118 protein-coding genes and 1 tRNA gene (1 of these 119 running past the window's edge) are annotated in these 110,081 nt (G+C 64.7%); 65 read left to right on the plus strand and 54 right to left on the minus strand.

Annotated elements, in window-relative coordinates; translation table 11 throughout:
- Positions 1 to 584: the 3' portion of a phenylalanine 4-monooxygenase gene (gene phhA / locus P9217_RS10650; protein WP_278086050.1), read on the plus strand. It extends 250 nt beyond the left edge of the window; only the last 584 of its 834 coding nucleotides appear in the window; its start codon lies off the left edge, out of view; its stop codon occupies positions 582 to 584.
- A 160-nt stretch (positions 585 to 744) separates the two neighbouring features.
- Here phhA and P9217_RS10655 read toward each other — a convergent pair whose 3' ends face one another.
- Complete coding sequence (locus P9217_RS10655; protein WP_067323797.1) at positions 745 to 1,236, minus strand: MarR family transcriptional regulator; 492 nt, start codon at positions 1,234 to 1,236, stop codon at positions 745 to 747.
- Positions 1,237 to 1,330: 94 nt separating this feature from the next.
- Here P9217_RS10655 and P9217_RS10660 point away from each other — a divergent pair, with 94 nt between their 5' ends.
- The gene (locus P9217_RS10660) at positions 1,331 to 1,498 is read left to right on the plus strand and encodes a hypothetical protein (RefSeq protein ID WP_164746631.1); all 168 of its coding nucleotides are present in this window, start codon (positions 1,331 to 1,333) and stop codon (positions 1,496 to 1,498) included.
- Between the two features lie 228 nt (positions 1,499 to 1,726).
- Here the strand turns inward: P9217_RS10660 and P9217_RS10665 are convergent, their stop codons facing one another.
- A complete protein-coding gene (locus P9217_RS10665; protein WP_278086049.1) occupies positions 1,727 to 2,488 on the minus strand; it encodes a GGDEF domain-containing protein in 762 nt (253 codons plus the stop codon).
- Positions 2,489 to 2,638: 150 nt separating this feature from the next.
- On the opposite strand from P9217_RS10665, the gene P9217_RS10670 reads away from it, so the two are divergent.
- Complete coding sequence (locus P9217_RS10670; protein WP_067003034.1) at positions 2,639 to 3,346, plus strand: pyrimidine 5'-nucleotidase; 708 nt, start codon at positions 2,639 to 2,641, stop codon at positions 3,344 to 3,346.
- Between the two features lie 67 nt (positions 3,347 to 3,413).
- Here the strand turns inward: P9217_RS10670 and P9217_RS10675 are convergent, their stop codons facing one another.
- On the minus strand, positions 3,414 to 4,253 hold the full coding sequence (locus P9217_RS10675; protein WP_082953833.1) for an LOG family protein: 840 nt from the start codon (positions 4,251 to 4,253) through the stop codon (positions 3,414 to 3,416).
- A 143-nt stretch (positions 4,254 to 4,396) separates the two neighbouring features.
- Between P9217_RS10675 and dapD the strand changes: the two genes are divergently transcribed.
- The 3 genes from dapD to P9217_RS10690 all read left to right on the plus strand — a co-directional run bounded on the left by dapD (position 4,397) and on the right by P9217_RS10690 (position 6,054).
- Positions 4,397 to 5,251: a 2,3,4,5-tetrahydropyridine-2,6-dicarboxylate N-succinyltransferase gene (dapD, locus tag P9217_RS10680; RefSeq protein ID WP_278086048.1), complete on the plus strand. Its 855-nt coding sequence runs from the start codon at positions 4,397 to 4,399 to the stop codon at positions 5,249 to 5,251.
- A gap of 70 nt (positions 5,252 to 5,321) precedes the next feature.
- Positions 5,322 to 5,684, plus strand: a complete 363-nt coding sequence (locus P9217_RS10685) for a DUF805 domain-containing protein (RefSeq protein ID WP_067323786.1) — start codon at positions 5,322 to 5,324, stop codon at positions 5,682 to 5,684.
- Positions 5,677 to 6,054: a DUF805 domain-containing protein gene (locus tag P9217_RS10690; protein ID WP_067003040.1), complete on the plus strand. Its 378-nt coding sequence runs from the start codon at positions 5,677 to 5,679 to the stop codon at positions 6,052 to 6,054. Before P9217_RS10685 ends, P9217_RS10690 begins: the two co-directional genes overlap by 8 nt.
- A 146-nt stretch (positions 6,055 to 6,200) precedes the next feature.
- Here P9217_RS10690 and P9217_RS10695 read toward each other — a convergent pair whose 3' ends face one another.
- On the minus strand, positions 6,201 to 7,235 hold the full coding sequence (locus P9217_RS10695; RefSeq protein WP_278086047.1) for a 2-dehydropantoate 2-reductase: 1,035 nt from the start codon (positions 7,233 to 7,235) through the stop codon (positions 6,201 to 6,203).
- A 117-nt stretch (positions 7,236 to 7,352) separates the two neighbouring features.
- Here P9217_RS10695 and dapE point away from each other — a divergent pair, with 117 nt between their 5' ends.
- Both dapE and P9217_RS10705 read left to right on the plus strand, forming a co-directional pair.
- On the plus strand, positions 7,353 to 8,552 hold the full coding sequence (dapE, locus tag P9217_RS10700; RefSeq protein WP_278086046.1) for a succinyl-diaminopimelate desuccinylase: 1,200 nt from the start codon (positions 7,353 to 7,355) through the stop codon (positions 8,550 to 8,552).
- 2 nt (positions 8,553 to 8,554) lie between these two features.
- A complete protein-coding gene (locus P9217_RS10705; protein WP_067323778.1) occupies positions 8,555 to 9,160 on the plus strand; it encodes a transporter in 606 nt (201 codons plus the stop codon).
- Here the strand turns inward: P9217_RS10705 and truA are convergent.
- From truA to def, 6 genes are all read right to left on the minus strand, one after another.
- A complete protein-coding gene (gene truA, locus P9217_RS10710; protein ID WP_095799013.1) occupies positions 9,157 to 9,945 on the minus strand; it encodes a tRNA pseudouridine(38-40) synthase TruA in 789 nt (262 codons plus the stop codon). The genes P9217_RS10705 and truA overlap by 4 nt on opposite strands.
- 24 nt (positions 9,946 to 9,969) lie before the next feature.
- The gene (locus tag P9217_RS10715; RefSeq protein WP_067323775.1) at positions 9,970 to 10,476 is read right to left on the minus strand and encodes an N-acetyltransferase; all 507 of its coding nucleotides are present in this window, start codon (positions 10,474 to 10,476) and stop codon (positions 9,970 to 9,972) included.
- Complete coding sequence (gene fmt / locus P9217_RS10720; RefSeq protein ID WP_067323773.1) at positions 10,473 to 11,408, minus strand: methionyl-tRNA formyltransferase; 936 nt, start codon at positions 11,406 to 11,408, stop codon at positions 10,473 to 10,475. The genes P9217_RS10715 and fmt overlap by 4 nt, the downstream gene beginning before the upstream one ends.
- Positions 11,409 to 11,427: 19 nt before the next feature.
- Entirely contained in the window at positions 11,428 to 11,853 is a 426-nt protein-coding gene (locus P9217_RS10725) for a type II toxin-antitoxin system VapC family toxin (RefSeq protein ID WP_095825480.1), read from the minus strand.
- Entirely contained in the window at positions 11,850 to 12,128 is a 279-nt protein-coding gene (locus P9217_RS10730) for a plasmid stabilization protein (protein ID WP_082953832.1), read from the minus strand. The genes P9217_RS10725 and P9217_RS10730 overlap by 4 nt, the downstream gene beginning before the upstream one ends.
- Positions 12,129 to 12,547: 419 nt before the next feature.
- Entirely contained in the window at positions 12,548 to 13,078 is a 531-nt protein-coding gene (def, locus tag P9217_RS10735) for a peptide deformylase (protein WP_067323765.1), read from the minus strand.
- Positions 13,079 to 13,181: 103 nt separating this feature from the next.
- Here def and P9217_RS10740 point away from each other — a divergent pair, with 103 nt between their 5' ends.
- Positions 13,182 to 14,432 (plus strand): DNA recombination protein RmuC, encoded by a 1,251-nt coding sequence (locus P9217_RS10740; protein WP_278086045.1) that lies wholly within the window; start codon positions 13,182 to 13,184, stop codon positions 14,430 to 14,432.
- 15 nt (positions 14,433 to 14,447) lie between these two features.
- On the opposite strand, the gene P9217_RS10745 is transcribed toward P9217_RS10740, so the two are convergent.
- On the minus strand, positions 14,448 to 14,852 hold the full coding sequence (locus tag P9217_RS10745) for a GFA family protein (RefSeq protein ID WP_095825477.1): 405 nt from the start codon (positions 14,850 to 14,852) through the stop codon (positions 14,448 to 14,450).
- 34 nt (positions 14,853 to 14,886) lie between these two features.
- Entirely contained in the window at positions 14,887 to 15,846 is a 960-nt protein-coding gene (locus P9217_RS10750; RefSeq protein WP_278086044.1) for a cation diffusion facilitator family transporter, read from the minus strand.
- 247 nt (positions 15,847 to 16,093) lie between these two features.
- Here P9217_RS10750 and P9217_RS10755 point away from each other — a divergent pair, with 247 nt between their 5' ends.
- Both P9217_RS10755 and sugE read left to right on the plus strand, forming a co-directional pair.
- On the plus strand, positions 16,094 to 16,219 hold the full coding sequence (locus tag P9217_RS10755; RefSeq protein WP_082953831.1) for a hypothetical protein: 126 nt from the start codon (positions 16,094 to 16,096) through the stop codon (positions 16,217 to 16,219).
- A gap of 197 nt (positions 16,220 to 16,416) precedes the next feature.
- Positions 16,417 to 16,731 (plus strand): quaternary ammonium compound efflux SMR transporter SugE, encoded by a 315-nt coding sequence (sugE, locus tag P9217_RS10760; RefSeq protein ID WP_095825476.1) that lies wholly within the window; start codon positions 16,417 to 16,419, stop codon positions 16,729 to 16,731.
- 65 nt (positions 16,732 to 16,796) lie between these two features.
- On the opposite strand, the gene P9217_RS10765 is transcribed toward sugE, so the two are convergent.
- Complete coding sequence (locus P9217_RS10765) at positions 16,797 to 17,225, minus strand: DUF6481 family protein (protein WP_095799008.1); 429 nt, start codon at positions 17,223 to 17,225, stop codon at positions 16,797 to 16,799.
- Positions 17,226 to 17,451: 226 nt separating this feature from the next.
- Here P9217_RS10765 and P9217_RS10770 point away from each other — a divergent pair, with 226 nt between their 5' ends.
- The 10 genes from P9217_RS10770 (at position 17,452) to P9217_RS10815 (ending at position 27,127) form a co-directional block, all read left to right on the plus strand.
- Entirely contained in the window at positions 17,452 to 18,504 is a 1,053-nt protein-coding gene (locus tag P9217_RS10770; protein ID WP_278086043.1) for an LLM class flavin-dependent oxidoreductase, read from the plus strand.
- A 91-nt stretch (positions 18,505 to 18,595) separates the two neighbouring features.
- The gene (locus tag P9217_RS10775) at positions 18,596 to 19,765 is read left to right on the plus strand and encodes an AI-2E family transporter (protein WP_067003075.1); all 1,170 of its coding nucleotides are present in this window, start codon (positions 18,596 to 18,598) and stop codon (positions 19,763 to 19,765) included.
- Between the two features lie 88 nt (positions 19,766 to 19,853).
- Positions 19,854 to 20,045, plus strand: a complete 192-nt coding sequence (locus P9217_RS10780; RefSeq protein WP_245322439.1) for a hypothetical protein — start codon at positions 19,854 to 19,856, stop codon at positions 20,043 to 20,045.
- A 3-nt stretch (positions 20,046 to 20,048) separates the two neighbouring features.
- Complete coding sequence (locus P9217_RS10785; RefSeq protein WP_067323751.1) at positions 20,049 to 21,047, plus strand: LLM class flavin-dependent oxidoreductase; 999 nt, start codon at positions 20,049 to 20,051, stop codon at positions 21,045 to 21,047.
- A gap of 386 nt (positions 21,048 to 21,433) precedes the next feature.
- Positions 21,434 to 23,350 (plus strand): molecular chaperone DnaK, encoded by a 1,917-nt coding sequence (gene dnaK, locus P9217_RS10790; protein WP_095782077.1) that lies wholly within the window; start codon positions 21,434 to 21,436, stop codon positions 23,348 to 23,350.
- A 220-nt stretch (positions 23,351 to 23,570) separates the two neighbouring features.
- Positions 23,571 to 24,701 carry a molecular chaperone DnaJ gene (gene dnaJ, locus P9217_RS10795; RefSeq protein WP_067003083.1) on the plus strand — a complete coding sequence of 377 codons (1,131 nt, stop codon included), beginning with the start codon at positions 23,571 to 23,573 and terminating at the stop codon, positions 24,699 to 24,701.
- A gap of 122 nt (positions 24,702 to 24,823) precedes the next feature.
- Complete coding sequence (gene pmtA / locus P9217_RS10800) at positions 24,824 to 25,429, plus strand: phospholipid N-methyltransferase PmtA (protein ID WP_095799004.1); 606 nt, start codon at positions 24,824 to 24,826, stop codon at positions 25,427 to 25,429.
- Between the two features lie 75 nt (positions 25,430 to 25,504).
- Positions 25,505 to 26,101, plus strand: coding sequence for an NADPH-dependent FMN reductase (locus P9217_RS10805; protein WP_095825474.1), 597 nt, complete (start codon positions 25,505 to 25,507; stop codon positions 26,099 to 26,101).
- Positions 26,101 to 26,802 carry an orotidine-5'-phosphate decarboxylase gene (gene pyrF / locus P9217_RS10810; RefSeq protein WP_095799003.1) on the plus strand — a complete coding sequence of 234 codons (702 nt, stop codon included), beginning with the start codon at positions 26,101 to 26,103 and terminating at the stop codon, positions 26,800 to 26,802. The genes P9217_RS10805 and pyrF overlap by 1 nt, the downstream gene beginning before the upstream one ends.
- Before the next feature lie 37 nt (positions 26,803 to 26,839).
- Positions 26,840 to 27,127, plus strand: a complete 288-nt coding sequence (locus P9217_RS10815; RefSeq protein ID WP_067324640.1) for a DUF1330 domain-containing protein — start codon at positions 26,840 to 26,842, stop codon at positions 27,125 to 27,127.
- 124 nt (positions 27,128 to 27,251) lie between these two features.
- On the opposite strand, the gene P9217_RS10820 is transcribed toward P9217_RS10815, so the two are convergent.
- The 6 genes from P9217_RS10820 to P9217_RS10845 form a co-directional block, all read right to left on the minus strand.
- Positions 27,252 to 28,310 (minus strand): D-alanine:D-lactate ligase-like protein, encoded by a 1,059-nt coding sequence (locus P9217_RS10820; protein WP_127324866.1) that lies wholly within the window; start codon positions 28,308 to 28,310, stop codon positions 27,252 to 27,254.
- 93 nt (positions 28,311 to 28,403) lie between these two features.
- Positions 28,404 to 29,276: an SMP-30/gluconolactonase/LRE family protein gene (locus P9217_RS10825; RefSeq protein ID WP_164746632.1), complete on the minus strand. Its 873-nt coding sequence runs from the start codon at positions 29,274 to 29,276 to the stop codon at positions 28,404 to 28,406.
- Complete coding sequence (locus tag P9217_RS10830; protein ID WP_095827319.1) at positions 29,276 to 29,914, minus strand: 2-dehydro-3-deoxy-6-phosphogalactonate aldolase; 639 nt, start codon at positions 29,912 to 29,914, stop codon at positions 29,276 to 29,278. Before P9217_RS10830 ends, P9217_RS10825 begins: the two co-directional genes overlap by 1 nt.
- Entirely contained in the window at positions 29,911 to 30,846 is a 936-nt protein-coding gene (locus tag P9217_RS10835) for a 2-dehydro-3-deoxygalactonokinase (RefSeq protein ID WP_278086042.1), read from the minus strand. The genes P9217_RS10830 and P9217_RS10835 overlap by 4 nt, the downstream gene beginning before the upstream one ends.
- Complete coding sequence (locus P9217_RS10840) at positions 30,843 to 31,610, minus strand: SDR family oxidoreductase (protein WP_278086041.1); 768 nt, start codon at positions 31,608 to 31,610, stop codon at positions 30,843 to 30,845. The genes P9217_RS10835 and P9217_RS10840 overlap by 4 nt, the downstream gene beginning before the upstream one ends.
- A 153-nt stretch (positions 31,611 to 31,763) precedes the next feature.
- Positions 31,764 to 33,113, minus strand: coding sequence for an EAL domain-containing protein (locus P9217_RS10845; protein WP_067324636.1), 1,350 nt, complete (start codon positions 33,111 to 33,113; stop codon positions 31,764 to 31,766).
- Between the two features lie 254 nt (positions 33,114 to 33,367).
- Between P9217_RS10845 and P9217_RS10850 the strand changes: the two genes are divergently transcribed.
- From P9217_RS10850 to P9217_RS10865, 4 genes are all read left to right on the plus strand, one after another.
- Positions 33,368 to 34,378: a glycosyltransferase gene (locus tag P9217_RS10850; protein ID WP_278086040.1), complete on the plus strand. Its 1,011-nt coding sequence runs from the start codon at positions 33,368 to 33,370 to the stop codon at positions 34,376 to 34,378.
- Entirely contained in the window at positions 34,378 to 34,752 is a 375-nt protein-coding gene (locus P9217_RS10855; RefSeq protein ID WP_067323734.1) for a GtrA family protein, read from the plus strand. Before P9217_RS10850 ends, P9217_RS10855 begins: the two co-directional genes overlap by 1 nt.
- Positions 34,753 to 34,819: 67 nt before the next feature.
- Positions 34,820 to 35,761: a glutathione synthase gene (gene gshB / locus P9217_RS10860; protein WP_095798998.1), complete on the plus strand. Its 942-nt coding sequence runs from the start codon at positions 34,820 to 34,822 to the stop codon at positions 35,759 to 35,761.
- Between the two features lie 146 nt (positions 35,762 to 35,907).
- Positions 35,908 to 37,437, plus strand: a complete 1,530-nt coding sequence (locus P9217_RS10865; RefSeq protein ID WP_067003103.1) for a YifB family Mg chelatase-like AAA ATPase — start codon at positions 35,908 to 35,910, stop codon at positions 37,435 to 37,437.
- A gap of 23 nt (positions 37,438 to 37,460) precedes the next feature.
- Here P9217_RS10865 and P9217_RS10870 read toward each other — a convergent pair whose 3' ends face one another.
- The 9 genes from P9217_RS10870 to lepA form a co-directional block, all read right to left on the minus strand.
- Positions 37,461 to 39,635, minus strand: a complete 2,175-nt coding sequence (locus P9217_RS10870; protein ID WP_095798991.1) for a malate synthase G — start codon at positions 39,633 to 39,635, stop codon at positions 37,461 to 37,463.
- A 252-nt stretch (positions 39,636 to 39,887) separates the two neighbouring features.
- Complete coding sequence (locus P9217_RS10875) at positions 39,888 to 41,924, minus strand: hydantoinase/oxoprolinase family protein (protein WP_095799500.1); 2,037 nt, start codon at positions 41,922 to 41,924, stop codon at positions 39,888 to 39,890.
- Positions 41,925 to 42,115: 191 nt separating this feature from the next.
- The gene (locus tag P9217_RS10880) at positions 42,116 to 42,487 is read right to left on the minus strand and encodes a DUF559 domain-containing protein (RefSeq protein ID WP_095799501.1); all 372 of its coding nucleotides are present in this window, start codon (positions 42,485 to 42,487) and stop codon (positions 42,116 to 42,118) included.
- Between the two features lie 121 nt (positions 42,488 to 42,608).
- Positions 42,609 to 42,956 carry a hypothetical protein gene (locus P9217_RS10885; RefSeq protein ID WP_095799502.1) on the minus strand — a complete coding sequence of 116 codons (348 nt, stop codon included), beginning with the start codon at positions 42,954 to 42,956 and terminating at the stop codon, positions 42,609 to 42,611.
- A gap of 197 nt (positions 42,957 to 43,153) precedes the next feature.
- Entirely contained in the window at positions 43,154 to 43,663 is a 510-nt protein-coding gene (locus P9217_RS10890) for a hypothetical protein (protein ID WP_278086039.1), read from the minus strand.
- An 11-nt stretch (positions 43,664 to 43,674) separates the two neighbouring features.
- A complete protein-coding gene (locus P9217_RS10895) occupies positions 43,675 to 44,187 on the minus strand; it encodes a hypothetical protein (protein WP_278086038.1) in 513 nt (170 codons plus the stop codon).
- Positions 44,188 to 44,348: 161 nt separating this feature from the next.
- A complete protein-coding gene (locus P9217_RS10900) occupies positions 44,349 to 45,089 on the minus strand; it encodes a hypothetical protein (RefSeq protein ID WP_278086037.1) in 741 nt (246 codons plus the stop codon).
- A 10-nt stretch (positions 45,090 to 45,099) separates the two neighbouring features.
- Complete coding sequence (locus P9217_RS10905) at positions 45,100 to 46,629, minus strand: RNA-directed DNA polymerase (protein WP_278086036.1); 1,530 nt, start codon at positions 46,627 to 46,629, stop codon at positions 45,100 to 45,102.
- Between the two features lie 335 nt (positions 46,630 to 46,964).
- The gene (lepA, locus tag P9217_RS10910; RefSeq protein ID WP_095782361.1) at positions 46,965 to 48,770 is read right to left on the minus strand and encodes a translation elongation factor 4; all 1,806 of its coding nucleotides are present in this window, start codon (positions 48,768 to 48,770) and stop codon (positions 46,965 to 46,967) included.
- 425 nt (positions 48,771 to 49,195) lie between these two features.
- Between lepA and P9217_RS10915 the strand changes: the two genes are divergently transcribed.
- The 4 genes from P9217_RS10915 (at position 49,196) to msrA (ending at position 52,470) form a co-directional block, all read left to right on the plus strand.
- Complete coding sequence (locus P9217_RS10915; protein WP_278086035.1) at positions 49,196 to 50,260, plus strand: pilus assembly protein TadG-related protein; 1,065 nt, start codon at positions 49,196 to 49,198, stop codon at positions 50,258 to 50,260.
- A 285-nt stretch (positions 50,261 to 50,545) separates the two neighbouring features.
- Complete coding sequence (locus P9217_RS10920; RefSeq protein WP_278086034.1) at positions 50,546 to 51,247, plus strand: DUF1223 domain-containing protein; 702 nt, start codon at positions 50,546 to 50,548, stop codon at positions 51,245 to 51,247.
- Between the two features lie 83 nt (positions 51,248 to 51,330).
- Complete coding sequence (locus tag P9217_RS10925; RefSeq protein WP_278086033.1) at positions 51,331 to 51,621, plus strand: hypothetical protein; 291 nt, start codon at positions 51,331 to 51,333, stop codon at positions 51,619 to 51,621.
- Positions 51,622 to 51,741: 120 nt separating this feature from the next.
- The gene (gene msrA / locus P9217_RS10930; RefSeq protein ID WP_278086032.1) at positions 51,742 to 52,470 is read left to right on the plus strand and encodes a peptide-methionine (S)-S-oxide reductase MsrA; all 729 of its coding nucleotides are present in this window, start codon (positions 51,742 to 51,744) and stop codon (positions 52,468 to 52,470) included.
- 189 nt (positions 52,471 to 52,659) lie between these two features.
- Here the strand turns inward: msrA and P9217_RS10935 are convergent, their stop codons facing one another.
- Positions 52,660 to 53,664, minus strand: a complete 1,005-nt coding sequence (locus tag P9217_RS10935; protein WP_278086031.1) for a cytochrome d ubiquinol oxidase subunit II — start codon at positions 53,662 to 53,664, stop codon at positions 52,660 to 52,662.
- A 145-nt stretch (positions 53,665 to 53,809) separates the two neighbouring features.
- Entirely contained in the window at positions 53,810 to 55,171 is a 1,362-nt protein-coding gene (locus P9217_RS10940) for a cytochrome ubiquinol oxidase subunit I (RefSeq protein ID WP_127325792.1), read from the minus strand.
- 262 nt (positions 55,172 to 55,433) lie between these two features.
- Here P9217_RS10940 and P9217_RS10945 point away from each other — a divergent pair, with 262 nt between their 5' ends.
- Positions 55,434 to 56,360 (plus strand): ABC transporter ATP-binding protein, encoded by a 927-nt coding sequence (locus tag P9217_RS10945; RefSeq protein ID WP_278086030.1) that lies wholly within the window; start codon positions 55,434 to 55,436, stop codon positions 56,358 to 56,360.
- A 14-nt stretch (positions 56,361 to 56,374) separates the two neighbouring features.
- Complete coding sequence (locus P9217_RS10950; protein ID WP_067003307.1) at positions 56,375 to 57,136, plus strand: ABC transporter permease; 762 nt, start codon at positions 56,375 to 56,377, stop codon at positions 57,134 to 57,136.
- Positions 57,137 to 57,151: 15 nt separating this feature from the next.
- Here the strand turns inward: P9217_RS10950 and P9217_RS10955 are convergent, their stop codons facing one another.
- Entirely contained in the window at positions 57,152 to 58,189 is a 1,038-nt protein-coding gene (locus tag P9217_RS10955; RefSeq protein WP_127403354.1) for a phosphatidylglycerol lysyltransferase domain-containing protein, read from the minus strand.
- A gap of 235 nt (positions 58,190 to 58,424) precedes the next feature.
- Here P9217_RS10955 and P9217_RS10960 point away from each other — a divergent pair, with 235 nt between their 5' ends.
- Together P9217_RS10960 and P9217_RS10965 are read left to right on the plus strand one after the other, a co-directional pair.
- Positions 58,425 to 58,931: a MarR family transcriptional regulator gene (locus tag P9217_RS10960; protein WP_095825062.1), complete on the plus strand. Its 507-nt coding sequence runs from the start codon at positions 58,425 to 58,427 to the stop codon at positions 58,929 to 58,931.
- The gene (locus P9217_RS10965) at positions 58,928 to 59,608 is read left to right on the plus strand and encodes a GNAT family N-acetyltransferase (RefSeq protein ID WP_278086029.1); all 681 of its coding nucleotides are present in this window, start codon (positions 58,928 to 58,930) and stop codon (positions 59,606 to 59,608) included. The genes P9217_RS10960 and P9217_RS10965 overlap by 4 nt, the downstream gene beginning before the upstream one ends.
- A gap of 62 nt (positions 59,609 to 59,670) precedes the next feature.
- Here the strand turns inward: P9217_RS10965 and P9217_RS10970 are convergent, their stop codons facing one another.
- Positions 59,671 to 61,665, minus strand: a complete 1,995-nt coding sequence (locus P9217_RS10970) for a PhoX family phosphatase (RefSeq protein WP_278086028.1) — start codon at positions 61,663 to 61,665, stop codon at positions 59,671 to 59,673.
- A 349-nt stretch (positions 61,666 to 62,014) separates the two neighbouring features.
- Here P9217_RS10970 and P9217_RS10975 point away from each other — a divergent pair, with 349 nt between their 5' ends.
- The 4 genes from P9217_RS10975 (at position 62,015) to P9217_RS10990 (ending at position 65,225) form a co-directional block, all read left to right on the plus strand.
- Entirely contained in the window at positions 62,015 to 62,353 is a 339-nt protein-coding gene (locus tag P9217_RS10975; protein ID WP_067003308.1) for a hypothetical protein, read from the plus strand.
- Positions 62,354 to 62,369: 16 nt separating this feature from the next.
- A complete protein-coding gene (locus tag P9217_RS10980; protein WP_067323413.1) occupies positions 62,370 to 63,071 on the plus strand; it encodes a phosphatase PAP2 family protein in 702 nt (233 codons plus the stop codon).
- A 94-nt stretch (positions 63,072 to 63,165) separates the two neighbouring features.
- The gene (locus P9217_RS10985) at positions 63,166 to 63,435 is read left to right on the plus strand and encodes a helix-turn-helix transcriptional regulator (protein ID WP_067003144.1); all 270 of its coding nucleotides are present in this window, start codon (positions 63,166 to 63,168) and stop codon (positions 63,433 to 63,435) included.
- 80 nt (positions 63,436 to 63,515) lie between these two features.
- Positions 63,516 to 65,225, plus strand: a complete 1,710-nt coding sequence (locus P9217_RS10990) for a SulP family inorganic anion transporter (protein WP_278086027.1) — start codon at positions 63,516 to 63,518, stop codon at positions 65,223 to 65,225.
- 14 nt (positions 65,226 to 65,239) lie between these two features.
- On the opposite strand, the gene P9217_RS10995 is transcribed toward P9217_RS10990, so the two are convergent.
- Together P9217_RS10995 and P9217_RS11000 are read right to left on the minus strand one after the other, a co-directional pair.
- Positions 65,240 to 66,169 (minus strand): DMT family transporter, encoded by a 930-nt coding sequence (locus P9217_RS10995; protein WP_067003148.1) that lies wholly within the window; start codon positions 66,167 to 66,169, stop codon positions 65,240 to 65,242.
- Positions 66,170 to 66,275: 106 nt separating this feature from the next.
- Positions 66,276 to 67,136 carry an ATP/GTP-binding protein gene (locus tag P9217_RS11000; protein WP_067323425.1) on the minus strand — a complete coding sequence of 287 codons (861 nt, stop codon included), beginning with the start codon at positions 67,134 to 67,136 and terminating at the stop codon, positions 66,276 to 66,278.
- Between the two features lie 112 nt (positions 67,137 to 67,248).
- On the opposite strand from P9217_RS11000, the gene P9217_RS11005 reads away from it, so the two are divergent.
- Complete coding sequence (locus P9217_RS11005; protein WP_095799513.1) at positions 67,249 to 68,043, plus strand: helix-turn-helix transcriptional regulator; 795 nt, start codon at positions 67,249 to 67,251, stop codon at positions 68,041 to 68,043.
- Positions 68,044 to 68,046: 3 nt separating this feature from the next.
- Here the strand turns inward: P9217_RS11005 and P9217_RS11010 are convergent, their stop codons facing one another.
- Both P9217_RS11010 and P9217_RS11015 read right to left on the minus strand, forming a co-directional pair.
- Positions 68,047 to 68,985 (minus strand): CHAD domain-containing protein, encoded by a 939-nt coding sequence (locus P9217_RS11010; protein WP_278086026.1) that lies wholly within the window; start codon positions 68,983 to 68,985, stop codon positions 68,047 to 68,049.
- Positions 68,982 to 69,401 carry a CYTH domain-containing protein gene (locus P9217_RS11015; protein ID WP_278088289.1) on the minus strand — a complete coding sequence of 140 codons (420 nt, stop codon included), beginning with the start codon at positions 69,399 to 69,401 and terminating at the stop codon, positions 68,982 to 68,984. Before P9217_RS11015 ends, P9217_RS11010 begins: the two co-directional genes overlap by 4 nt.
- Before the next feature lie 144 nt (positions 69,402 to 69,545).
- Between P9217_RS11015 and P9217_RS11020 the strand changes: the two genes are divergently transcribed.
- Genes P9217_RS11020 through P9217_RS11035 form a run of 4 tightly spaced genes read left to right on the plus strand, consistent with a single transcriptional unit; the run spans position 69,546 to position 73,262 of the window.
- On the plus strand, positions 69,546 to 70,250 hold the full coding sequence (locus P9217_RS11020) for a DUF1956 domain-containing protein (RefSeq protein WP_095799516.1): 705 nt from the start codon (positions 69,546 to 69,548) through the stop codon (positions 70,248 to 70,250).
- Positions 70,247 to 71,200 (plus strand): HlyD family efflux transporter periplasmic adaptor subunit, encoded by a 954-nt coding sequence (locus P9217_RS11025; protein WP_095799517.1) that lies wholly within the window; start codon positions 70,247 to 70,249, stop codon positions 71,198 to 71,200. The genes P9217_RS11020 and P9217_RS11025 overlap by 4 nt, the downstream gene beginning before the upstream one ends.
- A complete protein-coding gene (locus P9217_RS11030; protein ID WP_278086025.1) occupies positions 71,197 to 72,117 on the plus strand; it encodes an ABC transporter ATP-binding protein in 921 nt (306 codons plus the stop codon). The genes P9217_RS11025 and P9217_RS11030 overlap by 4 nt, the downstream gene beginning before the upstream one ends.
- Positions 72,118 to 72,125: 8 nt before the next feature.
- The gene (locus P9217_RS11035; protein ID WP_067003310.1) at positions 72,126 to 73,262 is read left to right on the plus strand and encodes an ABC transporter permease; all 1,137 of its coding nucleotides are present in this window, start codon (positions 72,126 to 72,128) and stop codon (positions 73,260 to 73,262) included.
- Positions 73,263 to 73,277: 15 nt separating this feature from the next.
- Here the strand turns inward: P9217_RS11035 and P9217_RS11040 are convergent, their stop codons facing one another.
- Both P9217_RS11040 and P9217_RS11045 read right to left on the minus strand, forming a co-directional pair.
- Positions 73,278 to 74,258, minus strand: coding sequence for a threonine/serine dehydratase (locus tag P9217_RS11040; RefSeq protein WP_278086024.1), 981 nt, complete (start codon positions 74,256 to 74,258; stop codon positions 73,278 to 73,280).
- Positions 74,259 to 74,571: 313 nt separating this feature from the next.
- Positions 74,572 to 74,895 carry a hypothetical protein gene (locus P9217_RS11045; RefSeq protein WP_067324609.1) on the minus strand — a complete coding sequence of 108 codons (324 nt, stop codon included), beginning with the start codon at positions 74,893 to 74,895 and terminating at the stop codon, positions 74,572 to 74,574.
- Between the two features lie 178 nt (positions 74,896 to 75,073).
- On the opposite strand from P9217_RS11045, the gene mbfA reads away from it, so the two are divergent.
- Positions 75,074 to 76,057, plus strand: coding sequence for an iron exporter MbfA (mbfA, locus tag P9217_RS11050; protein WP_067003167.1), 984 nt, complete (start codon positions 75,074 to 75,076; stop codon positions 76,055 to 76,057).
- A 70-nt stretch (positions 76,058 to 76,127) separates the two neighbouring features.
- Here the strand turns inward: mbfA and P9217_RS11055 are convergent, their stop codons facing one another.
- A complete protein-coding gene (locus P9217_RS11055; protein ID WP_278086023.1) occupies positions 76,128 to 76,472 on the minus strand; it encodes an antibiotic biosynthesis monooxygenase in 345 nt (114 codons plus the stop codon).
- Positions 76,469 to 76,837 carry an NIPSNAP family protein gene (locus P9217_RS11060; protein ID WP_067003171.1) on the minus strand — a complete coding sequence of 123 codons (369 nt, stop codon included), beginning with the start codon at positions 76,835 to 76,837 and terminating at the stop codon, positions 76,469 to 76,471. The genes P9217_RS11055 and P9217_RS11060 overlap by 4 nt, the downstream gene beginning before the upstream one ends.
- Before the next feature lie 186 nt (positions 76,838 to 77,023).
- Here P9217_RS11060 and P9217_RS11065 point away from each other — a divergent pair, with 186 nt between their 5' ends.
- Positions 77,024 to 77,698 (plus strand): winged helix-turn-helix domain-containing protein, encoded by a 675-nt coding sequence (locus P9217_RS11065; RefSeq protein WP_067323441.1) that lies wholly within the window; start codon positions 77,024 to 77,026, stop codon positions 77,696 to 77,698.
- 24 nt (positions 77,699 to 77,722) lie between these two features.
- On the opposite strand, the gene ligD is transcribed toward P9217_RS11065, so the two are convergent.
- A complete protein-coding gene (gene ligD / locus P9217_RS11070; protein WP_278086022.1) occupies positions 77,723 to 80,236 on the minus strand; it encodes a DNA ligase D in 2,514 nt (837 codons plus the stop codon).
- A gap of 153 nt (positions 80,237 to 80,389) precedes the next feature.
- Positions 80,390 to 80,896 (minus strand): ferritin-like domain-containing protein, encoded by a 507-nt coding sequence (locus P9217_RS11075; protein ID WP_278086021.1) that lies wholly within the window; start codon positions 80,894 to 80,896, stop codon positions 80,390 to 80,392.
- A gap of 397 nt (positions 80,897 to 81,293) precedes the next feature.
- Here P9217_RS11075 and P9217_RS11080 point away from each other — a divergent pair, with 397 nt between their 5' ends.
- Entirely contained in the window at positions 81,294 to 81,440 is a 147-nt protein-coding gene (locus tag P9217_RS11080) for a hypothetical protein (RefSeq protein ID WP_082980733.1), read from the plus strand.
- Positions 81,441 to 81,635: 195 nt separating this feature from the next.
- Positions 81,636 to 82,067, plus strand: coding sequence for a DCC1-like thiol-disulfide oxidoreductase family protein (locus P9217_RS11085; RefSeq protein ID WP_278086020.1), 432 nt, complete (start codon positions 81,636 to 81,638; stop codon positions 82,065 to 82,067).
- A 201-nt stretch (positions 82,068 to 82,268) separates the two neighbouring features.
- Here the strand turns inward: P9217_RS11085 and P9217_RS11090 are convergent, their stop codons facing one another.
- Genes P9217_RS11090 through P9217_RS11100 form a run of 3 tightly spaced genes read right to left on the minus strand, consistent with a single transcriptional unit; the run spans position 82,269 to position 85,767 of the window.
- Positions 82,269 to 82,646, minus strand: a complete 378-nt coding sequence (locus P9217_RS11090; protein ID WP_127216016.1) for a DUF1850 domain-containing protein — start codon at positions 82,644 to 82,646, stop codon at positions 82,269 to 82,271.
- Positions 82,643 to 84,769 (minus strand): TRAP transporter permease, encoded by a 2,127-nt coding sequence (locus P9217_RS11095; RefSeq protein ID WP_278086019.1) that lies wholly within the window; start codon positions 84,767 to 84,769, stop codon positions 82,643 to 82,645. The genes P9217_RS11090 and P9217_RS11095 overlap by 4 nt, the downstream gene beginning before the upstream one ends.
- 38 nt (positions 84,770 to 84,807) lie before the next feature.
- The gene (locus P9217_RS11100; protein WP_067003186.1) at positions 84,808 to 85,767 is read right to left on the minus strand and encodes a TAXI family TRAP transporter solute-binding subunit; all 960 of its coding nucleotides are present in this window, start codon (positions 85,765 to 85,767) and stop codon (positions 84,808 to 84,810) included.
- Between the two features lie 252 nt (positions 85,768 to 86,019).
- On the opposite strand from P9217_RS11100, the gene P9217_RS11105 reads away from it, so the two are divergent.
- Together P9217_RS11105 and P9217_RS11110 are read left to right on the plus strand one after the other, a co-directional pair.
- Positions 86,020 to 86,382 (plus strand): YciI family protein, encoded by a 363-nt coding sequence (locus P9217_RS11105; RefSeq protein ID WP_067003312.1) that lies wholly within the window; start codon positions 86,020 to 86,022, stop codon positions 86,380 to 86,382.
- A 4-nt stretch (positions 86,383 to 86,386) separates the two neighbouring features.
- Positions 86,387 to 87,634, plus strand: a complete 1,248-nt coding sequence (locus tag P9217_RS11110; RefSeq protein WP_127247422.1) for a DUF6596 domain-containing protein — start codon at positions 86,387 to 86,389, stop codon at positions 87,632 to 87,634.
- Positions 87,635 to 87,656: 22 nt separating this feature from the next.
- Here P9217_RS11110 and P9217_RS11115 read toward each other — a convergent pair whose 3' ends face one another.
- From P9217_RS11115 to hrcA, 6 genes are all read right to left on the minus strand, one after another.
- On the minus strand, positions 87,657 to 88,286 hold the full coding sequence (locus tag P9217_RS11115) for a glutathione S-transferase family protein (RefSeq protein WP_278086018.1): 630 nt from the start codon (positions 88,284 to 88,286) through the stop codon (positions 87,657 to 87,659).
- Between the two features lie 364 nt (positions 88,287 to 88,650).
- Positions 88,651 to 89,631, minus strand: coding sequence for a cysteine synthase A (gene cysK, locus P9217_RS11120; protein ID WP_278086017.1), 981 nt, complete (start codon positions 89,629 to 89,631; stop codon positions 88,651 to 88,653).
- A 188-nt stretch (positions 89,632 to 89,819) separates the two neighbouring features.
- On the minus strand, positions 89,820 to 90,437 hold the full coding sequence (locus P9217_RS11125; RefSeq protein WP_278086016.1) for a LysE family translocator: 618 nt from the start codon (positions 90,435 to 90,437) through the stop codon (positions 89,820 to 89,822).
- A 112-nt stretch (positions 90,438 to 90,549) separates the two neighbouring features.
- On the minus strand, positions 90,550 to 91,899 hold the full coding sequence (locus tag P9217_RS11130) for a sorbosone dehydrogenase family protein (RefSeq protein ID WP_278086015.1): 1,350 nt from the start codon (positions 91,897 to 91,899) through the stop codon (positions 90,550 to 90,552).
- A gap of 110 nt (positions 91,900 to 92,009) precedes the next feature.
- On the minus strand, positions 92,010 to 92,207 hold the full coding sequence (locus tag P9217_RS11135; RefSeq protein ID WP_067003314.1) for a hypothetical protein: 198 nt from the start codon (positions 92,205 to 92,207) through the stop codon (positions 92,010 to 92,012).
- 31 nt (positions 92,208 to 92,238) lie between these two features.
- Entirely contained in the window at positions 92,239 to 93,321 is a 1,083-nt protein-coding gene (gene hrcA / locus P9217_RS11140) for a heat-inducible transcriptional repressor HrcA (protein ID WP_067003197.1), read from the minus strand.
- Between the two features lie 180 nt (positions 93,322 to 93,501).
- On the opposite strand from hrcA, the gene rph reads away from it, so the two are divergent.
- The 5 genes from rph (at position 93,502) to P9217_RS11165 (ending at position 96,979) form a co-directional block, all read left to right on the plus strand.
- Positions 93,502 to 94,218 (plus strand): ribonuclease PH, encoded by a 717-nt coding sequence (rph, locus tag P9217_RS11145; RefSeq protein ID WP_067003199.1) that lies wholly within the window; start codon positions 93,502 to 93,504, stop codon positions 94,216 to 94,218.
- A 178-nt stretch (positions 94,219 to 94,396) separates the two neighbouring features.
- A complete protein-coding gene (locus P9217_RS11150; RefSeq protein ID WP_095799529.1) occupies positions 94,397 to 94,807 on the plus strand; it encodes a VOC family protein in 411 nt (136 codons plus the stop codon).
- Positions 94,807 to 95,484, plus strand: a complete 678-nt coding sequence (gene rdgB / locus P9217_RS11155) for an RdgB/HAM1 family non-canonical purine NTP pyrophosphatase (protein WP_127215921.1) — start codon at positions 94,807 to 94,809, stop codon at positions 95,482 to 95,484. Before P9217_RS11150 ends, rdgB begins: the two co-directional genes overlap by 1 nt.
- Complete coding sequence (gene hemW, locus P9217_RS11160; RefSeq protein WP_278086014.1) at positions 95,481 to 96,659, plus strand: radical SAM family heme chaperone HemW; 1,179 nt, start codon at positions 95,481 to 95,483, stop codon at positions 96,657 to 96,659. The genes rdgB and hemW overlap by 4 nt, the downstream gene beginning before the upstream one ends.
- Positions 96,660 to 96,715: 56 nt before the next feature.
- A complete protein-coding gene (locus P9217_RS11165) occupies positions 96,716 to 96,979 on the plus strand; it encodes a protein tyrosine phosphatase (protein WP_278086013.1) in 264 nt (87 codons plus the stop codon).
- Positions 96,980 to 97,068: 89 nt separating this feature from the next.
- Here the strand turns inward: P9217_RS11165 and P9217_RS11170 are convergent, their stop codons facing one another.
- Positions 97,069 to 97,257 (minus strand): hypothetical protein, encoded by a 189-nt coding sequence (locus P9217_RS11170; protein WP_067003209.1) that lies wholly within the window; start codon positions 97,255 to 97,257, stop codon positions 97,069 to 97,071.
- 7 nt (positions 97,258 to 97,264) lie between these two features.
- Complete coding sequence (locus P9217_RS11175) at positions 97,265 to 97,462, minus strand: hypothetical protein (RefSeq protein ID WP_067003211.1); 198 nt, start codon at positions 97,460 to 97,462, stop codon at positions 97,265 to 97,267.
- A 153-nt stretch (positions 97,463 to 97,615) separates the two neighbouring features.
- On the opposite strand from P9217_RS11175, the gene rsmI reads away from it, so the two are divergent.
- Both rsmI and P9217_RS11185 read left to right on the plus strand, forming a co-directional pair.
- A complete protein-coding gene (gene rsmI / locus P9217_RS11180) occupies positions 97,616 to 98,512 on the plus strand; it encodes a 16S rRNA (cytidine(1402)-2'-O)-methyltransferase (protein ID WP_127247415.1) in 897 nt (298 codons plus the stop codon).
- On the plus strand, positions 98,505 to 98,882 hold the full coding sequence (locus tag P9217_RS11185) for a YraN family protein (protein ID WP_067323465.1): 378 nt from the start codon (positions 98,505 to 98,507) through the stop codon (positions 98,880 to 98,882). The genes rsmI and P9217_RS11185 overlap by 8 nt, the downstream gene beginning before the upstream one ends.
- A gap of 33 nt (positions 98,883 to 98,915) precedes the next feature.
- Here the strand turns inward: P9217_RS11185 and P9217_RS11190 are convergent, their stop codons facing one another.
- Positions 98,916 to 99,722, minus strand: coding sequence for an undecaprenyl-diphosphate phosphatase (locus tag P9217_RS11190; RefSeq protein ID WP_095827355.1), 807 nt, complete (start codon positions 99,720 to 99,722; stop codon positions 98,916 to 98,918).
- Positions 99,723 to 99,882: 160 nt separating this feature from the next.
- On the opposite strand from P9217_RS11190, the gene P9217_RS11195 reads away from it, so the two are divergent.
- From P9217_RS11195 to P9217_RS11240, 10 genes are all read left to right on the plus strand, one after another.
- Positions 99,883 to 100,575: a glutathione S-transferase family protein gene (locus tag P9217_RS11195; RefSeq protein ID WP_067003220.1), complete on the plus strand. Its 693-nt coding sequence runs from the start codon at positions 99,883 to 99,885 to the stop codon at positions 100,573 to 100,575.
- On the plus strand, positions 100,556 to 101,713 hold the full coding sequence (gene queG, locus P9217_RS11200; protein ID WP_278086012.1) for a tRNA epoxyqueuosine(34) reductase QueG: 1,158 nt from the start codon (positions 100,556 to 100,558) through the stop codon (positions 101,711 to 101,713). The genes P9217_RS11195 and queG overlap by 20 nt, the downstream gene beginning before the upstream one ends.
- Before the next feature lie 16 nt (positions 101,714 to 101,729).
- Complete coding sequence (locus P9217_RS11205; protein ID WP_278086011.1) at positions 101,730 to 102,635, plus strand: SDR family oxidoreductase; 906 nt, start codon at positions 101,730 to 101,732, stop codon at positions 102,633 to 102,635.
- A gap of 190 nt (positions 102,636 to 102,825) precedes the next feature.
- Positions 102,826 to 103,908: a penicillin-insensitive murein endopeptidase gene (mepA, locus tag P9217_RS11210; RefSeq protein WP_067323472.1), complete on the plus strand. Its 1,083-nt coding sequence runs from the start codon at positions 102,826 to 102,828 to the stop codon at positions 103,906 to 103,908.
- Positions 103,909 to 104,171: 263 nt separating this feature from the next.
- Entirely contained in the window at positions 104,172 to 105,191 is a 1,020-nt protein-coding gene (locus tag P9217_RS11215; RefSeq protein WP_067003316.1) for a glucokinase, read from the plus strand.
- 131 nt (positions 105,192 to 105,322) lie between these two features.
- On the plus strand, positions 105,323 to 107,182 hold the full coding sequence (locus P9217_RS11220) for an ABC transporter ATP-binding protein (RefSeq protein WP_278086010.1): 1,860 nt from the start codon (positions 105,323 to 105,325) through the stop codon (positions 107,180 to 107,182).
- Complete coding sequence (gene dapB, locus P9217_RS11225; protein WP_095799539.1) at positions 107,179 to 108,000, plus strand: 4-hydroxy-tetrahydrodipicolinate reductase; 822 nt, start codon at positions 107,179 to 107,181, stop codon at positions 107,998 to 108,000. Before P9217_RS11220 ends, dapB begins: the two co-directional genes overlap by 4 nt.
- A gap of 97 nt (positions 108,001 to 108,097) precedes the next feature.
- Complete coding sequence (locus P9217_RS11230) at positions 108,098 to 108,718, plus strand: 2,3-bisphosphoglycerate-dependent phosphoglycerate mutase (RefSeq protein WP_278086009.1); 621 nt, start codon at positions 108,098 to 108,100, stop codon at positions 108,716 to 108,718.
- 395 nt (positions 108,719 to 109,113) lie between these two features.
- Positions 109,114 to 109,198: transfer RNA gene (locus P9217_RS11235), tRNA-Leu, on the plus strand.
- A 123-nt stretch (positions 109,199 to 109,321) separates the two neighbouring features.
- On the plus strand, positions 109,322 to 110,041 hold the full coding sequence (locus P9217_RS11240) for a hypothetical protein (protein WP_278086008.1): 720 nt from the start codon (positions 109,322 to 109,324) through the stop codon (positions 110,039 to 110,041).
- Positions 110,042 to 110,081: the final 40 nt, after the last annotated feature.

Here is a 110,081-nt window from a genome sequence, read left to right on the forward strand (position 1 = left end):
AGAAATTGCGCAAGCTCACGGGCTGGGAAATCGTGGCGGTGCCCGGGCTGATCCCCGCCGGCCCCTTCTTCGACCATCTCGCGAACCGCCGTTTCCCGGTCACCAATTGGCTGCGGACCAGGCAGGAACTCGACTACATCGTCGAGCCGGACATGTTCCATGACTTCTTCGGGCATGTGCCGATCCTGACGCAGCCGGTGTTCGCCGATTTCATGCAGATGTATGGTGAGAAGGCCGAGGACATGATCGCGCTGGGCGGCGACGAGATGATCACCCGGCTCTACTGGTACAGCGCCGAATACGGCCTCATCCAGGAAGCCGGCCAGCCGGTAAAGGCTTTCGGCGCAGGACTGATGTCGTCTTTCACCGAGCTGCAATTCGCGGTCGAAAGCAAGGACGCCCATCATGTGCCGTTCGACCTGGAGACGGTGATGCGCACCGGCTACGAGATCGACAAGTTCCAGCGCGCCTACTTCGTGCTGCCGTCCTTCGACGCATTGCGCGATGCATTCGCCGGCGACGACCTCGCCGGGATCGTCTCGCGGTTCAAGGGTCAGCCGGCGCTCGACCCCGCCACGGTCTAGGCATTGAACCAAAATGCGCGAGCCCGAAATCGTTCGGTGCGGCGCGCTTCGGGGTCCGGCTTTCGCCCAGCCGGCCGTCGAAGCGGTTCGGTGGCTAAAAGGCGACTGAGCCGCTCTGGGTTTTGCGGAAGCAAGCCGCCAGTGTCCGGTCCCTCGGGCATCAGCCGGCCGAAGCCGGCTCGGCCTTGAGCCTCGCCAACCGCTCGCTTTGCAGCTCCAGCGCGGCGTCGATGAAGCGCAGCACGGTCGCCAACTCGGCGTCGCTGAAAGCCGCCATCACTTTCTCGCCCTCGCGCGCGATGGCGCCATAGTAGCGCTCCGAAAGTTCTCTGGTCAGGTCGGTCGCCTCGATCACCACCTTGCGCCTGTCTTCCAGGCTGCGGGTTCGGGTAACGAGCCCACGCGCCTCAAGGCGGTCGATCAAGGCCGTCACCGCTGCCGGCGTCAGCCCCGTAGCCGCCGCCACGGCGCTGGCCGATTGCGGCCCCGCATAGAGCAAGCTCAGACAATGCCGCTCGGCCGCGATCAGCCCAAGCCGCTCCCCGACCGCCTCGTCATAGGCTTGCGTCGCGTCCTGCCAGCGCATGACGGCACGGCTGACGGCCGCCGTCATCTCAGCACGATTCATGCTTGACGAATTTAGTTCGATCATCTAACTATCAAGTCGTCTAACATTCAGACTATCGTATCAATATGCGATGCCACCCTTTGCGAAGCAAGGGCAAAGTCGCCGACAGGAGTGAACAATGAGCTTGATTCAACAGCGCCCCCCTCTCTCGCATGAGGAGGAGTACAGATACGCCAAGCTGGCCATGGAATGGTATGGCTGGGGCTCGCCCATCGGCCTCGGCATCCTGCTGGTGGCACTTGCCGCCGCGGCCGTGCTGGTGCGGGTCGCCGTTTTCGGACTGTAAATCCGACCCCCAAAGGCGCGCCAGGGCGGCGCCGATTCCACTTCCGGCGCCGCCTGCCTTTTCGGGGTTCAGACTGTGATCACCTGGCCGAGGTGATCGCCCAGCCGGCAGGCGAGCGCCCGCCGTCCTCATTAGTCCGATAATCGCCACCATTTGCCGATCCAGTCGGCGATGCGCACGCGGCCGAGATTCTTCCGCGCCATGGTCGTGCCGAAGAGCCGCAAGCCCTCAGGCGGCTTCCGAAAGATCGCGATCGAGAACGGACAGGTTGCGGCCGCGATGCTTGGCCTCGTAGAGCCTGCGGTCAGCGGCGCGCATCAGCTCCGACACGGTGGCGCTCTCGCCACAGGTGATGCCGCCGATCGAGACCGTCAAAGGCACGGTCCGCTCGTCGACAGGGCGAAAGCGGATCAGTTCGACCTCGCGACGGATGCGCTCGGCCACGCGCCTTGCTTCCGGTTCGGTGGCGCCAACCAGGAAGGCGGCGAACTCCTCGCCGCCGATTCGGCCGAGCACATCGCCGCTGCGCACGCCGCGCTCGATGGCGCCGGCGATCAGAAGCAGCGCATCGTCGCCGGTCAGGTGACCGTAATTGTCGTTGATGGTCTTGAAGTGGTCGGCATCGATGATCAGCAGGGCGCCGCGATCGGCCTTGCGCCGGGAACCGTCGAGCACGGCGAAGAAGGTCTCGCGGTTGAGCATGCCGGTCATGTCGTCGCGGCTTGCCTTCTCCGACAGGCGTCTGTGGGCCGCGGCGAGCTGAGCATGCGCGCGGGCAAGCTCGCGATGCGCATTTTTCAGCCGGTCGCTTTGCCAGAAGGTGCCGACGCTAGCGATCCAGGCGAGAATCAAAGGGCAAACTGTGGCCGTCAGCCAGACGGTGCGGCTGATCGGAAAGCCCATGGCCGGGACCACAACCAGCGTCAACAAGAGCGAGACAGCGACCGAAGCGAACGCGACGACTGCGGACTTCAAGATTATGCGACTCATCGCTGTCTCCCAACGGACTGCCTCTGTGCCAGCAAGCGCTGAAGGTGACCTTTCCGGGACGATTAAAATTTGAAGCGAGGCGCCATTTTCACGACGCAAGACGCGCGGAAGTTGTGGATAAACTCCGCGTCCGCATGCCATAAGGAGGCCATGACGACGACACCCGAGCCCGCCCGTTTTGCCCATGTCACGGATTGGGTATTCGACCTCGACAACACGCTCTATCCGCATCACTCGAACCTGTTCGCGCAGATCGACGTGAAGATGACTGCCTATGTCGGCGAGCTGCTGACGCTCTCGCGCGAGGAGGCGCGCAAGCTGCAGAAAGAGCTCTACCTGGAGTACGGCACGACGCTCAACGGGCTGATGGCGCGCCACGGCATCGACCCCGACGACTTCCTCGAGAAGGTGCACGACATCGACTATTCCTGGCTGGTGCCCGATCCGGTGCTCGGTGCCGCGATCCGCCAATTGCCGGGCCGCAAGTTCATTTTCACCAATGGGGACCGCAAGCATGCCGAGCGCGCCGCGCGCCAGCTCGGCGTATTGGATCATTTCGACGACATCTTCGACATCGTCGCGGCGGGTCTCAACCCCAAGCCGGCCCGCCAGACCTATGAGCGGTTCGCTGAGCTGCATTCCGTGACCGGCCACAACGCGGTGATGTTCGAGGACCTGGCGCGCAACCTCTCTGTGCCGAAATCGCTCGGCATGACGACGGTGCTGGTCGTGCCGCGCAATTTCGAGCCGACTTTCTCCGAGATCTGGGAGCGCGACCCGGCGAATGAGGACGACGTGGATTTCGTCACCGACGACCTCGCCGGCTTCCTGACGGCAATCGTCGAGGTCCCGGGCTGAACCAACTCCAGATTGCCGGCGCCGCCGTCAGAACTCGCTGGTCATTGCGGTAACGACGAGCGCGCACTCAGAGGCTGTAGAAGCGGCGAACGATGTCCCAGGCTTCGTCGGCGGTGTCGACGAAATCGATGATGTCCTGGTCGCCGGGCGAGATCGTGCCTTGCTCGGCAAGGAAGTCGAGGTCGATCGCCCGTTGCCAGAACGCCTTGCCGAACAGGATCACCGGCACGCGCTCCATGCGCCCGGTCTGGATCAGCGTCAGCGTCTCGAAGAATTCGTCCATCGTGCCGAAGCCGCCCGGAAACACGGCGACCGCCTTGGCGCGCATGACGAAATGCATCTTGCGGATTGCGAAATAGTGGAAGTTGAAGCAGAGCTCGGGCGTCACATAGGCGTTCGGCGCCTGCTCGTGCGGCAGCACGATGTTCAAGCCGATCGACGGCGCGCCAACATCGTCGGCGCCGCGATTGCCCGCCTCCATGACTCCCGGTCCGCCGCCGGTGACGACGACGAATTCGCGATAGTAGGACGTGGCCGACTGCTGCGAGCACAGCCGGGCGAACTTGCGCGCCTCTTCGTAATATTTGCTGTTCAGCTCGAGGTTCTTCTTCTGCGTCTCGTTCTTGGCGGCCCAGGCGGCGCCGCCCGGCTCGGGAAGCCGCGCCCCGCCGAACAGGATGACGGTCGAGCGGATGCCGCGCTCGGCAAGGATCATCTCCGGCTTCAAGAGCTCGAGCTGCAGGCGCACCGGACGCAATTCGCGCCGCGTCATGAAGTCGGGATCGTTCCAGGCCAGGCGATAGGTTTCGGCCCGCGTCTGCGGCGTGTCCGGCACGCTTTTCGACCGCTCGAGATCCTCGTCCGAATGGGGCAGCGGCGTCCAGCCCGCCTTTTCCATGGGTGTCATCGAATCCACCGTCCTAATTCCTTTACTTGCGCCGTCCCGTGACGCAGTCGCGATTGACCCCCATTAAGGCTTCACATAGGGTCCGCGCGATTTCAAAACAGGTTAAGGCGCAGGCCTTAACAGCTTTGTAATGGAGCAAATTCATGTCGAAGCCCGATCTGGCGAGCCTCGAAAAGACCATCGAAAAGGCCTTCGAGGAGCGCGATACGATTTCGACCGCGACCCGCGGCGAAACGCGCGACGCCATCCAGTCGGCGCTCGACTTGCTCGACCGCGGCGTGGTTCGCGTCGCCGAGCGGCAGGACGACGGCAAGTGGCTGGTCAACCAGTGGCTGAAGAAGGCGGTGCTGCTCTCCTTCCGGCTGAACCCGATGGAGATCATCAAGGGCGGCCCGGGCCACTCGGTATGGTGGGACAAGGTGCCGTCGAAGTTTGAGGGCTGGGGCGCGGTCGATTTCGAGAAGGCCGGCTTCCGCGCCGTGCCGTCCTCGGTCGTGCGCCGCTCGGCCTATGTTGCCCCGGGCGCGGTGCTGATGCCGTCCTTCGTCAATGTCGGCGCCTATGTCGATACAGGCACCATGGTCGACACCTGGGCCTCGGTCGGCTCTTGCGCCCAGATCGGCAAGAACGTGCATCTCTCCGGCGGCGTCGGCATTGGCGGCGTGCTGGAACCGATGCAGGCCGGTCCGACCATCATCGAGGACAATTGCTTCATCGGCGCGCGCTCCGAGGTGGTCGAAGGCTGCATCGTGCGCGAAGGCTCGGTGCTCGGCATGGGCGTGTTCATCGGCCAGTCGACCAAGATCGTCGACCGCGCCACCGGCGAGGTCGTCTACGGTGAAGTGCCGGCAAATTCGGTGGTCGTCGCCGGCTCGCTGCCGGGCAAGCCGCTGCCAAATGGCGAGCCGGGCCCGAGCCTCTACTGCGCCGTCATCGTCAAGCGCGTCGACGCCAGGACCCGCTCCAAGACGTCAATCAACGAATTGCTGCGCGATTGATCTTTCCCGCGAACAGACGCACCCTCCGCCGGCGCGACATTCCGTCGCGCTGGTTCAACGGAGGGGCGTCATGGACTGGAAGTATCTGCTGACGAGTTTCGACGGCCGCATCAACCGGGCCAAGTTCTGGGCCGGCATCGGCATATTCATCGTCATCGCCATCATTGCGTTCATTCTCGACTCGATCCTCGGCACACGTTTCACCACCGCCGGCGGCGACCAGATCGGCATCCTCGGCATCCTGGTCGCGCTGGCATCGATCTATTTCGCGATTGCTCTCTATGCCAAACGCTGGCACGACCGTAACAAGTCGGGCTGGTGGACACTGATCGGCCTTATACCCATCATCGGCGGCATCTGGCTGCTCATCGAACTGGGCATGCTCGAAGGCACCAGGGGCGCCAATCAATACGGACCGGACCCGCTTGCCTGAAAAAGCAGACTTCATCTGGCTCTTCTTCAAAACCTCGGGCCGCGTCAGCCGCGCGGCTTATTTTCTCGGCGGATTGCTGGTTGCTATCGTCCAGGCCTTTCCGCTTTATCGCTTCACGCTGGTGCCGGAAGGTTCGGCCGAGAGCAACATGTGGTCGTTCGTCTTCTTCCTCACGTTCCTCGCCTCGTTGTGGTCGAACGTCGTGCTGGCAGTGAAGCGGCTGCACGACCTCGACAAGCCGGGCATCGCGGCGCTGGTGCTGTTCGTTCCCGTCGTGTCGATCGTTGCCTTCCTGGTGCTCTGCCTGTTTCCGGGACAGCCCGGATCCAATCGCTACGGCAGCCGCACGAATGCGCCGGCCGACCGCTAGCGCCGGATGATTTTTAGGTCGTTTCGACCTCAAATCTGATCCGGCTCTAAATCACAGAGATAACGCGTGATGTAATCGGTCGACGATGTCGCCATCCTTGGCGTCAACGAGACCGAGAATTTGAGCTCGAACCTGTCGCGCAAATATCACGCTGATCGAGGACCGCGGCTGACCTCGTCGGGCGTCAATCCGGGCGGACCGCGCCTGTCCGCTTCCGCCTGACGCACCAGCGCCATGATGCGCTTCGTCACAGGCGCCGGCACGCCGGTCTTTTGCGCGAGCCGCAGTATCGCTCCCTGCAATTCGTCGACCTCGGTCGGCCGACGACGATGGAGATCGTCCCACATCGAGGAGCGCGCCTTGGGGTCGATCGCCAGCAGCCGCCGGGCCAGGATTCCGAACAGCCAGTCCGGAAGCCGCAGCACTTTCGGCAGCAGCCATGGGGGCGGCCCAGCGATGCGCGCCGGCTCGATACGACAAGCTTTCATTGCGGCCAGCGCCTCGGCGATCTGGTCCGCCAGAATGACGCGCCAGCCGCGGTCCGCCAATTCGGTCGCCAGCGGCAGATCGGAGAGCGCGACCAGCGCATTGTTGAGGTTCATCAGCAGTTTGCTCCACTGCACCGCCCTCATGTCGGCATGGGTTTCGACCCCAAGTCCTTCGACATTGAGCAGTGCTGAAAGGCCGGGCTCAGTATTCTCGATGATGACCATGCCGTCGCTGGCGCGGCGGACGCTGAACGGCGTCTCGCCATCCGGCGATTGCACGACGTTGAACGCAACCATACCGGCAAGCACGCGATGCGCGGGAAGCGCTCCACGCAGTTTGTCCGGATTGTCGACGCCATTCTGCAGGCTGATCACAATGGCATCGGGGCGGGCATGAGCCGCAACAAGCGCCGCCATCTCCTCGGTCGCGCCGCTCTTTACGGTGACCAGAACGATATCCGCGTTGCGCAGCGCCAGCGCCGGATCGTCGCTGACCGCCAGCGTCTCAGGCCCGATGCGTCTGTCGCGGCCGTCAAGATCGCTGATCCGCAGCCCGTCCTTGCGCAACGCCTCCACAATGCGGCCGCGGCCAAGGAAGACGACCTTACGCCCGGCGAGCGCTAGGCAGCCGCCGACATAGCAGCCGATGCTGCCGGCGCCGGCTATCGAGATCGTCTTTCCTTCTTTGGCCATGCGATCATCCCGTCCTGGCCCGCGCGACTATACGACACGACAACCATATTGTCGGCGGCTTGCTCGGCGAACATCTGCCACCGTGACAGGCCTGCCGCTTTCGACTATCGCTTGCCCATGAAATTGCCGACCGACCCTGCCCAGAACCTTGCCGCCCTGATCCGCTGCCCTTCCGTGACGCCCGCCGAAGGCGGCGCGCTGCAGACCTTGGAAGACATGCTGAAGCCACTCGGCTTCGCCGTAGAGCGGCCGATATTCTCGGAAGATGGCACGCCGAACATCGAAAATCTCTATGCGCGCTGCTCCGGCAACGGCCCACATCTGATGTTTGCCGGCCATACCGACGTGGTGCCGGTCGGCGACGAGGCGGCGTGGACGCATCCGCCCTTTGCCGCCGAGATCGCCAATGGCGAGATGTATGGCCGCGGCGCCGTCGACATGAAAGGCGGCATCGCCTGCTTCATCGCCGCGGTGGCGCGCCACATCGAGAACAATGGCGGCCCGAAAGGCTCGGTCTCGCTGCTGATCACCGGCGACGAGGAAGGGCCGGCCATCAACGGCACGGTGAAGCTGCTCGACTGGGCTGCCGCCAAGGGCGAGAAATGGGACGCCTCGATCGTCGGCGAGCCGACCAATCCGGATGCGCTTGGCGATATGATCAAGATCGGCCGGCGCGGCTCGCTCTCCGGCAGCGTCATCGTCAATGGCCGTCAGGGCCACGCCGCCTATCCGCAACTTGCCGACAACCCGGTGCGCGGGCTTATGAGCCTTGTCGACGCGCTGCTCCATCCGGTGTTCGACAGGGGAACAAAGGATTTCCAGCCGACCAATCTGGAAGTGACGTCGATCGACGTCGGCAACCCGGCGACCAATGTCATCCCGGCCAAGGCCACCGCCACGTTCAACATCCGCTTCAACGACACTTGGGATGCCGAGACCGTCCAGGCCGAGATCCACAACCGGCTCGACCAGGCGGCGGGCCGCAAGAAATATCGGCCGGGCAAGAAGACCGCCGTCGACTACGAGCTTGTCTGGCGCGACCGGCCGAGCCATGTCTTCCTTACCCGCGACGAAAAGCTGATCGACACGCTGAGCGGTTCCGTGGCCGCGGTGGTCGGCAAGAGGCCTTCGCTCTCCACCTCCGGCGGCACTTCGGATGCGCGTTTCATCAAGGATTTTTGCCCGGTGGTCGAGTTCGGGCTGGTCGGCAAGACCATGCACATGGTCGACGAGCGCGTGGCGGTCGCCGACCTCGAGACGCTGACACGGATATACGAGCGCTTTATCGAGGACTGGTTCGGACAAGGTCTGACGTGACCATGCTGTCAACGGACGAAACCTTTGCTTCGCTGGCCGGCGCCTGGCGGCTGATGCTCGGCAGGGCCGACGGCCTGCGCATGCTCGATCTGTCTGCCGACGGTTTCTGGAATTCCTTCTTCGCCATCGTCGTGGCGGCGCCGGCGCTGATCGTCGGCTGGGTCGGGATCGCCAATGAGATAGGCGATCCGAATGCGTTCGCCGGGCGGCTCGGCATGCTGCTCCGGCTGGCAACCGTCGACATCGGTTCCTGGGTGCTGCCGCTGGTGGCGCTTGCGCTGGTCGCGCCGCGCGCCGGCATCGGCGGCCGCTTCGTCCACTACGTCGTCGCCTCCAACTGGGCCTCCGCGATCATCGCCTGGCTGATGCTGCCGTCGGCGCTGCTGAGGCTGTTCCTGCCTTCGACCGACGAGGTCAGCGGCCTGGTCTCGCTGCTGCTGTTCGCGCTGTCGATGGTGCTGACCTGGCGCATGACCAACGCGACGATCGGCAAGGGCGCGGCTGCCGGCACCGCGGTGTTTGTCGGCATGTTCGTCGCCTCGCTGCTCGTCTTGTTCGGGCTGCAGGCGCTGCTCGGCATCGACATTCCGGACGGCGCGAGGGGCTAGGTCTCCGCGTCCTCTGCCGCGGCGGGTTTGTCAGCCGTCGCCGGATAATCCACCCCGACCAAGAACAGGCCGTCGGGCGGCGCTACCTGTCCGCAGGCTGCCCGGTTGCGCGCTTCGAGCGCTGCCTTGAGATCGGCGGCGCTCCAGGAGCCGTCGCCCACCCTGCGCAGTGAGCCGACCATCGAGCGCACCTGGTTGTGCAGGAAGGAGCGCGCCGAGGTTCGCACCTCAATGAGATCTCCGGCGCGGGTGACATCGAGACGGTCAAGCGTGCGCACCGGGCTTTCGGCCTGGCACTGGGTGGAGCGGAAGGTGGTGAAATCGTGCCGCCCGAGCAGCACCTTCGCCGCCTCGTGCATGGCCTCGGCATCGAGCCGTTTCGGTACCCACCAGACCTTGCCCTTTTCAAGCGCCGACGGGGCGCGGCGGTTGAGGATGCGATAGAGATAATGGCGGCCGGTGGCCGAAAACCGCGCATCGAAATCGTTGGCGACGACGGCAGCCTTGAGGATGGCGATGCGCGCGCCGGCTGCCTGCAGATGGGCGTTGACGGCGTCGCGCACCTTGTCGCCCGCCCAGTCCCTGGCCAGATCGACATGGGCCACCTGGGCGGTCGCGTGCACGCCGGCATCGGTGCGGCCGGCGGCACGTATTCGCACCTCTTCGCCGCAGAACTTTTCGATCGCCTGCTCGATCGCCTGCTGCACCGAAAGCTGGTCCGCCTGATGCTGCCAGCCGGCGAATTGGCTGCCGTCATATTCGATATCGAGCCGAAAACGCGGCATGCCAGCTCTGCGTTTGGCGCTCGCCTAGGCGGCCAGCGCGGTGAAGGCCGAAGCGTATAGCAGTCTGCCGGCCTCGGGCGCGTCGCCCCAGGCCAGCGCCTGCAGCGCCTCGCCCTGGTACTCGCTCTCGAATTTCTCGGCGCGGGCGTGGGTGTAGCCGAAGCGGCCGTAATAGGCCGGATCGCCGAGCACCACCGCCAAAGCCTCGCCGGCTTCCTTCAGGCGGACATGCGCCTCGCGGATCAGCGCGCCGCCGATGCCGGTGCCGTGGAAGGACGGCTCGACGGCCAGCGGCGCCAGCGCCACGGCCGCGAAGCGCTTGCCGCCGTTCTGCACAAAAAGCCTGGAAAACAGGATGTGGCCGACGACCTGGCCATCTTCTTCCGCAACCAGCTCGACGACGGCGTCGCCGCCGGTGACCAGCGCATCGACCAGGCCGGCCTCCGCCTGCTGGCCGAAGGCATGCTCTTCGACGAGGCGGATCGCCTCGCGATCCCGCGGCGTCGCCGCACGTATCGACATCATGCTCATTGGAGTTTCGTTCCTTTTTCGATCTTGGCCCCGCGCAAAAACTCCTGCGCGGCGGCGGGCCTTCCACCCGCCCGTTGAACTTCGACCAGCCGCACCGCGCCTGACCCGCAGGCGACCGTCAGCCGATCATCGAGAATACCTCCCGACTCGCCGACGCCGTTGGAAAGCGTCGAGCGAAGCAGTTTCAGCCGCTCCACGCGGCCACCAATTTCGACCTCGCACCACGCGCCCGGAAAGGGCGAGAGGCCGCGAATGTGATTGTGGACTTCGCCGGCAGGCCGCGTCCAGTCTACGCGTGTCTCCGATTTATCGATTTTTCGGGCGTAGGTCACGCCCTCTGTCGCCTGGGGGGCAAATGTCAGACAATTTATCCCCAACTGTGCGAGCGCATCCACCATCAGCGATGCGCCTCGAGCCATGAGGAGGTCATGCAATTCCCCGGCGGTCATATCGGGACCAATGGCGCATTTTTCAACCAATGCCACCGGGCCGGTGTCCAGCCCCTCTTCCATGCGCATCACCATCATGCCGGTTTCGACATCGCCGGCCATGATGGCGCGCTGTATGGGAGCAGCACCGCGCCAACGCGGCAAAAGTGAGGCATGGCCGTTGAGGCACCCGAGCCTGGTGGCCTCAAGAACGGGTTTCGGCAGAAGGAGGCCATAGGCGACGACCACGGCGACATCGGCCCGCAAACCGGCAAAGGCCTGCTGCTCGGTCTCTGCCTTGAGCGATGTCGGCGTGCGCACCTCGAGCCCGAGCCGTTCCGCCTCGCGCTGCACGGGCGAGGGCGTCAATTCCAACCCGCGCCGGCCGGCGGCGCGCGGCGGCTGCGTATAGACGGCGGCAATCTCGTGGCCGGCCTCGGCGATGGCGCTGAGCGTCGGCACGGAAAACTCCGGCGTGCCCATAAAGATGACGCGAAGGGGCATTTCTCCTGCCATGCTATGTTCAGGCGTCCGCTTCAAACGGGTTCACGAGCTTCAGGCCAAGCTCGTCGAAGTCGCGAACATTGCGTGTCGCAAGCGTAGCGTCATGGGCCAGACAGATAGCCGCAATCATGGCATCGGAAAGACTGACCGGACGACCGAGATTTTCCCGCATTGCCCGAAGCTTGCCGGTAAGGCGAGGTACCGAGCCAGCAAAGTCAACGATGCGACCCGAAAACTGCTTCGAGATCAGATGGTCGAGAGCACGAACGTGCCGATCAGAGCCGGTCTTATTCAGAAATCTCTCGGCGCCGAAAGATTGTTCCATGAGGACCGGGCCGCACAGGTAAAGATTGAGCAGATCCTGTTTGCGAAACCATTCGACCACGTTCGGATCAGGTGTGATCCTGCTTGCTTCGGAAACGACGTTGGTGTCGAGAATAATCAATCGAAACCCTCGACCAAGGGGCCAAAGTCCTGTTTCCTCGCAGCTTCGATTTCAGCCATTGTCTCAGCAAACTCGTTGTCAATTGCGCTTTCGTTTGCGAATGCGGAGCGGATACTCTCCCATGCTGAGAAGTTTGGCTCTAGCCTTCTTTCCTTTTCCACACTCATGCCCTTCCACAAAAGATCGATGGCTTTGCCCGATAGGCTCTGGCCGACTTTTCGAGCGGCTTGCTCAATTTCGCGCTTTAGGGGTTCTGGTACATTTCTGATTAGCATATCGCTCAAGGCTAAACCTCCAAATTGATATCATGATATCATGGTTAAGCGATTTGCTCAATCATACCCAGCACGGGTTTGCGCGGCGCTGAAGACTCTTCGGTAACTAAGTTCGAATGCTTTCCTCATATGATTCGGGCCTCTCGCCCCTTCGGAGCCATTCATATGAAGACTCGTCAAAAGACATTTGGGGCGTGTCGTACGCCAGGTTCAAATCGCTCGATGAGGAATCTACGAAGGGCGAGTTGTCCAAACGACGTGAGCGGGCATTAGCTGTCTACCTCACGCCGCTTTTTGCAGTGGCATTAGTCGTGGTTTTGATATTCTCGCCAAAGTCTCGCGCGCTTGCGTTTGAGTTGGGTTCCAAAGCCATCGAAGTCGGGAAAGACTGGATCCTGCGTGGAATGCTCGAATGAGGTTCAGCCCGCCATCTTGCCCGGCGCCTTGTCCTTGGCGAGCTTCTTGAATTTCCTGACCACCATGTCGCGCTTCAGCTTCGAGATATGGTCGATGAACAGCACGCCGTTAAGATGGTCGATCTCGTGCTGCAGGCACGTCGCCATCAGGCCTTCGGCCTGCATCTCCTGCAGCTTGCCCTCGCGGTCGAGATATTTCACCCGCACCGCCGCGGGACGCTCGACCTCGGCATAGTAGTCAGGGATCGACAGGCAGCCTTCCTCATAGACCGAGCGCTCGTCGGAGCTTTCGAGGATTTCCGGATTGATGAAGACATGCGGCGCCGGCGGCTCGCCTTCCTTGGCGAGGTCGATGACCAGCAAACGCCGCGGCTCGCCGACCTGGATCGCCGCCAGCCCGATTCCCGGCGCGTCATACATGGTTTCCAGCATGTCGTCGGTGAGCTTGCGCAAGTCACCGTCGACGCGCTCGACCGGTTTGGAAACCTGGCGCAGGATTGGATCGGGAAGGATGATGAGCGGCTTGATCGACATGGCGTCTCACCTAAGACGTCGATGGAAAAGCGTCAACCGGGGCGGCTTTGACTTGTTCACGTTTTGATCTGTGCCAGCAGAGCGAATCGGTTATGCTGCCCAAATGAACGACATGACCTCGATCCTTTCGCAGCCCGTCGCGCGGCTCGGCGCCACCACGATCAGGCTCGGCGAGACGCTTGGCTTCGGAGCGCTGCTGCTGCTGACGCTGTTCCTGGCGCTCGTCATCGCGTTGTGGCGCGCGGGAAAGGCGCGCGCGGCGGCGGCGGCGGAAGCGGCCGACCATGCCCGCGACACCGAGGCCAGGATGGCGGACATTCTGCAGGCGCAGGCCGAGATGCAGGGTCGCATGGGCGCTATCGCCGAAGTGTTCGGCGCCAGGCAGGCCGAGCTCACCCAATCGCTCGGACAGCGGCTCGACGCCATGACCGGCCGTCTTGGCCAGACCATGGCCGAGCAGACCAAGTCGACGCATGAGAGCCTGGCCAAACTGCAGGAGCGGCTGGCGGTGATCGACACGGCGCAGGGCAACATCCAGTCTTTAGCCGGACAGGTCGTGCAGCTGCAGGCGATCCTCTCCAACAAGCAGACTCGCGGCGCCTTCGGCCAGTCGCGCATGGAGGCGATCATTGCCGACGGCCTGCCGCACGGCGCCTACGAGTTCCAGGCGAGCCTTTCCAACGGCAGCCGGCCCGACTGCCTGGTGCGGATGCCGAACGGCGCGCCGATGCTCGCCATCGACGCCAAGTTTCCGCTGGAGGCCTGGAATGCCATTCGTGCCGCCGAAGCCGCCGACTTGCAGAAGGCGGCGGCGCAGGCGTTCCGGCGCGACATCGAGGTGCATATCCGCGACATCGCGGAAAAATACCTGATCCAGGGCGAGACGCAGGACACCGCCTTCATGTTCGTGCCCTCGGAATCGGTGTTCGCCGAGATTCACGAGAATTTCGAGCCCGTGGTGCAGAAGGCGCACCGCGCCCGCGTCGTCATCGTCTCGCCGTCATTGCTGATGCTGTCGATCCAGGTCATCCAGGCGATCCTGAAGGACGCGCGCATGCGCGAGCAGGCGCATCTGATCCAGGGCGAGGTCATCCGCCTGATGGAGGACGTGGCGCGAGTCGACGAGCGTGTGCGCCGGCTGCAGACGCATTTCGGCCAGGCGACCAGGGATATCGACGACATCCTCGTCTCGACGACGAAGGTCACCAAACGCGGGCAGAAGATCGAGGCGCTGGAGTTCGCCGAGGGCGAACCCGAACCGCCACGCGGTCCTGCCAAGGTGGAGGCGGGCGCACGCGTGGCCGATTCCAAGACGGGTCAGCTCAGGCTGCGCGTCGTCGAAGGCGACGACTGAGCTGCCGTAACTCCGTTACTGCTCCTCGATGGTGGTGATGCCTTCGATCTCCGGCAGCCAGTGCAACGCCGAGCGGTGCCAAACCTGTCTTCTCGGCACCAGCTGGTCGCGCTGGCGCGCCGTGCCCACCCGAATGCCGTAGATTTTCGGTCCATCGCCAACCGACGTGGCATAGAGATGCGATCCGCATTCGCCGCAAAACCCCTGAGCGCGCCTGGCGCCGCTGGATCCGGTCTTGATGTAGACCTTCGGCGTGCCCTTGGTAATCCGGTAATCCTCTTCTGGCGCGCCCACCGTCACGCGAAAGGCCGTTCCCGTCAGTTGCTGGCAATCGGTGCAATGGCAGATCGAGGTCTTTTCGGGATCGACCTCCGCTTCGTAGGTGATGGCGCCGCAATGACACCCGCCGTCGATTCTCATTCGGCATGCTCCCAAAAGATTGCTTCGCTCAAATCTAATCCTCTTCGGAGGTCCCGGCGATAGCCTTACGCCTGCGCTCCCATGTGCCAGTCGCCTGCGGCTTGACGAACAGCCTGGTGATTTCGGGCATGTCGCTTTTCAGTCGCGCCTCCAGGCGTGCAACGCAGGCTTCGATCTCAGGCGCGGTGAGATGATCTTCGAATTCGATGCTTAGGCCTGCGACGATCTCCTCCGGGCCGATATGGACGCTCAGTATGCCGTTCGCCCGCTGCACGGCCGGCTCTTCCTGAGCGATCGCCAGAACCTTGCGCTGCACCTCGGGCGAAGCGGGCTCACCGATGAGCAGACCCTTGCTCTCGCGCGCCAAGAAGATGGCGGTGGCGCCCAGGATGACGGCGATGCCGATCGAGCCGGCGCCGTCGAGCTCGGGGATCGCCAGAAGTTCAGACGTAAGGATGCCCGCGAAGGCGACGACGAGGCCGAGCAGCGCCGCGCTGTCCTCGAACAGCACGGTGTAGACGCTGGGGTCCTTGCTGCGGCGCACCGCCTGAAACCAGCCCTGCTTGCCCTTTTGCTGGCGGAACTCCTTTAGCGCCACCAGCCAGGAACTGCCTTCGAACAGAAAAGAAAGACCAAGCACGATGTAGTTGACCTTGGCGTTGACGACCGGTTCCGGCGCGATGATGTGTATCACGCCCTCATAGAAGGAAACGCCCGCGCCCAGCGCGAAAACCAGAAGCGCGACGATAAAGCTCCAGAAATAGAGTTCGCGTCCATGTCCGAGCGGATGCGTGAGGTCGGGCGGGCGCGCGGCACGGCGCATGCCGTAAAGCAGAAGCGCGCCATTGCCCGTGTCGACCAGCGAATGCACCCCCTCCGACAGCATGGCTGAAGAGCCTGTGAAGAATGCTGCGGCGAATTTGGTCAGCGCGATCGCAATATTGCCGGCGAGCGCGGCGTAGATCACTCTTTTCGAGCCGCTATGCCCTGCCATGCGCTTCCGATCCTCTTCCAAGTGGGAGCTTAGCGGCCGCCGCCCAAAGCTCCACCGACAATGCGCCAGCCGCTCCGAGGTTCAGATGCCCCTATGCATTTCTGTTGCCTGATCGATCCCAAGGTCGCGGGATGAAGGGAAAACGGTTGACATAGCGCAACCCGGCTTTCGAAGCTGCAAGCGGCCTCTTGCGGTCGGGCGCTTCTCTTGTTTCACTTGTGCTGCCCACAAATCGGAGGAGCGAATCATGGCGAAAGGTGCGATGAAGGCGGGCAAGGAACCCCGCAAGCCGAAAAAGGACGCCAAGAAACCGGCCGCGGCCCCGGCTCCGAAGGCGCCGCCGGTCAAGGCGATGCGCATCAAGGAGAAGTAGGCCGTCAGCGCGGCCGATCCGTCTCGATGCGGATTTGAACCGGCGGCATGCCGAATGCTGCCGGTGTTTTGTTGATCGGGGTACAGAACTCACTATATCGGTACCGCGAGGACGACCTCGCTTCCCCGAAACCCGGCCGGGACGACCCGCCACGTCAAACGTCGAGCATTCGATGCTCGATCGATGGAGCGTTCGCGATGTCCTGGATCTTCCTTTTCTTCGCCGGCCTGTTCGAGATCGGCTGGGCGATCGGCCTCAAATATACCGATGGTTTCTCGAAGCCGCTGCCGACCGTGCTCACGATCGTCTCGATGATCGTCAGCCTTGGCCTGCTCGGGCTTGCGTTGAAGACATTGCCCGTCGGCACGGCCTATGCGGTATGGACCGGCATCGGCACTGTCGGCACGGCCTTGCTCGGCATCTGGCTGCTCGGCGAGCCGGCGACCGCAGTGCGGCTTGCCTGCATCGGCCTGATCGTCTGCGGCATCGTCGGGCTGAAGCTCGTCGGCTGATGTAGCACGAACGCGTTCAGGGCCGCTCCTGGCGACCCTGACTCATTTTCGAAACGAACTCGAACCTAGCGGGCCGAGAAGCCCGGAGGCGTGCGACCGACGCGCGCCTTGCGGGCGGCGTAGCGCGCATCGCGCTTGGCCTTGCGTTCGGCCTCCTCGGCGAGCAGGCGGGCGATGCGTTCGGTTTCCTCGGCTTCGCGGATCTTGGCCTCGGCAGCCGCTGCCGCTTCGGCAGCAATACGGGCCGCTTCGGCCACTGCCTCGCGTTCAGCCTTCTCGGCCGCTTCGCGCGCCAGCTTTTCCTGCTTCAACCGGGCCTTCTCGGCCTCGCGGATAGCACGGGCCTCGAGGATCGCCTTGCGTTCCGCCTGACGCGCCAGAACCGCTGGGTCGTCCGCCGCCGGCTTTGACTTGAAGCGCTCCAGGAGCGCCTTCTTTGCCTCGTTCGCGGCGTTGCGCCGCTCGAATATGTCTTTTTCCCTGTAAATAGCCAAGTCCACTTCCCTGAAGTCAATTCGCGACGCTTACATACGCGCGAAAGCGGTGAGTTCAAGCGCCAAAACGGTATGCCAGCCATGAAAATCTGGGCTGTTGCCGTCGGGATACGTCGTCGCGGCGCGATGCACTGTTCACAAATCGCGCCTCTGGCGGCTCTGGGGGCCGGTCGCTACCTCTAGCGCCAACAATCAACGCCCAAGCGGCGCATCAGGATGCATGAAAATGGATCTTGGCCTATACACTTTCGCGGATGTCAGCCCGGAGCCGGGCCCCGGCGCCATCGGCCCGCACGAACGGCTGCGCAACCTGATCGAGGAGGTCGAGCTGGCCGACCAGGTCGGTCTCGACGTGTTCGGCCTCGGCGAACACCATCGCCCCGACTATGCAGCCTCGGCGCCGGTCGTGGCGCTGGCCGCGGCCGCGGAGCGGACGAAGCGGATCAAGCTCACCAGCGCGGTCACGGTGCTTTCTTCCGACGATCCGGTGCGGGTCTTCCAGCAGTTCGCGACGCTCGACCTTCTGTCCGGGGGCCGCGCCGAGATCATGGCCGGGCGCGGCTCCTTCATCGAATCGTTTCCGCTGTTCGGTTACAATCTCGAGGACTATGACGAGCTCTTCGCCGAGAAGCTCGATCTCCTGCTTGCCATCCGCGACCAGGTGAAGGTGACGTGGCAGGGCAAGCTGCGCGCGCCGATCAACGGCCGCGGCGTCTATCCCCGACCTTTCCGGGACAAGCTGCCGATCTGGATCGCTATTGGCGGGACGCCGCAGTCCGCCGCCCGCGCCGGCGTGCTCGGCCTGCCGCTGGCGCTTGCCATCATCGGCGGCGAGCCGGCCCGCTTCGCGCCGCTGTTCGAGATCTATCGCGAGGCGGCAAGGCGCGCCGGCAACGATCCCGCCTCGCTCGCGACCAGCTTGAACGTGCATGGCTTCGTCGGCGAGACGACCGAGAAGGCGGCCGACGATTTCTACGCACCGCAAGCCGAGGTGATGAACCGCATCGGCCGTGAGCGCGGCTGGGGGCCGACCTCGCGGGCGCATTTCGATCAGGCGCGCGGGCCGAACGGCGCGCTGTTCGTCGGCGATCCCGAACAGGTGGCGGAAAAGATCGTCGCCCAGCACAAGATCTTCGGCAACGACCGCTTCCTGTTGCAGATGGCGATCGGCACCATGCCGCATGCCAAGGTCATGAAGGCGATCGAGCTCTACGGCACCAAGGTGGCGCCGGTCGTGCGCAAGGAAACGGTGAAGGCCGCGCCGGCGCCCGTCGCCTGAGCACGCCTGCCCGGCAAGATGCGCCCTCACCGCCGGCTAAGGAACCTTGGCGGCGGCGCGTACGTTTTCCTCGGCGATCGCGAGGGAACGGATGAAGGTCGAAACGAGCGCTTCGGGTTCGAACGTTGCCGAAAGCCCGGACGAGCGCGCCAGCGCCCGCGCCGAATTGCGCCTGATTCGATTGCTGCTGATCGGCATCTTCGTGCTGATAACGATCGCCGCGCTTTATTTCGCCCGCGCCTTCTTCATGCCGGTGATCCTCGCCTTCCTGCTGGCGCTGACGCTGACCCCGATCGTGCGCTTCCTGCGCAAGCGCGGCATCCCCGAGGTGGCCTCCGCGACACTGCTGGTGTTGCTGTCCCTCTTCGTCTTCGCCAGCGCCGGTTACCTGCTCAGCGGCCCGGTCATCGACCTCATCAACAACAGCTACTCGATCGGCGAGCAACTCACCGAGCGGCTGGCGCCTTTCAAGCGTCCGCTCGAGAGGGTCATGGATCTCTCGCGTCAACTGCAGGCCCTGACCGAGACATCGCAGGAACCGGGTGTGCAGAAGGTCGCGCTGGCGCCGTCCGGCATCCTGTCGACGGCGGCCAGCAACATTCTGGGAGCCGGCACGAGCATCACCCTCGTCTTCGTGCTGTCGCTGTTCCTGCTCGCCTCCGGCACCTTGTTCTACGAGAAGATCGTCCAGTCCTTCGCCCACCTCAGCGACAAGAAGCGCGCGCTGCGCATCGTCTATGACGTCGAGCACGAGATTTCCCATTACCTGCTTACCGTGGCGGCCATCAACGCCGGCCTCGGCACGGTGATCGGACTTGGCCTTTGGGGACTTGGGATGCCGAACCCGCAGGTCTGGGGCGCGGCCGCGGCGCTGCTCAACTTCCTGCCCTATGTCGGCGGGCTGATCACCTTGCTGCTGGTCACGATCATCGCGCTGATCAGCTTCGATACGATCCCCTACGCGTTGCTGGCACCCGCCTTCGTTTTGTTGTGCGACATCGTCGAGGGGCAGTTCGTGACCCCGACGGTGGTCGGCCGGCGGCTCGAGATAAACGCGGTGGCGATCTTCATCGCCATCGCCTTCTGGTCCTGGCTCTGGGGTTTCGTCGGCGCGCTGATGGCGGTGCCGCTGCTGGTGGTCATCAAGGTGTTCTGCGACCATTTCGATGGCCTCAGCCATGTCGGCAATTTCCTCGCCGCGCAGCAGACCATGGCGATCGACGACGAGGCCGGCGATAACAACCACAAATCCGGCGCGTGAGGCCTGGCCCAATCAGCATGTCCGGCCGGCTGTTTGCGGCGCCCATGGCGAGTGCCTATATCGGTCCGGTCTAACCGGACCCGCCTGCATGAATGACTTCGGTCTCGCGCTGCGCAACAACCGCCTGTCTATCCACCATCTCGGCGGCCGCAGCGAGCAGCGGGAAATCGCCTCGGCGACCGAACTCGCCGACGTGCTGGAGGGCCAGTTCGCCATCGTCATTCCCGACCGCGCCGAATTCGAGGCCCGGTTGCGGCAGAAGCAAATCGTGGAGACCTGACCAATGACGGCCCTTTCGGTTCTCGACCTGTCGCCGATCACGCAAGGCAGCGATGCCTCGCGGTCGCTGGCCAATTCGCTCGACCTTGCCTGCCATGCCGAGCGGCTTGGCTACAAGCGCTACTGGCTCGCCGAGCACCACAACATGCCGGGCATTGCCAGTGCCGCGACGTCGGTTGTCATCGCCCATATCGCCGGCGGCACCAAGACTATCCGCGTCGGCGCCGGTGGCATCATGCTGCCCAACCATGCGCCGCTGATGATTGCCGAGCAGTTCGGCACGCTGGCAGCACTTTTCCCCGGCCGCATCGATCTCGGCCTCGGTCGCGCGCCAGGCACCGATATGATGACGGCGCGGGCGCTTCGCCGCAACCTGGAGGCCAGCGACAACTTCCCCCAGGACGTGGTCGAGCTGATGGGCTATTTCCAGCCGGCCGAGGAAGGTCAGCGCATCCGCGCGGTGCCGGGCGAAGGCCAGGACGTGCCGGTCTGGATCCTTGGCTCCAGCCTCTATGGCGCGCAGCTCGCGGCGCTGCTTGGGCTGCCCTATGCTTTCGCCTCGCATTTCGCGCCGGCCGAACTCGACCACGCGCTGGAGGTCTATCGCACTCGCTTCCAGCCGTCGGCGCAGCTCGACAAGCCTTATGTGATGCTCGGCCTCAATGTCTTTGCGGCACCCACCGATGCCGAGGCGAAGCTTTTGTTCACCTCGCTGCAGCAGGCCTTCGTCAACCTGCGCAGCGGCCGGCCCGGCCAGCTGCCGCCGCCGGTCGAAAACTACGACCGCGACCTTGATCCCGTCGCCAGATCCATGCTGGCCCAGGCGCTGTCCTGTGCCGTCGTCGGCGCGCCGGAGACGGTCCGCCAGGGCATCGACGCCTTCGTGCGCCGCACCGGCGCCGACGAATTGATGGTGACGGCGCAGATGTTCGACCACACCGCGCGGGTGCGCTCCTTCGAGATCCTCGCGGACGTGCGCAGATCGATGTCGCAAGCCGCCTGACCGCTGGCCGCCTGTCGACCGGGGGGCGCAAGCGATCGCGGAAAACACATCTTTCTGAAGCTCCGCGGAACTCCGTTCGCAGGCATTCACGCCCGGATCATGGCGACTGCGACGTTTTTGCCCGCGCCGGATTTACCTCGGTCCGGGCGTATCGGGCGGCAAATCGGCCGCAAAATTGGCGATTTAGCACCGTTCCCGGCAGGGGATCGGCTTGGTGGATGCGTTGCGCAGGATGCTTGCGCCTCGTGCCGCCTGTTCTTATATACGCGCCAACCGCCCGGCCTTGAAAACCCGGGGACCGTGGCGGAATTTCTTGTGAACAGGGGCTTTCGTCGGAACGCCTTATTCAGGGTCCTGAGAGCCTGCTTAGAGGAGAGACTAGAACAATGGCAAAAGTAATCGGTATCGACCTCGGAACCACCAACTCCTGCATCGCCATCATGGACGGCAAGGAGCCCAAGGTTATCGAGAATGCGGAAGGCGCGCGCACGACCCCTTCCATCGTCGCCATCAACAGCGATGGCGAACGCCTCGTCGGCCAGCCGGCCAAGCGCCAGGCGGTCACCAATCCTGAAAACACCATCTTCGCGGTCAAGCGCCTGATCGGCCGCCGCTATGACGATCCGGTGACGGAGAAGGACAAGAAGCTTGTCCCCTACAAGATCGTCAAGGGCGACAATGGCGATGCCTGGGTCGAGGCAGGCGGCAAGAAGCTTTCGCCCAGCCAGATCTCGGCCATGATCCTGCAGAAGATGAAGGAAACGGCGGAAGCCTATCTCGGCGAGAAGGTCGAGAAAGCGGTCATCACCGTTCCGGCCTATTTCAATGATGCCCAGCGCCAGGCGACCAAGGACGCCGGCAAGATCGCCGGCCTCGAAGTGCTGCGCATCATCAACGAGCCGACGGCTGCCGCACTTGCCTATGGTCTGGAGAAGAAGGACGGCAAGACCATCGCCGTCTATGACCTTGGCGGCGGCACGTTCGACATTTCGGTGCTCGAGATCGGCGACGGCGTCTTCGAGGTGAAGTCGACCAATGGCGACACCTTCCTCGGTGGCGAGGACTTCGACATGCGCCTGGTCGAGTACCTGGCGGCCGAGTTCAAGAAGGAGCAAGGCATCGACCTCAAGGCCGACAAGCTCGCCCTGCAGCGCCTGAAGGAAGCGGCCGAGAAGGCCAAGATCGAGCTGTCGTCGACGACGCAGACCGAGATCAACCTGCCCTTCATCACTGCCGACGCCAGCGGGCCGAAGCACCTGACGATGAAGCTCACCCGGGCGAAGTTCGAGAGCCTGGTCGAGGACCTCGTCCAGCGCACCATCGACCCCTGCAAGGCGGCGCTCAAGGATGCCGGCCTGAAGGCGGGCGAGATCGACGAAGTGGTGCTGGTCGGCGGCATGACCCGCATGCCCAAGATCCAGGAGATCGTGAAGCAGTTCTTCGGCAAGGAGCCGCACAAGGGCGTCAACCCGGATGAGGTGGTCGCGCTCGGCGCCGCCATCCAGGCCGGCGTGCTGCAGGGCGACGTGAAGGACGTGCTGTTGCTCGACGTGACGCCGCTGTCGCTCGGCATCGAGACGCTGGGCGGCGTTTTCACCAGGCTGATCGAACGCAACACCACGATCCCGACTAAGAAGAGCCAGGTGTTCTCGACGGCCGAGGATTCGCAGTCGGCGGTGACCATCCGCGTCTTCCAGGGCGAGCGCGAGATGGCGGCCGACAACAAGCTGCTCGGCCAGTTCGATCTGGTCGGCATTCCGCCGGCTCCGCGCGGCGTGCCGCAGATCGAGGTCACCTTCGACATCGACGCCAACGGTATCGTCAACGTCTCTGCCAAGGACAAGGGCACCGGCAAGGAGCATCAGATCCGCATCCAGGCTTCGGGCGGTCTGTCCGACGCCGACATCGAGAAGATGGTGAAGGACGCCGAGGCCAATGCCGAGGCCGACAAGAAGCGCCGCGCCCTCGTCGAGGCGCGCAACCAGGCCGAATCCCTGGTGCATTCGTCCGAGAAGTCGCTGAAGGACTATGGCGACAAGGTCTCGGAGGCCGACCGCACCGCGATCGCCGACGCGATTGCGGCGCTGAAGTCCGCAGCCGAAGGCGATGACGTGGCCGATATCGAGGCCAAGTCGCAGTCGCTCGCCGAAGCTTCGATGAAGCTTGGCCAGGCCATGTACGAGGCCTCGCAGAAGGAAGCGGCCGAAGCCGACGCCAAGGCGGACGCCGCCAAGGATTCGGACGTGGTCGACGCCGACTTCGAGGAAATCGACGAAGACGACGACAAGAAGAAGTCGGCCTGAGCCGGCTGACGGCCAAATAATGCGAAAAGCCCGGCGCAAGGCCGGGCTTTTTTGCAACCTTCACCGAAAAAGTGCGGACCTGGCCCAAAAATTGACGGAAAAACACCGGTGAGCCCGGCTCGGCTCTGGCATCCGGGCAACATCGCTCCTAAATCGAACAACGTGCCGGCGACGACGCGACAATGCTTGAAGACATTGAGCATCCGGACAGCGGGATAAAATGAAAGCTGATTTCTACGAAACGCTGGGCGTGCAAAAAGGCGCCGACGACAAGGAGCTGAAGAGCGCTTTCCGCAAGCTCGCCATGCAGTTCCATCCCGACCGCAACCCCGGCGACCATGCCTGCGAGCACAAGTTCAAGGAAATCAACGAAGCCTACGAGACGCTGAAGGACCCGCAGAAGCGCGCGGCCTATGACCGTTTCGGCCACGCCGCCTTCGAGCAGGGCGGCATGAACGGCGCGGCGCACGGCTTCGGCGCCGGCGGCTTCGCCGACATCTTCGAAGACATTTTCGGCGATATGATGGGTGGCCGCCAGCGCCGCTCGTCGGGCGGCCGCGAGCGCGGGGCCGACCTGCGCTACAACATGGAAATCTCGCTGGAAGAGGCGTTTTTGGGCAAGACGGCGCAGATCCGCGTGCCGGCATCGATTTCCTGTTCGGAATGCTCCGGCAGCGGCGCCAAGCCCGGCACGCAGCCGGTCACCTGCGCGATGTGCCACGGCCATGGCAAGGTGCGGGCAACGCAAGGCTTCTTCTCGATCGAGCGCACCTGCCCGCAATGCCAGGGGCGCGGCCAGACGATCAAGGACCCCTGCCCGAAATGCGCCGGCCAGGGCCGCGTCACCGAGGAGCGTTCGCTGTCGGTCAACATCCCGGCCGGCATCGAGGACGGAACCCGCATCCGGCTTGCCAATGAGGGCGAGGCCGGCCTGCGCGGCGGCCCCTCGGGCGACCTCTACATCTTCCTTGCCGTCAAGCCGCACGAATTCTTCCAGCGCGACGGCGCCGACCTTTACTGCAAGGTGCCGATCTCGATGACGACCGCCGCCCTCGGCGGCTCGTTCGAGGTCACCACGCTCGACGGCACGCAGACCAAGGTGAAAGTGCCGGAAGGCACCCAGAACGGCCGCCAGTTCCGGCTGAAGGGCAAGGGCATGCCGGTGCTGCGGCAGCCCAATGTCGGCGATCTCTACATCCAGACCGCGGTCGAGACGCCGCAGAACCTGTCGCGGCGCCAGCGCGAGCTCCTGGAAGAGTTCGAGCAGCTCTCCTCGAAGGACAATTCGCCCCAGTCGAGCGGCTTCTTCGCCCGCATGAAGGACTTTTTCGAATCCTTCGGCGAGCCCTGAGTGGGGTGCGGCAGGGGTTGACGCGCTGCCTCAACGTCATCAACATCTTATGCCAGATCTTGCCTTGCCTTGTTCCACCTAGCTGCTAAGTAGCGGGTTGGGGAGCGTTGAGGAGAGCTCGCATGGCACGTGGTCCCGGGTTGCGCAAAGCGCTGGCGGAAAAATTCGACGACGAGCTGAAGTTCTTCAAAGGCTGGATCGACAAGCCGAAAGCTGTCGGCTCGATCGTTCCCACCAGTTCCGTGACCGCCCGCAAGATGGCCTCGATCGTCAACCCGAAATCGGGCCTGCCGGTGCTGGAGGTCGGCCCCGGCACCGGCGTCATCACCCGTGCCATCCTGGCCCAGGGCGTGAAGCCGGAGAACCTCTACGCGATCGAATACTCGACCGACTTCGTGCGCCATCTGCGCCGGCTCTATCCGCGCGTCAACGTCATCGAGGGCGACGCCTTCAACCTCGACGCAACACTCGGCGACAAGCGCGACTTGGTGTTCGATTCGGTCGTCTCCGGCGTGCCGCTGCTCAATTTCCCGGTCGCCCAGCGCATCGCCTACATCGAAAGCCTGCTCGACCGCATTCCCGTCGGCCGGCCGATCGTGCAGCTGACCTACGGCCCGCTCTCGCCGATTCCGCCCGGCCGCGGCGACTACACGGTCAAGCATTTCGATTTCATCATCCGCAACATTCCGCCGACGCAGCTGTGGATCTACCGGCGCGAGGCATGTTGACCGAAAGCGCTTGGCCATCGAAAGCGCTTGGGGATTGATCGCTCTTCGACCTATACGTCTCTCGACAGGTGGCCGATGGCAGTAATCGCAAGAATCCTCGTCTTTGCAGGCTCGATCCGCACCGGCGCTTTCAGCGGCCGGACGGCCGATGTGGCGCAAAAGGAACTCGCCATGCAGGGTGCGGAGGTGACCCGCATCTCGCTCGGCGACTATCCGCTGCCGATCATGGACGAGGATCTTGAGAAGGACAAAGGCATTCCCGAGAATGCCGTGAAGCTCGGGCATCAGATTTCCGCCCATGACGGGCTGCTGATCGCGACGCCTGAATATAACGGCTCGATCCCGCCGCTCTTGAAGAATTCCATCGACTGGGTGAGCCGGCTCCGGCGCGACGGCAGCCGCTCGTTCAGGCCGCTTTACGGCAAGCCCGTCGCGCTCTGCTCCTCCTCCGAGGGCAAGTTTGCCGGCATACGCTGCATCAACCATCTGCGCGCGGTGCTGGTGCGCTGCCAGATGGAAGTGATCACGCCGGAATGCTCGGTTTCCGGCGCCGATGAAGCCTTCGCCGAGGACGGACAATTCCGCGACGCCAGACTGCACCAATCGATGGAGCGCCTATGCCGTACACTGATCGAAACCTCGCGCATGCTGTCCGTGAGGATCGAGGTCTGATGCATCCGGTCGAGACCATGCGCGACAGGCTGATCGTCGGCCTCGACGTGCCGACGCTGAAGGAAGCCGAAAAGACGGTGCGCGCGCTCGAAGGCAGCGTCTCTTTCTACAAGATCGGCTATCAGCTCGCCTTCGCCGGCGGGCTCGATTTCGCGCGCGAGCTCGCCAGCGGCGGCACCAAGGTCTTCCTCGACATGAAGCTGCTCGACATCGACAACACGGTGGCCAAGGGGGTCGAGAATATCGTCAGGATGGGGGTCTCGATGCTGACACTGCATGCCTATCCCAAGGCTATGCAGGCGGCGGTGGAAGCAGCCAAAGGCAGCGATCTCTGCCTGCTCGCGGTGACCGTGCTGACCTCGATGGACGAGCAGGACATGATCGATGCCGGCTATGAACACGATCCGCACACGCTGGTGCTGAGGCGCGCCGAACAGGCGCTGCATGCCGGCATGGGCGGCATCGTCTGCTCGGCCGAGGAGGCCGAAGCCGTGCGCCGGATCGTCGGTCCCGACATGGCCGTGGTCACGCCGGGTATACGGCCGAGCGGCAGCGACCATGGCGACCAGAAGCGTGTGGTGACGCCGGCGCAGGCGATCCGCAACGGCTCCAGCCACCTTGTCGTCGGCCGGCCGATCGTCAAGGCGCCGGATCGGCGGGCGGCGGCCGAGGCTATCTTGGCCGAAATGTGCTCGGCATAAGGCCGATCCGGTTTGCGAACCGAAACAGGAGAAAATGATGCCAAAGGGATATTGGGTTGCCCGCGTCGATGTGCGCGACCCGGAAGGCTACAAGGACTATGTCGCCGCCGCCAAACCGGCTTTCGAGCGCTTCGGCGCGAAATTCCTGGCGCGCGGCGGCGAGCATGAGAAGGCCGAGGGGCCCGGCCGCGCGCGCAATGTGATCATCGAGTTCGATTCGCTTGCCGCCGCACATGACTGCTACCACTCGCCGGAATATCAGCGCGCCGTCGCCATTCGCCAGAAAGTGGCCGACGGCGAGATCGTGCTGGTCGAGGGCGTTTGATCGTCTGAATCGTTCTGCCTTGACATGATCAAGGAAGGCGGTGGCGCAGAATAGAGATTTGCAGCGATCCTTCGCCGGCGTCTCAAAGCCGCTCCGCAGCCGCAGGCCGGTCCAATCCCTAAGCTTATGCCCTCAGCCGGCTGGTCGCCGTCTCCGCCATCGCATCCGCCAGGCTCATGCTCCATTGCCTGCGGCAATAGTCGCGGAAATCGAAGCAGGGCAGGCCGGGACAGACTTCGAACTCGATGAGATGGACGGTGTCGTCGGCTTCGACCCTGAAGTCGACCGAGAAGACGTCCTTCAGGCCAAGCCCGGCGATCAGCTCCTGCGCGATGGCGCGGATAGCGCGATCGGCCGCCGGCTGGCGGGCGGCGACCTGCTCGAGCTCCGGCTCGGCATAGGTGCCTGCGTCCCTGGCGGCCTGGCCGCTATCGCCGTAGAGCGCCATGGAGTCGGCCATGGTCTGAAAGTCGCCGCCGGACTCGACGAAGGCGATGCCGAGCGCCTCGACGCCGGTATCCGGCCTCATCCCGAGGAAGCTTGCCCGCACATTGCGGCCGGCGACATAAGGCTGGACGACGACATCGTCGCGATAATGGTCAAAGACACGCCGGCTGAGCTCCTGTGCACGACCAAGATCGCGACAGCGCGAATCCGGCCAGATGCCGATCTTGGCGCCGAGCCGGTTGGGTTTGACGAACCAGCCGGCGGGCGAGGACGGCGGGTCGACCAGCCATTTCCCATTGCGGGCCAGCCCGGCCGGCGGCACCGGCAGGCCAAGCGCGCCGAGCACGGCGCCGGAGCGGAACTTGTCCTGGCAGAGCGCGAACAGCGAATCGTCGGCGCCGATCGTCTTCAGTCCGTTCAGCCTTGCCAGTGCAGGCGAAGCGCCGCCGCGGAAATAGGCGATGCCGTCGGTCAGCGTCCAGACCAGGGTTTTGGCGGGATCGGCGTTCGCCAAGACGGTCGCGGCGTCGTCCAGCTCGACGGCCATCAAGGTGAGGCCGCGCGTTTCGCAAGCGGCGGCGAGCTGGCCGAATTCGGGCGCGAGGTCGGTCGACTGCGCCAGATAGGACGAGATCTCGGTTGCGCGTTCCGTCGGGTAGCCGTCGGCGACCAGCCGGTCGAAGCAAGCCTTCTCCGGCTCGTGGACAAGGATCAGCGTCGGGCCGTTGCTTGGCATGGAAGCTCCAGAAGAGTCAGGTGCTACCATCGCATGGCGGTTGCAATCGGCTTTCAGGAAACCGACCTGAGCGAGCGATAATGCGCAAGCCGCTCAGGCGATCAGCACGCGCGGCTCGAAGCGGCCCCGGACCGGAATGTCGAGCAGGAAGGTCATGCCGGCCTGAGGATCGAGCTTGCGCTGCTTGTCGTCCTTGCCTTTCCAGGCCGATGTCACCGCAAGGCGGTCGGCGTTCGGCCCGACAAAGGCGGGGCAGGAAGGCTGGGTTACCGGCATCGGGATTTCGCGCAGCAGCATGCCGTCCGGCGAATAGGCCTTCACCGCCTTGCCGCCCCAGACGGCGTTCCACAGCACCCCGTCGCGGTCGACGACCGAGCCGTCGACATAGCCTTTTTGCGAACGATGATCGACGAAGATGTTCGGCTCGCCCGTCGGCAGGCCGGTCGCCGGATCGCAAGCGACGCGCATCAGAAGCCCGGTCGCGGTATCGGTGTAGTAGGCGATCGTCCCGTCGTCGGAAAAGCAGATCGAGTTGGACACGGTAATGTCGGAGAACAGTCGGCGAAGCTCGCCCTTGAAGAACCAGTAGATCGCGCCGGCGCCCTTGCCCTCGTCCTTGCCCATCGTGCCGGTCCACAACGCGCCGCAGGGATGGACGCGGGAATCGTTGGAGCGGGTCAGCGGATTGTCGGCTTCGATCGGCGTGTGCAGCGTCAACTTGCCGGTCGCCACATCGCGGACCTGCAGGCCGATCTCGGTGGCGATCAGTTGGCGGGCATCGTCGATGACGGCGATGGCGCTGGCCATCACGCCGAGATCATGGATTTTCAGCGCGCCGGCGAGCGGCTTTTCCAGAAGCTTGCCATTGACGATGTCGAACCAGAACAGTGTCTCGGTGCCGGGATCGTAGCTCGGTCCCTCCCCCAACTGGCAAATGTGATCGCTGAAGACCGAAACGCTGTCCATCAAATCCCTCCGAAGGCTTCGTCCCAGGCCGCGACCGCGGCGCGGGCGCGCTCAGCCACTTCATCGACGCTGGCGCCCGGCTTATAAAGGCTCGACCCCAGGCCGAAGACGCTGACGCCGACGGCTTTGTAGCCGGCAAAATCCTTGTCCGAAACACCGCCGACGGCGCCGATCAGCGCCGTTGCCGGCAGCACGGCGCGGATCGCCGAAATGCCGCCGGCGCCGAGCACGCTTGCCGGGAAGAATTTAAGCGCCGAAGCACCGAGCCTGATCGCCTGGAAGGCCTCGGTGGGCGTGAACACGCCCGGCATCGTCACCATGCCATACTGCATGGCGCGGCCCATGACATCGGCATCGATGTTGGGGCTGACCAGCAGCCGGCCGCCGGCCTTGTGCAAGGCATCGACATCGGCCGCCGTCAGCACCGTGCCGGCGCCGACCAGCGCGGTTTCCGGAAGGACTTCGGCGATCCTGGTGATCGACGAAAACGGTTCCGGCGAATTGAGCGGCACCTCGATCGCCTCGATGCCAGCGTCGAAGATCGCCTGGCCTATTGAGATCGCCTCTGTCGGCTTGAGGCCACGCAAGATGGCGACCAGCCCGCGTTTCAGTCTCGGAAAGGGTGCTGTCTGCGTCACGCGTCGCCTCCGATCATGCGGTTCTCGCGCGCGGCTTCGACAAGGCCGGCGCGCACCGCTTCATCCGCATCGACGACCCGAAAAGCAAGACCGGCGAAGCCAAGAGCGGCGCCATAGAGCGAAGCCAGCGCGCCGGAAGCGATCAGCACGACGGGCGCTTCACTGATGCCGTAGCGCCGCTTCGCCGAAGCGATCTCGCCGCCGATCAACAGCCCGGACAGGCACGCCGCCGCCTCGTCGGATTTCAAATCCTGCAGCAGCCCGGCGGCGCGGATCGCAAACAGCTGTGACGTGACGTCGCCGCCTTCGCCCAGCGCCCGCTCGCACCACTGGCGGAAAAACGGACCATCCGCCGTGACCGGCGCCGGATGCTCGCCCAGCGAATGTTTCAGGATCGAATGCGCGGCCAATACCGAAAACAACTCGCCGGTCGGCCAGGTGCCGAAGCCGGCGACCGCGCCGTCCTCGACCACGACCCATTTGGAATGCGTGCCCGGCATGCAGACGATGTGGCGCCCCGTTGGCGGCAGATTCGCGCCGGCAAGTTGCGTTTCCTCGCCGCGCATCACATCCGGCGCGTCGGCGAGGCGCTGGGCGAGGCCGGGCACGATACGGATGTCGCGGCGCTCGCCTTCGATGCAGGCGGCGCCTGCCAAGATGGCGCCGATCGGGGCAGGCACGGTGACGTATGGCGCCTCGATCCAGCCCTGGCGGGAACCCGCCATGCCGCAGATGATGACGGGCAGGGACTCCGGCGCGCCCATGGCGGCGAGATGGCCCTCCAGCACCGTCGCAAAACCCTTTTCGCGCGCGGTGATCAGGCCGTCGTCGCCGCGCCGCTCGGCGAGCAGCTGACCCGCGCCGTCAAGCAGCCAGGCCCTGAGCCTGGTCGTGCCCCAGTCGAGGGCGGCGACCGCAGGCGCGCCGCTCACAGCACGCCTCCGTCGACGATCAGCATTTGCGCGGTCAGCATGCGCGAGGCGTCCGACGCCAGGAACAGCACCGTGCCCACAATGTCGTCGGGCCGCATGGGCTCCTTGATGCATTGCTTGGCGACATGGGCGGCAAGCGCCTCCTCGGTGACCCAAAGCTCGCGCTGACGTTCGGTGATCACCCACCCGGGCGCAACCGCGTTGACGCGGATGCCGTCGGCGCCGAGCTTGCCGGCAAGGCCTTTGGTGAGACCGAGGATACCGGCCTTGGCGGCGGTGTAAGCCGGCAGATCGGGATGGTTGATGAGATAGGACGTGGAGCTGAAATTGATGATCGAGCCGCCGCCGGCGCGCTTCATGCCCGGCGCCACCGCCTGGGCGGTGAAGAAATGCGGCCGCAGGTTGATGGCCAGGTTGTTGTCCCAGAACTCGACCGTGACATCCTTCACCTCATGGCGATCGTCGAGCGCGGCGTTGTTGACCAGCGCCGTGACATCGCCATGCGCTTTCGCCGCCTTCGCTGCCGCGGCGCGCAGCGCCTCGACGTCGCGCAGATCGGTCTTGAGATAGAGCGGACGCCGGCCAAGCTCACTTTCCAGACGGTCGGCCAGCGCCGTGCTGGGCTTGTCGGCGATGTCGATGAAGGCGACCTTGGCGCCTTGCCGCATGAAGCCCTCGGTCAGCGCCGCGCCGATGCCGGAACCGCCGCCGGTGATCAACACCGAGGCGCCGTCGAGGTCGGCGAAACGCGCCGATGGCATCATGATTTCTGTCTCCCTTTGGCCGGCGCGCATCCTAGCCATGCCGGCCCCGGGAGCAAGGGTGAAAAGGCGATTTCGGCGGCAATATGTCTGACAAAATAGCAGCCGCGCTTCCGTGAGGCGCAGACGGGTCGGCTTGGATCGCAGGTTGGTCGATCAGATCGCCTTGGCGCGCAGCGCGCCGCGATAGGAATCGCGCAGATAGCCAAGCGTGGCGTCGGCATCGACGGGCTTGCCGAACAGATACCCCTGGCCACCCGCGCAGCCGAACTGGACGAGGCGGTCGGCCTGCGCTTCCTCCTCGATGCCTTCGGCCACAACGTCCATGCCGAGTCCTTCGCACATGGCGAGAATGGCACGGATGATGTGTTCCGAGGGGCGGTCTTCGAGGATCGAGGAAACGAAGGCGCGATCGATCTTCAGCTTGTCGAAATGGAATTCGCGCAGGCGTCCGAGCGACGACTGGCCGGTGCCGAAATCGTCGAGCGAGACGCGGATGCCGACGCGGCGCAGATCCTCGACGATCTTCTCGGCCGAAGCCGGGTCGGTCATCAGGCCGGTTTCGGTGATCTCGATCTCCAGCCGGCGCGGATCGAAGCCGGTGCGGTCGAGGATCGCCAGAATATGCAGGCCGGTGTTCTGATCGACAAGCTGCGAGGGCGACAGGTTGAAGGACAAAAACAGGTCCTTCGGCCAGTTGCGAGCCGCCTCGGTCGCCTTGCGCAGCACCAGCTGCGACAGCGGGCCGATGATGCCGCGCTCCTCGGCGATGGGAATGAACACGCTCGGCGGCACCATGCCGAGATCGCGATCGGTCCAGCGAGCCAGCGTCTCGAAGCCGATGGTGCGGCGACTGGTGAGGTCGACGATCGGCTGGAAATGCGGCTCGACCTCGCCGGCCGAGACGGCGCGGCGCAGCGCCTGCTCGATGCGGGTGACGCGCTTGGCGGCCTCCTCCATCTCGCGGGTGTAGACGACGACGCGGCCGCGGCCCGAGCGCTTGGCGTGGTAGAGCGCGGTCTCGGCCTTGTTGATCAGGATCTCTGTGGTCTCGTCGCCGGAATAAAACAGCGAGCAGCCGACCGAAGCCGACAATCTGGCGGTGCGCTCGCCGACATCATAGGGTGCCGACAGGATCTCGATCAGCATGCGCGACTTCTCGGCCGCCTGCTCCTCGCTGAACACCATCGGGTAGAGGAAGGCGAACTCGTCGGCGCCGATGCGACAGACGGTGGAATAGCCATCCATCGAGGCACGCAAGCGCATAGCCACCTGGATCAGGATGTCGTCGCCGGCCTTGTGGCCGAACAGGTCGTTGATCGGCTTGAAGCCGTCGAGGTCGAGGATGCCGACGGTGAATGGCGCGGGATCGTCGGCGCGATCGCTGATCAGGCGATCGACCTTGTCGTAAAAGCGACGATGGTTGCCAAGTCCGGTCAGCGGATCGGTGAAGGCCAGATCCGCGTTTTCCCTGCCTGGCTGCCCGGTGCCAAACGTCGTTTGCATCATGTCCCTGTTCTGACGGGGGAATTTGTAACCAGACTGGCAGCAAAGCGTTTAGGAAAGGTATCGGAAAATCGATTTTCTGAAGATCGCGAAAATGGGCCTTGGCGCCATGCCTGGCGGTCCAGGGTCTTTGGCGATGGAGGCTTAAACCGGGCATTAACAGCTTCAATAAATAGTATAGCGGCCCGGAGACGCCGGCATTGGGACCGGCATTGGCGCGGCTGGTCGGCTGGGCCCGGGCACCGGAGATAGGCATGCCGCACGAGGTCCGCAACGAGCCGGCGATCGCCGTGCTCCTGCCCTGCTACAATGAGGAGCTGACGATCGGTGAGGTCGTGCGGCGCTTCCGCGAGACGCTGTCCTCCGCGACGGTCTATGTCTACGACAACAATTCGAAGGACCTGACCGCGCTCAGGGCCCGCGCGGCCGGCGCGGTCGTCGTGCGCGAACCGCGCCAGGGCAAGGGCAATGTCGTGCGCCGCATGTTCGCCGACATCGACGCCGACATCTATGTGATGGCGGACGGCGACGGCACCTACGCGCCGGAAGATGCGCCGGAGCTGATCAACACACTCTTGACCGAGCGCTCGGACATGGTGGTGGGCACCCGGCGGGGCGTCACCGACGACGCCGGCCGCTCCGGCCACGCCTTCGGCAACCGCATCTTCAACCGGCTCTACAAGGGCCTGTTCGGCGCCGATTTCACCGATATCTTTTCCGGCTACCGGGTCTTTTCGCGGCGCTTCGTCAAGAGCTTCCCGGCGGTTTCCGGCGGCTTCGAGATCGAGACCGAGATGTCGGTCCATGCCTCGCAGCTCAAGCTGCCGGTGAACGAGATGGCGCTCGACTACGGCCGCCGCCCGGAAGGCTCATCGTCGAAGCTGTCGACTTTCCGCGACGGCGCCAGGATCCTGTGGATGTTCGCCATGTTGGTGAAGGAGACGCAGCCGCTGCGTTTCTTCGGCACGTTTGCCCTGTTCTTCCTGGCGGCCAGCATCGGGCTGATGATCCCGGTGCTGATCGAGTTCGCCGAGACAGGACTTGTTCCGCGCATGCCGACCTGGGTGCTGTCGGTTGGCCTGCTCCTCTTGTCCATGCTGGCGATGGTCACCGGGCTGATCCTCGATTCGGTGTCGCGCGGCCGGGCCGAACAGAAGCGCATCTTCTATCTTTCCATCCCTGCCGGCCGCATCGAGCGACGCGCGGGCTTCAACGGCGAGGCCTCCCCGAAGAGGGAGCCGGGCAAGGCCTCGCGAGCCGCCTGATGGTCCGGCTTGCCCGCTTCGTGCTTGCCGGCGGCATCGGCTTCGTTGCCGATGCGGCCGCGCTCTGGCTGCTGCTTTCCGTCACGCCGCTCGGACCGCTGGCGGCGCGCGTGCTGTCGATCGGCTTCGCGCTCACCGTCACCTGGCAGATCAACCGGCATCTGACCTTTGCGCCGTCGAGCCGAGGCATCGCGCAGGAAGGCGCGCGTTACGGAGGCGTCGGCGTCGCCACCAGCATCGTCAATTATCTCGTCTATTGTGCCCTTCTGTTCGCGCTGCCCTCCCTGCCGCCGCTGGCGGCGCTGACGGTCGCCTCGCTGGTCGCGATGGCGCTGTCCTTCGTCGGCTATTCCCGGCTGGTCTTCGACCGATAATCTCTGGCCGATTGGCAGAAGCCGCCGATTTCCCTATATCGGCGGCAGAGATTGCCGGAGACCCGAGATGCCGTTGAAAATCGCCGTCCAGATGGACCATGTCTCGACGGTGTCGATCGCCGGCGACACCACGTTCGCGCTGTCGCTGGAAGCGCAGCGGCGCGGCCACCAGCTTTTCCACTACACACCCGACCGGCTGTCGATGCGGGGCGGCAAGGTGTTCGCGCGCGCCGAGGAGATGCAGGTGCGCGACGAGAAGGGCAGCCATTATTCGCTGGGCGAGCCGGTGCGCACCGATCTGTCGGAGATGGACGTGGTGCTGCTCAGGCAGGACCCGCCCTTCGACATGAACTACATCACCACCACCCACATTTTGGAACGCATCCATCCGAAGACGCTGGTGGTCAACGACCCGGCCTGGGTGCGCAACAGCCCGGAAAAGATCTTCGTCACCGAATTCCCGGACCTAATGCCGGAGACGCTGATCACCAAGGACCCCCAGGAGGTGGCCGCCTTCCGCAAGGAGTTCGGCGACATCATCGTCAAGCCGCTCTACGGCAATGGCGGGGCGGGCATCTTCCATCTGCACGAGGCCGACCGCAACCTCGCCTCGCTGCTCGAAATGTTCGGCCAACTGTTCCGCGAGCCCTATATCGTGCAGCGCTACCTCAAGGACGTGCGCAAGGGCGACAAGCGCATCATCCTGATCGACGGCGAGCCGGTGGGCGCCATCAACCGCGTGCCGGCCGAGCACGATTCGCGCTCCAACATGCATGTCGGCGGCCGCGCCGAGAAGACCGAGCTGACGGAGCGCGAACGCGAGATCTGTGCCCGCATCGGGCCGGCGCTCAGGGAACGCGGCTTCATCCTCGTCGGCATCGATGTCATCGGCGACTACATGACCGAGATCAACGTCACCTCGCCGACCGGCGTGCGCGAGGTGCGGCGCTTCGGCGGCGCGGACATTGCTGCCCTGTTCTGGGACTGCGTCGAAGGGAAGCGGAAGTAGCGCCCCTCAGCTGCCCGGTGGGCGGGACCGTATGTTCCCGTAATGTTCTTGCTTAAGCTGCAAATCTGTGGTTGTCTAACCTGATCCCGCTCGCCGCCTGATCGCAGGACCGGCGAGCGAGCCGGTATCCGGGGGCTTGAGACAAGATGGTAGCGCGGGTTCGCACGGTGGCTTTCCAGGGCATCGAGGCCGTGCCGGTCGATGTCCAGGTGATGATCGCGCCGGGCAAGGTCGGCATGCAGATCGTCGGCCTGCCGGACAAGGCGGTGGCAGAGAGCCGGGAACGCGTGCAGGCCGCGCTTCATGCCTCCGGCCTGTCGATGCCGTCGAAGAAGGTGACGGTGAATCTCGCGCCGGCGGACCTGCCCAAGGAAGGCAGCCACTACGACCTGCCGATCGCGCTCGGATTGATGGCCGCACTCGGCGCCATTCCGGGCGATATGCTGGCCGGCTATGTCGTGCTCGGCGAATTGTCGCTCGACGGCACCATCGCCGCTGTCGCCGGCGCGCTGCCGGCGGCGATCGGCGCCAACGCCGAAGGCAAAGGCCTGATCTGTCCGTTCGCCTGCGGGCCGGAGGCAGCCTGGGCCGGCAAGGATTTCGATATCCTGGCGCCGCGCAGCCTGATCGCCATCGCCAACCATTTTCGCGGCACCCAGGTGCTGTCGCGTCCCGAGGCCGGCATCCAGGTCGCCGCGCGCGATCTGCCGGACCTTGCCGACATCAAGGGCCAGGAAAGCGCCAAGCGGGCGCTGGAAGTGGCGGCGGCGGGCGGCCACAATCTCCTGATGGTCGGACCGCCGGGCTCGGGCAAGTCGATGCTGGCGCAAAGGCTGCCCTCGATCCTGCCGCCGCTGGCGCCGAAGGAGCTGCTCGAAGTCTCGATGATCGCGTCGGTGGCGGGCGAGCTCGGCGAAGGCAAGCTGACAGACCGACGGCCGTTCCGCGCGCCACATCATTCGGCGTCGATGGCGGCGATGGTGGGCGGCGGCTTGCGCGTGCGGCCGGGCGAAGTGTCGCTTGCGCATCACGGCGTGCTGTTCCTCGACGAGTTCCCGGAATTCACGCCGCAGACGTTGGACGCGCTGCGCCAGCCGCTGGAGACCGGCGACTGCGTGATCGCGCGCGCCAACCACCGCGTCACCTATCCGGCGCGCATCCAGCTGGTGGCGGCGATGAACCCGTGCCGCTGCGGCATGTCGGGCGAGCCCGGCTATCGCTGCCTGCGCGGCGAGCGCTGCCGCACCGAATACCAGGCGCGCATTTCCGGCCCGCTGCTCGACCGCATCGATCTCAGGATCGAGGTGCCGGCGGTCTCGGCAAGCGACCTGATCCGGCCGGACAAGGCCGAGACCAGCGCCGCTGTGGCGCAGCGCGTGGCGCGCGCCCGGGCCATGCAGCGCGAGCGGCTGGAAAGGCTGGGTGCGGCGGCCACCACCAACGCGCACTGCCCGCCTTCGGTCATCGAGGCGATCGCCAGGCCCGACGCCGCCGGGCTGACGCTGCTCAAGGACGCCAGCGAAAAGCTCGCCTTCTCGGCGCGAGCCTATCACCGCGTGCTGAAGGTCGCGCGGACGCTCGCCGATCTCGACGCCAGCGAAACCGTCGGCCGCATCCATCTCGCCGAGGCGATCTCCTACCGCATGAGCGCGGAGCGCATGGCGCAGGCGGCGTAAGGTCCCTGGCGAGATTCGCGGCGCTACCCCGCCCGGTCCTTCGCCTTCAGCTCCAGCCTGCGCGCATGCAGCACCGGCTCGGTGTAGCCGTTGGGCTGAACGGTCCCCTTGAATACCAGGTCGCAGGCGGCCTGGAAGGCGATCGACTTGTCGAAATCCGGCGCCATCGGCCGGTAGAACGGATCGCCGACATTCTGGCGATCGACGATCGCCGCCATGCGCTGCAGCGAATCCCGGACCTGGATCTCCGAGCACACCTTGTGGCGCAGCCAGTTGGCGATGTGCTGCGAGGAAATGCGCAGCGTGGCGCGGTCCTCCATCAGGCCGACATCGTTGATATCGGGCACTTTCGAGCAGCCGACGCCCTGATCGATCCAGCGCACGACATAGCCGAGAATGCCTTGCGCGTTGTTGTCGAGCTCGCGCTGGATCTCGTCCGGCGTCCAGTTCGGCCGCACCGCCACGGGCACCGACAGGATGTCGTCGAGCCTGGCCTTCGGCCGGCTCCTCAGCGCCGCCTGCACGGCGTGCACATCCACTTTATGATAGTGCGTGGCGTGCAGCGTCGCCGCGGTCGGCGAGGGCACCCAGGCGGTGTTGGCGCCGGCCTTGGGGTGCGCGATCTTTTGCTCGAGCATCGCCGCCATCAAATCCGGCATCGCCCACATGCCCTTGCCGATCTGGGCGTGGCCGGCGAGGCCGCATTCCAGGCCCGTGTCGACGTTCCACGCCTCATAGGCGGAAATCCAGGCCGCCTGCTTCATGTCGCCCTTGCGGATCATCGGGCCGGCTTCCATCGAGGTGTGGATCTCGTCGCCGGTGCGGTCGAGGAAGCCGGTGTTGATGAAGACGACGCGCTCCCTTGCGGCGCGGATCGCTTCCTTGAGGTTGACGGTGGTCCGCCGCTCCTCGTCCATGATGCCCATCTTGATGGTGTTCTTGGCCATGCCGAGCAGGGCCTCGACGCGATCGAAGATTTCCACTGCGAAGCCGACTTCCTCCGGCCCGTGCATCTTGGGCTTCACCACATACATCGAGCCGGCACGGGAGTTGGCGCGGCGGCCGTTGTCGCCGACATCGTGCAGCGCAATCAGCGCGGTGAGCGCCGCGTCCATGATGCCTTCCGGCACCTCGTTGCCGTCGCGGTCGAGGATCGCCGGATTGGTCATCAGGTGGCCGACATTCCTCACCAGCATCAGCGAGCGTCCGGGCAGCAGCAGCTGGCCGCCATTCGGCGCCGTGTAGCGGCGGTCCGGATTTAGCGTGCGGACAAAGCTCTTGCCGGCCTTGGTGATCTCTTCCGCCAGATCGCCCTTCATCAGCCCGAGCCAGTTGCGATAGACGACGACCTTGTCCTCGGCATCGACGGCGGCGACCGAATCCTCGCAATCCTGAATGGTGGTCAGGGCGGCCTCGAGGACGACGTCGGCAATGCCGGCCGCATCGGTCTTGCCGATCTGACTGGCATGGTCGACGACGATCTCGATATGCAGGCCGTTCTTTACCAGAAGCACGGCTTCCGGCGTGGCGGCGTCGCCACGGTAGCCGACGAACTGCTTCGGGTCGGCAAGCGTGGTGGCGCCGGCGCCTTCGCCGACCTTCAGCGCGCCGTTCGCCACCGAGAGCCCGTTGATGCCGGCCCATTTGCCGGTGGTGAGCGGCACGGACTGGTCGAGGAAGTCCCTGACCCAGGCGATCACCTTGGCGCCGCGCGTGGGATTGAACGTTTTGCCCCTTTCGGCGCCTCCCGTCTCGGGAATGGCGTCGGTGCCGTAGAGCGCGTCATAAAGCGAGCCCCAGCGCGCATTGGCGGCATTGAGCGCATAGCGCGCGTTCATCACCGGCACGACCAGCTGCGGCCCGGCGACGACCGCGATCTCCGGGTCGACGTTTTCGGTCGAGACGCTGAAGGCCGGACCTTCCGGCACCAGATAGCCGATCTCTTCGAGGAAAGTTCTGTACAGCTCCATGTCGACCGGCGCGCCGTTGGCGCGGTACCAGTCGTCCAGCCTCTCCTGCATGGCGTCGCGCTTGGCGAGCAGCGCGCGGTTCTTCGGCGCGAGGTCGTGGACGATCTCTGAAAAGCCGGTCCAGAACTTTTCCGGATCGATGCCGGTGCCGACTGCTGCCTCCTCGGCGACGAAGTCATGGAGCTCCCGGGCAATCTGCAACCCGGCGATCTCGATGCGGTCGGTCATCAGCACGTCTCCAGATGGGTAGGCTTTGCCGGGGCTTTGACATGTTTGGGGTTCAAGGGTCAATTCGGCTTAGGGTGAAGGTGCGGCGCGGTTTCCCTTCTCCCCTTGTGGGAGAAGGTGGATCGGCGCGCAAGCGCCGAGACGGATGAGGGGTGTTCCAGCGGAATGCGGCGCTGGTGTTCCCTGGAGCACCCCTCATCCGTCGCCTCCGGCGACACCTTCTCCCACAAGGGGAGAAGGGGGAAGGCGCGCTCACACCGCAATCCTTGGGCGCCCTGAGGCCACCGCCACCACATGCGCCTCGATGAACATGCGCTGGTTCTCGACCGTCGAGACCTTGAACTCGGTGGACACATCGATTTCGGCGCTGTCGGTGCCGGCATTCTTCGCGCGTTCGGCAACGATCGCCCGCACGTCGGCTTCCGCCGCGGCGATCGCCTTTTCCTCCTCGGTGAAGTCGCGCACCGTCTGCCCCGAGGCGAGCCGGAAAAGCCCTTCCCTGGGCTGGCTGACGCGGGCTTCGGCCGAGACCCGCACCTGGCCGACGACGGCGCCGAGCGCGTTGGCGACGTCGGTGTCCTCCGGCACGATGCAGCCATTGCCGATCAGCGGCGGCAGGCCGGCGTAATGCAGCGGCGCCGAGGCGCCGAGGCCGATCACCGGCCGGTCGAGCGCGACGCTGAAGCGGGCGATGCCGGGATGCGCATCGACGGCGCGCTGCACCAGCGCATGCGCGACGGTCGCGGCGCCGTCCAGCCCGTCCTCGGCGAAGGCGGTTTCGAGAATATATTCGGCCGACCAGCGCGTCAGCGTGACGAGCACGCGCTGGGCGAGCACTTCCGGCGTCGCGGCGATCGCCTGGCCGCGGCCGTCGCGGCGGCGAGAAAACAGCTCGGCGCCGAGACGGGCGGCGGCGGGATCCCAGTTCGACTGCTTGCCGAGCACATGGGCGGCGTCCGAGGGCGTGAAGCCGCAAATGTGCACCAGGCCGCGCGCCACCAGCCGGTTGAGCGTAGCGTTCTGGGCGTTGGAGCTGAGCAGCCGGTCAAGCGCCAGCGGGGTGGCGCCGATCGCCTCGTAGAGTTTCGCTTCCGGCGCGGTGAGGCCGGCGGCGAGGCGATCCGGCACGCCGGTGCGCACGGCAAAACGCCCGTCCATGCGGCCGGGATTCGGCGCGCGCAGCTGCCGCTCCAGCTCGGCGGTGACCGCCTCGCCATGCGCCAAGCCGGCCAGCGCCAGCGGCACCAGGCGGCGCGGCCCGAGCAGGATCTTCGGGTCGAGCGCGCCGTCCTGCAGCGCTACTTCGGAGTCGCCGCCGAGGCCGAAGGTGCGCATGGCGACGGCTTCGACCATGGTACGGAAGCCGCCGACGGTGGCGCCTTCCGGATCGAGCCGCGGCCGGCCGCTATCCAGCACGGCGACGTCGGTGGTGGTGCCGCCGATGTCGGAGACCATGGCGTCGTCGAGCCCGGTCATGTGGCGGGCGCCGACCAGGCTGGCCGCCGGGCCGGAGAGGATGGTCTCGATCGGCCGCTGACGGGCGAAGGCCGCCGACACCAGCGCGCCGTCGCCGCGCACCACCATCAAGGGTGCGGCGATGCAGCGACGGCCAAGAAAGCCTTCGGTCGCCGCGACCAGCCGGTCGATCATCGAGATCAGCCGGGCGTTGAGCAAAGTGGTGAGCGCGCGGCGCGGACCGCCGAGCTTGGCCGAAAGCTCGTGGCTGGCGGTGACCGGCAGGCCGGTTTTTTCGCGGATCAGGTCGCGCGCGGCCAGCTCATGCGCCGGATTGCGGGTGGCGAAATAGGCGCAGACGGCAAAGCCCGACACCGAACCCCCAAGCTCCGGCAACGCCGCCTCGAGGCCGGAAAGATCGAGCTTCGCGGCATTGCCGTGCACGTCGTGGCCGCCGGGGCAGAACACCACCGGATCGCTGCCGAGAGCCGTCTTCAGCCCGTCGCGGGCAAGGTCGGCCTCGGCAAAGCCGATCATCACCAGCGCCACGCGCCCGCCCTGGCCCTCGACCAGCGCGTTGGTGGCAAGCGTGGTCGACATCGACACCAGCTTGATCGCGGCCGGGTCGGTAGCGGATTTTTCCAGCACCGCGTCGACCGCGCCGGAAATGCCGACGGCGAGATCGTGGCGCGTGGTCAGCGCCTTGGCCTTGGCCAGCACCTTGCCCTTGGTTGGGTTGTCCAGGGGCCCGCCCTCCTCCGACCACAGCACGGCATCGGTATAGGTGCCGCCGGTGTCGATGCCGAGGAAGAGCGGTTTTGGCTTGGCGGTCATTTGGCGGTGGCAAGTCCGGGCAAGAGGTTTTGGTGCCTGCCCCTTAGCCGATACGGGCCGGCGGATAAAGGCGGGAGCGATGGGCCAAGGGAGGGGCAAGCTCCCTTCTCCCCGTGTGGGAGAAGGTGGATCGGCGCGCAGCGCCGAGACGGATGAGGGGTGCTCCAGCTTGGCAAATACGCCCATCGGCATCATCGCCAAGGCTGCAGATCTTCGTCCCGCACATAGGCAATGATGGTATCGCAGACAGCATCGAGGTCCTTCAGAACGTCGTCATTCCAGAACCTCAACACGCGAAATCCCCTCGCCTTCAATTCGGCGTCGCGCTTCTGGTCGTGGGGCGAGCCCGCATGCTGACTGCCATCGATTTCGATGACAAGCCGAGCCTCGGCGCAAACGAAGTCGGCGACGAATCTACCCACTGGCACCTGCCGGCGGAACTTGATCTTGTCGAGACGGCGGCCGCGCAGCTCCTGCCACAGACGGTCCTCCGCCTCTGTCGACTCGCGCCGCATCCGACGAGCGAAATCCCGTTTGGTTGGAGCTACAGGCTGATGCGGCATGGCGGAAGACTAGGCCTCATTTCGTCCAATTCTCCAACATCGCACTCCGTCCAACACCCCTCATCCGTCTCGGCGCTGCGCGCCGAGCCACCTTCTCCCACAAGGGGAGAAGGGAGGTGCCCTACTCCGCCAGATCCACCGTCTCCGTCGAGTGGTCAGTGCAGATGAAGCAGCAGGTGTCGCAGGGCTGGTCGTTGTCGGGGCCGACGCCGGCGGTGACGGAATCGTTGCCGGCCACCCAGGCGCCCCAGCAGATGTGCTCGCCGGGCTCGCAGGAGATCGGCACGGATTTGCGCGCCTGCGGGCGGATCAAGAAAACCTTGTCGCCGCCCGGCCAGACCTTTTCGCTGTCGCGGCTGAACAGTTCCAGCGCGACGCCGTCGGAGCGCTGGTTGCGGACAAAGACCGACATGTCGGCGGCGAAGGCCGGCGCGGTGAGGAGAAGAGCGGCGAGCAGAGCGCGAATCATGGCGAGGTCCCCGATGGGAGTAGAGCACGGGAAGCACCGGTAATCTCCCCCCTCGAGGGGGAGATGGCCGCGAAGCGGTCAGAGGGGGTCCTTGCGCGTAGAACGCCGACCTCATCTCGTGCCGCACGGCGTCGGCGCTCCACGCGCGGCGACCCCCTCTGTCGCCTTTGCCGACATCTCCCCCTCGAGGGGGGAGATCAGCGCCTCACCACCACGTGCGGCGCGAATGTCGTCACCGCCGCGATCAAGTCCTGGTCGTGGATGTCGAGCGAGGAGATCTCCATGTGCACGGTGGTCTTGCCGAAGGGCATCAGGCCGAAGGCATTGGCGGCGGCGTATTTGATCGCGTCGGGCGGCTCCTCCGTGAGTTCGAAATTGAGCATCGCCGCACCCTTGCCGCCCGAGGCGAGGCGGACGCTCCGCACCTTGTTCCACGGCACCAGCACGTCGCCGGCGCGAGCATCGCGAAAACCGCGCTGATCAAGCGTTACCTTGACCGAATTGTCGAAGGCGCCGCGCGAAATGAAGACGCCGAGCGCCAGGAACGCGACGCCGAGCAGCCCGATCCACAGCACATGACCGCCGGACGTCCCCGAGGCGACGCCCTGCAGCGCGCCGAAGCCAAAAATGCCGCCGATCAGGAACGGTCCAACCGCCGGCAGGATCTTACCGGAGACGCTGTTGCGGATTTCGAGCGGCGCAGCCATTTTTCGCCCGCTCAACGCTGCGATTTCAGCAGCGTCCAGATCCAGCCGATGAAGGTGAGGACCAGGAACGGATAGCCGGCGGCGGGCAAAGGCGCCGAGGTGGGCAGCAGCGGCGCGCCCCAGAGGATCATCGCCGCCGAGACGACGAAGAGCAGGGCCGCGACGAAAGCGGTGAGCCGCATCCAGAGCGCGAAGGTTTTTGGCGCGCTGACCATGACCAGCCCCGCCGCCCAGAGGCAAATGCCGCCGACATAGGAAGGCACGCTCGCCTCAAGGCCCGCCGCATTGCCGGCCAGAAGCAGGCTTTCGCCGGCGAGGTAGGTGAGGAAGCCGGCCGCGACGAGATCATTGGCGAGCCGCTGGTATTTCATGGTGAGCAGCGCCGCCGCGACGACGACCCCCACGCCATCGATGGTCCACAGCGTCTCGCGCAGCGCGTCGCTGGCAACGAAGGTGCCCGCCAAGCCCAGCGCGCCGCCGACGGCGAGGCCGATCGCGGCGATGGTGTCCAAGGTGGAGCGCATGCGATGTCTCCCACGCCGGGGAGAGGATACGCCAAGATAAAGGATTTCTGGAAGCTAATATTAGAGCCAGGGATGTACCCAACTGGCTGCTCCACGCACCACCGTGAGCAAGAGTGACGGCCTTCTTGTCATGACGATGGCAGCCGCCTCTCGTCATGACATCAGTGGGATACCTCTCCGCTGGAAATTGTATAAGAAAGTTTCTGGAAAAACTCCGGAACATCCGAGCCTGATGCGCTATAGATTAGTTCGTCGATGTTCGTAGTAAACTCGATGCCAAGTAACGGATTCACTATCGTAATGGTTTTGTAATTCTGCTTACCTTCATAGTAACGCAAAGCTGAATAGACAATCACTTGTCGCAAATCGTGGCTACGAAATTGCCTGTCAACGTATTTCATCTCCACCAGAGTGTCAGAACATTCAAAATCACCCTTACAGCTTTGAATAATGCCGTGTCCCCTGTAAGATGGCACACTCACCCGCTCCAACGAAACACCCCGTCCACCAAAATAATGGCGAAGCCACCGAGCCAATCTATCGACTTCGTCAGCTTCAGGTGCGCTTAACTCGTCCCTTTCTGTCTTAAACTCCAGGATATTGGCATTGAGAAACTCAAGTGCGCTTGCCACTGCTCTCGATCGCAAGACCTCTGCCGGTTCGGTCGGATGGCGAACGGACTCAAAGAAAAGAAAATAGCCGGCTTCACTGATTAAGTCCCGCCGCGAAGGACTGGTCGTAGGGCGAGTCAGCCCACTTACCCGGTCGTAGGCCAGATTCGCCGATCGCGTAACAGCTTCCAGGTTCGGAAGTGCACTCCGCCAGAAGCCCGAGAACTGTGATGCAAATAGCCTTTCGCTTATCATATCGCCAGCGGCACGTTTGGCTTCTCTGATCTCCAATCTCGAACAATCATTTCAAAGGTGTCAAACCTACTTTTGGTATGGTCGCGCCAGTGCGACCCCTCGTCAACCATCGAGTACGACGCCAGGATAAGGGGCTTCGTTGCCAGCCTGACACTGCGCCGAAATTTGCCTTGAACATGGACAGCCATGAGAAATTTCCCCAATTTGAGAAAATCAGGATTATGTCCCGCCTTATCAATTCTGATACCTCCTTCTCAAAGCATCGATGAAGGTAATTTCTATTTGATATAGAGCTATACCTACCAATAATACGGTTGGCATATGCGACATGCATGTCTAGCGCCATTACCTCATGGCCACTGTCGTATAGCTCTATTATCCTGCTGGAAATTCCTTCCTTTTCTTTTTCCCCAAGATCCTCGAAAACCTGATATGCCGTTTGGAATACCGTTGGTGCGATGGGATAAAGAGCATCCATATTATCTAGCATTGACAGCACCGCCCCATACTTTGCATTGGTGCCGACTAGCTTCAACGCCTCGACAATTTTTCGCGTGGTCGGAATATGCACTCGAGTTTGCGACAGTTGCTCATTTAAGAGCGCTACCACATCTATCTCTTCGAGCTCACCTTTGAGTTCGTCATACTGCTCCGCCGCGTTGGCGGCGTACGGATCGAACCTTAGCGTAAGGGACATGAGACGCTGTATCGGCGAGCGGGTTTCCCTGTCATCGCCCCCTCGTATCTGTGATAAAACATGCTTGAATTCGGATGCCGTTAGTATCCGCGTCTTCGATTTCTGAAGCTGTAACCCCTCGTTATCGAGCGCTTTGTATATCTTGACAATGATCTCGTGGGCTTCCTTTTTGCTACTGCAAAAGACATGGTAGTCATCCGCGTAGCGGAGGAAGTTGACGCCAGAGCTGAATAAATATTGGTCGGAATTTGCAAGAGCTAGCTCTGCAAGAATTCGAGCAGCCGGACCGCCGATTGGAAGGCCCGCCGACCTCGTCCCCGTAAGGTGCTTCATATACTCAAGGATTATTTTTCGAACACCCGGCTGCGCGCCAAGCATGCGAAGCGCATTGTCAAGCTTGTGATGGCTTATTCTGGAATAACAGTCTGCTATATCGCATGTGACCACATAGCCGTTATTGTCACATTCGGCGATGGACTTACTAATGAAGTCCTTCCAGGAGATGTCACGGCGAAATAGGTCTCCAGAAAGGTAGCTATTCTTGTTCAATCGGTAGGAAAAGATCCGCTCATGTCCAAGTCTGGCGGCCTCTATGGCCTCAGCAATTGAGAGCACGTTCCCAAGGAGAAAGGCGTTCCACAGCGGGTCTAGTTGCGACGCCCATCTGAACCCGGAATGATGTACGGCCACGAGCGAACGGATGTCATCTGGTGGCTCCTGCACAAACGATTTATCGAACTCAGAGTGCCTTTTCAGTAGTAGGTCAACGACCTCATCTCTCTTGTCACTTATTATTCTGTTCTCAATCGGAAACGGAAATATGTCGGTGTCGCCATGCTTGTAGATGTTGTCAATGGCCGCGTAGAAAAACTTCTTCATAAAGACCGCCAACCGTACGTCTCGCGAAGGCCGCAGCCTATCTACGAATATCGCGAGATCAAGCTGCGCGGGACAGTATTTTCAAGCCCCCATCTTCAGCACGAGCGAACTGGACATTTCATGGAGCGCAAGTCCTCGGAAGGACCGTTCAAGGGCGTGGCAAAAGAACCGGACGGTCGGGACACCAAGAACTCTTAGTCGCCAGCGCTAATCTCCACCGCGCAACTTCAGCGCCACGCTGGCGGGGACCCGCCTGCCGGCAGCTCCCCCGCTTTCGAAGCCTGCCATCGATTCACTGGATCGATGGCTTGGCGCGCTGCGCGCCAACCGTCCCCTCAATCCCCCATCTTCAGCGCCTGGATGAACGCCTCCTGCGGGATATCCACCTTGCCGAACTGGCGCATCCGCTTCTTGCCCTCTTTCTGCTTGTCGAGCAGCTTGCGCTTGCGGGTCACGTCGCCGCCGTAGCATTTGGCGGTGACGTCCTTCCTGAGCGCCGAGACGGTCTCGCGGGCGATGATGCGGCCGCCGATCGCGGCCTGGATCGGGATCTTGAACAGGTGCTGCGGGATCAGCTCCTTCAGCTTCTCGCACATGGCGCGGCCGCGCTTTTCCGCCGCCGACCGGTGCACCAGCATGGACAAAGCGTCGACCGGCTCGTCATTGACCAGGATCGACATCTTCACCAGGTCGCCCTCGCGGTAGTTGGTGAGGTGATAGTCGAAGGAGGCGTAGCCCTTGGAGATCGACTTCAGCCGGTCGTAGAAATCGAACACGACCTCGTTGAGCGGCAAATCGTAGGTCAGCATGGCGCGCTTGCCGACATAGGAGAGATCGGCCTGGATGCCGCGCCTGTCCTGGCAAAGCTTAAGAATCCCGCCGAGATAGTCGTCGGGCGTGAGGATGGTGGCGCGGATCCATGGCTCCTCGATCGAGGCGATCTTGACCACGTCGGGCATGTCGGCCGGGTTGTGCAGTTCCTTCGTCGTGCCGTCGATGAGGTTCATGCGGTAGACGACGGACGGCGCTGTGGCGATGAGGTCGAGGTTGAACTCGCGCTCCAGCCGCTCCTGGATGATCTCCAGATGCAAGAGCCCGAGGAAGCCGCAGCGGAAGCCGAAGCCGAGCGCGGCCGAGGTCTCCATTTCATAGGAGAAGGAGGCGTCGTTGAGGCGCAGCTTGCCGACGGCGGCGCGCAGATCCTCGAAATCGGCGGCGTCGACAGGGAACAGGCCGCAGAACACCACCGGCTGCGCCGGCTTGAAGCCGGGCAGCGCCTTTTGCGTCGGGCGGCGGTCCTCGGTGATGGTGTCGCCGACGCGGGTGTCGGCCACTTCCTTGATCGAGCCGGTGAAGAAGCCGAATTCGCCGGGGCCGAGCTCGTCGACATTGACGCGGGCCGGCTTGAAGACGCCGGTGCGCTCGACGAGATATTTTGCGCCGGTGCCCATCATGCGGATGGTCTGGCCCTTCTTCATCACGCCGTCGATGACGCGGACCAGCACGATGACGCCGAGATAGGCGTCGTACCAGCTGTCGACCAGCATCGCCTTCAAGGGTGCCGCGATGTCGCCCTCGCGCGGCGGCGGCAGCTGGTGGACGATCGCCTCCAGCACGTCCGGCACGCCCAGCCCGGTCTTGGCCGAGATCAGCACGGCGTTGGAGGCGTCGAGGCCGATCACCTCCTCGACCTGCTCGCGGATGCGCTCGGGCTCGGCCGCCGGCAGGTCGACCTTGTTCAGTACCACGACAATCTCGTGGTTGTTGTCGATCGCCTGATAGACATTGGCCAAGGTCTGCGCCTCGACCCCCTGGGAGGCGTCGACCACCAGCAGCGAGCCCTCGCAGGCGGCCAAAGAGCGCGAAACTTCATAGGCGAAGTCGACATGGCCGGGGGTGTCGATGAGGTTCAGCACATAATCCTCGCCGTTTTTGGCGCGGTAGTTGAGCCGAACGGTCTGGGCCTTGATGGTGATGCCGCGCTCGCGCTCGATGTCCATCGAGTCCAGCACCTGCTCCTTCATGTCGCGCTCCTCCAGCGCGCCGGTGAGCTGGATCAGCCGGTCGGCAAGCGTGGATTTGCCATGGTCGATATGGGCGACGATGGAGAAATTGCGGATGTGGTCGAGGGGCGTCGTCATGCGGCGCGCTTTAGCAGGGGCGGGTTTAAGGGGCAAGCGGTGGGCCCGGGGAGATCGGAGCAGAGCAGGCAAACACGCTCGCCGATGTCTGAACACGGCCAATGATCGGAGGCCGGCGCTGCCCCTCATCGCCCTACCGGGCACTTCTCCCCGTAAGTGACGGGGAGAAAGGGCTGGCCGCCGCCTCGGTACCTTTCTTGCAGCGTTCCAAATTGGCGAAATCGTCGATGGGGGCGCCCCTCTCCCCGTTACCATACGGGGAGAGGATGCCGGCAGGCAGGTGAGGGGCAGCGCAAGCGTTTGAAGGCTAGGGCGCCTCCGCGCAAAAATTCAAATCCACTTAAACTTTCATGCACTCATTTTGGGCATATCTCCACCTCTGGTGGCAGGCAGGTTGCATTGCCGGTGTGTATTGGGGTTGGGGCATGTTCTCGTCGGCAAGAGATTTCGTTCGATCGCAAGGCGGCTCGATGCTGCCGATGATGGCACTGTTGGCGATCCCGCTGCTGCTCGCGGTCGGCTTTTCTGTCGACTACACCTCGGCGGTGACGACCAGGAGCAACATGCAGCAGGCGCTGGATGCCGCGATCCTGTCGATCACCACGCTGCCGACCACGACCTCGAAGGCCGATCGCCAGACGGCGCTGCAGCAGGCCTATGTCGCCAATAGCGGGCTGGGCGACGCGACGCTCACCGCCGTCAACGTCGCCGCCGACGGCACGGCGACGTTCAGCGCCACGGCGGCCTATCCGATGCCGACCAGTTTCATGCAGATCGCCAGGATCAATTCGGTCGATGTCGGCGTCGGCTCCTCGGTACGCAAGACGCCGGCGCTGGTGCAGTCCACCTTCAAGGTGACGAAGGTGTCGGGCTACTGGAACAAGACGATGACGCTCTACGGCACCCAGTTCGGCCAGACCAAGGCCAAGCCGCTGATGACGATCAGCTATAACTACAACGGCTATGGCGACCCGAAGGGCTACGGCACAACCACGGTGAGCACCATCAACGGGTCGACGACGACCGTGGTGCAGAAACAGGTCTGCACGACCTCGACGGTCGACAATTTCAGCAATCTGCCGAGCGGGGCGATCACCCAGACCAGTGGCAGCAACAAGTACGTCACGACCTGCGCCGATACCTTCTATCCGGCCAATGGCGCCGGCGCGGTGATCGATGTCAGCCAGATGGACCAGCTCTATCTACAAATGGACGTTCCCTCGGGCAACCCGAAGGTGCTGAAGTCGAACGATCCCAACACCTCGAACCGGCTCTATATCGGCACCAGCGCCACCGATATGCCCGAGGTCGCGACCGGCCAGAAGGTCGACATCTTCACCTCGGTGCCCTGCGGCCAGACCGGCTACCAGGCCTGGGAAGACGGCGGCAACCCTGTGCCGGCGCCGGTTTCCAATGCCGACTTCTTCTACAATGTGACCGGCAAATGCGCCTTCAATCAGCGCCCGTCCGAGACGGTGCTGACGCAATAGCGCCCTCCCTTCTCCCCTTGTGGGAGAAGGTGTCGCCGAAGGCGACGGATGAGGGGTGCTCCAGCTTGGCGGCGCCTTAAGTCTAGACAAGAATCTAGCAGACGCGCTCGCGAGCGTCTCACTCCGCTGGAGCACCCTCATCCGTCTCGACGCTGCGCGCCGATCCACCTTCTCCCACAAGGGGAGAAGGGGAAGGCGCCTCTCAATCACAAACCGGTGAAGCTGTAACGAAGTCCTCCGCGGCGGCGAAATGGGAGCATTGCCCCGCTACGGAGACTGCTTCCCATGACCGGATTGAAGACAAGGATCGGCCTGCTTGCCGGCGCGGCATTTGCTGCGCTTGCCGCCACGCTCGATGCCGCTTCCGCCGAGCCGCTTACCGTGGTCGAGCTGTTCACCAGCCAGGGCTGCTCGTCCTGCCCGCCGGCCAATGCCAATCTGATCAAGGTCAAGGACCGGCCGGGCGTGCTGGCGCTGTCCTTCAACGTCACCTACTGGGACTATCTCGGCTGGAAGGACAGTTTCGGCCGGCAGGAATTCACCCAGCGCCAGGTCGCCTACGAGCCGCCGCTCGGCCATGACGGGCCGTTCACGCCGCAGGTGGTGGTGAACGGCAGCGCCGACGCCGTCGGTGCGGCGCCCGGCGAGATCGAGCGGCTGATCTCGACAACCCCGCACGCCAAGGGTCCGGCGCTCTCGCTCGGCGACGGCAAGGTGAGCATCGGCGCCGGCACGGCGCCCGGCGGGGCGGCCGATGTCTGGCTGGTGCGCTACGCACGCGGCGTCGTCGAGGTGCCGGTGGCGCGCGGCGAGAACACCGGACGCACGCTGCCGCATGCCAATGTCGTGCATTCGCTGCAGAGGCTCGGCCGCTGGAACGGCGAGGCGACGACGCTGCCGCTGCCTACGGCACCCGGGGGCTTGAGCACGGCAGTGCTGGTGCAGACGCCGGATGGCGGGCCGATCCTGGCCGCCGCGGCAAACTGACTTTTCTTTTCGCGCGGGGCCGCGGCAGGCGGCAGCGCACCATCGGGCCCGCATCCGCGCGCCGCAACCCAAGGAGAACTAGCATGACCAAATTCCTCACGCTGCCGACGCTGGCCTTCGCGCTTGCCGCTGCCGCGTTCGTTGCCGGCGCCCGCGCCGACGACACGACCGACGCGATGAAGCCAGCCAATGCGATGGCGACCGAAGCCATGAAGCCGGCGACCGATGCTATGATGCCGACCGGCGCGATGAAGCCCGACGCGATGGCGACCCAGGCGATGAAACCCGCCACGGATGCCATGAAGCCGGCGGATGCGATGAAGCCCGTGACGGATGCGATGAAGCCTGCCGACGCGATGGCGCCGGCGCAATAAGTCAGCGGCCCAGGCCTCTTGGCAACAATCGCCGCCGGCCAGAAGCCGCCGCACGGCAAAGTGAGAAACCAGCGGCGGCTTGCTTCGTATATAGTGGAACAACGAACAAGGAGATCCGACATGAACGGCATCGACAAAAAGGCGGCGCGGCGCTCGCTGGCCCCGCTTGCAGCGCTGGTGCTGACGGCGGCCGCGGCCGCCTTCTGGCAGACGCCGGCGCGTTCGGCCGAGGACGCGGTGGTGATCCCGCCGCCGGCCATGGATGAAAAGGCCGCCAGCGGCACGGAGAAAGCCATCTTCGCCGGCGGCTGCTTCTGGGGCGTGCAGGGCGTGTTCCAGCACGTCAAGGGCGTCAGCAAGGCCGTCTCCGGCTACGCTGGCGGCAGCGCCGAGCACGCCGTCTACGAGGTCGTCGGCACCGGCCGCACCGGACACGCGGAATCGGTCGAGATCACCTACGATCCGTCGAAGGTCACCTATGGCCAATTGCTGCAGGTCTATTTCTCGGTCGCGCACAACCCGACGCAGCTCAACTATCAGGGGCCGGACCAGGGCACGCAGTACCGCTCGACGATCTTCGCCGAGAACGACGAGCAGAAGAAGATCGCCGAGAGCTACATCGCCCAGCTCGACAAGGCCAAGGTGTTTTCGAAGCCGATCGTGACGACGCTTGAGACGGGCAAGACCTTCTATCCGGCCGAGGATTACCATCAGGATTTCCTGACGCTGAACCCGACCTACCCTTATATCGTCTACAACGACCTGCCGAAGATCGAGAATTTGAAAGCGCTGTTTCCCGCGCTCTACAGCGAGAAGCCGGTGCTGGTGCTGGCAAGTAGCAAGAGCTGAGGATGACCATCTTAGGCCCCCGTCACTATACGGGGAGAAGGTGCCGGCAGGCGGATGAGGGGCGGCGCCGGCATTTGCGGGAACGGGCCGCCGCTCTGCTTGACAGGTTTGCGCTGCCCCTCATTGCCCTGCCGGGCATTTCTCCCCGTATGGTGACGGGGAGAAAGACGCCGTCACCAACGCCTCTCCTCAATCATAGGTCAGATCCGTCGCCTTTCCCCCGAACACGCGATAGGCGTAGAACGAATAGAAAATAATGATCGGCAGCACGACGACGGTGCCGACCAGGATGAAGGCCAGGCTCTCGGGCGCCGAGGCGGCCTGCCAGATCGTCAGCCTGTCGGGCACGACATAGGGATAGAACGACCAGGCGAGCCCGGCGAAACCAAGCGCGAAGATGGCGGCCAGGGTCAGGAAGGGCCGCAGCGCATGCCGGTCGTCGGGCTTGGGCAGATGAAACGTCTGCCGCCACAGCCACAGGAACAGGAGCGCCGATACGATCGGCAGCGGCGACAGATAGAGGATCTCCGGCCAGAGGAACCATCTGTCGAAGATGCGCGGGCTGGCGAAGGGCGTCGCCAAAGAGACCGCGACCATGCCGAGCGCCGTCAGCACCAGCGTGACGCGCAGCCAGCGCACCGCCTTTCGTTGCAGATCGCCCTCGGTCTTGTAGATCAGCCAGGCCGAGCCCATGGCGGCGTAGGCCGCCGACAGGCAGAGCGCGACCAGCGCGCCGAAGGCCATGCCGCCAATGCCGACATCGAGGCCGAGCACATAGACGCCGAGCATATAGCCCTGCGCCAGCGAGGCCATGGTGGAGCCCAAAAAGAAGATCCGGTTCCAGCGGTGCTTCTTGCCGGCCGGCACCTTGGCGCGGAAATCGAAGGCAACGCCGCGCAGGATCAGGCCGACCAGCAGCAGGAACACCGGGATATAGAGCGCGGTGAGGATGGTGCCGTGCGCCATCGGGAACGCGACCAGCAAGAGGCCGACCGCCAGCACCAGCCAGGTCTCGTTGGCGTCCCAGAATGGGCCGATCGCGGCGATCATCGTGTCCTGCTCGGCATCTTCGGCGCCTGCGAACAGGATGCCGATGCCGAGATCGAAACCGTCGAGAATGACGTAGATCAGGATGGCGAGGCCCATCAGGCCGGCGAAGATCAGCGGAAGCGCGGTGGGCCAGTCGAAGGTCATCTTTCTTTCCTCCAACCGAGATTGGTCCGACAGACGGCCATACTGTTTGAAGCACCCGTGCCGGCGGTCAGGTGAGTGACAGCGCCGACCTCAGAAGAAAGGCCCGCATCGAACCGACCGTACCGCTTGTCTTGCGCCTGCATGTTCACTCTCCGGCGGCCGGCTGCGACATCGCGGCGTTCATGACGCCGGGCAACGGCGAGGTGTCGCCTTCCTTGGCCGCCTTCAGCGCGAGATGCACCAGCACGCCGAGATAGGCGATCAAGAGCAGCACATAGAGGATGAGATAGACGGCCAGGGTCAGCGCGACATGGCTGCCGGCGACCGGGCCGACGGCATCGGCTGTCTTCAATATCCCGGTGACCAGCCAGGGCTGGCGGCCGATCTCGGTCGTGTACCAGCCGGCCAGCGTCGCCAGCCAGCCGGAGAGCGCCATCGGCACCATGATCAGGGCCAGCGGCTTAGGCAGGCTGCGGCGACGCTTGAGGAAGAAGGCTGCCGACCAGGAGACGATGAGCATCAGGATGCCGGTGCCGACCATGACGCGGAAACCCCAGAACACCGGGAAGACCGGCGGGTGGTTGCCCGGATAGTCGTTGAGGCCGGGCACGACGCCGCTTGTGCTGTGGCGCAGGATGAGGCTGGCGCCGTCGGGAATGGCGAGCTCGAACCTGTTTTCCTTGGCAGCCTCGTCGGGCAGCGCGAACAGCACCAGCGGCACGTGGGCGCCGGTGTTCCAGTTCGCCTCCATGGCGGCGATTTTCTGCGGCTGGTGCTCGAGCGTGTTCAAGCCGTGCTGGTCGCCGGCAAAGATCTGGATCGGAATCAGGATGGCGGCGGCGAAGACGCCGGTGCGCAGCGCCTTCCACATCGATTCCGAGCGGTCGCCATAAAGGTAGCGCAGCGCCGAGCAGCCGGCGATCAGGAAGGAGACCGTGAGCCCGGAGGCGAGCAGCATGTGGACCAGCCGGTAGGGCATGGACGGATTGAAGATGACCGCCCACCAGTCGAGGGCATGCGCCTTGCCGTCGATCATCTCGAAGCCGGCCGGCGTCTGCATCCAGGAGTTCAGCGCGATGATCCAGAAGGCGGAAACCGTGGTGCCGCCCGCGACCAGCACGGTCGCCAGCGTGTGGATGCGGTTGGAGACGCGGCGGAAGCCGAACAGCATGATGCCGAGGAAGGCCGCCTCGAGAAAGAAGGCGGTCAGCACCTCATAGGCAAGCAGCGGCCCGGCGATGTTGCCGACCGTTTCCATATAGCCCGGCCAGTTGGTGCCGAACTGGAAGCTCATGGTGACGCCCGACACCACGCCCATGGCGAAGGACAGCGCGAACACCTTCACCCAGGTGAAATACGCGCGCATCCAGGCCGAGTCGCCGGTGGCGTTGTAGCGGAGCTTGAAGAAGAGAAGCACCCAGCCAAGTGCAATGGTGATCGCCGGAAACAGAATATGGAACGAGATATTCGCGCCGAACTGGATGCGCGACAGGATGAGCGGGTCCATGCTGGGCTCCGGCTGCAATTCAGGCTTGAAGGATAGGCTTCGAACACGCATCGGTCAAAGCGGCGCGGCGTCACGCGAGGCGCGTTGTCGCAGCGTCGGGCGGTCATGGACAGACGCACCGCGTGACCGCTTGCCGGCGCCGTTGGAGGCCGCGAGCGGCGGCGACTGTCGAGAACTGTCAGGAGCACGGTCGATTGCCGATTTGCATAAAACGACATCCGACCTATATCAGGTCACGTTTTCCAGCCGGCCATATTTCAGCATGTCACCCATCATCTCCATCTCCGGCGTCACGAAAACCTATGCCACCGGTTTCAAGGCGCTGAAGGAAATCAACCTCGACATCGAGCGCGGCGAGATCTTCGCCCTGCTCGGGCCGAACGGCGCCGGCAAGACGACGCTGATCTCGATCGTCTGCGGCATCGTCAACCGCTCGTCGGGCAGCGTCACCGTCGACGGTCACGACATCGGCAGGGACTACCGCGCGGCGCGCAGCCTGATCGGGCTGGTGCCGCAGGAGCTCACCATCGACGCCTTCGAGACGGTCTGGGCGACGGTGAACTACAGCCGCGGCCTGTTCGGCAAGGCGCCCGACAAGGCTTTCGTCGAGAAGGTGCTGCGCGATCTCTCGCTTTGGGACAAGAAGGACGCCAAGGCCATCACGCTATCGGGCGGCATGAGGCGCCGGCTGATGATTGCCAAGGCGCTGTCGCACGAACCGCGCGTGCTGTTCCTCGACGAGCCGACGGCGGGCGTCGACGTCGAGCTGCGCCAGGACATGTGGGCGATGGTCAGGCGGCTGCGCGAGGACGGCGTCACCATCATTCTGACCACGCATTACATCGAGGAGGCCGAAGCGATGGCCGACCGGGTCGGCGTCATCAACCGCGGCGAGATCATCCTGGTCGAAGGCAAGGCGGAGCTGATGCGCAAGCTCGGCCGCAAGCAGATGACGCTGGAGCTGCGCGCGCCGCTCGGCGCGTTGCCCGAGGGCCTGTCGCGCTATGCGCTGGAGCTGTCGGCGGACGGCAACGAACTCACCTACACCTATGACAGCCAGAGCGACCGGCCGGGCGTCGCCTCGCTGATCCGCGATCTCGAGGCCGCAGGCATTCAGTTTCACGATCTCGATACCAAAAACAGCACGCTCGAAGAGATCTTCGTCAATCTGCTGAGGCAAGAGCCATGAACCGCCACGCGGCTATGAACCTTCGTGCAGTGTGGGCGATCTACCGGATGGAGATGGCGCGTGCGTTCCGCACGGTGCTGCAAAGCATCGTCTCGCCGGTGATCTCGACATCGCTCTATTTCGTCGTCTTCGGCTCGGCGATCGGCTCGCGCATCACCGAGATCGACGGCATCAGCTACGGCGCTTTCATCGTGCCGGGGCTGATGATGCTTTCGCTTTTGACGCAGTCGATCTCGAACGCGTCGTTCGCGATCTATTTCCCGAAATTCGTCGGCTCGATCTACGAGCTCTTGTCGGCGCCGGTCTCCTATCTCGAGATCATCATCGCCTATGTCGGGGGCGCGGCGACCAAATCGATCATGCTCGGGCTGATCATCTTGGCGACCGCGGCGCTGTTCGTGCCGCTCAGGATCGAGCACCCGTTCTGGATGATCGCCTTCCTGGTGCTGACGGCGGTGACCTTCAGCCTGTTCGGCTTCATCATCGGCATCTGGGCCAAGACCTTCGAGCAGCTGCAGCTGGTGCCGCTGCTGATCGTCACGCCGCTCACCTTTCTGGGCGGCAGCTTCTATTCGATCCATATGCTGCCCGGCATCTGGAAGACGATCACGCTGTTCAACCCGGTCGTCTACCTGATCAGCGGGTTCCGCTGGAGTTTCTACGGCAAAGCGGACGTCTCGGTCGGCGTCAGCCTCGGCATGACGCTGGTGTTTTTGGCCGCCTGCATCGCAATCGTGGCGTGGATTTTCAGGACCGGGTATCGGCTGAGGAATTGACGAACAGGGCTTGCTTCAAATCGCCTTGATCAGCCGCAGCAGTCCAAGCATCTCCATCAGCGTTCCCTTGCGGAAGGCAATGTAGGTCGGCTCCTCCAGCCCGTGGAAGCGGCGCTTGAAGGCGGCCTGGCCCTGCAGGTTGAAGCGCGAGCGGTTGACCCAGGGCGACTCGTAGGCGCGCCGGAAGGTGCTGCGCCAGAAGCTCGATTCGGCAAAGCCGCTCGGCTCGACGTCGAGCAGCGGCGACAGGCCAAGCGTGACCACCGAAACGCCCTCCTCGCGAAAGCGATCGACGGCGAATTTGGTCAGGCCGATCTCGGCATGCGGCGTGGCGTCGACCTGCTTGCGCTTGAAGGCGGTGGTATAGCCGATGACCTCGCCATTGCTGAACAGCGGATCGAAATCGAGGATGGCGACGAGCTCACCCTGCGGGCCGTGAAGGACGAAGCGGCGCATGTCGGCGCCGAGATGGTCGGCGAAAGGGCGGTTCAGGAAGCCCATCTCCCAACGTTTGACGATGCGCTCGCCGCGCCAATTCTCGGACAGCCGCGAAACCTCGTCGAGCAGCATGTTGGCCCTGTCCTCGGCGAAGGTGAAGCCCTTCTTTGCCAGCCAGCGCTCCGAATAGCGCACGGTCTCGTTGCGCTTGCCGGAGAAATCATGCGCCGGCAGCTGCAACCTTGTGTCGACGCCAAGCCGATTGATCTGATAGCCGAGCCCGGCCAGCACCTTTGCCGTGGCGGCGCTTATCTGAACGAACCAGGGGCCGCCGGCGGCCTCTACGAAGCGCTTGATGTAGCCCGGCCGGTCCGGCGGATCGACGACCGGATCGCCAAGCGCGAAATGGTGCTTCATCTTGGTGCCGAATGCGATGTAGCCATCGCCTTCGCTGAAGTAGGACAGCTTTTGCTGCACGGCGGTCGAATAGGCGAGCGAGAAGTCGCCATGGCGCCGCACCAGCGCCAGGCGCTCGAGATGCGACAGCTCGCGCCGGGGCACCTTGGGCGCCGCGCCGTCAAGAAACCTGTCGATATGGATGCGCAGGGATGGCATCAAGCGTCCGCATGCCGATGAAGAAGGACCCGGAGCCCACGGGCCTCGAATCAGTCGCCTTGGCGCGACGGATCGGTCATGTCGCGCCAGCGCCATATAGGATGCTATCGGCGGCGGATGAAGAGGGAATGTCTACCGGCCAAAGCCGGCGCTCCGGCTGCATCGTGAAACCATATTCCCAATTTCCATGCAATGTTATATATCATGTTATCCGTTTTGTTCCGGCAGTTCGACGATGGAAGATGTTCTGAGGTCCCTCGGCTTTCTCTGCCTCGGCAGCAGGCTGAAGCGCATTGGCGAGCAGTTGCAGGCCGACACGCAGCGCGTGCTCGATCGCCTGGATGTGCGGATCCAGTCGAGTCAGTATCCGCTGCTCGCCGCGCTCGACAGGCTGGGGCCGCTGCCGGTCGGCGAACTGGCGCAGTCGCTCGGCATCGCGCAGCCGGGCGTGACGCGGGCCGTGTCGCTGCTCACCGAGCTCGGCCTGGTCGAGGTAGCACAATCGGATGACGACCAGCGGCGCCGGATCGTTTCCCTCTCCGCGGACGGCCAGCGGCTGGTCGATGCCGCGAAGCACGACGTCTGGCCGCGCATCGAGGGCGCGGTCGCGGAATTGTGCGCGGACCTCTCCGGGCCGCTGCTTGGCCAGCTCGCCGCCATCGAGGATCGATTGGCCGCGACCCCGCTCGACCGCCGGGCGGACAAGGCCAAGGCAGTCGCGCCCAAGGCCGTCGCACAATGAAACATGTTCTCGACCGTCCGATCTGGAGCGCGTTGGCGACGCGCCACCAGGCCTTTGCGGAAGGCGATACCCTCGCCAGGCGGTACCGGCCTTCGATCGTTCCCTTCGCCGCCACAGCCGCGGACGATGCGGAAAGCCTGCAATCTCTGGGCAAGCTGCTCCCGCCGCTTGAAAGCGCCATCCTGGTTCAGACGGACCCGATCGCCCTGCCTTCGGAACTTGCCGCGGTTTCGACCGCGTCCCTGGTGCAGATGGTTGCCGGGCAGCCGCTTGAGGCCGCCTCCGACGAGCGCGTGCAGCGACTGACGCCGGACGATGCGGCCGAGATGCTCGCTCTGGCATCGCTCACCAAGCCCGGCCCGTTCACGCTCGAAGCCTTGAGCCTCGGCGAGTTCTGGGGCGTGAAGATCGACGGCAGGCTCGCGGCGATGGCCGGCGAGCGCATGAAGCAGCCCGGCTACTCCGAGCTCAGCGGCGTGTGCACGCATCCGGATTTCCGCGGCGGCGGCCTTGCCAGGCTGCTGTCGCTGTTCGTGGCGAACCGGATCATGGCGCGGGGCGAGGTTCCATACCTGCACGCCTATGACAGCAATGCTCCGGCCATCGGCCTCTACGAGGCCATCGGCTTCCGGTTGAGAACCGCCCTGAACATGGCCGTGGTCCGAGGCGTGGAGTAATCGCAAGATGAGGAAGGGTCGCGGATCACCGCAACCCTTCCCCTGCTTAAGCGAGTCGCCAATCAGACCGCGATCTTGCCGCCGCCCTGCTTGGTGATGGCAACGACCGCCGGACGCACCGGCATGTCCGGCTTGAAGTCCGGCCAGCGGGTCGATGGATCCTCGTAATAGGAGGGGCGGCCAAAAGCTTCCCAGTCCTCGCCGCCGTCGCCCGGATGCTGGACGGCGACGAAGGCGGTCTGGTCGTCCGGCGCGAATAGCGGGCCGCACATCTCGGCGCCGATCGGCACGCGGAAGAACAGCTTTGAGGTCGCCCGCGCCGCGCCCTCGGTGTCGACCGCCCACAGGCCGTCGGTACGGCCGGTGGCCTTCGGGCCCTGGCCGTCGGTCGCGACCCACAGGCGGCCGGCCGAGTCGACGGCACAATTGTCCGGCATGCCGAACCAGCCATTGGCGGTGGTGGCAGTCGAGAAGGTGGCGCCGACGTCGGCCACCGAAGGATCGCCGCACTTCAGCAGCACTTCCCACTTGCCCTTGGTGGCGGCGAAGTCGCCGCCGTCCTCGACGATCTCGATGATGTGGCCGAAGGCGTTCGCCGCGCGCGGATTGGCGGCGTCGACCTGGTCGGCCTTGCGCTTGGAATTGTTGGTCAGCATGACATAGACCTTGCCGTTGCCGGCATTGGGCTGAATGTCTTCCGGCCGATCCATCTTGGTGGCGCCGAGCAGGTCGGCGGCGCGACGGGTCTCGATCAGAACGTCGGCCTGGCTGGCGAAACCGTTTTCCGCCGTCAGCGGACCTTCGCCGAACACGATCGGCATCCATTCGACCGAGCCGTCCTCGGCGAATTTGGCAACATGCAGCGTGCCCTCGTCGAGCAGGTTCATGTTGGCGGCGCGGTCGTTCGGATTGAACGTACCTTTGGTGACGAATTTGTAGACATAGTCGAAGCGTTCGTCGTCGCCGAGATAGAAGGCGACGCGGCCATCCTTGGTGACGATCGATTCGGCGCCCTCATGCTTGAAGCGACCCATGGCGGTTCGCTTCCTCGGCACCGAATTCGGGTCGTTGACGTCGACCTCGACGACCCAGCCGAAGCGGTTGGGCTCGTTCGGTTCCTTCGCGAGGTTGAAGCGATCGTAATGCGCGCCCCATTCATAGGCGCCCTCCGGAATGCCGAGGCGCTTGTAGTTGGCGGCCTCCTTGTGGCCTTCCGGCAACTCGCCCGAGAAATAGCCGTGGATGTTCTCCTCGGCCATCACATAGGTGCCCCAGGGCGTGACGCCGCCGGCACAGTTGTTGAGGGTGCCGAAGACCTTGGTGCCAGACGGGTCGGCATTGGTCTTGACGCGATCATGGCCGGCTACCGGACCGGACAGCGCCATTTCGGTGGTGGACATGATGCGGCGGTTGAGCTTGCCGTCACGCACCGCCTGCCATTTGCCGCCCTGCTTGCGGATCTCGACGATGCTGCCGCCGTGCGCCGCCATTTCGACATCGACCTGCTCCTTGCTGAGCGGCGCCACCTCGGCGGCCTTCTTGCCGTCCTTGTCGACGATCTTGACGATGCCGGGGAACATCAGATGCGGGTTGGTGTATTCGTGGTTGACGACCAGCAGGCCATGCTCGGCCGAGCCCTCGATCGGGATATAACCGATATAGTCGTTGTTGTAGCCGAACTGTCTTGCCTGGGCTCCGGCCGTTTGTTTTGCCGGGTCGAATTCCGGCGAATCGGTAAAGAGCGGGTCGCCCCAGCGCAAGAGCACGTCGGCATCGTAGCCCGGCGCGACGTGGTGCTTGTCGTCGATGCCGGCCTCGAGCTCGTCGAATTTGAAGGCCGAGACCTCGGCGGCGCGCGCCTCGTCTGCCGCGACGAGCGCCAGCGGGCTCACGGTGGCGGCGATGGCCGAGACAGCCAGCGAACCCCTGAGGAAGTCGCGGCGCGAGAAGCGCGCGGCGATGATCTCGCCCATCGTGCGGTTGTCGGTAGGATTGACGGGCGGGCCGTCATTCTCCTCGAGCTGGCTGGTACGGAAGCGAATCTCAGGTTGGGTCATGGGCTGTCCTCTGGCTCTTGAGGTGGCTGGAACGTGTAACCGGTCGATCCCTATAGGCGCCCGATCACATTTTCGTGACATCAGACCCATTGAGCAATGCCAATTTGCCGGCTGATGACTGTTCGCCCACGCATTGGCGCCACACGAGGCCCACAACACACGGCGAGCAGACTCCCGAGCGCGCTCGGCGCAAGGACGCCAACCATGGCTGCGGGGCTTGCCTTGCGAGATTCCGCCTTCGATCCCGTCGCAGCGTAGCTTGCCCGACGCCATCAGCTTGACGGCTTCGCGCGCTTCGGAAACAAAAGCGGCGAGCGGCGCGGCGAAGGCCGCTTCGGGAGGGATGAACGTGAGTCTCTGGGGACTGGCGCAGCTTGGCGTTTCGACTGTGATTTTCCTCCTGGCCGCGATGGCGGCCAAACAATGGGGATTGGCGCCGAGTCTCGGCAAGATCGTGCTGACGCTGGCGCTCTATTCCGCCGGCAATCTGATCATGCTCAGGCTGATCCGCGAATTCGGCATGTCGGTGTCGTTCAGCCTGTCGGCAGTGATCCAGCTGGTCTCAGTCAATGTCGTGGCGCTGGTCTTCTTTGGAGAGCGCCTCAACACTTTCCAAGCGACAGGCGTCGTGCTGGCGATCGCGGCCGTCGCGCTGATCACCCTCGGACCCTATATGCAGCGGCTGTAATTGGAGCAGGCCCGGCATGAAATCGACCGCCAAGGCGCTGCTCAACAGAATAGAATTCCCGGTGCTTGCGGCCGGGCTGGCCATCGCCTGCGGGCTATGGGGCCTGGTGGAACTCATGGGCGTGGCGCGCGCCACGACTCCGCATGCGTTGGACACGGAAATCCTGCTCGCCTTCCGCCATGCCGGGCAGCCGGACAGTCCGATCGGTCCGCTTTGGCTGCAAGGCGCGGTGCGCGATATCACCGCGCTCGGCAGCACCAGCGTGCTGGTGCTGATCACGACTGCGGTGATCGTCTATTTTCTGCTGATGCGCCGACCGGCGACCGCACTGTTCGTGTTCGTTTCGGTGGCGGGCGGTCAGGCGGCGTCCAGCCTGCTCAAGTTCGAGGTCGACCGGCCCCGCCCAGATCTCGTCTCGCATCTCGTCAACGAGACCTCGCTCTCCTTTCCGAGCGGCCATGCGATGCTGTCGGCGGTGACCTATCTCACGCTGGGCTCGCTCGCCGCGCGTTTCCTACCGAACCGCAGGACGAAGATCTTCGTGCTCGGCCTCGCCGTGCTCACCACGGTGCTGGTCGGAACCAGCCGCGTCTATCTCGGCGTGCATTGGCCGTCCGACGTGCTTGCCGGCTGGTGCGCCGGCTTTGCCTGGGCCATGTTGTGCTGGCTTGCAGCGCGCCTGCTGCAGCGGCGCAAAGTGGTGGCGGACAGCGAATGAGTACTCATGTTTCAACTGTTTGTTATGATGCTTGAAACATCATGATCTTTGGATTATCCATTGATACTGCAGACTCAGACAGGGGTTCTGGCCGATGATCACTGCCGCGCAGATGCGCGCCGCGAGGGCGTTGGCCGGTATCGACCAGAAAACGCTCGCCGAGCGCGCCGGGGTTTCGCTTCCGACCATCCAACGCATGGAAGCGAGTGAAGGTGTCGTCAGAGGCGTGGTCGATACGCTGATGAAGGTCATCCAGGCACTCGACGAGGCCGGGGTGGAGCTGATCGGCGAGAACCAGGCCAGCGAGCGCGGCGGCAGGGGCGTGCGTCTCAAGCCTGCCACGCCGCAGAACTCCCAAGGCTGAGCCGCACAAGAAAGTCGCGACGGCGACCGCCGACAGCCCTGCCGACGATCCCGCCGCCCTTACGGAGCGGAAGGCAGTCCATGGATCAGGTCCGGCGGTCAATCCACCCCCAGGCGCGGCCGTCCTTTGCCGAGCTGTTCACGCCCAAGCTGGTCACGGTGCTGCGCGAAGGCTACACGCTGGCGCATTTCAGGGCTGACGCCGTCGCGGGGTTGACGGTGGCCATCGTGGCGCTGCCGTTGTGCATGGCGATCGCCATCGCGTCCGGCGTGACGCCGGAGCGAGGCCTCTACACCTCGATCGTTGGCGGCTTCATCATCTCCGCGCTTGGCGGCAGCCGCTTCCAGGTCGGCGGTCCGGCCGGCGCCTTCATCGTGCTGGTAGCGGCGACGGTGGCGCGCGTCGGCGTCGACGGGCTGCTGCTCGCAACGATGATGGCGGGCGTCTTCCTGCTCGCCATCGGCTACCTCAGGCTTGGCACCTACATCAAGTTCATTCCCTATCCCGTGACCGTCGGCTTTACCGCCGGGATCGCGGTCATCATCTTCTCCGGGCAGATCGTCGAACTGCTCGGGCTGAAACTCGGCGGCAAGGAGCCCGGGCCGCTGGTGCCGAAGCTGACCGTGATCGGCGAGGCGATCGGCACGATCAGTCCGGCCGCGACCTTCGTGGCGATGCTGACTGTCCTAACCATTGTCTTTTTGCGGCGCTGGCAGCCGAGATGGCCCGCGATGCTGATCGCCATCGGCGTCGCCTCGCTGGTCGTGGCGCTGTTCGCCCTGCCTGCGGAAACGATCGGCACGAGGTATGGCGGCATCCCGCGGAACCTGCAATGGCCAGCCCTGCCGCCGGTCAGCTTGGAGAGGATGATCCACGTGCTGCCGGACGCGATCGCCTTCGCGCTGCTCGGAGCGATCGAGTCGCTGCTCTCGGCCGTGGTCGCAGACGGCATGAGCGGAAGGCGGCACCGCTCCAATTGCGAACTGGTGGCGCAAGGCTTCGCGAACATCGCGTCAGCCTTGTTCGGCGGCATATGTGCCACCGGCACGATCGCTCGCACGGCCACCAACGTGAGGGCCGGCGCGCATGGCCCCGTCTCCGGCATGCTGCATTCGGCGATCCTGCTTGTCCTGATGCTGGCGGCGGCGCCCTTGGCCAGCTACATCCCGCTCGCCGCATTGGCCGGCGTACTCGCCGTCGTGTGCTGGAACATGTTCGAGAAGCAGGCTTTCCTCACGCTGCTCAGAGCCTCGCGTGGCGACGCGCTGGTGCTGATGGCGACGTTCCTGATCGTCATCTTCCGCGATCTGACGGAAGGCATCGTCGTCGGCTTCGCGCTCGGGTCGATCCTGTTCATCGATCGCATGGCCAAGTCCATCGCCGTCGAGGCCGATCTGCCGCTGGTGCCGGAGGACGTCGCCGATCGCGCCGCCACTTATGATTCAAGCCAGGCGGCCGACGCCGATACCGTCATCTATCGAATCTCCGGGGCCTTCTTCTTCGGTGCCGCCTCGACCGTCGGCGCCGTGCTCGACCGCATCGCAGACCAGCGCAAGAATTTCATCCTCGATTGCTCGGCGGTGCCGTTCCTCGACTCGACGGCGGCAAACGTCCTCGAGGGCGCCGCGCACAAGGCCGGACGCGCCGGCGTGCGCTTCATCATCGCGGGTGCCGCGCCGCAGACAAGGCGCATGCTGATCAACCACGGCCTCAAGCGGCCGCTGGTCACCTATGCCGCCTCGATTCGCGACGCGCGGGCGCAGCTGAAAGCACAATCGCAGTCCGCGTAGAGCGACATGTTCTCTCAAACTGCCGCTTCGATCGGCTCGGCAAGTTTCGGGTTGGCGCGCGCCGCGATCAGGCAGCCGGCGACGATCAGGCAAGCCCCGGTCAGCGTGGTCCAGGCCACCTCCTCGCCGAAGAAGAACCAGCCGAGCGCGATCGCCCAGATGAAGGCCGAGTATTCCGTCGGGATGAGATATTGCGCTTCGGCGCGGGCGTAGGCCCAACTCATCAGGAATTGGCCGGCAAGCGACAGCATCGCCACCCCGACCAGGTGAAGCCACAGGTCACTCGGCAGCGCGACGGCGAGCCACGGCGCGGCGAGACCAAGGATGACCGCGATGCAGAGGTTCTGGAACAGCATGATCTCGACCGGCTTGGCCAACAGCGCCTGCCGCCGCGCGAGGATCAGATTGTAGCCATAGAACACAGTCGATACGAGCACCGCGGCCGTGCCCAGGAGCGCATCCTGCGAGTGGCCGGCCTGCCCGAACTGGCCGGCCAGAATGATCGCGACGCCGGCGATGCCGGCCAGCGACGCCCACACCGCCTGGCGCCGGATTCTCTCGCCCAGCAACAAGGCTGCGAGAAAAAGCGCAAACAGGGGCGCGACAAAGCTGAGCCCGATCGCCTCGGCGAGCGGCAATCTGGCGAGACCCCAAAAGAACGAAACCAGGACGATGCCGACGACCACGGCGCGCAGCGCATGCAGCCCCAGCACCGGAAGAGCGGGCTTCGAGCGCGGCCCCGCCGACCAGGCGGCGCCCGCGATCAAGGTCGAGACCAGGCTGCGCCACAGCACGGTGTTGTACACACCGACCGCGATGACCAGGGACTTCATCGCCGCGTCCATCCCGGACAAAAGGAAGATCGCCAGTGCGCATACGAGCACCGGGATCATTGGCGACACGGCGGCGCCGGTCAGGCTGGATGTCTTCACGGCTTGGCCCATGTGACGGTTGCTGCCGGATATCCCGGAGCGAGCGGCTGAACCAGATGGCAGCCCCGTCGATATGGCGGTCCAGCCCCGATCGACCTCGTTCCCGCCGCAATCGTCCTCAGTCGAGCTTCAGCGCCGCGACCGCGCCTTCGTTCATCAGCGGAACATAGATGGTCGAGTTGCCGTCGGTGCCGATATCGGCGCTGCCCGGCTTGAAAGTGGCGATCGCTTCCGGCGCGCCGCCGCCCTTGTAGCGATAGAGCGTGCCGGTCATGTAGGCGGTGGCATAGATCGTGTCGCCGATGGCGATGACGCCGTCGAGGTCGGCAAAGTTTTGCGCGCCCGGCAGCGGCGTCACCTTCTTGCTGGCGAGGTCGACGGCCAGCAGGCCGCCCGGCGCCGCCGTGCTGAAATCGGGCTTGATGCCCCTGCCCCAGGACGCGACGATCAGCCGGTCGCCATCGGCGAAGACGCCATTGGGCGAGGCGAGCAGCGCATCCTTGATGAACAGCTCCGGTTTGTCGCCGTCGATACGGTAGATCGTGTCGGCGAGCATATCCGTGACATAGACCTTGCCCGAGGCATCGGCGGTCATATCGTTGAGGAAGACGGCGCCGGGCACATCGATGGTAGAGACCAGCTTGCCGCTGGCGAGGTCGACGACGCGCACCTTGGTGATGTCGGCGGCGTAGAGCTTGCCGCCGGCAATCGCCATGCCCTTGGGCGCGTCCATGCCGTCCACCCAATGGCGGCTGATGACCTTGCCGTCCAGCGACAGCAGCGACAAATAGCCGTTGCCATCAGCTTCGCCCGGATTGCCGACGATGTTGGAGACGACGATGCGCTTGTTGGCGGCATCGACCAGCGCCGATTCCGGCTGCTCGAAGCCGCCGGCGCGCCAGATCTCGCCGGCCTCGGCGGTGGCAGCCGTTGCGATGCCGGCGATGGCGAGAAAGGTCGAAGCGATGAGGTTTTTCATGGTGCTCTCCTGTGTTGACGGCCAAGAGCTAGGTTTTTCGATACTTTTCCGGAAGCCAGTTCGAGCGTAGTATCGAGGAGCGATACGAATTCGCGCAAACGAGGTGCATTCCATGAACGGGCCGATCTTCGAGGCGCTGAAACGGACATTGAAGGCCAAGGGCCTGACCTACCGGGCGCTGGCCGAGCGCATGGGCGTTTCCGAGCCGACAGTGAAGCGCATCTTCCATGAGCGCAACTGCAAGCTCGATCGGCTGATACAAATCTGCGCCGCTGCGGACGTGGAACTGGAGAATGTGCTGGGCTCGATGAACCGGGGACCGGGACCGGCCAACCACGTCGCGCCGGAGATCGAGCGGAAGCTCGCCGCGCGGCCGGCGCTGCTCTTCGTCTTCATCATGCTGTCCGAAAAATTCACGCCAGAAGGCATCATGCGCTCACAGGGTCTCAGCGAAGCATCTATGTTCCTCTACCTGCGCGACCTGGAAGAGCTTGGGCTGGTGGCGCTCGGGCGCGGCCTGTCGGCAAGATTGCTGGTCGAGACACCGATCCAGTGGGATTTCGAGGGTCCGCTGCGGCCGCATTTCGAGACGACCAACAAGAATTTTGTCGGCTGGGCGATAACCCATCTGGAACGCGAAGCGACCTTCGTCAGCTTCTCGCGGCGCATGCGGCCGGAAACGGCGGAGATGGTGCGGCGCGAGGCGGAGGACTTGGCGGAGCGTGCCAGGCTGCTTGCCCATCACGACCAGCACACCACGCCGGAAGAGCAGCTCATCGGCTACAAATGGACCTTCGCCTTCGGCGCGACGCCGTTTCCGGCGATCATGCCGATCGGGCCGCATCCGCGCGATGCCGGCGCTCGGACGGATGCCGAGGCGAAAGCAAGGCGGCCGCTGCCGGCATAGGCGTCAGGCCGCGACCGGGCCGGCTTCCTCATGCGGCGGCGCGAGGTCGTCGCGAGCCTTGCGCGCGAGCTTTCTGGCCGACCGCTTGGGGCTGTCGCCGAACAATTCGGCGGCATCGGCAAGACAGGTCTTGCTGAGGCTTTTTTCCGCACGCTTCAGCAGCTTGCGCAGAAGCCTGGTGTCTTCGGGCGGACCGAGCGGCTCGCCAGCGGCGACGAGCAGCGCGCGCATGACGAAGACGTCATGCAGCTCGCCCAGCCGTTCGCCAAGCTTGTCAACCGCCTTGCGGCGCGCCTTGATCGGCGCCGGCCACAGGCGGCCGAGCAGCGACAGATGCATCGAATGCGTCTTGCACGCCTTGCGCAGGTCGTGAAAGTCATCGGCCTCGCCGCGCGAGCTCGCCTTATCCAGCGCCTTTTTCGTCCGCCGCAAGGCGGCGCGGGCGCCTTCGGCCAGTATGTCGGCCGCCTGCTCGGGCTGATCGGGGAGCGACAGCCTGTCGATACGCTGCAGCCCTTCCCGGCAGGCAGCGACCGCGGCGTTTATGGCAGCGTCGAGACCGGGGCCGGCATGGAGCTCGTGCTGGCGCAGCACCAGCCGCTCGCGGACGGGACCGAGCTCACCGGCCGCGGTTTCATCCGGAAAAGCGGAGCCCAGACGGTCGATGGTCTCGATGAGAGCGGTCGCCTCGCGCGGGCCGGCAAGCAGCGCCGACACCTGCTTGTAGCATTCGTTCTCGGTCTGGCAGAACGGTTCGTCTCCGGAACGAACCAGGCGCAACAAGGCGCGCACGCCCTTAAGCCGCTTACGGCACTTGTGCAGTCCCTGCTCCGGCTTGTCGCGCGCCGTCTCGAGTTGGCCAAGCGCCTTGCCGATCTCGTCAGCCAATATGCGCCTGACCTCGCCGGTCAGCGGCAAGCGCGGATCGATGCGAAAGCTCATGCGGCTATCTCCGGAATCCCGCCGAGGGCCAGCGACGCGTTGTAAAACCTCGACTCACCGGTGACCTCGCGGCCGAGCCAGTCGGGCAGCATTTCGTCAGGCACGTCCTCCGGCGTCTCCAACTCCGCGACCACCAGCCCCGAGAGCACTCCGCCGAACACATCGACTTCATAGAGAAAGCCGCGGTGCCTAACATGGTGACGTGTCTTCTCGATGACACGCCCGATCGCGAAGGCCATCAATTCCTCGGCCTCGGCGAGCGGGATCGGATATTCGAATTCGTCGCGCTCGCGCGCCTTGTTGCCGAACTTCAGCGTCAGCGCGGCGGAGCCTCCGTCGCTGATGCGTACGCGAACCGTGCGTCCAGGCTGCGCGGCGACGTAGAACTGACGAATGCGGATATGCGCCTCGACCAGGCTGCGTCAGGCGGGATCAGCGACCAGGAACTTGCGCTCGACTTCCTTGCCCATGGCCGCGCACTAAAGCCCGCCCGCAGGAAGATGGCAAGCCGCGTTGGAATTCAATTTGACTTTAATCAATCGATTGATTAAATTGGTGCAATGAGCAAACAAACGAACGCCAAAGGGCCGCAACGCGAAGCCTCTCCCGCCGATCAAACGCGCGCGGCGCTGGTGCAGGCCGCGCTGAACCTGTTCGGCCGGCAGGGCTTCGACGGCACCTCGACGCGCGAGATCGCGGCCGAGGCCAAGGCCAATATCGGCTCGATCGCCTATCATTTCGGCGGCAAGGAGGGGCTGCGCGCCGCCGCCGCCGACTTCATCGTCGAGACCATCCAGGGGATCGCCGGCCAGGCGCTCGGCGCACCCCAGCCGGCGGCCCCTTCGAGCCCGGAAGCCGCCCGGGCGCAGCTCTTTGCCGCGCTGGCGCGGATGGTCGGCTTTGTCGTGGCAAGTCCCCAGGCCGGCGAGATCGTACAATTCGTACTGCGCGAGCTCTCGCACCCGACGGCGGCGCTCGACCGCATTTATGCCGGCGTGTTCGAACCGACGCATCGCCGGCTGTGCCAGATCTGGGAGCAGGCGACCGGCGAACCGGCCGAGAGCGAGGCCACCAGGCTCACCGTGTTCACCATCATCGGGCAGGTCATCTATTTCCGCATCGGACGCGAGGCGGTGATGCGCAGGATGGGCTGGCGCGAGATCGGCGACAAGGAGGCCGCCAAGGTCGTGGCGGTCGCGACCGACAACCTCAGGGCAATGCTTGCGGCGCGCGACGCAGCCGCCGGCAGGAAGGTCAAATCATGAGCTTACTCTGTTCGCTGCCGCTCGCGGCCCAGCTGTTCGGCGCCTGCGCGCCGGCCGCCCCGCTTGCCGTCGGCTATGTCGAAGGCGAATATGTGCTGCTGGCGCCGATCGAAGTCGCGCAGGTCGAGACCGTGACGGTCAAGCGCGGCGACCGTGTCGAGTCGGGCGCGCCGGTGGTGACGCTGGAAAGCGCCGATGCCAAGATCGCCGTGGCGCAAGCCCAGGCCGCGCTCGCCCAAGCGCAGGCGCAGCTTGCCGACCTCAAGGTGGGCAAGCGGCCGGAAGAGATCGCCGTGCTCAAGGCGCAGGTGGACATGGCGAAGGCGCAGGCTGCCGACGCCAAACGCAAATATGACCGCGCCAGCGATCTCTACAAGCGCGGCACCGGCACCCAGGCCGATTACGACACGGCCTCGGCTTCGCTGGAGACCGCCAACGCGCAGGTCGGCCAGGCGGAGGCGAACCTTGCCGTCGGCGGCCTGCCGGCGCGGGCCGAAACGATCAGAGCTGCCGAGAACCAGGTCAAGCAGGCGCAATCGGAATTGGGGCAGGCCGAGTGGCGCCTGTCCAAGCGCGTGCTGGCGGCGCCTTCGCCCGGCCGCATCGACGACGTGATCCGCAATCCCGGCGATACGGCCGGACCGACCGCGCCGGTGATCTCGATGCTGCCCGACGGCGCGGTAAAACTCAGCGTCTATGTGCCGGAGACGGCCTTCTCCTCGGTCAAGGTCGGCACCCTGCTCAGCGTCCGTTGCGACGGCTGCGGGCCGGATTTGAAGGCACGCGTCAGCTATGTGTCGCCCGATCCCGAGTTCACCCCGCCGGTGATCTACTCGCTCGAGAACCGGCAGAAGCTGGTCTATCTCGTCGAGGCGCGGCCGGAGGGCGATGCCCATCCGCTGCAGCCCGGCCAGATCGTCGATGTCGACCTGGCGGATATTGACAGATGAACGTCATCGACGTCCGTGGGTTGGTCAAGCGCTTCGGCGACAAGACCGTCGTCGACCATGTCACGATGGCGGTTGCCGAGGGCGAGATCGTCGGTTTCCTCGGGCCGAACGGCTCGGGCAAGACGACGACCATCCGCATCATGTGCGGGCTTTTGACGCCGGATGCGGGCGAGGGCACGGTGCTCGGCTTCGACATCCTTACCGACGCGCTCAAGATCAAACGCGAAGTCGGGTACATGACGCAGAAATTCTCGTTCTACGAGGATCTGACGATCGGCGAGAATCTCGAATTCGTGGCGCGGCTCTACCAGCTGAAGCCGGTCGAGGAGTATGTCTCGCAAACGCTGCAGGAACTCGGCCTGACGACGCGCCGCAACCAGCTCGCCGGCACGCTTTCCGGCGGCTGGAAGCAGCGGCTGGCACTCGCTGCCTGCATCATGCACAAGCCGAAGCTGCTGCTGCTCGACGAGCCGACGGCTGGCGTCGACCCGAAGGCACGGCGCGAGTTCTGGGACGAGATCCACCGCCTGGCCAGCGGCGGGCTCACCGTGCTGGTCTCCACCCATTACATGGACGAGGCCGAGCGCTGCCACCGCATCAGCTACATCTCCTACGGCAAGATGCTGGCCACCGGCACCGTGGACCAGGTGGTGAGGAATGCCGGCCTTACCACCTTCGTGCTGCAGGGACCGCGGCTCGACCGCGTGGCCGAGGCGCTGCAGGGGCGTCCGGGCGTCGACCAGGTGGCGCCGTTCGGCGCCACGCTGCATGTCGTCGGCTCCGACAAGGCAGCCCTCGAAAAGGCGCTCGCCGATGTCGAGAAGGAGCACAAAGGGGTGACGGTGGCGCCGGGCGAGACCAGCCTGGAAGATGTCTTCATCCAGTTCATGTCCGGCTCGAAGGACAACATGGCATGAGAGATGGCGTGAGAGCGATCTTTTCCTTCTCGAGACTCGGCGCGCTGCTGATCAAGGAATTCATCCAGATGCGGCGCGACCGCATCACCTTCGCCATGATGCTGGGCGTGCCGCTGATACAGCTGGTGCTGTTCGGCTATGCCATCAACAACGACCCGAAGAGCCTGCCGGCAGCACTCGTCGCGACCAGCAGCGATCCCTACACGCGGGCGATGGTCTCGGCGCTGCAGACCACCGGCTACTATCGCTTCGACCATGTGGCGCAAAGTGCGTCGCAAGCCGAGTTCCTGATGTCGCGCGGCGATGTCGCCTTCGTCGTCACCATCCCGGCCGATTTCGCGCGACGGGTGGAGCGCGGCGACAATCCGCAGATCCTGATCGAGGCGGACGCCACCGATCCGGCGGTGGCGAGCGGTGCCATCTCGACGCTGAGCACCGTCGCCGGCCAAGCGCTGCTGAGAGCGCAAGGCATGCAGGAAGCGGCGAAGGAGGCGGCGCGCGGTCAGCTCGATGTCGTCGTGCACCGGCGCTACAATCCGGAAGGCATCTCGCAATACAACATCGTTCCCGGCCTGCTCGGCGTCATCCTGCAGATGACCATGGTGATGATGACCTCGATCGCGCTGACGCGCGAGACCGAGCGCGGCACGATGGAAAACCTTTTGGCCATGCCGTCCAGCCCGCTCGAGATCATGCTGGGCAAGGTGCTGCCTTACCTGGTGGTCGGCGCGGTGCAGGTGGTGGTGGTGCTGGCAGCGGCGAAGCTCCTGTTTTCCATTCCCTTCATGGGATCGCTGTCGCTCCTGCTCTCGGCGGTGCTGGTTTTCGTGCTGGCGCTGGTGCTGCTTGGCTACACGATTTCGACGATCGCGCGCACGCAGATGCAGGCGCTGCAGCTCACCTTCTTCTTCTTCCTGCCCTCGATCATGCTGTCGGGCTTCATGTTCCCCTATCGCGGCATGCCGGGCTGGGCCCAGATCCTTGGCGAGATCTTTCCGCTGACGCATTTTTTGCGCATCACCCGCGCCGTCATGCTGAAGAGCGCGGAACTGCCGGCTGTGGCGACCGAGATCGGCTGGCTGGTGGTGTTCGTGGCGTTGTTTGCCGGCGTTGCGCTGGTGCGGTTCCGGCGGACGCTGGATTGAGCGGCGACTGACCGATCAGGCCGCCGCCGCCATGATCTCCGCGTAGGTGCCGAAATCGACATTGCCGCCGGAAAGCACCACCGCCACGCATTTGCCGGCGAGATCGATCTCGCCGGACGCGAGCGCCGCGAGCGCAACGCAGCCGCCGGGCTCGACCACCAGCTTCAAGTACGCCATGGCGTCGCGCATGGCTTGCGCCGTGGCCTTGTCCGAGACGGCGATGGCGCCGGCGAGGTTTTTGCGGTTGATCTCAAAGGTGATGGCACCGGGCTCGGCGGTCAGGATCGCATCGCAAATAGAGTTGTGGCCAGGCTCATTCGAGACCCGGTCACCCTTGGCGAGCGAGCGGCGCGTGTCGTCGAAATGCTCCGGCTCGACCGCCCAGACTTGCGTCTGTGCCGAGGCGTCCTTCACCGCGACGGAAATGCCGCTCGACAGACCCCCGCCGCCGCAGGGCACGACAACTGCGTCCAGGCTGACGCCCAGCGCCTTCACCTGGCGCACCAGCTCCAGCCCGATGGTGCCCTGGCCGGCAATGATGGCCGGATCGTCGAAAGGCGGCACCAGCGCCATGCCCTTCTCGATATAGGGGCGAACGATGGTCATGCGGTCGTCCTTGAAGCGGTCGAAAGGCACCACCTCGGCGCCCATCTTGCGCACATTGCCGACCTTGAGCGCCGGCGCGTCCGCGGGCATGGCAATGACCGCCCTGACGCCGAACATGGCGGCCGAAGTGGCGACGCCCTGCGCGTGATTGCCGGACGAAAAGGCGACGACGCCGCGGCTGCGCTCTTCTTCGCTTAAGCACGACAATTTGTTGTAGGCGCCGCGGATCTTGAAGGAACCGGTGCGCTGCAGCGTCTCCGGCTTGAACAGGATGCGGCCGCCATAGCGCTTGTTGAGCTCCGGCGATTCGATCAGCGGCGTTTCGACGATCAGCCCGGAAAGCCTGGCGGCAGCGGCGTGGATGTCGGAGATGCCGGGGAGGGCGGTCATGGTGGGCCTCGTGAGAATGATGCACATATGCTGCACGGAAAACGCCGCGGCGCGCCAACGAAAAAATGTGATGGAGACAATATTGGCGATGATAGCGTCGACGGCCGTCACCTTCGTCAGTCTCAGGCGGAGCAAGGAGCGAAGCGACGCGGGAATCCATGTCGGCACCTTCGCGATGCGGGCAGCCGAAGCAGAACGGACACTCTTCGCAGGGTCCTCCAGAGCGCGCTCTCGCTTCTGCATTCCGTGATAGCGGTCGCGGCATGATCCTCGGGTCAAGCCCGAGGATGACGAAGCGAAGGGCGGCCGCTGCTCACCCCAGCAGCGCGCGCGTCCGCTTCTTGCCGCCGAGCTTGCGCCAGCTGTTGAAACGATGCGTGGCGGCAGCAAAAGAGATCTTCATCTGCTGGGCGACCGTGTAGCGCGACTTGCCGTCGTCGAACATGCGGTAGCAGCATTCGACGCCTTCCTCGGTCAACTTGCCGTCCAGCGTCTTGTTGTGCGGATTGGCGGGGTCGAATTTTTCGGCCTGCTGCTCGACCAGGCCTTTGAGCCGCTCCAGGTCGGCCTCGATGCTGGCGATGAGATCGAGAACCGGCTTTGGATCGAATGCGTGCGGGGGCTTCTTGTCCGTCATCCCGTGTTTCCTTCCTTTTTTTGGCTAATGCGTTCCATATAGGTGAACATTCGGCAATAATGAAGGGTGCGAGCGGAAAGCTGGATCGACGAATTCTGCCTGTCCCGCGGCGTTCGCGATTGACCCTCGGCAAACGATTCCCTAGTTTAGAATCGTTCTAAACTAGGGTGATTTTCTCATGCTTTCCCGTGTTTTCGGCTTTGGCCGCCGCTCCTTCGATTCGCTGTCGGAGCAGGAAATCCTGGCGCTGGCGATTTCGTCGGAGGAGGACGACGGACGCATCTACCGGGCCTATGCCGACGGGCTGGCACAAGAGTTTCCACAATCGGCCAAGGTGTTCGAGGCCATGGCGGAGGAGGAAGACGGCCACCGCGATTCCCTCATCGAGCTTCACCGCAAGCGCTTCGGCGAGCGCATCCCGCTGATCCGGCGCGAGCATGTGCGAGGCTACTACGAACGCAAGCCCGACTGGCTGGTGCGGCCGCTCGGCATCGAGCATGTGCGCCGTCAGGCCGAGGACATGGAGCGGCAGGCTTATCGCTTCTATGTCGAGGCGGCCAAGCGCACCACCGATGCGTCGACCCGGAAGCTGCTCGACGAGCTGGCGGCGGCGGAACTCGGCCACGAGAACTCCGCGCATGAACTCGAACAGGAGCACGTCCCGGGCGAGGTGAAGGAGGAGGAAGCGACAACCGAGCAGCGCCAGTTCATCCTCACCTATGTGCAGCCGGGGCTGGCCGGGCTGATGGACGGGTCGGTGTCGACCCTGGCGCCGATCTTCGCCGCCGCCTTCGCCACCCATGCAACCTTCCAGACCTTCCTCGTCGGCCTCGCCGCCTCGATCGGCGCCGGCATCTCGATGGGCTTCACCGAGGTGGCTTCCGACGACGGCAAACTTTCGGGGCGCGGCTCGCCGGTGAAGCGGGGGCTCACCGTCGGCATCATGACGACGCTGGGGGGACTCGGCCACGCGCTGCCCTATCTCATTCCCTATTTCTGGACGGCAACGATCGTTGCCGCGATCGTCGTGTTCTTCGAACTGTGGGCGATCGCCTTCATCCAGAACCGCTACATGCAGACTCCGTTCTGGCGCGCCGCCTTCCAGGTGGTGCTGGGCGGCGCGCTGGTGTTCGGAGCGGGTGTGCTGATCGGCAATGCGTGAGGGCCGACCCTCCTTCTCCCCTTGCGGGCCAATTACGCATCAGGCCCACAGGGGAAGGGAGAGCCGCGTTTCACCCATTCACCATGCGGCTGTCTTCGGGCGCTTCAGCCCTTTCATTTAGCCCGTAATCGCGCACCACATGGGCGATGCGCAGACGATAGCCGGCAAAGATGCCGCCACGGCCGGCCTTCTGCGCCTGCCGGTGCTCCTCGGTGTTGCGCCAGGCCTTGACGGCTTCCTCGTCGCGCCAGAAGGACAGCGAGAGCACGCGCCTCGGATCGGTCAGGCTCTGGAAGCGCTCGACCGAGATGAAGCCATCGATGCCGTCGAGCAGGGGCTTGAGCTCGGCGGCGATGCCAAGATAGGCGTCACGTTTTCCCTCCGCCGGCTCGACTTCGAAGATGACGGCGATCATGCCTCTATCCCTTCTTTGACCGTTACGTCGGTGCGAAAGACCTGCCTCGGGCCATGCGGTGCCGAGACCAGTTTCAGGAAGATCCGGTCTTCCTTGAGAATGAATTTCTCGCGCCGCGCGAACTCATAGTTTGCCTTGCCGGCTGGGTCGGCGGCAAGCCGCGCGCGATAGGCTTCGTAGGCCGCGAGGTTCTCGATGTTGTAGGCCGCGTAAGCCGTGGTGGCCGAACCCTCATGCGGCGCGAAATAGCCGATCAGCTCGGCGCCGCAGCGCGGAATGGCCTGACCCCAGGCACGCGCATATTGCTCGAACGCGGCCTTGCCGAAAGGGTCGATCTCGTAGCGGATGAAGCAGGTGACGGTCATTTCGGTCTCCTCGTCGATTGGCTTACTGGGTCGGTGGGCTTGCTGGCGGCGACGGTTCGACCACGGTCGAAACATCGCTTCACCGGCTGTGCTAGACGTTCTGGTGTCAGCAGCGTTTGCCGAGCTCCTTGAGCTCGCCTGAGAATAGTGCTTCCCTCACGGGAATGCTTCGATGAGGATCGAACTATGCGTGAAGGACCCGATATCGCCCGCATCGCCAGCCTGGTCGGCGACCCGGCCCGCGCCAACATGCTCAACGCGCTGATGGGCGGCACGGCGCTGACCGCGTCGGAGCTGGCGCTTGAAGCCGGCGTGTCGCTGCCCACCGCGTCCTCGCATCTGTCCAAGCTGATGGACGGCGGGTTGCTGACGCTGGCGAGCCAGGGCCGGCATCGCTACTACGGCCTTGCCGGCCCGCAGGTGGCGGGCATGCTCGAGGCGATCATCGGCGTCGCCGAGGCGGTCGGCCCGAAGCGGGTGCGGCCCGGCCCGCGCGACGCGGCCATGCGCGTGGCGCGGGTGTGCTACGACCATCTTGCCGGCGAGCAGGCGGTGGCGATGCTCGACCGTCTGGTCGACCGGAAGCTGCTGCTGCGCCAGGAGAACGAGATCAGGCTGTCGCCGTCAGCCATTTCGCATTTCGCCGCGCTCGGCATCGAGATCGACAGCAAAGCGAAGCGGCCGATCTGCCGCGCCTGCCTCGACTGGAGCGTGCGGCGCTCGCATCTGGCCGGCGCGCTGGGCGCCGCCATCCTCGACAAGGTCATCGTCGAAAAATGGGCGCGGCGCGACAAGGACAGCCGCGCCGTGGTGTTCTCGCCGAAGGGCAAGCAGGAGTTCGAGAGGGTATTTCTGGCGTGACGGACTGGCCGGCTCGGCTGTTGGCTAAGCCCGCTTGAGCGGTTTGCCCAGCTTGAAGAAATCCGCCCACGGATCGGCCTTCTTCAGCTGCTTTAGCGTCGTGGCGTCGCCGAGCGGAAACGCATTGGGCGGCAGGCCCTTCTCGATCTCCGGCCAGGTCACCGGCATCGACACCGTCGCGCCCTTCTTGGCGCGCGAGGAATAGGGCGCGACCGTGGTCGCGCCGCGGCCGTTGCGCAGATAGTCGACGAAGATCTTGCCGGTGCGCGCCTTCTTCGACAGCGTCGCCGTGTAGCGGTCGGGCGCGGCCTGCTCCAGGGCGCGGGCGAAATCATGGGCGAAGTCCTTCACCTCGTCCCATTCGGCGGAGGGCTTGAGCGGCACCAGCACGTGATAGCCCTTGCCGCCAGACGTCTTGACCAGCGTCGGCAGCGACAGGTCGTTCAGCTTGGCTCGGATATCGAGGGCGGCGGCACGCACCGCCTCGACCCCGATGCCCTCGTCCGGATCGAGGTCGAAGATGATCTGGTCCGGCTTTTCCAGTTCGTCGACGGTCGAGCCCCAGATATGAACCTCGACGACGCCGTATTGAACAAGGGCTGCAAGCCCGTCGAAATCCCTGATGAACAAGATCTCCTCGCCGTCGGTCGGATCGTTCATCCTGGCGATCTTGTCGCTCATGCCCGGTGAGGCATGTTTTTGGAAGAAGCGCTGGCCATGGATGCCGTCGGGCGCCCGCACAAGGCTGAGCGGCCGGTTGACGACGAATGACTCAATTCGCGGCCAGACCAGGGCGTAGTGATCGAGGAGATCCTGCTTGGAGACCTTTTCGTCGGGCCACAGCAGCTTGTCGGGATGCGACAGCTTCACCGAGGTCTTCGCCGTTCCGGCCGAGGTTTTTGTCTCGGTCCTGCCGCTGCTCGCCTTTGCTCCGCTTTTTGTCTTGCCGTCGGCTTGCTTCGGCTTTTCCTGCACCACGTCCTCCGCCGGCTTGTCCTCGCGCAGCCCCTGGAACGAGGCGTGGCGGATTATATGGTCGGATGTCCAGCTGCGGAACTCCACTTCGCCGACAAGCTCGGGCTTGACCCAGACGAGGCCCTTGCCCTTCGGCACGGCGGCAGAAAAAGGCGACTTCGTCGTCTTGAGGCTGTCGAGTTTTTTCTTAAGGTCCGCAGCCACCTTGCCGGAAAAGCCAGTGCCGACGCGGCCGGCATAGTTGAGCTTGCCGCCTTCATGATAGCCGACCAGCAGCGAGCGCAGGCCGCGCCCGGTCTTGTCCGAGGGCAAGTAGCCGCCGATGACGAATTCCTGGCGCAGCGTGCACTTCGACTTGATCCAGGTGAGGCCGCGGCCGCTGCGATAGGGCGCGTCGGCACGTTTCGACACCACGCCTTCGAGACCCATGCGGCAGACATGCTGCAGCATGACGCTGCCTGGTTCCGCAAAATGATCGCTGAAGCGGACGGCGGATTGCTCCGACCGCTCGCCGAGCAGTTCGGCCAGCGCCTGCTTGCGCTCGACCAGCGGCTCGCGGCGAAGGTCCTCGCCATTGAGCCGCATCAGGTCGAAGACGTAGTAGATGAAGCGGTCGGTGCGGCCGGCCGAGAGATCCGCCTGCAGCATGGCGAAGGAGGACACGCCGCTGTCGGCCAACACGACGATCTCGCCGTCGATGATGGCGTCGCGGCATTTCAGTCCGGCAAGCTCGGCCACGACCGGACCTTCGAACTTCTTCGTCCAGTCAAGGCCGGTGCGGGTCAGCAGCCGGACATCGCTGCCGGCGATCTGCGCCTGCATGCGGTAGCCGTCGAACTTCACCTCATGCACCCATTCCTCGCCGGAAGGCGCATTCTTTTCGAGCGTTGCCAGCTGCGGCTCGACGAATTCGAGGCGTGGGGATTTTGCCTTGCCTGCAGCCGGCTTGTTGGAATGCCAGACCCTTGGTTTGGCGCCCTTGGCCGTCTTGCCTTCGCCGATCTCCTCGATGGTCAAGCCCGACTTTACCGATTGCGGCGCCTCTACAAGTATGTCTTCACCAGGGCGGGCGGCGGCGTCATTGGATTTGATCAGCAGCCAGTTGTCGCGCTTTTCGCGCGGGCGCGGCTTCAGCCTGACCAGATGCCAGCGACCGTTGAGCTTCTGGCCTTCGAGCTCGAAGTCGATATGGCCCTTCTTCATGCCCTTGGCCGGGTCGCCGTCGGGGATCCACCGGCCTTCGTCCCAGACGAGGACGGAACCGCCGCCATATTCGCCCTTCGGAATGGTGCCCTCGAAAGACGCATAGTCGATCGGGTGGTCCTCGACATGCACCGCCAGCCGCCTCTCGTGCGGGTCGAGACTCGGTCCGCGCGTGACCGCCCAGCTCCACAACACGCCATCATGCTCGAGCCGAAAGTCATAGTGGAGCCGCGTCGCGGCATGCTTCTGGACAACGAAGATGCCGCCGGCGTCGGTCTTCTTGCCGGGCGCGAGCTGGCCGGCCGGCTCCGAGGTTTTCCGGAAATCGCGCTTGGCGTGGTATTGCTCGAGGCCGGCCATGACATCGTGCTCCTATGCGGATCTGCGCCTGGACGTAGACGCCACGGCGACCTCCCTGGCAGGCGGGTGCCATCGCAACGGCCAAGGCTCCGCTTCGGTTCCGGGCAGGCGAAAGCCGGCGGCTGTCCGCCTGCCTTTCGGGCTCACAACTAGCTATTCGGCAGCCTGGAGATTGACCTTGCTTTCCGCGATCTCGGTGAGCTTGCGATCTGTCGCCTCTTCTTCCTTGAGGTTCTTGGCCAGCACATTGGCGCAGTCGCTGCGGCCGAGCTGCTTGGCCCAGGCGATCAGCGTGCCGTAGCGCGTTATCTCGTAATGCTCGACGGCCTGAGCCGAGGCGATCAGCGCGGCATCGAGGACCTCCTTGTCCTCCACGTCGCCGCTCACGTCGTCAGCCTCCTCGAGGATGCCGTCGATGGCGGGGCAGTTGACGGTCTTGGCCTTGACGCCATGCAGCTCGAATACCTGCTCGACCCGTTCGATGTGGCCCTTGGTCTGCGCGAGATGCTTCTCGAAACCGGCTTTCAATTGCGAATCGGTCGCCTTGCCGATCATCTTCGGCAGCGATTTCTGGATCTGTTTTTCGGCATAATAGATGTCGCGCAGCGTGTGGACGAAGAGGTCGTCCAGCGTCTTGATGTCCTTCGAAAAGAAACCCATGGCGGTTGCCTTCCATGTCTGGTGTTGTCCGGAAGTTGCGCGGCCAGTCCGCCGCCAACGCGGCCGGGTTCGGCCCCGGCCTTGATCGATCAACGTCACCGCGCAGGGCAGGTTCCTGCCGGCGGACGACGCCGCACGGAAATTTCAAGCCACCTTCGATGCGTGAAACAGAAGCGCGCCCAAGCGACATAGAGACGAAACATATGTGATGCAAAAGTCACACGAGCCGGAAACGCGACAAAAGGCGTGGAAAGACCGCGAATCAGCCGCATTCCGGCCACGATGCAACGCGTTTCGGACCAGAAATTAACATGGCGTTCACCGACTATTCACGCCTCGAGGCTATGATCCCCGCAATTCGGAAGGGACATCCGAAAACGGGACAGGGACAGGGAAAATGAACTTCTGGAACCACATCGCCGGCTATGCCGCCGCCATCCGCGAATTCGTCGCGCCGACCTATCGGCCCGAGCGCTATTACATGCGCGGCCCGGGCCCGGCCTGCGCACGCCGCGGCAACTCGCTCGGCATCGGCACGCACTGACCACGATGCTCGACAGCCGCCACAACAGCCGGATCTGCAAGCCGGTCGCCGACACCCGCGCCACGACCTATCGTGACGAGCGCCCCGCCGTCATCGACGGCAGGCGTGCGACAACGCCGCGACTTTGACGCCGCCGCCGGCTGGCTTAGTGTCCCCCTAGCTTAGTGCCTAGGGGCACAAGCAGCCGGGGCGGACATGACCGACCTGTCCGAACAGAAACGTCCCCTTCTCCCAGGCCAAGCTTACGATGCCCGCCAGCCGCTGCTCGTGTTCGACGGCGTCTGTGTGTTCTGCTCGGGCTTCGTCCAGATCGTCCTCAAGATCGACCGGAACAAACGCTTCCGCTTCGCCACCGCGCAATCGCCGCTCGGCGAGGCGCTGTTTCGTGAGCACGGCCTGCCGACCGAGGATTACGACAGCAACCTCGCCATCATCGACGGCGCCGCCTTCACGAAGCTCGACAGTTTCGTCGCCGTCATGGCGGCGCTCGGCTGGCCGTGGCGCGCCGCGAGATTGCTGCTCGTCCTGCCGCAGCCGCTGCGCGACTGGCACCGCTATGCGCTGTTCGGCCGCAAAGACAGCTGCGAGATCCCCTCCGCCGAGCTGCGGCAGCGGCTGATCAGTTGAGATCGGAGGGTCGGATGAAGCTTCTGATTGTTGGCGGTTACGGCACCTTCGGCGGGCGCATCGTGCAGTTGCTGGAGAGCGAGCCGCGTCTGACCTTGCTCGTCGCCGGCCGCTCGCTCGCCGAGGCGGAGGCCTATTGCAAAGGACGAGGCGGTACCAAGGCCAGGCTCGCGCCGGTGATGTTCGATCGCGACGCGGATTTTATCGCGGCTGGCTCGAACCGGCGCAGGCTTCGAGCGCGACCGTATCCCCGGCCGTCCCGCCAAGCTCGCGACAGCCCTTGGCCGTGCACAAGGTCCAGCCTCCCCCGGTTGCGCCAGAGGCCGCGAGCACCAGCCGCGGCTGTGGCCCGATCCGTGGCGCATAGACCCACCATCCGTCCCGCAGCACCGAGCCTTCCGGCGGCTCCATGCCGGCGCCGGAGCCCTTGACGCGCGCTTCGACGACGCGCAGACCTGCCGGCGTCACCTTCCAGTCCTCTTGCCAGCGCGTCCGTTCCACCGAATGCGTCCAGGACAAGGTAAAGGCGGCAACGGCAAGCGTCACCGTCTTGCCGGCTGCGAGGATGCACAGGCTCATGCAGGGCCGGCCGCGGATGCCTGGCGCGCGCGCCAGCAGTGCCAGCCGATCCAGAGCAGCGCCAGCGCCCAGCCGGTTTCGTCGGTGAGCGGCAGCGCCGCCACCAGCAGCACGCCGGCGGCGAAGGCGACCAAGCGCTCCCACCAGGCCATGCGGCGAGCGAGGAAGCCGACGGCGGCGGCGCCCCAGAGCACGATGCCCATGCAGGCTTTGGCGACGACGTAGGCGACCTCGACCGGATAGCCGAACGAAGCCGCGATCGGGCCTGCATCCTGCAGCATCAGCGCCGGCGTGTAGACGGCCATGAACGGCACGACGAAGCCGGCGATGGCGAGCTTGGTCGCCTGAATGCCGATCTTCAGCCCGCTTTCCCTGGCCATGGGCGCCGCGGCGAAAGCGGCGAGCGCCACCGGTGGGGTGAGATCAGCCATGATGCCGAAATAGAAGACGAACATGTGGCTGACGATGAGCGGCACGCCGAGCGACAGCAGCGCCGGGCCGGCGAGCGAGGAGGTTATGATGTAGTTGGGGATGGTGGGGATGCCCATGCCGAGCACCAGGCAGGTGAGCATGGTGAGCAGCAGCGACAGGAACAGATTGTTCTCGCCGATGGAGATGATCCAGCCGATGAAGGTCGAAGCGATGCCGGTCAGCGTCAGCGTGCCGATGACGATGCCGACGATGGCGCAGGCGATGCCGACCGGCAGCGCGTTCTTCGCCCCTTCGGCAAGCGATTCGACGCAGATGCGCAGCGTCTCGCGACCGCCCTTGAAAGTGACGCAGGCGACAATGAGCGCCGCGATGACGAGGCCGAGGATGTTGACGCCGAAGCGCATGAAGGAGGCGGCGGCAAGGCCGAGCGCCAGCCAGAAGACGACGCGGAAGGCGAACGGTCCGATCAGCGCCGCCAGCGGCGTGCCGAGGATCAGCACGATGGTCAGCGCCAGGCCCATGGTGCCGGCGAAGATCGGCGTATAGCCGGCGAAGAGCAGGTAAACCAGCACGGCAAGCGGCAGCACCAGCGGCCAGTGCTGCCGCACCGCATCCCAGGGATTGGGCAGCTCAGCCTTGGCCATGCCGTGCAGGCCGGCCTTGCCCGCCTCCAGATGCACCTGCCAGAAACAGGCGCCGAAATAGAGCAGCGCCGGAATGATCGCCGCCTTCACCACCTCGGCGTAGGGGACGTTCAGCGTCTCGGCCATGATGAAGGCGACCGCGCCCATCACCGGCGGCATGATCTGGCCGCCCATCGAGGACGTTGCCTCGACGGCGCCGGCGAAGGCCGAGCGGAAGCCGAAGCGCTTCATCAGCGGAATGGTGAACTGGCCGCTCGCCACGACATTGGCGACGCCCGAACCGGAGATGGTGCCCATCAGCGCCGAGGAGAGCACGCAGACCTGGGCCGGACCGCCGCGCCAGGAGCCGACCAGGCCAAGCGCGAAATCGTTGAACAGCGCGATCATGCCGGCGCGTTCGAGGAAGGCGGCGAAGACGACGAAGATGAAGATGTAAGCCGCCGAGACATAGACCGGCGTGCCGTATATGCCTTCGGTGCCGAAGGCGAAGGTGTCGACGAGCTGGGCGAAATCGTAGCCGCGATGGATGAAGGGCGGCGGCAGGTGATTGCCGACGAAGCAATAGGCGAGGAAGATGAAGGCGATCACCGCGAGCGGCAGCCCCATCAGCCGCCTTGCCGCTTCGAAGACGAGCACCACCAGCAGCGTGCCGACGATCAGGTCCGGCGTGGTGAGGAAGCCGGAGCGGCGGATGAGGTCGGCGTAGAAGACCCAGTTGTAGAGGCCGGTGCCGAAGCCGAGCGCGCCGAGCGTCCAGAACGCGGCCTTCGCCGCTACGCCGGTGGCGCGCAGGTTGGCGATCAGGCCGAAGCCGAGCAGCAGCAGGAAGCCGACATGCATGGCGCGCACCACCTGGCTGGGCAGGCTGCCATAGGCGGCGATGTAGATCTGGAAAACGGAGAAGGCGACGGCAATCAGGAAGGCCGCCTTGCCGGCGATGCCGCCGCCGAAGCCCGGCGGCAGGCCTTCGACCTGTTCTTCGGCGACAGGGAGATGAAAAGTGGTCGAATTGCCGTCGGTCGTTGTTCCAGACGTTGCTTTGCTCATCCGACGCGCTCCATAGCAGACTGCCGCGCCATCCTCGCTTACTTGATCAGCCCTTTTTCCTTGTAATATTTCTCCGCGCCGGGATGCAGCGGCACCGGCATGCCGTCCAGCGCCTTGGCCGGATCGATCGCCTTGGCGGCGGCATGGGCGGCGGCGAGCTGGTCGAGATGCTCGAACATCAGCTTGGTCATCTGATAGGCGGTCTCGTCGGAAACATCGGCCCGGGTGACAAGGAAATTGCCGACCGCGGCGGTGGCGACATCCTCGGTCTGGCCCTCATAGGTGCCCTTGGGAATGATCACCGAAAGATAGGGCGAGCCGATCTTGGCGACGTCCTCGGCCGGCACGGCGACGACGTTGATCGGCACCGAAGTTGCGAGATCGCGGATCGAGGCGACGCCCAGGCCCGCCGATTGCAGCGTGGCGTCGAGCTGCCGGTTCTTGATCAACTCGACCGACTCGGCGAATGGCAGGTACTCGACCCGTCCAAGATCCTCATATTTCAGCCCGGCGGCGGCGAAGATGGCGCGGGCGTTGAGCTCGGTGCCGGAGGCGGGCGCGCCGACCGACAGGCTCTTGCCCTTGAGGTCGGCGAGGGTCTTGATGCCGGACTCCTTGCTGGCGACGATCTGAATATAGTTCGGATAGATGGCGGCGATGCCGCGCAGCTTGTCGAGCTTGCCGGGGAAGCCGGCTTCGGTGTTGCCTTCGGCGGCGAGCTTGACGGAATCGCCGAGCGCGAAGGCGATCTCGCCCTTGCCCTGCTGCAGCAGGTTGAGGTTCTCGACCGATGCCTTGGTTGCCTGCACCTGGGTGCGGGCGCCTTCGATGCCCTTGCCGTAGATTTCCGACAGCGCGACGCCGAGGGGATAGTAGACGCCCGACGTGCCGCCGGTCAGCACGGTGATGAATTCCTGTGCCCCGGCCGACATGGCGCCGAGGCCGAGCGACAATGCCAAAGCGCCGGCGGCAACAAATTTCGTCCTGAAATCGAGCATTTTGTTTCCTCCTCCTGATGGTCGCGCCGCGCCGCCTCTGCCGGCGCGAAGCTGGGAGTTTAGACAGGAGACGTCAAATGCCAACCCGCAATTGCAGCCATTAGACGAACGATCGAGGGGTGGCGAAAGCGCCGGCTTGCGCTCGATTGCTTTGGAGGCGAAAGATTTTCGCGGCGCCTGTCGAAATCGGCCGTGGCCGCACGACATAGGTCGGCCCGCGACGACGCGGCCTTCGAGAAAACGGAGAAGACCATGCGATACATGCTTTTGATCTACAATGACGAAGCGGCAATGGCGAATGCGCCGCGCGACAAGACCGAACAGACGCTTGCCGCCTACGGTGCCTATACCGAAGCCTTGAAGAAGTCCGGCGCGTACCTCGCCGGCGAAAGGCTGCGTCCGACCCAGGCGGCCACTTCGATACGGCTCGCCGACGGCAAGACCAATGTGCTCGACGGTCCCTATGCCGACACAAAGGAACAGCTTGCCGGCTTCTACATGATCGAAGCGACCGACATCGACACCGCTATGGAATGGGGCGCGCGCTGCCCGGCAGCCAGCACCGGCACGGTCGAGGTGCGGCCGATCTGGGAAATGACCGACTACCGGTCCTAGCAATATGGACAAGCGCCCGGAGACGGCGCGGGCGGCGGCCGAGGCGGCCGCCCGGCAGAGCTACGGCAAGCTGGTTGCCTATCTCGCTGCTCGCATGCGCGACGTTGCCGGCGCCGAGGACGCGCTGGCCGACGCGTTCGCCGCCGCACTGGAGCGCTGGCCGAAGAGCGGCGTGCCCGAAAAGCCGGAGGCCTGGCTGCTGGCGGTGGCGCGCCGCCGCGACGTCGACGCCGTGCGGCGGCGGCTGACCGGCGAGGCGGCCCGCGGCCACCTGCAGCTGATTGCCGAAGAGGCGGAGGCGCGCATGACGCACGAGGATTTGCCCGACGAGCGGCTGAGGCTGATGTTTGCCTGCGCACATCCGGCGATCGAGGCCAGCGTACGCGCGCCGCTGATCCTGCAGACCGTGCTTGGCTTCGACGCCGCAACCATCGCCTCGGCCTTTCTGGTCTCGCCGACGACGATGGGCCAGCGCCTGGTGCGCGCCAAGAGCCGCATCCGCGAGGCCGCCATCCCCTTCCGGGTACCGGAGCGGGCCGAGCTCGGCGAGCGGCTCGATGCGGTGCTGGAAGCGATTTACGCCACATTCGCCGAGGGCTGGTCGGATCCGGCCGGCACCGAGACGCGCCGACGCAACCTGGCTACGGAAGGCATCTGGCTCGGCCGGCTGGTCGCGTCGCTGATCCCGGATGAGCCGGAAACGCTCGGGCTCCTGGCGCTGATGCTTTTCGCCGACGCGCGGCGCACGGCGCGGCGCAGTCCCGACGGCGACTTCGTGCCGCTGGCTGAGCAGGACGTGGCGCTTTGGGACGACAAGCTGATCGACGAGGCGGAAGCGCTGCTCAGGCGCGCCGCGATCAGGCGAACCATCGGCCGCTACCAATTGGAGGCTGCGGTCCAGTCGGCGCACACGGCAAGGCGGCGGAGCGGCCGCACCGACTGGACCGCGATCCGCCAGCTTTACGACGCGCTGATGGCGATTGCCGGCTCGCCGGTGGTGGCGATCAACCGCGCTGTCGCGATCGCCGAAGCCGAGGGCGCAGCCGAGGGTCTTGCCGCGCTCGACGAGATCGGCGGCGATAAGCGGCTTGCCGAATACCAGCCCTATTGGGCGGCGCGGGCCGAGCTCTTAGCCAGGCTCGGCAGGACGGCCGAGGCCGCCGAGGCTTACGACCGGGCGATCGGCCTCGAGCGCGATCCGGCCTTGCGCCATTTCCTGCAGGCCGAGCGGGGGAAGCTGGTCCGCAACTGAGGCGAGACGGCGGTTCCAGCAACTAGTCCTGCGGCCACATCTCATGAGAAAGGTTCAGTTTCCGCATGATCGCATGCTGGCGCAACTTGCCCCACAGCCGTTCGATGTTCGGCCAGGCTACGCGAGCGCTCTTGGTGTCGGGATGCCAGGCCACCAGCATCACGAGATAGATGTCGACCAGCGAAAATTCCTCACCGGCCAGCCACTCACGGCCGGCGAGCGCGCTATCGAGAATGGCAAAGCCGCGATCCATTTCGGCGATAGCCGCCTCCTTGACCACCTGCACGCTATCGGCGTCGGCCGTGTAGCGGTGGGGGTAATAGAGCCTCAGGATCGCGGGATAGAGCGCCGACGACATGAAGGCCATCCAGCGCAGGAAATCGGCGCGCGCCGGCGAGCCCGCTTGCGGCGCCAGATGCGCTTCTGGATGACGCTCGGCGAGCAGGATGCAGATCGCCGCCGATTCGGTCATCGACCGGCCGTCGGGCAATGTCAGCGCCGGCACCTGGTTCAGCGGGCTGATGGCGAGGAAAGCCGGATCGGGCGGATCCTTCTTCGGCACGTCGATCTGCCGGAAAGGCGCGCCGGCCATAGCCAAGGCCGCCTCGACGACGAAGCCGCCGCTGCCGGGACGCGTGTAAAGCTTGTACATAAAATCCTCCCGCCGGCCGATTCGAGGCCGGCGGCGATTTGAACCGGAAGCGGCGCCTTCCTCAAGCCGGGCTCCGCTTGCCACAGACGCTTTTTGAGCGATCCAGCTTGCATCATCCCGGGAGTGCCGCTTGTTCGCAAGCTCTTGAGATTGGCTGTGGCGTTCCCGACTTGGTCATCCACGTGCGAGCAACGAGCTGCGCGACGCGCGCAGACCCGAGGATCCATGCCTTGGCGTCTCCACGTCACAAGCGTTGCGGATCTTTCTGCGGAGGAGGAACAGCGGCTCCGTTAATCTCGGATAAGACAGGTGGTATCCATTCTGGACCGTGGCATTTCCCGGCCATTCTTCGAGGTATGAGCGCCTACGCCCCCAGCCCGTCGAACAGGATCGTCGAGAGATAGCGCTCGGCGAAGGACGGGATGACGACGACGAGGTTCTTGTCCTTGTTTTCCGGCCGCGAGCCGACGACGATCGCCGCCTGCAGCGCGGCACCCGACGAGATGCCGACCGGCACGCCTTCGAGGCGGGCGACGAGGCGCGCATTGGCGACCGAATCCTCGTTCGAGACCCTGACGATCTCGTCATAGATCGTGGTGTCGAGGATCTTGGGCGCGAAGCCGGCGCCGATGCCTTGAATCTTGTGCGGGCCGGGCTGGCCGCCGGAGAGCACCGGCGAGGCTTCCGGCTCGACCGCCACGACATGCAGCGAAGGCTTGCGCTTCTTCAGCACCTGGCCGACGCCGGTGATCGTGCCGCCGGTGCCGATGCCGGCAACGAAGATGTCGACCTCGCCATTGGTGTCGTTCCAGACCTCCTCCGCCGTGGTGCGGCGGTGGATTTCCGGATTGGCCGGGTTCTCGAACTGCTGCGGGATGATGGCGTTGGGCAGCGTGGCGGCAAACTCGTCGGCCTTGGCGATGGCGCCCTTCATGCCTTTCGGGCCTTCGGTGAGCACCAATTCGGCACCGAGCAGCGCCAGCATCTTGCGACGTTCGACCGACATTGTCTCCGGCATGGTGAGGATCAGCTTGTAACCCTTGGCGGCGGCGGCGAAGGCCAGCGCGATGCCGGTGTTGCCGGAGGTCGGCTCGATCAGCGTGGTCTTGCCCGGCGCGATCTTGCCGGCCTCCTCCAGCGCCTCGATCATCGAGACACCGATGCGGTCCTTGACCGAGGCGATCGGGTTGAAGAATTCGAGCTTGGCCAGCACGTTGGCGACGACGCCCTTCTCCTTGGCGAACTTATCCAGCCGCACCAGCGGCGTGTCCCCAATCGTCTCGGTGATCGAGTTGAAGATGCGGCCGCGGCCGGGGACACGCGCGGAGGTGACGGGCTTGTTCATTGGTTTCGCTCCCAAGGCAAAGGCATAGGCATACAGAATAAGGCTTTCAGCCGCGCAAGATAGGCTGCCCGCCGAAAATATCCGAGTGGGGCGGCTGCTGAAAACCTCCCCGCGCCGGAAATGCATTTTCCGGATCGGCCCGTTTTGGGGATGCTTTCCCCGAAATGGGGGCCGGTTGAGAATGCAGCCTATTGACGGGCCGCGATGGCGGCTGCCGCTCCCATCATGAAGCCGGCGGCGGTGCGGTTCAGCACCTTGAGCGCGCGCGGCGATCTCAGGAACCAGCGCGCCTTGGCAGCCAGCGCCAGATAGGGGACCAGCACCCCGAACAGGACGACAACGGTCAGCGCGACAAGGATGCCGTAGTCGGCCGGCGTGATCGTCTTCAGGTCGACGATGGTCGGCGTGATGGCGAGATAGAAGATCATCGTCTTCGGGTTGCCGAGCGTCACCGTCAGCCCGGCGATGAAGCTCGACGCCAGGCCGCTTCTGCCCTTGCGCGCCTCGACCGTCTCGGGCGAGATGCCGCTGGTCCAGAAGCGCCAGGCAAGGAAGGCGAGATAAGCGACGCCCGCCCATTTGATGGCGAGAAACACCATGCCGAAGGTCTGGGCGACGAAGGCGAGGCCGAGCACGACGGCGGTGAGGTAGGTAATGTCGCCGAGCATGAGACCGAACGACATAGCGAGCGACGAACGGAAGCCGGAGCCGAGCGCGCGGGCAACAAGCGCCGTCACGCCGGGACCCGGAATGGCGGCGGCGACGCCGAGGGCGGCGCTGTAGGCGAGAAATCCTGTCAGTGTCATGGTTTGAACCCAGCGCTATCCCGGGATCGGGATCCAGAGCGGCAGCCTCTTACCACGGTGCCGGGGCGGCGTTAATTGCCTTGCGGCCGGATTCGGTTGCACCAGCGCCGCTTCAGGACCGGCCGTCGCCGTAGGCGACGCGCCATATCGTGCCGTTGCCGTCCTCGGTCAGGATCAGCGAACCATCGTTCGCCACCGCGACACCGACCGGCCGGCCCCAGACCGCATCGTCGGCAATGACGAAGCCGGTGGCGAAATCCTCATATTCGCCGGTCGGCTTGCCGTCCTTGAACTTCAGCCGCACCACCTTGTAGCCGGTGCGGACATTGCGGTTCCACGAGCCGTGCAGGGTGACGAAGGCGTCGCCCTTGTAGTCGGCCGGGAAGTTGCCGCCCTCGTAAAAGGCGATGTTGAGCGGCGCCGAATGTGCCTGGATCAGCACGTCCGGCACCGTGACCTTGCCGGCGAGATCGGGCCGCGCGCCTTTGTGGCGCGGATCCTCGTTGTCGCCGATATAGTACCAGGGCCAGCCATAGAAGGCTCCCTCCTTGACGGCGGTCGCATATTCGAAAGGCACGTTGTCGCCTAGCTCGTCGCGTTCGTTGACGACGCACCAGAGCGCGCCCGTAGCCGGCTGCACCGTCATGCCCGAGCAGTTGCGCAGGCCGGTGGCGACCATCCTGCGGTTCTTGCCGTCAGGATCGAAAGCGAGCACATCCGCTCGGCCTTCCTCCGCGCCCCAGGTAGCGCCGAGCGGTGCCGATCTCGCCCATTCTTCGACGCCGCCCTTCGGCCTCGCTCCCATGCCCTCCGCGGTATTCGAGCCCGAGCCGACCGAGAGATAGAGCGTTTTGCCGTCGGGCGAAAAAGCGATGTCGCGCGTCCAGTGATGGCTCGACGGGATGTCCGAGACGATCGTTTCGGGCTCGCCGGAAGCTTTGAGGTCGCCGTCGCGATAGGCAAAGCGGACGACGCTGTTGCTGTTGGCGACATAGACCCATTGCGGCTTGTCGCCCGGCGGATAGAAGGCGATGCCGTAGGGCCGGGTCAGGCCTTTGGCAAAGACCGACTTCTCGGCGGGCTTGGCGCTGCCTTCGGCCAGTCGATAGACGCGGACCTGGCTCGCCCTGCTGTCGGCGACGAAGAGATCGCCGTTCGGCGCCGTGCGCACGACACGCGGGCTGCTGATGCCCGAAGCCACCAGTTCGGCCGAAAAGCCGGGTGGAAGGGCTGGCGTGGCATCCTCGGGGCGATCGGTGACACCGCCGCCGTTCGAGGCGGATTCGGCGACATTCGGCTTCGGGAGATCGTCGGGCCTGATGAGGCGCCGCACGCCGGGCCGGTCGGCCCTCCAGTCACCGAAGGCCTTCTTGCCGGTGAGCAAGGGCTGATCGGCCTGCTGCGCGACGGCGCCGGAGGCCAGGAACAAAGCGAGGGCGGCAAGGCCGGCAATCCGTATCATGCTGTTCTCCGTTATTCGCCAACGTGCATCAGCAACCAGACAGCGAATATCGGGCAGGCTTTCCAAAAGAGAAGCCGGGCATGCGGATTTTGACGGAAAGCGCCGGCAGTTCAGCTCTCTTCGATATCCAGATCGTCGTCGAGCTGCTTTTCCAGCGCGACCAGATCGGCCGGCAGCGGCAGGCCCATGGCGCGCATTTCCCTGAGCTTCTCGCGCAGTAGCTCCTGGATCTCGTGATCGTCTTCCGGCTGGTTCACCATCTCCTCGAGCAGCAGGCTGATCTGGGCCTTGAACGATTCCAGCGCCATTTCCACCCTCCTTGCGACGTTTCCCGCTCGCCTATCTCAGCATGCGCGAAATCAACTGGGCCGTATAGTCGACCATCGGGACGATGCGGGCATAGTTCAATCGCGTCGGGCCGATGACGCCGAGCGCGCCGACGACGCGGGCATCCTTGTCGCGATAGGGCGCGACCACGAGCGACGAACCGGACAGCGAAAACAACTTGTTCTCCGAGCCGATGAAGATGCGCACGCCCGGACCTTCCTCGGCGAGGTCGAGGAGCTGCAGGAGTCCGTCCTGCGTTTCCAGATCCTCGAACAGATGGCGCAGCAATTCGAGATCGGCCTGGGCGGTGACGTTTTCCAGAAGATTGGCGCGGCCGCGCACGATGAGGCGCGCCGGCAGGCCGCTTTCGGCGCCGGCCCAGACCGCGAGGCCCTTCTCGACCAGCTCCTGCGACAGCGTGTCGAGAGCGGCCCTGGTCTCGTCCTTGATGCGCGCGATCTCGACCCGGGCCTCGGCCAGCGTGCGGCCGCGGATATGGGCGTTGAGGAAGTTCGAGGCCTCGTGCAGCTGCGAGACGGTGATACCGGCCGGCAGGTCGACAACGCGGTTCTCGACATCGCCGCTCTGCGACACCAGGACGGCGAGCGCCTTGGTGGGTTCCAACTGGATGAACTCGATGTGCTTCAGAGCCACCTCGTTCTTGGCGGCGAGCACCAGGCCGGCGCCGCGCGACATGCCGGAGAGCATCTGGCTGGCCTCGGTCAGCATATGCTCCAGCGTGGCGCCCGAGCCCGAGGCACGCACCTGCGCCTCGATGACGCGACGCTCGTCGTCCGACAGATCGCCGAGCTCCATGAAGGCATCGACGAAGAAGCGCAGGCCGGTCTGGGTCGGCAGGCGGCCGGCCGAGATGTGCGGCGCGTAGATCAGCCCCAGATGCTCGAGGTCGCTCATCACGTTGCGGATGGTGGCCGGTGACAGCGACGACGGCAGGATGCGCGACAGGCTGCGCGAGCCGACCGGCTCGCCGTCGCGCAGATAGGAATCGACAATCCGCCGGAAGATGTCGCGCGAGCGCATGTCGAGCGACTGAAGCACGGGCGGCTGCGATGCGGGATCGACTGCCTTGTTCATTCCGGCGAAAAACCTCCTATCGAAAGATATAGACTTAAGCCTCCCTGGCGCAACCCGGGCCATTTTCGCTTGCGCCGTTTCCTTGACTCCCCGTTTCCTTGGCGCCCTTTTCCTTTGCGCCATCCGCCGCATGCGTCTACAAGCCGCCGACGAATCCAAAACCATAGGAAAGAAGGCCGAATGCGCCCCTCCAAACGCCAGCCCGACGAAATGCGCGCCATCTCCTTCGAGCGCGGCGTCTCCAAGCACGCCGAAGGCTCGTGCCTGGTGAAGTTCGGAGACACGCATGTGCTATGCACGGCGAGCCTGGAGGAAAAGGTGCCGGCCTGGATGCGCAATTCCGGCAAGGGCTGGGTTACGGCCGAATACGGCATGCTGCCGCGCTCGACGGGCGAGCGGATGCGCCGCGAGGCTTCCGCCGGCAAGCAGGGCGGCCGCACGCTGGAGATCCAGCGGCTGATCGGTCGTTCGTTGCGCGCCGTTGTCGACCTGCAGGCGCTAGGCGAACAGCAGATCACCGTCGACTGCGACGTTATCCAGGCCGACGGCGGCACCCGCACCGCCTCGATCACCGGCGGCTGGGTGGCGCTATACGATTGCCTGCGCTGGATGGAAGCGCGCCAGATGGCCAGCGTTTCCAAGGTGCTCAAGGACCATGTCGCGGCGATCTCCTGCGGCATCCATGACGGACAGCCGGTCATCGATCTCGATTATCTCGAGGATTCCTCGGCCGGCACCGACGCCAATTTCGTCATGACCGGCAAGGGCGGCATCGTCGAGATCCAGGGCACGGCGGAAGGCGAGCCCTTCTCCGAAGAGCAGTTTTCGGCGCTGATGGGACTGGCCAAGAAGGGTATTTCTCGGCTGGTCAGCCTGCAGCAGATGGCGGTGGCGTAGGTTTTCGAATGCCGAGCCTAGGCACCCCCCTCTGGCCTGCCGGCCATCTCCCCCTCAAGGGGGGAGATCGGACCTCACCTCGGCCTTCGCCAATCTTCGCCGTCGACACACTGTCGGTGGAGCTGCCAATCTCTCCCCTTGAGGGGGAGATGCCCGGCAGGGCAGAGGGGGGTGCTTCGTGACTCCCTCCGCGATTCTGGAATCAGCGCTCTACGTCACAGATCTAACCGCTGCCGAAGCCTTCTACCGCGACATCCTCGGCCTGGATCCGCTGGGCAAGGTCGAAGGTCGCCACGTCTTCTTCCGCTGCGGCAACGGCGTGCTGCTCATCTTCAATGCCGAGGCGACGAAAATTCCGCCGGCGCCCGACGCCAGGCTGAAGGTGCCGCCGCACGGCACGGTCGGCGAAGGGCATCTTTGCTTCACTGCGACTGCGGCCGAGATCGCCCAATGGCGCAAGCATCTGGCGGCCAAGAACATCGCCATCGAAAGCGATTTCGAATGGCCGCAAGGCGGACATTCGATCTATATCCGCGACCCTTCGGGCAATTCGATCGAGTTCGCCGAACCAAGGATCTGGGGTCTCTGATGCATTCTTTGAACGAACAAAAGATCGTCGTCGCCAGCCACAATGAAGGCAAGCTGCGCGAATTCGCCGACTTGATGGCCCCGTTCGGCTTCGAGGCGAAGTCGGCCAAGGAGTACGGCCTGCCGGAACCGGACGAGACCGGCACGACCTTCGAGGAGAATGCCTATATCAAGGCCTATGCCGCGGCCAAGGCCACCGGCCTGCCGGCGCTGTCGGACGATTCGGGGCTCTGCGTCGATGCGCTCGACGGGGCGCCCGGCGTCTACACCGCCAACTGGGCCGAGACGGCGGACGGCACACGCGATTTCGGCATGGCCATGCAGCGCACCGAAGTGGCGCTGCAGGAGGTCGGCGCGACCGAGCCGGCGCAGCGCACCGGCCGTTTCGTCGCCGTCATCTGCCTCGCCTTTCCCGATGGCGAGGCCGAATATTACCGCGGCGAGGCCGAAGGCACGCTGGTCTGGCCGCCGCGCGGCACGCTCGGCTTCGGCTACGATCCAGTGTTCCTGCCCAACGGCTTCGCCAAGACTTTTGGCGAGATGAGCGCCGAGCAAAAGCATGGCTGGAAGCCCGGCCAGGCAACAGCCCTGTCGCACCGCGCCCGCGCCTTCCAGAAGTTTGCCCAGGCCCGCTTGGATTTGGCGCGGCTGGATCTGGCGCGGCTCAGGTCAAAATGATCGGAACAGGCCAGACCATGCCGCTCGACCGCAGCCCCGGCTTCGGCGTCTATATCCATTGGCCGTTCTGCGCGGCCAAATGCCCTTACTGCGACTTCAACAGCCACGTTCGCCACCAGCCGGTCGACCAGGAGCGTTTTGCGCGGGCCTTCGAGACGGAGCTCAAGACGATGCGCGCCCGCACCGGGCCGCGCGAGGTGACCAGCATCTTCCTCGGCGGCGGCACGCCGTCGCTGATGAAGCCGGAAACGGTGTCAGCGGTTCTGGAAGCCGTAGCGAAGAACTGGACGGTGCCTGCCGGGATCGAGGTGACGCTGGAGGCCAACCCGTCCTCGGTCGAGGCGGAGCGCTTCCGCGGTTATCGGGCGGCCGGCGTCAACCGTGTCTCGCTCGGCGTGCAGGCGCTGAACGACAAGGACCTGCGCTTCCTCGGCCGGCTGCACAATGTCGAGGAGGCGCTGCAGGCCATCGGGCTGGCGCGGGAAATCTTTCCGCGGCTCTCCTTCGACCTGATCTATGCGCGGCCCGGCCAGACGCCGGAGGCTTGGGCTTTAGAGCTTGAGGAAGCGATCGGGCACGCCGCCGACCACCTGTCGCTCTATCAGCTCACGATCGAGGAGGGCACGCCGTTCCATGCACTCCACTCAGCGCGAAAATTCGTCCTGCCCGACAACGACCATGCCGCCGACCTCTACGCGCTGACGCAGGAGGTGACCGCGGCGCACGGGCTTCCGGCCTACGAAATCTCCAACCACGCGCGGCCGGGCGCGGAAAGCCGGCACAACCTGACTTATTGGCGCTACGGCGAATATGTCGGCGTCGGACCCGGCGCGCATGGCCGCTTCGTCGAGAACGGCCGCCGTACCGTGACGGTCGCGGAAAAGATGCCTGAGACCTGGGCCAACCTGGTCGAAGCCAGGGGCCATGGCGTCACCGGCGGCGAGGTGCTGACGCGCGCCGAAGAAGCCGACGAGTTCCTATTGATGGGGCTGCGGCTGGCCGAAGGCATCGACCTCCAGCGCTACGAGACGCTTGCCGGGCGTAGTCTGGCGAGCGACCGATTGTCGGTGCTGCAGGAAGAGGGGCTGGTGGCGCCGGTCGGCAACGCCCGCCTCCGCGCCACGACCGCCGGCATGATCGTGCTCGATGCGGTGGTGGCAGACCTCGCGCGGTGAAAAAGGTTCTCTTCGTCTGCAGCCAGAACCGCCTGCGCAGCCCCACCGCCGAGTAGGTGTTTTCCAGGCGCCGCGACCTCGAGGTCGAATCGGCCGGCACCAATCACGACGCGGACAACCCGCTCACGCAGGAGCTCGTCGCGTGGGCCGACATCAGCTTCGTCATGGAGAAGGCCCATCGGGCCAAGCTGCAAAAGAAGTTCCGGTCGAGCCTGAAGGCCGCCAGAGTGATCTCCCTCGACATTCCGGACAATTACGCCTTCATGGACCCGGAGCTGGTGCGACTTCTGGAGGCCAAGGTCACTAAATATCTGGGCTGAATGGCGTGGTTGAACGGCCAAGCACGGCGCTTCGCTCCTCGCTCCGCCTGGGATAACGAGGCGAGAGATCGCGAAGGGTCGCAGCAGCTCTAGGCGTCGTGCTTCTGGCGCTGCTTCCCGCGATCCTTTTCCGCATGCGCGTCGCCGGAACGGCCCTGCTTCAGATCGGTCTTGTCGCGGCGGTTCCCGTGCTGGGCGGCGATCGGATGGGAAGGAATGCCCTCGCGGGCGGTCTTGCTTTCGAGTCGTGTGATGAAAATGTCGAAGCGATTGGGCATCGTCCGGTCAGTGCTCCGTCGTGCTTTCGGTTTCGGTCGAGGCGTCTTGAACCGCGGGGCTTGGAAGCGGCTTCATCGCTTCCTTGTCCTTTGTCCTGGCGGAGGGTTCCCGATCCTCCGAACCGGCAACCTTCTCCGATCCGGCAAAGCGCTTGCAGCCCGAATAATAGGGCGTGAAAGCGTCTTGAATGATCAGGCTGTCCATCCTGTCCTCCTCCTCGGGAATCAGGGGTAAAATCCGCCTTATGCGGTTTGGTTCCGCATCGTGGCAAAGGCATGGCGATTCCCTTGCATCGCCATCACGTTTTGCAACCGCAGATCAGCCGTGGCAAACAGTGGCGCGTGGGGAGGGCCTCAATTGACCGGCGACAAACGCAGCTATGTAATCGGGCAGACCGAAATTGCGGCGCGGCCGCTGGAGCCGGCGCTCTATCTGGTGGCGACGCCGATTGGCAATCTCGCCGATGTCACGCTGCGTGCGCTGGAGACGCTGGCCGGCGCCGACATCGTTGCCTGCGAGGACACCCGCGTCTCGCGCGTGCTGCTCGAACGCTACGGCATTCGCCGGCGCACCACGGCCTATCACGAGCACAATGCAGCCGAGGCCGGGCCGAAGCTGATCGAGTCGCTCGCTGCCGGACAAAGCGTGGCGCTGATCTCGGATGCCGGCACGCCGCTGGTTTCCGATCCCGGCTACCGGCTGGTCGGCGAGGCGCTGGAGCGCGGCATCCGCGTTATTCCGGTGCCCGGACCGTCGGCGGCGCTTGCCGCGCTGACCGCTTCCGGCCTGCCTTCCGACACCTTTCTGTTCGCCGGCTTCTTGCCGGCCAAGGCGGGCCAGAGGCTCACCAAGCTCGAAAGCTTCAGGCAGGTGCCGGCGACGCTCATCTTCTATGAATCGCCGCGCCGGCTGGCCGAGACGCTTGCTGCGATGGCGCAAGCGCTTGGCGGAGCGCGCAAAGCGGCGATTGGCCGCGAGCTCACCAAGGCGTTCGAGGAGATGCGAACGGGAACGCTCGGAGAGCTCGCCGATCACCACGCGGCGGCCGAGACGCCCAAGGGCGAAATCGTGGTCTGCGTCGGCCCGCCGGAGGCGGCCGAGGACCAGCCGGCCGACATCGACCGGCTGCTGTTGTCTTTAGCCGCCGAAATGCCGGCCTCCAAGGCGGCGGCGGAAGCGGCGAAGATGACCGGCGGCCAGAAACAGGCGCTCTATCGCCGGCTGATCGAGCTGAAGGCGGACGGCGGTGGCTGAGCGCACCGTCGGTCATCGGCGAAAAGCCTATCGGCGCGGCCATCGCGGCGAATGGCTGGCGGCGTTGGCGCTGATGCTGAAGGGCTATCGCATCCTTGCGCGCCGCCATCGCACAAAGCTCGGCGAGATCGACCTGATCGCCAGGCGCGGCGACCTGGTGCTGTTCGTCGAGGTCAAGGCGCGGCGCACGCTGATGGAGGCGATGGAAGCGATCGCCCACGCCTCGGAACGGCGCATCGAGGGTGCCGCCGACCTCTGGCTGTCGCGACAGCCGGACTATGGCCGGCTGTCGGTACGCTTCGACATGGTGGCGGTGCTGCCCTGGCGCTGGCCGGTGCATGTCGAGAATGCATTTTATGGGCGGAATTGAGGGCTCACCCTCCGCACTTGTGGGAAGGTAAGCTCACCCCCAGATCATCAGCGCCACCAGTCCGAGCCCGCCAACCACCAGCCGCCACCAGCCGAACAGCGAATAGCCCCTGCGCGAGACGTAATCGAGCAGGAAGCGCACCACGAAGAGCGCGGTGACGAAGGCGGCGATGAAGCCGACGGCAATGATCGGCAGGTCGGCCGAGGTCAGCACGTTGCGGTTCTTGAACAGATCGAAGGCGAAGGCCCCGACCATCGTCGGCATGGCGAGGAAGAAGGAAAACTCCGCCGCCGCGCGCTTGTCGACGCCCAAGAGCAGCGCGCCGACGATGGTCGAGCCGGAGCGCGAGGTGCCGGGTATCAGCGACAGGCACTGGAACAGGCCGATCTGCAGGTAAAGCCTGGTCGGAAAGCGCTCGACGTCGCGGTAGACGGGCTTCAGGTTCATGCGGTCGACGGCGAGCAGCACCACGCCGCCGATGACCAGCATGATGCAGATCAGGCGCGGCGATTCGAACAGGAAGGTCTTGATGAAGTCATGCGCCAACGCGCCGATGAGCGCCGCCGGCAGGAAGGCGATGAGGATGCCGATGGCGAAATGCCTTGTCAGCCGGTCATGCGGCAGTTCGAGCAGCATCTTCCAGAGGCGGCGGAAATAGACGCTCAAGATCGCAAGAATCGCGCCGAGCTGGATCAGGATCTCGAAGGCCTTGCCGGTCGAATGAAAGCCGAGGAAATGGCCGGCGAGCAGGATGTGGCCGGTCGACGAGACCGGGATGAATTCGGTCAGGCCCTCGATCAGACCAAGCAGCAGCGCTTCGACGATGGTCTGGCTTTCCATGGCAACCTCTGCTTCGAGTGACGGCTAAGGGGAAGGGCTTGCTTGTCATGGCGCGGAAGTGCCCCTATAGGTCGCAACACATGACAGTCCCTGGAATCGGGCCGCCAAGACTTACCGGCGCTCACACCAATTTGCCAGTGCGCCCTATCATCGCGGAACCATGCTGACGCTTTTTCACCACCCGATGTTCGCCACCTGCCGGTTCGTCCGCCTCGCCTTTGGCGAGTATGGCGAGGAGCTGGCCTTGATCGAGGAGAAACCCTGGACCCGGCGCAAGGAGTTTCTGGCGCTCAATCCGGCCGGCACGCTGCCGATCCTGCTGGCCGAAGGCGATGTGCCAATCGTCGGCGCCATGGTCATTGCCGAATATCTTGACGAGACACGCGGGGTGCTGAAGCGCGACAGGCGGCTGTTTGCCGAGGACCCGATGCAGCGCGCCGAAATCCGGCGACTGACCGACTGGTATCTCAGCAAGGCCGAAAGCGAGGTCACCCGCCATCTGGTGCGCGAGCGGGTGCTGAAGCCGGTGATGCCGGAGACGGCGGGCGGCGGCTCACCCGATTCGGGCGCAATCCGCGCCGCGCGCGCCAACATCCGCCAGCACATGAAATACACCAACTGGCTGGCGGGCACGCGTCATTGGCTGGCCGGCAACAAGGTGACCTATGCCGACCTCGCCGCGGCCGCGACGCTTTCCGTGCTCGACTATCTCGGCGAGATCGACTGGCGCGAGCACGCGGCGGCGCGCGAATGGTATACTCGCGTGAAATCACGGCCGTCGTTCCGGCCGCTGCTCACCGATCGCGTGCGCGGCCTGTCGCCGGTATCGCATTATGCGGACCTCGATTTCTGACACGACGAAGCTGCGCGCGCTGATCGACGCGGAGGCGCGCCGCGCCGGCTTCGACGCCGTTGCCGTCACCCGGCCGGACGCGATCCCGCTGGCTCCCGCGCGCCTGGCCGAGTTTGTCGCCGAGGGATTTCACGGCTCGATGGACTGGATCGCCGAGACGATCGGGCGGCGTGCCGAGCCTTCGACGCTGTGGCCGGAAGTGCGTTCGATCATAGTGCTCGCCATGAACTACGGTCCGGACCGGGATCCGCGCGATGTCCTCGACAAACACGATCGCGGTGCGATCTCGGTCTACGCGCAAAATCGCGACTATCACGACGTGATGAAAGGTCGGCTGAAGGAAATCGCGGGCAAGATCGTCGCGCGGGCCGGCGGCGACGTGAAGGTCTTCGTCGACACGGCGCCGGTGATGGAAAAGCCGCTTGCCGAAGCCGCGGGGCTGGGCTGGCAGGGCAAGCACACCAACCTGGTGAGCCGCGAGCATGGCTCATGGCTGTTCCTCGGCACTATCTTCACCACGGCCGAGCTTGAGCCGGACAAAGCCGAGATCGACCATTGCGGCTCCTGCCGCGCCTGCCTCGACATCTGCCCGACCGATGCCTTCCCGACGCCCTACCGGCTCGATGCGCGGCGTTGCATCTCCTACCTCACCATCGAGAACAAGGGGCCGATCCCGCGCGAATTTCGCGAGGCGATCGGCAACCGCGTCTATGGTTGCGACGACTGCCTCGCCGTGTGTCCGTGGAACAAATTCGCCAGCGTCGCCGCCGAGGCCAAGCTTGCCGCTCGCGAAGATCTGCGCGAGCCGCGGCTGTCGGAGCTGCTGTTGCTCGACGATGCGACGTTCCGCTCCTTTTTCTCGGGCTCGCCAATCAAGCGCATCGGCCGCGACCGTTTCATCCGCAACGCGCTGATCGCCGCCGGCAATTCGGGCGATGCTTCGCTGACGCCGATCGCGCGCGGCCTAATCGACGACGGCTCGCCCCTGGTGCGGGGTGCGGCAGTATGGGCGCTATCGCGACTGATGCCGCGGCGCGATTTTGCGGAGTTCGCCGCATCGGCCTTGCAGGCCGAAGGCGATGCAACGGTGCGCGAGGAATGGCTGTCAGCGCTGCCGGTTCCCGCAAAGGACCATTGAGGAACGGATTTAATTGATGGGCGAGAGACGCTTCTTCATTTTCGGCGCCGGTTATTCCGGTAAGGGTTTTGCGAGAGCCAATGAAGATGGCGCGCCGATCCTTGGGACGACGCGATCGCCGGAAAAGTTCGAGGTGTTGCGGCAGGCAGGCATCAATCCGTTAAGCTTCGACGGTTCGTTGACGGCGGAAATCAGCGATGCGCTTCGGCACACAACACATCTCATCGTCTCGGTCGCTCCGGACGAAGCGGGCGATCCGGTGCTCAACGCGGCAGGCGAGGCGATCCGGGCCAAGATGCTGGCGCTCAAATGGATCGGCTATCTTTCCACTGTCGGCGTCTACGGCGACCATGGCGGCGCCTGGGTGGACGAGAGCGCCGAGTGCAAGCCGGTTTCGAAGCGCTCGGTAATGCGGGTGGCGGCCGAACAGGAATGGCTGGCTCTTGGGCGGGAAATCGGAAAGCCGGTAGCGATCCTGCGGCTTTCCGGCATTTACGGCCCGGGCCGCAACGCGCTGGCCAATCTTGAGGACGGCACCGCGAGGCGGCTGGTCAAGCCCGGCCAGGTCTTCAACCGCATCCATTGCGACGACATCGCCGGCGCCCTGTGGCACCTGGCCGATAGGAACCGCGGCGGCATCTTCAATGTCACCGACGACGAGCCGGCGCCGCCGCAGGATGTCGTCGCCTACGCCGCCCGGCTGATGGGCGTGGAGGCGCCGCCGGAAATCCCCTTCGAGACGGCGCAACTTTCGCCCATGGCGCGGTCCTTCTACGGCGAGAACAAGCGCGTCGCCAACGCCGCGATCAAAGCGGCCGGCTACAGCTTTCGTTTGCCGAATTACCGGGTGGCGCTGGAGCGGATGTGGGCCGACGGCAACTGGCGAGACGGACAGCCGCGCAGCCCGATGAAACGCTCGTGAGCGAAGCGACGTGCATGGCGTGATATGATTCGCGCCTGAACTGCGTCGCGAATCTTTCGGATCCGCTTCGTGCGCTCCAGGTTTGATTTTATGCATGTCTTTGTCCCGAAACCGGGTCCCACTTTCCGGAGACATGTTTTAGCATGCCGCCTGAGATTGCGTCGCGCCACTGGAGAGGGGACCCGACCTGATGACGTTGCGACCGCTGCCCGACAGGAAGCCGTTCCTGACCGCCGCGCTTGCCCTGGTGACCTTAGCCGGGCTGGCGGCGGCCGCGATCTCGGCCGAACCGCGCGCAAAAGACCTGTTTGGCGCCAAGAAGCTGCCGGCGGTGGCGCACGCGCAATCGTTCGGCTTTTACTCAAGAGGCTGCTTCACCGGCGGGGTCGCCTTGCCGGTGGACGGGCCGAGCTGGGAGGTGATGCGCCCCTCGCGAAACCGCCGCTGGGGCCATCCGGCGATGATTGCGCTGATCGAGAAGCTCGCTCGAGACGCCCAGGCGGATGGCTGGCCGGGGCTGCTGGTCGGCGATGTCTCGCAGCCGCGCGGCGGCCCGATGACGACCGGCCATGCCTCGCACCAGATCGGCCTCGATGCCGACATCTGGCTGACGCCGATGCCGCGGCGGCCGCTGACCATGGCGCAGCGCGAGAGCATGAGCGCGACGCTGATGGTCGACGAGAAGACGCATCTGGTGAAGGACGCGCTGTGGACGCCGTCCCATACGCGGCTTTTGAAGCGTGCGGCGAGCTACCCTGAGGTCGAGCGCATCCTGGTCAATCCGGGCATCAAGAAGAAACTTTGCGACACGGTCACCGGCGATCGCTCCTGGCTGCGCAAGATCCGGCCGTTCTGGGGCCATGACTATCATTTCCACATGCGCATCGGCTGCCAGGCGGGCTCGCCCGGCTGCAAGGCGCAGGAGGCGACGCCGGCCGATGACGGCTGCGGCAAACCGCTTGCCTGGTGGTTCACCGAGGAGCCGTGGCGGCCCAACAAGAACCCGGATGCGCCGAAAGCGCGCGACCTGATGACCATGGCCAATTTGCCGAAGGAGTGCCAGGCGGTGCTTGCGGCGCCGGACGCGCCTTCTCTGGAAGCGGTCACCTATCAGGGCGACGGCGCGGCAGCGGTGGCGGCGGCCAAATCGAAAGCGACCGAGCCGGCGGAGACGATCTCCAGCGATGCGGCGACGCTGCCGGCGGCGGCGAGCTCCTTTGCGCCGACGCCCAAAATCGGCATTCCAGTGCCCCGGCCAAGGCCGGGGAACTGAGGCCACGCCACGGCGTCCAGATGGTCGAGGCCGGCGGCGCCCCACATCCGCCTGGCTGCCGCAATGCGGGCTTTCTTCTTGCGAAGCTGGCGATTGGCGAAACCATTGGCGACAGTGCCCCTCTCCCCGTCACTGACGGGGAGAGGATTCCGACAGGCAGGTGAGGGGCGGCGCCGACGCTCGAGATAGGCACCAAAGCCGCTTTCCCTTTGCAGGACCATGCGCTAGTCAGCGACGGAGCGGGAACGAACGGGACAAAAAGCATGGTTGGCGAAGACGATACAGCGCTGCGGTTTCCGGTCCTGATCGGTGATATCGGCGGCACCAATGCGCGTTTCTCGATCGTGCTCGACGCCAATTCGGAAGCGACCGAGCCGCAAATCGTCCAGACTGCCAATTTCAAGACCATCGACGAGGCGATCCAGGCGGCGGTGCTCGACCGCTCGTCGATCCAGCCGCATTCGGCGGTGCTGGCGGTGGCCGGGCCGGTCGACGGCGACGAGATCCGGCTGACCAACTGCCCGTGGGTGGTCAAGCCGCACCAGATGTTTGCCAATCTGGGCTTGAGCGAGATCGTCGTGCTCAACGATTTCGAGGCGCAGGCGCTGGCGGTGGTGGCGCTGGGCGAAGAGCATATGGAAAAGATCGGCGGCGGGACGCCGGAGCCGAATGCCGGCCGGGTCGTGCTCGGCCCGGGGACGGGGCTCGGCGTCGCGGGGCTGATCTACGCGCTGCGCCGCTGGATACCGGTGCCGGGCGAGGGCGGGCATATGGATATCGGCCCGCGCACGCCGCGCGACTTCGAAGTGTTTCCGCATATCGAAAAGCTCGAGGGTCGCATCTCCGGCGAGCAGATCCTGTGCGGCCGCGGACTGGTCAATGTCTATCGCGCGGTGGCCAGGGCCGACGCAAAGCCGACGCCTTTCACGACGCCGGCGGAAGTTACCGCGGCCGCGCTCGCCAAATCCGATCCGGTGGCACAGGAAGCGCTGGAACTGTTCGTCACCTGCCTCGGCCGCACCGCGGGCGATCTCGCGCTGGTGTTCATGAGCCGCGGCGGCGTTTTCCTGACCGGCGGCATCGCGCAAAAAATCGTGCCGGCATTGAAAGCCGGCAATTTCCGCGCCGCGTTCGAGGACAAGGCGCCGCACAGCGCGCTGATGCGCACGATGCCGGTCTATGTCATCACCCACCCGCTGGCCGCGCTTCTCGGGCTGGCCGCCTATGCCAGAACCCCGTCGCTGTTCGGCGTTCAGACCGCCGGACGGCACTGGCGGGCATGAGCGCGCCCGGGTTCGGGATGGCAATCGGCCACCGCGACGAAGTTTCGCCATAGGCAAGCCGTAGCCGGGGCGCTAAGAGGGTGCCGACATGCTCCCCGACCTTTGACGAGAACCCACGAAGCGCTGCCGATTTGACATTTCAAAATCCAAACAAGCTAAAGGCCCGGCCCGGCGAGGTAACGGTGGTACTGCGCCGTATCATCGCCGAGAACGGCTATGACCATCGCTGGTCCTACGCGATCGTCATCGTCTGCTCGTTATTGGTTTCGGGCGCGACCGCCTTCTCGGCCTGGGTCATGGCGCCGATGGTCAATCAGATCTTCTACGAGCGGAGCAGCGACGCCGTCTGGTGGATTTGCGCCGGCTTCATGGGCGCCTTCCTCGTGCGCGGCTTCGCCGGCTACGGCCAGGCGGTGATGCTGGCCACGATCGGCAACAATCTGGTCGCCCGCTACCAGAAGCGCAGCTTCGACCAACTGATGAAGCTCGGCGTCAATTTCTTCAACGACACGCGCTCGGGTCGACTGGCGGCGCAGCTGGACGAGAATATCGGCGGCATCCGCGACCTGCTGTCGCTGACATTGATTTCGATCACTCGCGACGCAGTGACGCTCGTCGGCCTGGTCGGCCTCATGGTCTACCAGGATCCGGTGTTGTCGCTGAGCTCGCTGCTGATCGGGCCGCCGCTGATCTGGGCCGTCGTCTACATCACGCGCCGGGTGCGCAAGATCAATCGGGAATCCGTGCTGATCAATTCTCGGCTGAGCGGGTCGGTGCAGGAGGCCACCCAAGGCATCGCCATCGTCAAGGCCTTCACCCTGGAGGAAGAGCTTAAGCGCCGCATCGGCAGCATGGCCGACACGGCCGAACAGCGCAGCAACAAGATTGCCCGCGTCTCGGAACGGCTGTCGCCGATTTCGGACATGCTGGCCGGCCTCGCCGTGACCGCCGTCATCGCTTATTCCGGCTATCGGGCATTGTATCTCGGTCAGCCGCCGGGCGCGGTCTTTTCCTTCATCACCGCGCTGATCCTGGCCTATGATCCGGCGCGGCGGCTGGCGCGCATGCAGGTGGCGATGGAACGCGCGCTGGTCAACGCGCGCATGATCTATGAACTGCTTGACCTCGAGCCGAAACAAAGCGACGCGCCCGACGCCGCCGAAGCGAAGATCATTTCCGGCGAAGTGACCTTCAACAATGTGACGTTCGGCTATAGCGCCGACATGCCGGTGCTGAGGGATCTGAGCTTTACCGCCGCCGCCGGCAAGGTGACGGCGATCGTCGGCGCTTCGGGCGCCGGCAAGTCGACGCTGGTGGCGCTCTTGCAGCGCTTCTATGACGTCGACGAGGGCAGCATCGAGGTGGACGGCCAGGACATCTCGAAGGTGACGAAGCGGTCGCTGCGCCAATCGATCGCCTATGTCTCGCAGGCGCCGTATCTCTTCGAAGGCACGATCCGCGACAACATTCGCTACGGCCGGCTGTCAGCGACCGACGCGGAGATCGAGCAGGCGGCGAAACAGGCCGCCGCCGACGAGTTCATCCGCCAGCAGCCGCAAGGCTACGACACGCCGGTCGGCGAAGGCGGCTCGACGCTTTCCGGCGGTCAGCGCCAGCGCGTCTCGATCGCCCGCGCCATCGTGCGCCAGGCGCCGATCCTGCTGCTCGACGAGGCTACGTCGGCGCTCGACAACGAGGCCGAAGCGCGCGTCCAGGAAGCGCTCACCCATGTCATGGAAGGCCGCACCACCATCGTCATCGCGCATCGGCTGTCGACCGTGGTCAATGCCGACCGCATCATCGTGCTGGAAGAGGGACGGCTGGTTGAGGAAGGCACACACGCCTCGCTGATGGCCGACCCGCACAGCGTCTATGCCCGCTTCCACCGGGTGCAGGGCAAGAAGGGGCTGGGGCTTGTCGATGACGCCAAGACAACCCAAACTCCTCTGCCGCGCACGCGCGCGAAGAAGACCGTCGGGAGAAGCGCATGAGCGAAACGGGCGATATGGGCCTGGTGGTGGTGGGCGCCGCCGGCCGGATGGGTCAGACGCTGATCCGCGCCATCCACTCCATTCCCGGCGCGTGCGTTGCCGGTGCCGTCGAGCGGCCGGGTTCACCGCATCTCGGCAAGGATGCCGGAGAGCTCGCCGGCATCGGCAGCATCAATGTGCCGATCGCCGACGACCCGCTGCCGGCCTTCGCCAAGGCCGACGGCGTGCTCGATTTCACGGCCCCGGGCGCAAGCGTCGAATTCGCCGGCTATGCCGCGCAGGCGCGCATCGTCCATGTCATCGGCACGACCGGCTGTTCGGCCGATGACGATGCGAAGATCGCCGCGGCGGCGCGCCACGCGACCATCATCAAATCCGGCAATATGAGCCTCGGCGTCAATCTTTTGGCGGTGCTGGTGGAGCAGGCGGCGCGCGCGCTCGATGCGCAGGATTTCGACATCGAGATCCTGGAGATGCACCACAGGCACAAGGTCGACGCGCCGTCCGGCACGGCGCTGCTGCTCGGCGGAGCGGCGGCCAAAGGACGAGAGATCGCGCTCAATGACAACAGCGTGCGTGTGCGCGACGGCCATACCGGCGTCCGCAAGGCCGGCACGATCGGCTTCGCCAGCTTGCGCGGCGGGTCGGTGGTCGGCGAGCACAGCGTGATCCTGGCCGGCACCGGCGAGCGCATCACGCTCGCCCACCAGGCCGAGGACCGGGCGATCTTTGCCCGCGGCGCGGTCAAGGCGGCGCTCTGGGGCCGAGGCAAGAAGCCGGGCCTCTATTCCATGCGGGACGTGCTCGGCCTGGGCTGAGGCGGTTTTTTCTGCTTTTCTTCCGCAATTCCGGGCTGAAAACCGCTACACACTTTTCCTGGAATTGCTCAAATCCAACCACGTATCAGGAGCAAACATGTCGGGAACTCTCGTGCTCGTGCGCCACGGCCAGAGCGAATGGAACCTGAAGAACCTGTTCACCGGCTGGCGCGATGTCGACCTCACCGACCAGGGCAATGCGGAGGCGCTTGCCGCCGGCGAGAAGCTCAAGGCGCGCGGGCTGAAATTCGACATCGCTTACACCTCGGCGCTGAAGCGGGCGCAGAAGACCTGCCAGCACATTCTCAACGTGGTCGGCCAAAGCAAGCTCGAGACCGTCCGCGACCAGGCGCTCAACGAACGCGACTATGGCGATCTCTCCGGCCTCAACAAGGATGACGCGCGCAAGAAGTGGGGCGAGGAGCAGGTGCACGTCTGGCGCCGCTCCTACGACGTATCGCCTCCCGGCGGCGAAAGCCTGAAGGACACCGGCGCGCGTGTCTGGCCCTATTACCTGCACGACGTGCAGCCGCATGTGCTGCGCGGCGAGACGGTGCTGGTCGCCGCCCACGGCAATTCGCTGCGGGCGCTGATCATGGCGCTGGACGGCAAGTCGGGCGAAGAGATCGTCAAGCTGGAGCTCGGCACCGGCGTGCCGGTGATCTACAAGCTCAACGCCGATTCCACCGTGGCAAAGAAGGAAGTGCTGGAGGGGTGAGGGGTTCCATTGTTCCGGCCCTGCTCGGAACGGGTGGCCGTCTCGGGACAACCGCTTCAGCTCGGAATTCCGTCTCGCCGTTAACTGACCAGCGTCGGCGCCGCCCCTCACCTGCCTGCCGGCATCCTCTCCCCGTATAGTGACGGGGAGAGGAAAGCTCCGGCCGCCGATTTCGCCAATCGCCAGCGTCTCAAGAGGACGCCAACGCCGCGGCCAGCCCTTCTCCCCGTCCTATACGGGGAGAAGTGCCCGGCAGAGCGATGAGGGGCGGGGCCGACGCCGACAATTGCCGTCCGTGCCTGAAATCAACCCCAGCTGCCCTCTGGTCAGTCTTGAGCTCCTCGAAAAAACCGCGTTGACACGCTTCGTTTGCCCGCTTACATGAGCGCCCACCAGCCCAGATGGCGGAATTGGTAGACGCGCACGGTTCAGGTCCGTGTTCCGCAAGGAGTGGAGGTTCGAGTCCTCTTCTGGGCACCAAATTCCCGTTTCAGACGATCTGACGCGATGAGCAAAAAGCCCGGATTTTCCGGGCTTTTTTGTGCCTGCAACTCGTCTCGGGTTAAACCGTTCCTATCTTGTCTGTTAAGCCGAGGTTCCGTGATGCCCGCGCCGTTCAAGGAGTGGAAGGTTCTGCCGCATGGCAGGCTCTCTCCTGTCGACGACGATATTCTGACGGTGACCGGCGACATACCGATGCCGGTCGGCAACCTGAAACGGCGCATGACCGTGGTGCGATTGCGCGACGGACGGCTCGTCATCTTCAGCGCCATCGCGCTCGATGACGAACAGATGCGCGCGATCGAGGCCTTCGGGGAGCCGGCCTTCCTGATCGTCCCTAACGACCATCACCGGCTCGATGCAAAGCCATGGAAAGATCGCTATCCCACCCTGCAGGTGATTGCACCGGCGGGCGCGCGCAACAGCGTCGAGAAGGTGGTGCATGTCGATGCGGCACGCGGCGACTTTGGCGATCCCGACGTCAAGCTCGTCACCGTCCCCGGAACCCGTGATCGCGAAGCGGCGCTGCAAATCGTCGGACCGAACGGCACGACGCTCGTTCTCAATGATATCGTCGGCAACATCCGCGGCGCATCCGGTTTTGCCGGCTGGGCATTGCGCATGATGGGATTTGCCGGTGATGAGCCGCGTATACCCTGGCCGGTCAAGCTGACGATGGTCGGCGACAAGGCGGCACTCGCAGCGCAATTGAGACGATGGGCTGACCTGCCGGCGCTCAAGCGCATCCTCGTCTCGCATGGCTCCGTCATTGCCGATGATCCGCAGGGGGCGCTGCGCAAGCTGGCGAGGTCGCTCGGATAGCTGACAGCGTAGCGGCCACCTGCCCTTCCGGCCGGTCCCT

The sequence above is a fragment of the Mesorhizobium sp. WSM4989 genome (assembly GCF_029625795.1).
GTDB lineage: Bacteria > Pseudomonadota > Alphaproteobacteria > Rhizobiales > Rhizobiaceae > Mesorhizobium.

Bases quoted from the DNA above. Each gene is read 5' to 3' on its own strand.
- P9217_RS10675 (WP_082953833.1), bottom strand. From the start codon at position 4,253: ATGACACCCATGGAAAAGGCGGGCTGGACGCCGCTGCCCCATTCGGAC.
- P9217_RS10730 (WP_082953832.1), bottom strand. From the start codon at position 12,128: ATGCTAATCAGAAATGTACCAGAACCCCTAAAGCGCGAAATTGAGCAA.
- P9217_RS11230 (WP_278086009.1), top strand. From the start codon at position 108,098: ATGTCGGGAACTCTCGTGCTCGTGCGCCACGGCCAGAGCGAATGGAAC.
- msrA (WP_278086032.1), top strand. From the start codon at position 51,742: ATGAACGGCATCGACAAAAAGGCGGCGCGGCGCTCGCTGGCCCCGCTT.
- P9217_RS11080 (WP_082980733.1), top strand. From the start codon at position 81,294: ATGAACTTCTGGAACCACATCGCCGGCTATGCCGCCGCCATCCGCGAA.
- P9217_RS10960 (WP_095825062.1), top strand. From the start codon at position 58,425: ATGGAAGATGTTCTGAGGTCCCTCGGCTTTCTCTGCCTCGGCAGCAGG.
- mepA (WP_067323472.1), top strand. From the start codon at position 102,826: ATGACGTTGCGACCGCTGCCCGACAGGAAGCCGTTCCTGACCGCCGCG.
- P9217_RS10935 (WP_278086031.1), bottom strand. From the start codon at position 53,664: ATGACCTTCGACTGGCCCACCGCGCTTCCGCTGATCTTCGCCGGCCTG.
- dnaK (WP_095782077.1), top strand. From the start codon at position 21,434: ATGGCAAAAGTAATCGGTATCGACCTCGGAACCACCAACTCCTGCATC.
- P9217_RS10940 (WP_127325792.1), bottom strand. From the start codon at position 55,171: ATGGACCCGCTCATCCTGTCGCGCATCCAGTTCGGCGCGAATATCTCG.
- rdgB (WP_127215921.1), top strand. From the start codon at position 94,807: ATGCATTCTTTGAACGAACAAAAGATCGTCGTCGCCAGCCACAATGAA.
- P9217_RS10850 (WP_278086040.1), top strand. From the start codon at position 33,368: ATGCCGCACGAGGTCCGCAACGAGCCGGCGATCGCCGTGCTCCTGCCC.
- P9217_RS11055 (WP_278086023.1), bottom strand. From the start codon at position 76,472: ATGATCGCCGTCATCTTCGAAGTCGAGCCGGCGGAGGGAAAACGTGAC.
- P9217_RS10920 (WP_278086034.1), top strand. From the start codon at position 50,546: ATGACCGGATTGAAGACAAGGATCGGCCTGCTTGCCGGCGCGGCATTT.
- sugE (WP_095825476.1), top strand. From the start codon at position 16,417: ATGTCCTGGATCTTCCTTTTCTTCGCCGGCCTGTTCGAGATCGGCTGG.
- P9217_RS11040 (WP_278086024.1), bottom strand. From the start codon at position 74,258: ATGACCGCCCTCCCCGGCATCTCCGACATCCACGCCGCTGCCGCCAGG.
- P9217_RS10715 (WP_067323775.1), bottom strand. From the start codon at position 10,476: ATGAGCATGATGTCGATACGTGCGGCGACGCCGCGGGATCGCGAGGCG.
- P9217_RS11205 (WP_278086011.1), top strand. From the start codon at position 101,730: ATGGGCGAGAGACGCTTCTTCATTTTCGGCGCCGGTTATTCCGGTAAG.
- P9217_RS10985 (WP_067003144.1), top strand. From the start codon at position 63,166: ATGATCACTGCCGCGCAGATGCGCGCCGCGAGGGCGTTGGCCGGTATC.
- P9217_RS11215 (WP_067003316.1), top strand. From the start codon at position 104,172: ATGGTTGGCGAAGACGATACAGCGCTGCGGTTTCCGGTCCTGATCGGT.
- truA (WP_095799013.1), bottom strand. From the start codon at position 9,945: ATGCCGCGTTTTCGGCTCGATATCGAATATGACGGCAGCCAATTCGCC.
- P9217_RS11105 (WP_067003312.1), top strand. From the start codon at position 86,020: ATGCGATACATGCTTTTGATCTACAATGACGAAGCGGCAATGGCGAAT.
- P9217_RS10740 (WP_278086045.1), top strand. From the start codon at position 13,182: ATGAACGACATGACCTCGATCCTTTCGCAGCCCGTCGCGCGGCTCGGC.
- cysK (WP_278086017.1), bottom strand. From the start codon at position 89,631: ATGAACAAGCCCGTCACCTCCGCGCGTGTCCCCGGCCGCGGCCGCATC.
- P9217_RS11025 (WP_095799517.1), top strand. From the start codon at position 70,247: ATGAGCTTACTCTGTTCGCTGCCGCTCGCGGCCCAGCTGTTCGGCGCC.
- P9217_RS10895 (WP_278086038.1), bottom strand. From the start codon at position 44,187: ATGCGCTCCACCTTGGACACCATCGCCGCGATCGGCCTCGCCGTCGGC.
- P9217_RS10745 (WP_095825477.1), bottom strand. From the start codon at position 14,852: ATGAGAATCGACGGCGGGTGTCATTGCGGCGCCATCACCTACGAAGCG.
- ligD (WP_278086022.1), bottom strand. From the start codon at position 80,236: ATGGCCGGCCTCGAGCAATACCACGCCAAGCGCGATTTCCGGAAAACC.
- P9217_RS11000 (WP_067323425.1), bottom strand. From the start codon at position 67,136: ATGAAAAACCTCATCGCTTCGACCTTTCTCGCCATCGCCGGCATCGCA.
- dapB (WP_095799539.1), top strand. From the start codon at position 107,179: ATGAGCGAAACGGGCGATATGGGCCTGGTGGTGGTGGGCGCCGCCGGC.
- dapE (WP_278086046.1), top strand. From the start codon at position 7,353: ATGAAATTGCCGACCGACCCTGCCCAGAACCTTGCCGCCCTGATCCGC.
- P9217_RS10655 (WP_067323797.1), bottom strand. From the start codon at position 1,236: ATGATCGAACTAAATTCGTCAAGCATGAATCGTGCTGAGATGACGGCG.
- P9217_RS11135 (WP_067003314.1), bottom strand. From the start codon at position 92,207: ATGGCGCTGGAATCGTTCAAGGCCCAGATCAGCCTGCTGCTCGAGGAG.
- P9217_RS11170 (WP_067003209.1), bottom strand. From the start codon at position 97,257: ATGCCCAATCGCTTCGACATTTTCATCACACGACTCGAAAGCAAGACC.
- P9217_RS11125 (WP_278086016.1), bottom strand. From the start codon at position 90,437: ATGACACTGACAGGATTTCTCGCCTACAGCGCCGCCCTCGGCGTCGCC.
- pmtA (WP_095799004.1), top strand. From the start codon at position 24,824: ATGGCACGTGGTCCCGGGTTGCGCAAAGCGCTGGCGGAAAAATTCGAC.
- lepA (WP_095782361.1), bottom strand. From the start codon at position 48,770: ATGACGACGCCCCTCGACCACATCCGCAATTTCTCCATCGTCGCCCAT.
- gshB (WP_095798998.1), top strand. From the start codon at position 34,820: ATGCCGTTGAAAATCGCCGTCCAGATGGACCATGTCTCGACGGTGTCG.
- P9217_RS10785 (WP_067323751.1), top strand. From the start codon at position 20,049: ATGACGGCCCTTTCGGTTCTCGACCTGTCGCCGATCACGCAAGGCAGC.
- P9217_RS10865 (WP_067003103.1), top strand. From the start codon at position 35,908: ATGGTAGCGCGGGTTCGCACGGTGGCTTTCCAGGGCATCGAGGCCGTG.
- P9217_RS10875 (WP_095799500.1), bottom strand. From the start codon at position 41,924: ATGACCGCCAAGCCAAAACCGCTCTTCCTCGGCATCGACACCGGCGGC.
- P9217_RS10955 (WP_127403354.1), bottom strand. From the start codon at position 58,189: ATGCCATCCCTGCGCATCCATATCGACAGGTTTCTTGACGGCGCGGCG.
- P9217_RS11030 (WP_278086025.1), top strand. From the start codon at position 71,197: ATGAACGTCATCGACGTCCGTGGGTTGGTCAAGCGCTTCGGCGACAAG.
- queG (WP_278086012.1), top strand. From the start codon at position 100,556: ATGCGGACCTCGATTTCTGACACGACGAAGCTGCGCGCGCTGATCGAC.
- P9217_RS10950 (WP_067003307.1), top strand. From the start codon at position 56,375: ATGAACCTTCGTGCAGTGTGGGCGATCTACCGGATGGAGATGGCGCGT.
- P9217_RS11190 (WP_095827355.1), bottom strand. From the start codon at position 99,722: ATGGAAAGCCAGACCATCGTCGAAGCGCTGCTGCTTGGTCTGATCGAG.
- P9217_RS11240 (WP_278086008.1), top strand. From the start codon at position 109,322: ATGCCCGCGCCGTTCAAGGAGTGGAAGGTTCTGCCGCATGGCAGGCTC.
- P9217_RS10905 (WP_278086036.1), bottom strand. From the start codon at position 46,629: ATGAAGAAGTTTTTCTACGCGGCCATTGACAACATCTACAAGCATGGC.
- P9217_RS11115 (WP_278086018.1), bottom strand. From the start codon at position 88,286: ATGTACAAGCTTTACACGCGTCCCGGCAGCGGCGGCTTCGTCGTCGAG.
- def (WP_067323765.1), bottom strand. From the start codon at position 13,078: ATGTCGATCAAGCCGCTCATCATCCTTCCCGATCCAATCCTGCGCCAG.
- P9217_RS11100 (WP_067003186.1), bottom strand. From the start codon at position 85,767: ATGCTCGATTTCAGGACGAAATTTGTTGCCGCCGGCGCTTTGGCATTG.
- P9217_RS10945 (WP_278086030.1), top strand. From the start codon at position 55,434: ATGTCACCCATCATCTCCATCTCCGGCGTCACGAAAACCTATGCCACC.
- P9217_RS11110 (WP_127247422.1), top strand. From the start codon at position 86,387: ATGGACAAGCGCCCGGAGACGGCGCGGGCGGCGGCCGAGGCGGCCGCC.
- P9217_RS10925 (WP_278086033.1), top strand. From the start codon at position 51,331: ATGACCAAATTCCTCACGCTGCCGACGCTGGCCTTCGCGCTTGCCGCT.
- P9217_RS10870 (WP_095798991.1), bottom strand. From the start codon at position 39,635: ATGACCGACCGCATCGAGATCGCCGGGTTGCAGATTGCCCGGGAGCTC.
- P9217_RS10890 (WP_278086039.1), bottom strand. From the start codon at position 43,663: ATGGCTGCGCCGCTCGAAATCCGCAACAGCGTCTCCGGTAAGATCCTG.
- P9217_RS10840 (WP_278086041.1), bottom strand. From the start codon at position 31,610: ATGATGCCATCGGCGCGTTTCGCCGACCTCGACGGCGCCTCGGTGTTG.
- P9217_RS10670 (WP_067003034.1), top strand. From the start codon at position 2,639: ATGACGACGACACCCGAGCCCGCCCGTTTTGCCCATGTCACGGATTGG.
- P9217_RS10880 (WP_095799501.1), bottom strand. From the start codon at position 42,487: ATGCCGCATCAGCCTGTAGCTCCAACCAAACGGGATTTCGCTCGTCGG.
- P9217_RS10750 (WP_278086044.1), bottom strand. From the start codon at position 15,846: ATGGCAGGGCATAGCGGCTCGAAAAGAGTGATCTACGCCGCGCTCGCC.
- mbfA (WP_067003167.1), top strand. From the start codon at position 75,074: ATGCTTTCCCGTGTTTTCGGCTTTGGCCGCCGCTCCTTCGATTCGCTG.
- P9217_RS10665 (WP_278086049.1), bottom strand. From the start codon at position 2,488: ATGAGTCGCATAATCTTGAAGTCCGCAGTCGTCGCGTTCGCTTCGGTC.
- P9217_RS11020 (WP_095799516.1), top strand. From the start codon at position 69,546: ATGAGCAAACAAACGAACGCCAAAGGGCCGCAACGCGAAGCCTCTCCC.
- P9217_RS11065 (WP_067323441.1), top strand. From the start codon at position 77,024: ATGCGTGAAGGACCCGATATCGCCCGCATCGCCAGCCTGGTCGGCGAC.
- P9217_RS10660 (WP_164746631.1), top strand. From the start codon at position 1,331: ATGAGCTTGATTCAACAGCGCCCCCCTCTCTCGCATGAGGAGGAGTAC.
- P9217_RS10995 (WP_067003148.1), bottom strand. From the start codon at position 66,169: ATGGGCCAAGCCGTGAAGACATCCAGCCTGACCGGCGCCGCCGTGTCG.
- hrcA (WP_067003197.1), bottom strand. From the start codon at position 93,321: ATGAACAAGGCAGTCGATCCCGCATCGCAGCCGCCCGTGCTTCAGTCG.
- P9217_RS10775 (WP_067003075.1), top strand. From the start codon at position 18,596: ATGAAGGTCGAAACGAGCGCTTCGGGTTCGAACGTTGCCGAAAGCCCG.
- P9217_RS10845 (WP_067324636.1), bottom strand. From the start codon at position 33,113: ATGCAAACGACGTTTGGCACCGGGCAGCCAGGCAGGGAAAACGCGGAT.
- P9217_RS11130 (WP_278086015.1), bottom strand. From the start codon at position 91,899: ATGATACGGATTGCCGGCCTTGCCGCCCTCGCTTTGTTCCTGGCCTCC.
- P9217_RS10820 (WP_127324866.1), bottom strand. From the start codon at position 28,310: ATGCCAAGCAACGGCCCGACGCTGATCCTTGTCCACGAGCCGGAGAAG.
- P9217_RS10780 (WP_245322439.1), top strand. From the start codon at position 19,854: ATGAATGACTTCGGTCTCGCGCTGCGCAACAACCGCCTGTCTATCCAC.
- rph (WP_067003199.1), top strand. From the start codon at position 93,502: ATGCGCCCCTCCAAACGCCAGCCCGACGAAATGCGCGCCATCTCCTTC.
- hemW (WP_278086014.1), top strand. From the start codon at position 95,481: ATGATCGGAACAGGCCAGACCATGCCGCTCGACCGCAGCCCCGGCTTC.
- P9217_RS11005 (WP_095799513.1), top strand. From the start codon at position 67,249: ATGAACGGGCCGATCTTCGAGGCGCTGAAACGGACATTGAAGGCCAAG.
- P9217_RS10770 (WP_278086043.1), top strand. From the start codon at position 17,452: ATGGATCTTGGCCTATACACTTTCGCGGATGTCAGCCCGGAGCCGGGC.
- P9217_RS10825 (WP_164746632.1), bottom strand. From the start codon at position 29,276: ATGGACAGCGTTTCGGTCTTCAGCGATCACATTTGCCAGTTGGGGGAG.
- fmt (WP_067323773.1), bottom strand. From the start codon at position 11,408: ATGCCCCTTCGCGTCATCTTTATGGGCACGCCGGAGTTTTCCGTGCCG.
- P9217_RS11010 (WP_278086026.1), bottom strand. From the start codon at position 68,985: ATGAGCTTTCGCATCGATCCGCGCTTGCCGCTGACCGGCGAGGTCAGG.
- P9217_RS11075 (WP_278086021.1), bottom strand. From the start codon at position 80,896: ATGGGTTTCTTTTCGAAGGACATCAAGACGCTGGACGACCTCTTCGTC.
- pyrF (WP_095799003.1), top strand. From the start codon at position 26,101: ATGCATCCGGTCGAGACCATGCGCGACAGGCTGATCGTCGGCCTCGAC.
- P9217_RS10805 (WP_095825474.1), top strand. From the start codon at position 25,505: ATGGCAGTAATCGCAAGAATCCTCGTCTTTGCAGGCTCGATCCGCACC.
- P9217_RS11045 (WP_067324609.1), bottom strand. From the start codon at position 74,895: ATGACGGACAAGAAGCCCCCGCACGCATTCGATCCAAAGCCGGTTCTC.
- P9217_RS10755 (WP_082953831.1), top strand. From the start codon at position 16,094: ATGGCGAAAGGTGCGATGAAGGCGGGCAAGGAACCCCGCAAGCCGAAA.
- dnaJ (WP_067003083.1), top strand. From the start codon at position 23,571: ATGAAAGCTGATTTCTACGAAACGCTGGGCGTGCAAAAAGGCGCCGAC.
- P9217_RS11095 (WP_278086019.1), bottom strand. From the start codon at position 84,769: ATGAGCAAAGCAACGTCTGGAACAACGACCGACGGCAATTCGACCACT.
- P9217_RS11090 (WP_127216016.1), bottom strand. From the start codon at position 82,646: ATGAGCCTGTGCATCCTCGCAGCCGGCAAGACGGTGACGCTTGCCGTT.
- P9217_RS10965 (WP_278086029.1), top strand. From the start codon at position 58,928: ATGAAACATGTTCTCGACCGTCCGATCTGGAGCGCGTTGGCGACGCGC.
- P9217_RS10695 (WP_278086047.1), bottom strand. From the start codon at position 7,235: ATGGCCAAAGAAGGAAAGACGATCTCGATAGCCGGCGCCGGCAGCATC.
- P9217_RS10990 (WP_278086027.1), top strand. From the start codon at position 63,516: ATGGATCAGGTCCGGCGGTCAATCCACCCCCAGGCGCGGCCGTCCTTT.
- P9217_RS11085 (WP_278086020.1), top strand. From the start codon at position 81,636: ATGACCGACCTGTCCGAACAGAAACGTCCCCTTCTCCCAGGCCAAGCT.
- P9217_RS10885 (WP_095799502.1), bottom strand. From the start codon at position 42,956: ATGATTCGCGCTCTGCTCGCCGCTCTTCTCCTCACCGCGCCGGCCTTC.
- dapD (WP_278086048.1), top strand. From the start codon at position 4,397: ATGTCGAAGCCCGATCTGGCGAGCCTCGAAAAGACCATCGAAAAGGCC.
- P9217_RS10980 (WP_067323413.1), top strand. From the start codon at position 62,370: ATGAAATCGACCGCCAAGGCGCTGCTCAACAGAATAGAATTCCCGGTG.
- P9217_RS10855 (WP_067323734.1), top strand. From the start codon at position 34,378: ATGGTCCGGCTTGCCCGCTTCGTGCTTGCCGGCGGCATCGGCTTCGTT.
- P9217_RS10685 (WP_067323786.1), top strand. From the start codon at position 5,322: ATGGACTGGAAGTATCTGCTGACGAGTTTCGACGGCCGCATCAACCGG.
- P9217_RS11195 (WP_067003220.1), top strand. From the start codon at position 99,883: ATGCTGACGCTTTTTCACCACCCGATGTTCGCCACCTGCCGGTTCGTC.
- P9217_RS10915 (WP_278086035.1), top strand. From the start codon at position 49,196: ATGTTCTCGTCGGCAAGAGATTTCGTTCGATCGCAAGGCGGCTCGATG.
- P9217_RS11175 (WP_067003211.1), bottom strand. From the start codon at position 97,462: ATGGACAGCCTGATCATTCAAGACGCTTTCACGCCCTATTATTCGGGC.
- P9217_RS10705 (WP_067323778.1), top strand. From the start codon at position 8,555: ATGCTGTCAACGGACGAAACCTTTGCTTCGCTGGCCGGCGCCTGGCGG.
- P9217_RS10970 (WP_278086028.1), bottom strand. From the start codon at position 61,665: ATGACCCAACCTGAGATTCGCTTCCGTACCAGCCAGCTCGAGGAGAAT.
- P9217_RS11060 (WP_067003171.1), bottom strand. From the start codon at position 76,837: ATGACCGTCACCTGCTTCATCCGCTACGAGATCGACCCTTTCGGCAAG.
- P9217_RS10815 (WP_067324640.1), top strand. From the start codon at position 26,840: ATGCCAAAGGGATATTGGGTTGCCCGCGTCGATGTGCGCGACCCGGAA.